We start from the raw sequence: 101,445 nt of genomic DNA on the forward strand, positions 1-101,445 counted from the left end.
GACCCTGCATCCGCCGTGGTCATTTCGGGCAAGGGCGGGCAGTCCACTGCATCAATGCCTTTGCGCTTGCAGGCCGACAACCGCTTTTTGTCGGCTTTTGCAGCCGCTTTTGCGTCAATCTCGGCTTGTTTCGCGGCGGCTTCGACCTTGGCGGCTTCTTGTTCCACCATGCGCTGCTCATCCAACGGCTTTTGTGCGATATTTTCCGGCGTCTCTGGCACGGCACGGCCATAGGCGTCGTCCATATACGGGCCTTCGATCGCGATGCTTTCTTCAAGCGAGCGCACCTTCACGCGCGTGCCCGTGTCGACCTTGTCATACAGATCAATCGCATCTTGGTTGAAGAGGCGGATACACCCGGCCGAGGTGGCATGGCCGATGGTCTCATTCTGGATCGTGCCGTGAATACGGAACATCGAATCGCGGCCACCGCGATACAGATACAGCGCGCGCGCACCCAGCGGATTGTCCAAACCGCCCGCACGACCGCCCGCATATTCGGCATAAAGATCAGGACGGGTGCGGATCATATTCGCAGTCGGCTGCCAAGACGGCCATTTCGCCTTGCGGCCGATCACACCCGAACCACGGAAAGACAGGCCTTCACGCCCTACCGCGATGGCATAACGCATCGCGCGGCCATTCTCTTGAACATGATAAAGTTTGCGGGCAAAAGTATCGATCACGATCGTGCCCGGCGCATCATCGGCGGCATAATCCACCTCTTGACGGGCGCGATCTGCCGACAGCAGTTCCGCGTCGACGGGCTGAATGAAGAACCCCTCATCCTCGACGCCTTCGTAGCCCGGCACGACAGAAGGCGATGCAGACTCGGTTGTCGGCGTGCCGCAGGCGGCAAGGACGGTCAGGGACAAAACGCCAAGCAGGCGGAGAATGGAGCTGTTCACGGGACAGAGACTCGGCTGTGAGGAAATTACCCTTGCACCTAGACCCTGCACCGCGCCATCCGTCAAGCCCTGCAAAATAGCTGAAAATGGAAAACACCGGGAATCCGCCAATGCGCGCTGATTCTTTACGCTTGTCCTCGAGCGTGAGGCTGAATCCGGGGATTTCCTTGGCAGATACAGCGCTGATGATCCGTTAGTGTCGCGCGAAGATTTTTGGGAACGCTTTTGTGAGCAGTGCGTTACCCCTTTAGAAAAAACGCGCGGTGCAGCGCTTATAAGAGGGAAAGTTGTCATGGGAATCGAAAGTTTGTTGATCTTCTTGCTGATCGGCGCAATCGCTGGCTGGCTGGCCGGGCAGATCGTGTCCGGCTATGGCTTTGGCCTGCTGGGCAATATCGTCATCGGTATTGTCGGGGCGTTCATTGCTGGTGCGATCCTGCCGCGGGTCGGCTTCGCGCTTGGTGGCGGTATTCTGGCCGCGATTGTGCACGCAACGATCGGCGCGGTGATTTTGCTGTTCCTGATCAAATTGGTGAAACGCGCCTGATAGCTGCGAAAGCCAGTCGGGAACCAATCTGTCAGATTGAAAAGGGCCGGGGATTTCCCCGGCCCTTTGCTTTATCCGACGACGTTAAATTCCGGGCCGTAGGGATATTTGGTGATATCCTCATTGCCATCTTCGGTGATGAACAAGATGTCATGCTCGCGGTAGCCACCCGCGCCCGGTTGGCCGTGCGGGATGGTCAGCATCGGCTCCATACTGATCACCATTCCTGGCTCCAGCACGGTATCAATATCTTCGCGCAACTCGAGCCCAGCCTCGCGGCCATAGTAATGCGACAGCACCCCAAAGGAATGGCCATAGCCAAAGGTGCGGTATTGCAGCACCTGATGCTCTTCAAAGAACGTGTTCAGCTTAGCCGTCACCTCGGCACATGACGCGCCGGGTTTCAGCAAGCTGATGCCGTATTCATGCGCCGCGACGTTGATTTCCCACATCCGAAGGCTGGCCGGATCAACCTCTTGCACGAACATCGTGCGCTCTAGTGCCGTGTAATACCCTGAAATCATCGGGAAAGTGTTCAAGCTTAGAATATCACCACGCTTCAACTTCCGGCTGGTCACCGGATTATGCGCACCGTCGGTGTTGATGCCGGACTGGAACCACACCCAAGTGTCGCGGTATTCAGCATCCGGGAATCTTTTGGCGATTTCCAGCTCCATCGCATCACGCCCCGCCATCGCAATATCAATCTCGCGGGCCCCTTCGCGCACAGCCTCGCGAATGGCAAAACCGCCAACATCTGCCACGCCAGCACCATGGCGGATCAAATCAAGCTCGGCTTGCGATTTCATCATCCGCTGCTCCATCGTCCCGCGCGAGATGTCGATACCGCGCTTGGGCTTCAGGAAGTGGTTCAGCTTTTCCGATTGCAGCAGCGTCAGATGATCTGCCTCGCAGCCAATCACCCGGCCCTCGCCTGTCACCGACAAAATCGCGCGCCAGTAATTGTCGCGCTGCCAGTCGGTGTAGGTGATGTTGTCACCATGCCCGCGCCGCCACGGTTGGCCTGCATCAATGCCAGCCGAGATGGTGACGCTTTGCGATGCCGTCACCACCAGCCCGTAAGGCCGCCCGAACGAGCAATACAGAAAGCCCGAATAGTAGGCGATGTTGTGCATCGAGGTGAACACGCAGGCCTCAACCCCGTGCACCTCCATCAGATCGCGCAGGCCGGCAAGGCGCGCGTCATATTCCTCGGCAGCAAAGGGCAGTACCCTCTCACCTTGGTGGAAACGATATTGCTGTGGACGTTCCGTCATCTTCAGACCTCATGTTTGGGGGCTGAGCACAGTGCCACAGAACCCCGAAAGGTCCCGGCGTGCAGGACGAAAGCAGGTCACCCTGCAAGCTGTGGGAAATTTCCCTGTGACGACGCCATCGCCACGGCTTGGGGCTTAGGATAAGAGCCGCAGGCCCGCTTGGCAAGCCTGCGGAATTCGCACGAATTCCGGCACGATTTCCGGACGGAAATCGGTGCGCTTAGACCGCTTTGCCTGCGAAATCTTCCGGTCCGTGGCGCTCTGGCACCTGCTCGGCCTCATCGCCCCAGTTTTTGTTGACGATGCGGCCGCGCTTCACTGCAGGACGCGCTTCCAGCGCATCTGCCCAGCGTTTGAGATTTTTGTAGATGCCAACGTCCAGAAACTCCGCCGAATTGGCGTAACTGCGGCCCAGAACCATGCTGCCATACCAAGGCCAGATCGCCATATCCGCGATGGAGTAATCGTCGCCCGCAATGAACGGCACATCGGCCAGACGGCGGTCCAAAACATCCAGCTGACGCTTGGTCTCCATCGCATAACGGTTGATCGGATATTCAAATTTCTCTGGCGCATAGGCGAAGAAATGGCCAAAGCCGCCGCCGACAAACGGGGCCGATCCCATCTGCCAGAACAACCAGTTCAAAACCTCGGTGCGCGCAGCCCCGCTGGCGGGCAGGAAAGCGCCAAACTTATCGGCCAGATGCACCATCATCGAGCCAGATTCAAACAACCGCACAGGCTCTGGCCCAGTCAGATCCAGCAGCGCTGGGATTTTGGAATTCGGGTTGACCCCAACAAACCCCGACCCAAACTGATCCCCCTTGCCAATATTGATCAGCCAAGCATCATATTCGGCATCATGGCCTGCGGCCAAAAGCTCTTCAAACAGGATCGAGACTTTCTGGCCGTTCGGCGTCGCCAGCGAATAAAGCTGAAAGCCATGCTTGCCGCGCGGCAGTTCCTTGTCATGCGTTGCCCCGGCAATCGGGCGGTTGATATTGGCGAACTGGCCACCATTGGCGGCATCCCAAGTCCAGACCTTGGGGGGAACATAAGGCGTGCTCGACATCGACATATCCTTTGGAGCGGTTTGCCCCTGACCCCAAGAGGTAGGCATAAATTCGCCCTGCGACAATGCCGCGCGCTTGCACAAAAAACCACAGTCCCCATCTCATGACTGCACAACAACGGAGACCAACATGCTTTGCCCCGTCGACAATGAAACCTTGGTGATGGCCGACCGCAACGGCGTCGAGATTGACTATTGCCCGAAATGCCGTGGTGTCTGGCTGGACCGAGGCGAGTTGGACAAGATCATAGAGCGTGCCGCGACTGCCACCGCCCCCCGCGAGGCTGCTCCGCGCGAAACTGCACCGCGCGAAGCCGCCCCGGTGTATCAACGCGAACCCGGCTATCAGCCTGAACCGCAACGGCAATCGCGCGACGCGCCGCGCAGGCATTATGATGATGATGACGACCGCTATCATGGCAAGAAAAAGCGTCGTGAAAGCTTTCTGAGCGATCTGTTTGATTTCTAGCAAATATAGCTTCAGTGGCTGACGGCTTGTCGCGCGGATTGGCCCCGAAATGATGAATAGGGCCATGCCTCGGGCGCATCAACCAAACCATGCCGAACCGGGTCCATCTGGCAGCTGCGCATGTGCAGTGCCAGATCGGCTGCATCTGCGATCGGATGCTGCCAAAACCCACGTTGCCAGACGCCTTGCGACGCCTGCCCTGCCGCTGGCTTGCGGCGTGACATCGGCAAGCTGGTCGAGAACCGCGCTTTGATCTGCCGCCACCGCCCTGCCGTATCACTGTCCCCAACGGGAAGTGTCCAGATCGCGTGCAGATGATCAGGCATGACAACCCAAGCCGAGATCTGAAAAGGCTGTTCCGCCCGCGTCAGCCGCACCGCTTGGCGCAAGCGTTCGATTTCCAGCACCAGCAAATCATCACCGGCGCGGCGAAGTGCTACTGTGAAGTAATGGGTCTCGGCCAATGCGGCTGGGCGGGTTTGATATGTCATGCCAGCAGCCTGCCACGCTGCTGGTTAAAATGTGGTTACCGCGCTTAGACCGAGCGGGTAATCCCGCCATCCACCCGCAAATTCTGCCCAGTGATATAGCCCGCCGCATCCGAGGCCAAAAAGCTGACCGTGCCCGCGATCTCTGACACATCGCCATAACGCCCCATCGGAATCCGCGCGCGGAATTCTTCTTTCTCGGGCAGGCTGTTGATAAACCCCGGCAGCACGTTGTTGATACGAATGGCTTGAGGCGCATATTTATCGGCGTAAAGCTTTGTAAATGCAGCCAGACCTGCCCGCGCCACGCCGCTGGTCGGGAAAGCAGGATCGGGCTCGAATGTCGCAAAAGTGGTGATATTGATCACTGAACCACCCGTGCCTTGCGCTTCAAAAATAGGCGTCACCAAGCGGATCGGGCGAATGGCCGACAGGAAATATATCTCAAAGCCCTGATGCCAGCCCTCGTCAGTGATATCCAGCAAAGCCGCGCGCGGCCCGTGACCGGCCGAGTTCACCAGAACGTCAATGCGGCCAAACTTCGCCATCGCGGCATCGACCACACGTTTCACATCATCATTGTTCTGGTTCGAGCCCGTAACGCCGACTCCACCCAATTCTGCCGCCAGCGCTTCGCCTTTGCCCGACGAAGACAAGATCGCCACCGCGAAGCCATCCGCCGCCAAACGCCGCGCGGCCGCCGCCCCCATGCCAGAGCCGCCTGCTGTGATCAGTGCTACTTTTTGCATTTTTGTCTCCCTCTGAATTGCGCCAAAGGCTGTCATGCCATCTGACAAAACGCCACAGCGATTCGTGCCGCAAACATCACCAACGCTTTAGCGCGGCCTCGTCTGCCTGTGTCGCGGCGACCCATTCGGCGGCATCCGCCGACAGCTCTTTTTTCCAGAATGGCGCGCGCGATTTCAGATAATCCATCAGAAACTCGGCAGCCGCAAAGGCATCAGCGCGGTGACGTGCGGCGGTGGCAACCATCATAATGGCCTCAGCACCCGCCAGCCGACCGTACCGATGGACGACCAAAGCATCGACCAAAGCCCAGCGCGTGATCGCCTGATCAACCATCGCCGCAATGGCTTTTTCGGTCATGCCCGGATAATGCTCAATCTCCATCGCGGCCAAACTGCCGCCATTGTCGCGCACTAGCCCGCAAAAGGTCACAATGGCACCTGCGCCTGAGGCGCGCGCGGCAAAATCATTGGACAAAGCGCCCAGATCAAACGGCTCGGCCTGAACCGACACCTGCATCTCAGCCACCCGTCATTGGCGGAAAGAAGGCGATTTCGCGCACACCAGCCAAAGGCGCATCAAAGCTGGAAAGCTCTTGATCCAGCGCCACGCGCAGTGACGTGATGTCTTCAAACGCCCACGCATAATGCTCGGCGCGTGCGCGCAGCTCGATGATAAGATCCATAACTGTCGCTGCCGTCGTCTCTAGCCGTTCACGCGGAAGGCCAATCCGCTCGCGCACCCAAGCGAAATACAGCACGTCGATCATTTATCTTCCCGCAGAAACGGCAGCGCTTTGCGGAAGTAATCCAAGCCCGTCATCGCCGTCAACAAAGCGGCAATCCACATCAGCACCAGCCCGGCATCGCCCGCCACGCTGGCGCAATCTCGCTTGCCGCAAGCCCGGATCGGGTCGGCCAAGCCCTGCATTACGGCGTCCGTATACTGCTCGGGCGTCATTCCATGCATCGCCACACCGTTGAGGTATTCCAACCCGGTGCCCAGAAACAGCACCGCGATTGCCACCATCTGCGCCGTGGTTTTCCACTTTGCCAACTTGGTGACCTTCAGCAGGCCAGCCTTGGCACCCAGAAATTCACGCAGGCCCGACACAAAAACCTCACGAAACAAGATCACCGTAGCAGGCAGGATCAACCACGGATTCATGCCCGAATATCCTGTCAGCACAAGGATCGCGATGACCACCATGGCCTTGTCGGCGATCGGGTCCATCATGGTGCCGAACTTGCTTTCCTGCTTCCAGAGCCGCGCAAGATAGCCGTCAAACCAATCGGTGACCGCGGCGCTTACAAACAGCGTCAACGCGAACCAATCCGCCCAAGGCCGTTGGAAATACAGGAACATCAGCGGCACGCCGGGGGCTGCCAACAGACGCAAGACAGTAAGTGTGTTTGGGATCGACCATTTCATGCGCCAAGTCGTAGCCCAACTGTGCCACTGGGGGGAAGCGGCATTTCCGACCCAAACCATCTTGAAAAGCGGCAAATTGCCGAAAGTCAGGCTTGGTCTGTAACATGCCCCGGCTATTCCGGCACGGGTGCCCAGATCACATCATCAATCCGCGCCGCCCCTGTCGACAGCATCACCACGCGGTCAAAGCCCATCGCGATGCCGCTAGCGGCGGGCATGATCGCCAATGCAGCCAGAAAATCTTCGTCCAGTGGATAACGCTCTCCGTAAACCCGCGCTTTTTCGTCCATCTCTAGCGCAAAGCGGCGGCGCTGCTCGTCCGGGTTGGTCAACTCGCCAAAACCATTCGCAAGCTCGACCCCGCAGGCATAGACCTCAAACCGCTCTGCCACCCTTGCATCCCTTGGATGCTTACGGGCCAAAGCCGCTTCGGCGCTGGGGTATTCGTCCAGAATGGTGATCCGCCCCATGCCCAAATGCGGTTCGACCAACTCACCCAACACCCGTGACAACATATCCGACCAGGTGTCATCCGAAGCCACCCGCAACCCCACACGCGCCAATTCCGCCGCCAAGACGGACGCGTCAGGCGCACCATCTGGCCCGATAGAGGCCAGCAAATCCACTCCGGCATAGCGCGAGAACGCCTCGGCCACCGACAACCGCTCGGGGTCAACAAAGGGATCACAGAGCTTACCCCGAAACCGCAACACTCCGCTGCCAATCTCGGCCGCAAGCCTGCAAAAGGCCATGACATCGGCCATCAGCTCTTCATAGCCCTCACCCACCCGATACCATTCCAGCATGGTGAATTCGGGGCTGTGCAAAGCCCCGCGCTCGCGGTTGCGATAGACATGCGCAAAAGCCGCGATGCGCGTCTCACCCGCCGCCAGCAGCTTTTTCATCGCAAATTCGGGAGAGGTATGCAGATACATAGGCCGCGCCACGCCATCATTGCCGATGGCTTGCGTCATAAAGCCATGCAGATGCGCCTCATTCCCCGGCGAGTGGGCCAAAGCCGCAGGGTCCACCTCGATGAAATCCCGCTCGGCCAGCCATGCCCGCATCGCTGCTTGAATCCGGTTGCGGGCGAGCAAAATCCCCCGCCTGTCCGCATGCCGCGCAGGGCTCCACCAAGGCTGATCCATATTTTTGGCTTTCATCTGGAGATTTCCGATCAAATGGGCTACAGCCACCCCGATATGCGGCCCCCTTACCCTTCGGGCCATTCAAGAACAAGGAACCACCCCTGTGAAAGTCATCGCCTCCTCTTTGCGCAAAGGCAATGTCGTCGAGATGGACGGCAAACTTTACGCCGTGCTGAAAGCCGAAAATTTCCACCCCGGCAAAGGCACGCCCACCACCTCGGTCGACATGCGTCGGATTTCCGATGGCGTGAAAGTCGCCGAACGCTGGCGCACCACAGAAATGGTGGAGAAGGCAAATGTCGATGATCGCGAATACGACTTCCTTTATGAAGACGGCGAAGGTTTCCACTTCATGGAGCCTACCACCTACGAGCAATTCGCTGTGCATCCCGATGTGGTTGGTGATGACAAAGCCTTCTTGACCGATGGGCTGAAAGTTTACCTCAAAACCTACGACGGCGTAGCCATCGCTTTGGAACTGCCGCAGCGCGTCAATGTCGAAATTGCCGAGACCGAGCCCGTGGTCAAAGGCCAGACCGCTTCGTCTTCCTACAAACCTGCGATCTGCACCAATGGTGTGCGGGTGATGGTGCCGCCGCATATCGGCCCCGGCGCGCGGATCGTGATCAACACCGAAGATCTTTCCTACTACGGTCGCGTCCAAGACTAAATCATGCTTCAAAAAGCCCGCCCGCAATCAGCGCAGCGGGCTTTTTCACGCCAAAGTCAAAACAATTTGCCTGAAATTGCCATCCTATGTGCATGAATTTCCTCGGGATCCGGGGTGAATCCGCGGCTTGGCAACTCGCGCGCCCTCAAACTCTGTGCAGATCATCCTCAAGATAGACCTGCAAAATCTCATCAAAACTAGCCTCAGCCCGAAACCCCAAAGCTTTGGCCCGCGTCGCTGCAAACCGCCTCGGCCAGCTTTGCACGATGGCCCATACCGCTGGGTCCGGCACATCGCGGATCAACCGCGCCACATCCGCCCCTGCCGCCCGCGTCAGGGCTGCAATCTGTTCGGCCACCGTCACCGCGGCCCCCGGCAATGTCAGATTGCGCCGTAGCCCCACCAAGCCCAAATCCAATTCTGCCGCATGCAGAAAGAAGCCCACTGCAGCGCGCGGACTGGCCATCGTGTGCAGCCAATCGCGCGGCACCGGCAGATCGGCGGGCAGCCGATTTAATGGCTCGCGGATGATAGCCGAGAAAAAGCTCGACGCTGCTTTGTTGGCTTTACCCGGTCGCACGCAGATCGTCGGCAACCGCAGCCCGATGCCATCCATGAACCCGCGCCGGGAATAATCCGCAAGCAACGCCTCGCCGATCAGCTTCTGCGCACCGTAGGACGAATGGGGCGTCGGCGCGAAATCATCCGGAATCTCTTCCGGGAACGGCCCGCCAAACACCGCTGTGGTCGAGGCATAGACGACCCGAGGCGAGTGCCCTGCCGCCCTGATCGCGTCAAACAACGCCCGCGTCCCGTCAACATTCACCCGGTAGCCCAGATCGAAATTTGCTTCTGCCTCACCCGAGACCACACCCGCCAGATGAAAAATCACCTCGGGATGATGCCGCATCAATCCTGCAGCGGTGCCGCTTGCCGCCAAATCCCCAACCAGTGCCAGATGCGGTGCAGTCGCCTCTGCCGCCACTATATCATGCAAAATCAATTGGCTGATCGGCCTGCCCTGCAACGCCCCACGCCCCAGCAAGGCCCGCGTCAATTTTCGGCCAATCATCCCAGCCGCGCCTGTGATCAACACCCGCATGTAAACCCTCCCCGGTTTGGCGCAGCAAAGCACGGCCTGCGTCATCTACAAAGCCCCGTATCCGGCCAGCATCCAAAATGACATCTGCTGTCGCTTGCGCAAGATCGCTTGCCGGATGCTGCAAGGCGCGTATTCTGGCCTTATGTTACAGCTATTTCGCGCAGCCATTTATACAATCCTGCTGGCCGACCTCCCACATCCGGCCCATGCCGAGTTGCGCGCGGTTCTGGTTGGGGTCAGCGATTATCTGACGCTGGACGCCGATCTGAAAGGCCCCGCCAATGACGTGCGCCTGATGGCAGAGGCTTTGATCACGCGCGGGATCCCGGCCACAGAAATCACTGCACTTACCTCTGACCCCACTGATCTGCCCGCTGGTGTTAGCATCGCCAGCCCCACGAAATCCGCAATAATTTTGGCATTGAACGCGATGGCCAGCCGCGCCCAAACGGGTGACACTTTGGTATTCTACTTCTCGGGCCACGGCGCGCAGGCCCCCGATCTGACGGGCGATGAGGGCGGTGGCTATGACGAACTGCTGCTGCCCGCCGATGCCGCCGGCTGGAAAGGCAATGTCGGCATGGTCGACAACGCTTTGCTGGATGATGAGCTGCAGGCTTGGGCGCAGCCGTTGCTGACCCGAGGCATCAAGCTGGTTGGCTTAATCGACGCCTGCCATTCTGACACTGCCTTTCGCAACCTACCCGGCCAAGGCGGAGTGGCGCGCGGCCTTGGCCCGCAGGATCTGAACATACCCGACACTATCGCCAGCGCGGCTTCAGCACCAAATGCCCCACCGCTTCGGGGCGACTTCGTTTTCCTCTATTCCTCGCAATCCGACCAACGCTCTTTTGAATACCCCGTTGGCGAAACTCAGGTTTGGCAGGGTGCCTTCACCCGCCAACTTGCCGCAACACTGCGCGACAGCCCGACAGCACCATGGGCACAAGTGCTTGCCGCAACCGCCGCCGCCATGCAGCAAGGATCAACCGCGCAGATGCCAGCCGGCGAGGGACCTATGCTGGATCAGAACCTTTTCGGCACTGCCGCACCGCAACACTGGCCTATCCAGAACGGCAACCTGCAAGCGGGGCTGCTGCAGGGTCTGAACCCCGGCGACCAACTCTCGGTCTACGCGTCTGCCGAGGGCGGAGCCGCGCTTTTGCAAGTGACCCTGACCGACGTTGCAGCCCGCAGCGCCCGCCTTCTCGCCCTGCCCGCCAATGCTGCCTGGGCAAAGCTTGACCAAGCAGCGCCGCCGCCCCCGCTCCAGCTTGCGATGCCGCAGTTGGCTGATCCCGACGACAACAGCGATTATTCCAAATGGCGCGCCGCGCTGGCCCCCTACGTGATGAAAGGCGGGGCCGCCGATCTGTCGCCCATCTTCACCCAAGGCCAGATTGCTCTTGCTGGCCCGGACGGCGCACTTGATCCGGCCGGCCCCGGCTCCACCCCGCGCATCCAAGCGCAACAGGGCGAGAACCCGACGCTGGCCGTCGAGCGCGTTTTGGCAGCGGCGACCCACAGCCTGCACCTGCGCCGCATGTTTGCGTCGCTCGCGGGCCGCAACCTGACAGCACACCCTGCGCTGCAATTGGACTGGCAGCGTAAAGCGACCACCGATTGCGTCCATCATAGCCGTGCACTTGCATTTGATCCCGCCAAAGGCGTCGCCCCCTGCGATCAACTTTGGCTTGGCTTTCAGAATGTCTCGGGCCGTGATCTGGATGTCTCGATCTTGTATTTCAACACCGATTTCAGCATTGCGCCGATTTGGCCAAAACAAGGTCTGTCGAACCGCCTCGCAGCCGGGGAAAGTGGCCGGGCCGGGTTTCAGATTGATGCAAACGCGCCGCCCGCCGACGAAGATATCCTGATCCTTGCCGTGCCCGTCGAACCCGGTGCCGCGCGGGTTGATCTGACCTTGCTTGTCGACCCCGCAACCAACCGCAGCTTTTCCAGCAAACCCGCGCCGCTTTTGATGATCCGCCAAGCCGTGCGGATCCGCCCCGCGCAACAGGGAGATGAATGATGAAGCCGATCATGACCACACTTGCTTTGCTCGCCATGGCAGCCCCGGCAACAGCCGAAGTGACACCCAATTTCGCCCAAACACCACCATCCGCCTTTGCTTGGGCAAAAAGCGGCGAGAAGGCGGCTTTCGCACGCAAAGCCGCATCTGGAGGCAAGGTGGTGGGCGGTAAAATCTCTGCGACCGGGGCGTGGCCTTGGCAGGTGGCGCTGCTGATTGGTGGCGCGCCGATTGGGCCGGACGCGCAGTTTTGCGGCGGCAGTTTGGTGATGGAAGAATGGGTGCTGACTGCGGCGCATTGCGTGCACATGCAGGACGCGCAGGGGAATTGGGGCGATCTGAACCCGCAGGAAGTCTCGGTGATGCTGGGCAGCAATATCATCGCGGCGGGCAAGGGTGAGGTGATCGCGGTGAAAGCGGTGTTCCGGCATCCCGACTATGTCGGCACCGGGTTTGATAATGATATCGCGCTGCTGAAACTGACCCGCGCGCCGCGGTTGCCGCATCAGATCATTCAGGTGCCGGATGCTGCCTTCGGGGACCAGCTGGATCAGCCGGGGGTGGTGACGGTGGTGACGGGCTGGGGTCTGGTTGAGGGCGGCGTTCATCCCGAGGCGCTGCATGAGACCGAGATTCAGATGCTGGACCGTGCGGTTTGCAATCAATCCCTGATGGCCGCGCGGACCGATGCGGCGGCTGAAGGCTTTGGCTATGCGGTGGGGGTGTTGAGTTTGCGCGACGAGGACGCCTATCAGATCTGGGATGAGCTGGTGGGCCGCGCGCCGGCGCCGATGAGCCCCAATATGCTGTGTTCGGGCACGTTCGAGGGCGGCAAGACCGCCTGTTCGGGTGACAGCGGCGGGCCTTTGGTGGTGCCATTGGAGGATGGAACCTATATTCAGGCCGGGATTGTCAGCTGGGGTTTGACGGCGAAATCTGGAGAGGGCTGCGAAGAAAAGGCGCTGTTTTCAGCCTATACAAAGATCGCGCAATTCGTGCCCTGGCTGGATCAGGTGATCAACGAAAACCCCTGAGATTTGAAGTGTCCACGCGTGGACAGAGGTTCGGTTTATTACATTTCAATGGGTTACAGGCCTTCTTTCATAAAGCCGTAACCTTTAACCTCACATTGACCGGGGGCCTCGAACACGCCGATCACATGCGGACCATTGGCGTTATAGCTTCGGCCACAAAATCTCGACCGTCAAACCCGCGTCAACTTCGGGCAGCGACAGTTTCGCGCCATGCCGTGCCGCGATGGCGCGGACCAAAGCCAGCCCAAGTCCGTGGCCTTTTATGCCGCGCTCTTGATCGCGGGGGGCGCGGGTGAAACGCTCGAACGCCGCATCACGCAGATCGGCAGGCAGGCCGGGGCCGCTGTCGGCCAAGATCAGGCAATGCTGTGGGCCGCTGGTTTGCAGCGTCAAGCTGAGGCTGTCACCCTGAGCGCAATATTTGATCGCGTTGTCGATCAGGTTCGACAGCATTTGCGCGATCAGATTGCGGTCGCCGAGAATCTGCAGATCAGGCGCGCAGTTCAGGGTGCAGATCAGGCCCTTGTCTTCTGCAAGCGGCTCGTACAGATCCCAGACTTCGGCGACAACTGCCGACAGATCGACGGGCAGCAAGCCGCCGCCGCCCTGATCAGCCTCGGCCCGGCTGATGTCCAGCAGCGAGTCGAACACCCGGATGGCGTTGCGCATCTCGGCTTTCAGCTGGGCGGTGAGTTCGGGCTGGCCTTCGATCTGCGCCAGCTTTTGCACCATGCGGTTAAGCGGGGTGCGCAATTCATGCGCGATGGTGTCCGACAGGCGATGCGTGGCACGGTTGAGGTTTTCGATCCGGTCCAGCATGGCATGGACATGAGTTTCCAGCAGGCCAAATTCATCGGGGCTGCTCGGCCCGGGGATGCGTGCGGTCAGATCGCCGTTTGCGACCTGATCGGCAAGGTTGTTGATGCGGGCAATCCGGGTCATCACCGATTTTGCGGCCAAGCTGCCGACCACTGCACCTGCCGCCAACAATACCCCGCCCAGCGCCGCCATGCCTTTGCGCAGGCTGGCCAATGTCGCCTCGACCGGGGTAAGCGATCGCGCGACCAGAAGCGGAAAGCCCCCCGGCAGGATACGGGCGACGCCAAGCCAATCGCTGCCCTGATGGTGAAAGCGCTGCACGGCATTGGTCGAGAAATCACTGCCCTGCGGGGTGATCGCGGGCGGCCAAGCGGTTTCGCTGCCCGCAAGGCGGGTGTGGTTGCGGTCTTGCAGCAGCAAAAGCTCTGCCCCAGTGCTGGCGCGATCGTTGATGGCCTGACGCAAAGCGATGATGCGGCGTTGTTGGTAAAGTGCAGCATAGCCTGCAAGATCGGCGTTCAGGGCGGCTGTTGTGGCCTCGGTCAGTCGGGTTTCGACAAGCCGATATTGCAGGCCCATCGCCAGCAGCGACAGCAGGCTGACCGCCATAGCCATGAAAGCCGCAAGTTTCAGGGTAAAGCGGGCCTTCATGCGCGACCCTAAACTGCAGCAAGCGGCGCAAAGACATACCCTTCGCCCCGCGCGGTCTGGATGGCGTGTGATCCGGCCTCTTCCAGCTTGCGGCGCAGGCGGCCGACATGAACATCGACGACATTGGTGCCGGGGTCGAAATGCAGATGCCAGACGTTTTCCAACAGCTGCATGCGGGTGACGATCTGACCAGCATTTTGGGCGAAATAGCTGATCAGCTCAAATTCCTTTGGCGAAACAGCGACATGCGCGCGGTTGATATGCACAGTGCGGGCCTTCATGCGGATTTCCAGCGGGCCGAACACCAGCAGATCATTGTCTTGCCCCTGCATGGTGGCGCGGCGCAGAAGTGCGCGCAGGCGGGCGCGCAGCTCTTCCGGCTCGAACGGTTTTGGCAGGTAGTCGTCGGCACCTTTCTCGAGCCCCTCAACCCGATTGGCGGCGCGGCCAAGGGCTGACAGCACAAGGATCATCGCGCCTGCCCCAAGGGCCCGCATTTTTGCGATGGCTTCGACGCCGTCGCCGCCCGGAAGCATGCGGTCCAGCACGATGACGCGGAAATCTTGTGCCGCAAGAGCGATGCCTTCGGGCAAGGTCGTCGCAATGGTGGCACTGCAGCCAAGGCCGCGCACTTCGGACGCGACGGCTTCGGCGATTTCGGGATCATCCTCGATGATCAGGATGCGGTCGGGGGCGGTGGGCATCTGGGTTCCTTCGCTTTGCATGATGTCAGAACACCACCACGTCCGGGTCAAGCACATTCGCGCCACCGATGGCATGAAGCGTGCGGTGGCTGGCCCAAGGGTCGATCAGAACATGGCGCGTGCCGGTCTGACTGTGCAGCAAAAGCAGCACCGGATGGCTGAAGGCGCGCGCCATTTGTGTGGCGGCAGGTTGGCCGTCGATTTGCAGGATCGTCTCGGCCTCAGCCACGCCTGCCAAAAGTGCCGGAGAGTTCGGGGCGACTTTGGTGATCGTGGCGGCGTCAAGCGTCAGGCCCAGATCGGTCAGGCTGTATTCGGTGCGCCGGGTGGGGGAAGCGATGTCGCGCAGGGTCAGGCCTGCGTCGGGTGGGGACAGCGCGCCAATCAACACCAGCACGGATTTTGCGCGCAGGATGGTCAGATCAAAGCGGTTGCTTGCCAGTGCAGCCTCGACCGCGAAGGCCAGATCGCCGGGGTCCTGCAGGGCTTGGCCGTTGACCGCAAGCAGCACATCCCCCGGTTGGATGCCTGCATGATCGGCCAGACCGGCGCGGGCGATGCTGTCCACCAGCAGGCCAGTGGTGGCGATGTTCAAAGCCTCGGCCAGTTGCCGATCGACCGGGCGGGCGGTAAGGCCGAGTTTCGGCAAGGGCGGCAGGGTTTCGTCGATCAGACCCTGCACGATGCGGCTCAGATCGGTGGCTGGGATGGCATAGGCGATGCCAACAAACACCCGGCTGCCATCGGCAATCTGGGCGTTCATGCCCACCAGCGCGCCCGCAGCATCCACCAATGGCCCCCCCGAGGAACCGGGATTAAGCGCCGCGTCGTGTTGGATCATGCGGATCGGCGTGGCGGGTTCGATCTGGCGGCCAAGCGCGGAGATATGGCCCGCGGTGGCGGTGAATGAGATGCCCAGCGGCGCACCCAAGGCCCAGACCTGCGCGCCAAGCTGCGGGGATGCGCTGGCAGGGCTTAGACCGGGCCGCGCCGCTGTCACTGCAATCACGGCCACATCGCGCGAGGCATCCGCCGCGATGACATGGCCGATTTGCTGATGGCCCTCGGCATCGGTCAGCCGCACCTCGGACGCTTGGCCCACCACATGAGCGTTGCTGACCGCCACCGCCCCATCGCCCCACAAAAAGGCCGAACCAAGGAAGCGGTCTTCGGCATCGGCGGAATGGACGGTGAACACGCGCTCCATCGCGGTTTCAAGCATCGGGGTGTCGGCGCGTGAGGGTGCAGCGGCCGGGGTCAGCAGCAAAAGGCTTAGCAGGCTTGCGCGCAGGGCGGATCGGAAAACCGGCATTTATATCCTCGGGTTGCATCTTGGGGCATGTTAGCGCGGCGGGCGCTGTCATGCCCGTGACAAAGCCTGTCACCTTGGGTTGGGGGGCAAGCCCCGTCGTCCTGCGGGCTTAGCGCCGGGAAATGTGCGCACAGAGGCGCCCGCGAGAATGTGATCTGGCTCTGGCGCTTTTAGGTGGGGCAAGCGCGGACGGAGCGGTTACACTTTGCTGTGCATGAAGGAGTTTTGGCCCATGTTGATCCGCCCCAACCGCCGCCGTTTTCTGGCCGGAGCTGCAGCCCTGCCTTTGGCGGGGTTTGTGGTGCCTGCGCGGGCGGAGGTGGCCGAGATGAGCATCGCGACCCGCCAGATCGAGGTGATGGGCCGAGCTGCAACGGTTTATGGCTTTAACGGCTATGATGGGCAGTTGGGATTTTACGGCAAAGAAGGCGCGCGGTTTCAACTGGGTCTGCAGAACGACACCGACATCGACGTGATCACCCATTGGCATGGGCAGGTGATGGCCGCCGAGGGGCAGGACCGGGCCTATACCGGTGGCGGCGCTTTGGCGGCGGGTGCTGTTGATTGGATGGATTTTGCGCTGACCCCCGGCACGCATTGGATGCATGCGCATCAGCTGTCCGAGCAGCAGCTGATGGCGGCCCCGATGATCTGCCGCGAGAAAGATGCCGAGGATATTCAAGAGCATGTGATCATGCTGCATGACTTCAGCTTTAAACCTCCGACCGAGATTCTGGCAGATCTGGGCGGCATGGATATGCATGCAGATGGGGCATCAAGCGGAATGAGCCACATGGACGGCATGGACATGTCAGGCGATATGGCCGGAATGTCGATGGGCGGGGGCGGCATGGTGCATGCCAATGACGTGGCCTATGATGCCTATCTTGCCAACGACCGCACGCTGGCGGACCCAGAGGTGGTGGCGGTCAATCCCGGCGTGCGTCTGCGCTTGCGCATTATCAATGGCGGCACGGCGACGGCGTTCTGGATTGATCCGGGGCAGTTGCACTCGGTTGCGATTGCCGTGGATGGCAGTGCTTGTGTGCCGATGACCGCCAAAGCTTATCCGCTGGCGCAGGGGCAGCGCTTGGATCTGATCGTGACGATCCCGCCCGAGGGCGGTGCGTTTCCGATCTTTGCGCAGGTTGAGGCCGCCCGGATGCGCACCGGAATTGTGCTCGCGACTTCGGGCGCGACTATCGAGCGGCTTGCAGATCAGGCCGACAGCGCGGCCGCACATCTGGGCAGCGATTTTGATGCAAGCCTGCGGGCCGTTCACGCCTTGCCAGAGCGGGCGGGCCAAATGGCGCATCTGATGTTGGGCGAAGAGCCGGGCTATCGTTTTACCATCAACGGCAAAGTCCACGGCGAGGACGCGCCGATTGTCGCAAAACTGGGCACGCGGCTTGAGTTGATGTTCATGAACACCGGGATGATGATGCATCCAATGCATCTGCACGGCCATCATTTTCAGGTGGTCGACACTGGTGCGGGAAGGTTCAGCGGGCCACGGCGCGACGTGGTGGCGGTGCCACCCGGCGGCATGGTGACGGTGGCGGTTGATCTGGACAAGCCCGGCAGTTGGTACCTGCATTGCCACCATCTTTACCACATGGCGACGGGGATGATGACCGAAGTGCGGGTTGGCTGAGGCGCAGGTTTCGGCTTCCGTTTTGGGCCTGCGTGACAAATGCCGTCATGGCGGTTTGCTGGCTTTACAGGAGGGGTCGCGCGCCGCATCCTTGCGACTGACTTAACCCCGGGGCTTTGCCATGCTGCGCCTATCATTTTTGCTTATGCTGCTTGCCGCCCCCGTTGCGGCTGGGACGTTGTCGGGTGTGAAGGCCGCCGAAATCTCGGGTCAGCTTTACGCAGCGGGGGTGGCTGCGGGCGATCCGGTGCTGTTGATCGCTGCGGCCAAGTTGCGAAAATCGCTGGTGTTTCGCGGCGAAGGCGAGGCTCCACTGGGGTGGGAGGCGATGCTGGCGCAGGCCGAAGCGATGGCTGCGGGCGATGATGTTTTGCTGGGGCTGATCGCGGATGTACGGGCGGAAAGCAGCAAGGGTGTGGCCTCGGGGCCGATGTATAGCATTGGGACGCTTGCCAGTGGCGGGGTGAATCGTTTTCCCGACGTGGGCTTTGCGGCGGGCGATTATGCCGAGGTTTATCTGGAGGCAAAGGCCGAAACCGACCTGAATTTGGCAGTGTTTGATGCAAAGGGGCAGTTGGTCTGCGCCGATACAGACCCCGGCCCGATTGCCTATTGCGGTTGGACAGCGGCGCGTGACGCGGGCTATGTGATGCAGGTGGAAAACCTTGGGCCGCTGGAGAGCGGCTATGCGTTGATGACGAATTAGCGCCATGACATTGCTGGGAAAAATCCGCGCGGGTATGATGGGTCTGGGGCTGGCTTTGGTGGCATTTCCCGCCGTTGCGCGCGACAATTACGCGCTGCTGATCGGGGCTGCCGAGTATAAGAACCTTGATCCGAAATACTGGCTGAAGGGGCCTGCCAATGATGTGCGGCTGGTGCAGGCATATCTGACGACCGCCAGCCCAGTGAAGTTTGCGCCGGACGATGTGATCGTGCTGGCCGATGGGATCGCAGGGGCGAGGCCGCCGACTTTGGCTGCGATCCGCGGCGCGGTGGCGGATTTGACAGCGCAGGTGCAGCCGGGGGATTTTGTCTATCTGCATTTCTCGGGGCATGGCTCGCAATCGCCGGCGCTGGTGCCGGAAACCGAGTTGGATGGCTTGGATGAGACGTTTTTGCCGTCGGATATCGGGCCTTGGGACGACGCCGTGGGGCATGTGCAGAATGCGCTGATTGACGATGAAATCGGCACAATGATTGATGGCTTGCGCGCCAAGGGGGCGGATGTCTGGGCGGTGTTTGACAGTTGCCATTCGGGCACTGTGACGCGCGGGGTCGAGGAAGATGACGTGCGTTTGCGGCAATTGCCGACCGATGCTTTGGGGATTCCGCCCGCGTTGTCCGAGGGTTCCAACCGCGCTTTGCCAGCGGTTGAAGCGCCGTTTGACGAGGTGTCAAAGCCCGGCATGGGCAGTTTTGTGGCGTTTTTTGCCGCCCAAACCAACGAAGTGACCCCCGAGAAGAACCTGCCAAAAGGCAAGCCGGGCCGGGTGCCGCAGGGGGTATTCACCTATACTTTGTTCGAGGTTCTCGCGCAAAATCCGGGGGTTAGCTATGGGCAGCTTGGGCAGGAAGTGCTGCGGTCTTATGCCACCAAACGGCTGGCGACGACGACTCCGATGTTCGAGGGCGATCTGGATCGGGTGGCGTTTTCGGGGGCGGCTGGGGATCGGGTTGCGCAGTGGACGGGGGTTCTCACGGGGACGGAATTTTCGGTTCCGGCAGGGTCTTTGTATGGGCTGAATGAGGGGGCGACTTTGGCTGTGATGGCGAAGGCGACCGATGCGGATAGCGATGCGTTAGGCTTTGTGACGCTGACTTCGGTGGAGACGTTTTCGGCGACAGGCGTGGCGGTTCAGGGCGAAAAACCCCTGCCTGCAGAGCTGCCGAAGGGATTTTTGTTGCGGAAAATTGGCAGTGATGTGGATTTTACGCTGACAGTGGCGCTGCCGAAAGTTGAGGATTCTGAGGCAGTTAGCGCGGTTTTGGCGGCGCTTCCGGCGTTGAAGGATGCCTCGGGGCCGCGGTTGAATTACGTGGCTGCGGGCGAAGAGGCTGATCTGCGGCTGGTGGTGATCGCGGATAGCCCCCGGCCCAATGCGGTTTGGGTTGTGCCCGCGACCGGCTTGATTGCGGATTTTGCAGCGACGCCTTCGGTGACCACGGACGACAAGACGCCGCAGGTTTTGGGCGAAGTTTTGGCAGATACGCTGACCACGATGGCGCGGGCGATCAATTTGCAAAAGTTGGGGGCTGCGGTGGGGGTTGGGGATTTGAATGTCGATGTGGAGTTGCTGACCGGGAAGGATAAGAACTCGTTGCAACTGGCGCGCAAAGCAGAGGTGCCGCGATTGGTGCCGGATGATCAGGTGCATATTCTGGCGCGCAACAATATGGATCAACCCGTTGATATAAATGTGCTTTATATCGCGGCTGACTATGCAATCAGCCATTGGTTTTCGGGGCGTTTGCAGCCGGGGGATACGCTGAAGAAGGGGCTGTTCAAGATCGGGCGCGACGTGTTGGGGGATGAGCGGATGATCGTGGTGATGACGCCCGCGCTGCCGCAATCGCCGGTGGAAAACCTGAGTTTCCTTGCGCAAGACGCGCTGGAAACCACACGCGACTTGGGTGGATCGAATCTGTCGGCAGCGCTGGCCGAGGCTGGTTTCGGACAGACCACCCGAAGTGCGACGGCGCTGGACGATGACAGCAGCGGCCCCGCGCCGGGGATGATCGAGCTGGAATTGCGCACCGGGCTTGCGCCGTGAATCGCCACTCTGACGGGGCAGATTGACGAAAGGTTAACGACCCAGAAAGCGGCCATATAGGGGCCATATACCGGCCATACACCGTGCGGCGGGTTTTGCCGCGCTGTCGGATGCCTCTGGCGGGGATATTTGGGCCAATGTGAAATGCAAAGCGCGACAGAGTTGCCCCTGCCGCGCTTTGAAATCTTTGCCCGGGATTACAGAATTTCGGACATTTTCACGACGCGGCCCTCGGCCACGGATTTGACGGCAGCATCAGCCAAGGCCAAGGCGATCAGGCCATCTTCGCCCGACGGCTCGGCTTTGCCTTTGCCGGAGAGCGCCGCGATAAAGGTCGCGATTTCGGCGGCGTAGGCTTCGGTATAGCGGGTCATGAAGAAATCATGCAGCGGCGGGCGGGTGTAGCCTGCGGCGGTGGCAACCTCGATCGACACCGGGCGCTGGTTTTCGGCGGAAACTGCGCCAAGCGAGCCGTGGACTTCGATGCGCTGATCATAGCCATAGGTGGCGCGGCGCGAGTTTGAGATCATCGCCTGACGGCCGGATTTGGTTTTCAGCATCACCTGCACCGAGTCGAAATCGCCAGCTTTGCCAATGGCCGGATCGACCAGCACGGCGGCGGTGGCGACCACCTCGGTGATTTCTTCACCCAGCAGGAAGCGGGCCATGTCGAAATCATGGATCGTCATATCGCGGAAGATACCGCCCGAGCGTTTGATGTAATCAACCGGCGGCGCACCTGGATCGCGCGAGGTGATCACCACCATTTCGGGGGTGCCGATGGTGCCTTTGTCAATCTCGGCCCGGACGGCTTTGAAATGCGGATCAAAGCGGCGGTTGAAGCCGACCATCAACGTGCCTTTGTTGGCGCGCACGACTTCAAGGCAGGCTTTGACGCGGGCGAGGCTGAGGTCGATGGGCTTTTCGCAGAACACGGCTTTGCCAGCTTTGACAAATTGCTCGATCAGGTCGGCATGGGTGTCGGTGGGGGTGCAGATCACCACCGCGTCGATGTCTTTTGCGGCCAAGATCGCCTCAATCGAGCGGACTTCGCAGCCGTATTGATCGGCGATGGCTTGGGCGGCTGCCGGGAAGGCATCGGCCACCGCGACAAGTTGCGCGCCTGCGTCACCCGTGACGGCTTTTGCATGAACTTTGCCGATGCGGCCAGCGCCCAAAAGCCCGAATTTGACTGTCATGTTTTCCTCCTGAAGCGGCAACCTGTGGGCTGCGTGCGGTTGCGGAATTGATATTCCATTTCGCGCCAAGTTCAATCGCATTTTGCCGAGAATACGTCAGGAATTGGCGAAACTCGGCAGAATTCAGCGTAAAATATGCGGGCGTGACTGGAACGTATATTCCATGGCTATTCTTGTGCACGCAAGACTTGCGCCGGGCGCGCGGCCAAGGGGCGCAGCACGAAGATCAGGCTGGCGAGCAGGGTTGCGGCGATGCCACCCAACACGATGGTGAAGGCCGAGGCGGGCTCGAACGCATAGGGGCTGTCCATCACAAAGCGCATCACCGCCCAGCCCGCAAGCCCCCCCGCGATGATGGCGACGGTGCCTGCAGCAGCGCCCATGAGCGCGGCGCGCAGAGCAAAGCTGAGCAGGATGCGGGCGCGCGAGGCACCGAGGGTTTTCAACACAGCGGATTCGTAGATGCGGGCACGCTCGCCCGAGGCAGCGGCCCCCATCAGCACGACAAAGCCTGTCAGCAAGGTGGCCATGGCGGCGATGGTGGTGGCTTTGGCGATGGCGGTGAGGGCTTCGGTGACGCGGCCAATCGCGGCTTTGACAGAGATTGCGGTGACGTTGGGGTAAGCGGTGGCAACGTCGCGCAGGATGGCGGCCTCGGCACCCGCATCGGCGTAGACGGTGGCGATGTCGGTATGCGGCGCGCCTGCGACGGCGGCGGGGTTCAGGGTCAGCACAAAGCCGATACCGGCGTTGGAGAAATCAACCTCGCGCAGGCTGGTGATTTCGGCGGTGATGTCGCGGCCAAGGATATTGATGGTAAGGTTGTCGCCGCGTTTCAGGCCGAGTTCGGCGGCCTCTTCGGCGGCGAAAGAGATTTGCGGCGGGCCTTGGTAGTTGTCGGGCCACCACGCGCCTTCGGTCAGTTTGGTGTTGGCGGGTTGGCTGGCGGCATAGGTGATGCCGCGGTCGCCCGCCAAGACCCAATGCTCGCCCGCGACTTTGCGCGCGTCTTGACCGTTGATCTGGGTGATGATGCCGCGCAGCATCGGGGCAGAGTCCACTTTGCTGACGGCAGGGTTGGCGGTGAGCTTGCTGCGGAAGCCGTCGATCTGATCGGGCTGGATGTCGACGAAGAAGAACGCAGGCGCGCGGGTGGGCAGATCGCGCGAGATCGCGGCGCGCAAGTTGGCGTCGATCTGGCCGACAGCGGCAAGCACGGTCAGGCCGAGGCCAAGGGCAAGCACGACTTGGGCCGTTTCAGCGCGCGGCGCGCCGATGGCGGCGAGGGCTGTGCGGGTGGCGACTTTGCCGCGCAGCAAGGTCAGGCGCGACAGGCGGCGGGCAAGGTGGGTGAGCGCCCATGCAGCGAGGGCAAGGACGATCAACGCGGCGACAACGCCGCCCGCTGTGCCAAGCGCGAGCATGGCGGTGCCGGATAGCGCGACGGCTCCGCCGATCAGCAGCGCCGCGAGGGCGAGCATCGCGATGGCGTAGCGGGCGCGGGGCCAGCCGCCAGACAGACCGCCGCGATAGAGGGCTGCGGCGCGGATTTTCTCGGATCTGGCCAAGGGCCAGAGGGCGAACAGGAAGGCCGAGGTGGTGCCGTAGAAAGCGGCCTCGATGATCGGGCGGGGGTAGAGGGCGATTTGGGCGGGGAAAGGCAGGGCGGCTTGGATCGGGCCTGCGAGGGCGAGGGGGACGGCGACACCAAGGATGAGGCCAAGGGCGACGCCAAGGCCCGCGAGGGCGGCGATTTGCAGCAGATAGGTCTGGAAGATCAGCCCGCCCGTTGCGCCCAAAGTGCGCAGGGTGGCGATGGTGGCGATTTTGGCCTCCAGATAGGATCGCACAGCGGCGGCGACACCAACGCCACCCACGGCAAGACCTGCAAGGCCGACAAGGATCAGGAATGCGCCGATGCGATCGACAAAGCGCGCCACGCCTGGAGCGGCTTTGCGACGGTCGCTCCAACGCAGGCCGGAATCGCGGAACTTGGCTTCGGCTTGGGCCTGCAATGCGGCGAGGTCGGCATTGGCGGGCAGTTGCAGCCGATAAGAGGAATCGAACAATGTGCCGGGTTCCAAGAGGCCGGAACTGGCGAGGGCTTTGGTTTTTACGATGGTGCGGGGGGCGAGGGCAAAGCCGCCGGTGGCGCTGTCGGGCTCGCGCAGGATGCGGCCTTGCAGGGTGAAAGTTTGCGCGCCAAGCTTGAACGCATCGCCGAGTTGCAGGCCGATCTGGTCGGCAAGGATGCCATCCATCACGGCACCCGTGCCTTGCAGGGCGGTAGTCAGATCGCCTTGCTCCAACTGCACCGAGCCAAGCAGAGGGTAGTTGTCATCAACCGCCTTCACCTGCGTCAGCACATGCGCATCGCCCGCGACCACCATGGAACGGAAATCGACAATCTCGGAGGTTTTCAGCGCGATCTGGTCTAGGAAAGCACGCTCTTGCGCCGTCGCAAAGCGGTAGGTGAATTCGACCTGCGCATCGCCGCCCAGCAGCACGGCGCCCTGATCGGTCAGCCCCGCTTCAATGCCTGCCCGCACCATGCCGACCCCGGCAATCGCGGCCACTCCCAAAGCGAGGCAGGCGAGGAACACCCAAAACCCACGCAAGCCGCCGCGCAATTCGGCCTTTGCAATCCGCCATGCCAGCATCATGCCGCAAGCCCCGCGCAAGGTGCGGTCTTATACACACCAAGGCAAACCCCGCCGCTCATGCCGCTGCCCCATCATCAATGCGGCCATCGACCAAGCGCACAATGCGGCTGCACCGTGCCGCAAGTTCCGGCGCGTGCGTAACCAGCACCAAAGTCGCGCCGTGCCGGTCACGCAGACCGAAGATCAATTCCATGATCGCAGCGCCGTTGACGCTATCAAGGTTTCCGGTCGGCTCATCCGCCAGAAGGATTGCCGGACGTGGGGCGGCGGCGCGCGCGAGGGCGACGCGCTGTTGCTCGCCCCCCGAAAGCTGGGCTGGATAATGCTGCATCCGGGCAGCCAGACCAACAGCGGCCAGTTCATCGCGGGCGCGGGCATGGGCGTCTTTGATGCCGGCAATCTCCATCGGCAAGGCGACATTTTCCAGCGCGGTCATCGTCGGGATCAAGTGGAAGGATTGGAACACCACCCCCATCCGACCGCGGCGAAATTTGGCAAGGCCGTCTTCATCCAACCCTGTGATGTCTTGCCCCAAAGCCGAAACGCGGCCCTTTGAGACGCGCTCCAGCCCGCCCATCAGCATCAGTAACGAAGATTTGCCCGAACCGGAGGGGCCAATCAGACCCAGGCTCTCGCCACGGGCAACGCTGAGGGTTATGCCTTTCAGGATATCAACGCGGCCTGCATTGCCCGCCAAGCTTAGCCATGCGTCCTCCAGTGCCAGAACGGTCTCAGTCATGTCATTATCCCTGCTGCCTCGTCTCACATATGCGCCGCTGCGCGCGTTTCGCAATGTCTTGGCGGCGACATTTTTGCTGATTTCTCCGTTACATGCGGAAACCACTGTGCTTGCGCTGGGGGATAGCCTGACGGCGGGCTATGGCTTGCCGCAAGATCAGGGCTTTGTGCCGCAATTACAGGCATGGCTGGCCGATAAGGGGCAAGCGGTGAAGATCGTCAATGCCGGGGTGTCGGGCGATACCACGGCGGGCGGGCTGTCGCGCACCGATTGGTCGCTGACGCCGGATGTGGATGCCGTGATCGTCAATCTGGGCGGCAATGATATGCTGCGCGGCATTGATCCCAGCACCAGCCGCGCCAATCTGGACGCGATTCTGGCCAAGGTGAAGGCAAAAGGGCTGCCCGTGCTGCTGGTGTCGCTGCGTGCGCCGGGGAATTATGGCGCGGATTTCAAGAGCAACTTCGATGCGATGTATCCTGACCTTGCGGCGGAATATGGCGCGGTGCTGGCCGACAATTACTTCTTCCCGGTGATTAACCAAAGCACACGGTTGCTGGACCCGGCCTATATGCAGGCCGATGGCATCCACCCCAATGCCAAAGGGGTTGCCAAGATTTTGGATGCTCTGGGGCCAAAGGTGCAGGAATTGCTGGCAAAACTGCCGTCTTAAGGCCGCCGTCCCGCGCGCTTGACTCGGCGCTTGCGCCCGCCGCGCCATCGGGCAAACTGCGGCCAAAATAGCGGAGCCGCCTATGAGCCTTCTGACCGATCTGACCGCCGCCTTGGGGCCTTCACATGTGATCACTGGCGATGATCTCGCGCGCTATCGCAGCGATTGGACAACGCATTACACCGCTGATCCTGTGGCGGTGGCGCGGCCCGGATCGACCGCCGAAGTGGTGACGGTGATGCAGATCGCGGCACAGCACGGCGTGGCAGTGGTGCCGGTCTCGGGGCGCACCGGGTTGGTGGGGGGGGCGATGACCACCGGCGGCTTGATGCTGTCGGTGGAGCGGCTGAACAAAATCCGCGACATCAAACCGGGCGCACGGATCGCGGTGGTCGAGGCTGGGGTGGTGCTGGACCGTCTGCACGAAGCCGCCGAGGCCGAGGGCTTGTATTTCCCGCTGTGGTTTGGCGCGCGCGGATCGGCGATGATCGGTGGGGTTTTGTCAACAAATGCGGGCGGCTCGAACGTGCTGCGCTATGGCTCGACGCGGGCCTTGTGTCTGGGCTTGGAAGTTGTGCTGGCCGATGGCCGCGTGCTGAACCTGATGAGCCAACTGCACAAGGACAACTCGGGTTATGATCTGAAAAACCTGTTTATCGGCGCGGAAGGCACGTTGGGGGTGATCACGGCGGCGGTGATGAAGCTGGTGCCACGCCCGCGCGCTTATGCGACCGCGACGCTGGCGGCACGGTCGTTGCCGGATGCGCTGGTCCTGCTGAACCGGCTGCAGGTGGCCTCGGGGGGGCTGGTAGAAGCTTTTGAATATATGCCGGAAAGTTTCATGCGCAGGCTGGCCGAGGCGCGGCCTGATGTCCGTCAGCCTTTCAACCCCCGGCACGCGGTGAATATTCTGGTCGAACTTGGCAGCACCCGGCCCGCAGATGCGGCAGCCGCGCCGGATGGCAGCCTGCCGCTGGCGACGATGCTGGAAGGCGTGCTCGCCGAGATGCTGGAAGAGGGCATGATTCTGGATGCCGAGATCGCCGCATCCGAAGCCCAGCGCCGCTTGATGTGGCAGCGGCGCGAACTGGCGGCAGAAATCACCGTCGCGCGGCAACCCGCAATTGATACCGACATCTGCCTGCCGGTGGATGCCGTGGCCACGTTCTTTGAACGCATCCATGCCCGCCTGCCTGCGCTGGATCCGGGGGCCGAAACCCTGTCGGTGGCGCATCTGGGCGATGGCAATATCCATTTCACCGTGTTCGGCAGCAACGACAGTGCGGAATTGTACGATACCGTCGTCGAGGCCGTCGAAGATGAAGTGCAGGCCTTGGGCGGCAGCTTTTCGGCGGAACATGGCGTGGGGCTGTCAAAACTCGCCTCGATGCGGCGGCGCAAAGACCCGGTGGCGCTGGAGGTGATGCGGGCCCTGAAAGCGGCGCTTGATCCGACAGGCCGGATGAACCCCGGCAAGGTCATCCCCGATTGATCTGATGCCCCAATTGATCTGATGCCCCAATTGATCTGATGCCCCAATTGATCTGATGCCCCAATTGATCTGATGCCCCAATTGATCTGATGCGCTGACCCAAACAAGATGCCGCCCCGGCCCCCATCAAGGGGACCAGAGCGGCGCTGCCGGATCAGGCCGCCGTGACCCGCCTCATCCTGACACCGTCAGCACAAAACCTGCTCTGACACTTGCTCTTTTTGAAATACTCCCGCCGGAGGCTCCGACCACATCCCCACGCGCAAACCCGTCCATCCCGCGCTGGCAACGCCGTCTTGGCCCCCTCGATGGGGGGCAAGACGGCCCGATGGTTCGGGGCACACCGACGCAGGCTGGACTTCGCAGCCCGCGCCCGTTAGCGATACCACATCCAGCTTCAAGCCCCTCCCCCACCCCCGTTTCCGGTAGTTTGTCTTGTCCGCGCTTGCCCTGATCTTCCGTCTGCCCGCACTGCGCCTGATCTTTCTGGCCCTGCTGCTGCTCGGCGCGCATAATGCCTCGGTCTATCCCTACCAATCCCTGATCGCGATTGATCGCATTGGCCTCAGCGAACCCGCCTTTGCGCTGGTGTTGGCATTGGCCTCGGTGATCGCGGTCAGCGTGTCGGTGCTGTTTGGCATCTGGGGCGATCAGCGCGGCAATCGGCGCGGCATTGCGCTGATCGCGACCTTGGCAAGTCTGATCGGCTTGGTGCTGATGATCGCCCTGCCCGGTAAGATCAGCCTTGTGATATGCCACGGCATCTTGCTGCCCGTGGCTTCCAGTCTCTATGGCCAGTTGTTTGCGCTGGCGCGGTTGGCGATGCCTGCAAGCCATGGCCGGGACGGCGTGCAAGCCGCCCTGCGCGCCGCGATGTCGCTGAGTTTTCTGGCGATGTTGGTGTTCTGGACCTTTGGCTTTGCCGCCCAGATCGACGTGATGGCGATTTATCTCAGCGCTGGCCTTGCGAGTTTTGGCCTCGTCGCGCTGATCTATTTCGACTGGCCGCAGGACGGCAGCACGGATTGGGCCGACCAGCCGTCGGGGTTGAAATTTGTCCAAGCCTGCAAAGAGATCGCGCATCCGGCAATTCTATTGCGCGTGCTGTTGCTGGGGGCGATCTCGGCCACGGGTATCCTGTATATGGTGCTGGTCTCGCTGGTGTTTGAGGACTCGGTGCTGCGCGATGCCTCGGATGTGGCGCTGTATGTCGGCATGGTGGCGGGGTGGGAGGTGCCCTGCCTTTTGCTGCTGACCAAAGTTGCCAATCGCTGCCGCCGCTCGACCCTGCTGGCGGTGGGTGGGGCGGTTTACACGCTGCATCTGCTCGCGCTGCCGCTGCTGGCGGATAGCGCGTGGATCTGGGTGATGCCGCTGATTGCAGGGATTGGCGGCACCGCGATCATCAGCCTGCCGATCAGCTATTATCAGGATCTGATGCACGGTCGCCCCGGCACGGCTGGGGCGATGCTGGCGTTGCAAAAGCTGGTGTCGGATATGCTGGGGGCGGCGGCGTTTGCGATTGGCACCATGATGGGCGGTTATGAAACCGTGGCGGTGATCGGCTCGGTCATGGCGCTGCTGGGCGGCGTGGGGCTGGCGTTTGCGGACCGCCACCAACCGCGTCTTTAACCGAAAAGCCAGAACCTGCCCGCGCCAAGGGCCTGTTTTGTGACTTGTCGGACGCCCCCCCACACGGCTGCGGCGAAGCGTATGTGTTCATTTTGAACGGCCTATTCAGACAGGGCTGTGCCTGTTCAATGGCGCAGACTTGGCCGCGACAAAGCAGCCTTTCAGCCGCTGCCCGCTTGACACGCGGGCGCTGGTAGGGGACGCACGCGACAAGCCCGAAGCTGCCAGATGAGCAAGCCAATGACCAAACTGATCCTGCGCGCCCTTGCGGGCGAAACTTTAGCAACGCCACCCATTTGGATGATGCGGCAGGCGGGGCGATACCTGCCGGAATACCGCGCGACGCGGGCGCATGCGGGGGATTTCCTGTCGTTGTGCTATAACCCGGAATTGGCGGCGGAAGTGACGCTGCAACCGATCCGCCGCTATGGCTTTGATGCGGCTATTCTTTTCGCCGATATCCTGCTGTTGCCGCAGGCCTTGGGGGCCGAGCTGTGGTTTGAAACCGGCGAAGGGCCGCGGCTGTCCACCATCACCACCATGGCGGGCGTGCAGGCGCTGAAGCCGAAGGATGCGATCCATGAGACCCTCGCGCCGATCTATGAAACCGTGCGGATTCTGGCGCGGGAATTGCCGCGCGAGACGACGCTGATCGGCTTTGCGGGGGCACCCTGGACGGTGGCGACCTATGTGATCGCGGGGCGTGGCAGCAAGGATCAGGGCGCGGCGCATGCGTTGAAATCGGCGGATCGGGCGACATTCTCGGCGCTGATTGAGGTGATCACCGAGGCCACGATTGATTATCTGTCGGCACAAGTGCAGGCCGGGGCCGAGGTGGTGAAGCTGTTTGATTCTTGGGCGGGCAGCTTGAAAGGTCAGGATTTTCAAGACTTTGCAGTGAAACCCGCCGCGCGGATCATCTCGGCCCTGAAGGCGAAGCACCCCGGCCTGCCGGTGATCGCCTTCCCGCGCGAGGCGGGCGCAGGATACATCGGCTTCGCGCAGGCCACCGGGGCGGATTGCGTGGCGATTGACAACTCGGTCAGCCCGGAATGGGCGGCGGAGCATGTGCAACCGGGCGGCTGCGTGCAGGGTAACCTGTCGCCGACGCATATGGTGACGGGCGGGCAAGACCTGGTGGACGCCACCCGCCGCGTGGTCGATGCTTTCAAGGGCGGCCCGCATATCTTCAACCTCGGCCACGGCATCACGCCGGATGCCAGCCCCGACAACGTGGCGCTGATGGTTGAGACCCTGCGGCGGGGTTAAGCCGACCAAACCGCGCGAGGGGGCATGCAGACTTGCCCAATGATCGGGCGGCGGCTAACCTTAGCATAGTGTCATAGTGAGTGTATCATGCGGAAAATATTGAATATCCTTGCCATCTTGGTGGTCGGCGGGGTCGCTGCGGTTTACTTTCTTCTTGGGCCAAGCTTTTTGATCGGCGGCCCTAAATCCAGCGCTATTATCGACATCTCACGCGCAGTCATGGTGGCAACAGCTGCCACGCCTGCGCAGGCTGATCTGGCCAAAGCTGCGAAAATCACCCCGAAAGGCCTGTGCAGCCATCAAGAAGACGACAGCTATGCCTGTATCGTCGAGGTCGAAGTGACGGGCGCTGCACCGACAACTCTGATCGCGGTTTTGAAAAAGATGTCTGGCGGGGCATGGGTTGCGGCTGAGTAATGGCAGTCTGCGACTCGGATTCGCGCTGATCTTCGCGGTTGGGTGCGGCTATGTCGCAGGCTCGATCTTGCCGTTTCATGGCAATAAGGACTGCCACCTGCTTGGCGGCTATATCGAGGCGATTTCGGGGCCGGGCAAACCAACCCGCTGCGTGATTGCTTGGGACAATCACTGACGATGGCAGCGCAAACGATCACGTTTTAGGTCACATATATTGACTTACCCCCGGCCCGGCGCAAAGGTCCGCCAAACTGTTGGGGAGGATAGTCGTGGAGTGGAATAATGTGCTGGCGACGCGCAATGCGCGGATGAAAGCCTCGGAAATCCGCGAGCTTTTGAAGCTGCTGGATCAACCCGACATCATCTCTTTCGCAGGCGGCATCCCCGACCCGGCTTTGTTCCCGACCGAGGCGTTTCGCGATGCGTTCAGTGCCGCGCTGACTGGCCCGAAGGCGGGTGCTGCGCTGCAATATTCGGTGTCAGAAGGCTATCGCCCGCTGCGCGACTGGATTGTGGCCGAGATGGGCAAGATCGGGGTGCCTTGCACGGCGGATAACATCCTGATCACCTCTGGCTCACAGCAAGCACTTGATTATCTGGCGAAATTGATGATTTCACCGAATGACACCGTGCTGGTGGGCTGGCCAACTTATCTGGGCGCTTTGGGCGCATTCAACGCCTACGAGCCGAGCTATGACCGGCTTGACCCCAACACCAACCGCCCTGCCGCTGACTTTGCAACCAAGGCCGAGGCTGCGGGGGGCCGGGTGAAATTCGCCTATCTGTCGGTGGATTTTGCCAATCCAACCGGCGAGACCATTGCGCGGTCGGCGCGGGAATCGGTGATTGATCTGGCGGATGAAATGGATATCGCGGTGGTCGAAGATGCCGCCTACCAAACCCTGCGCTATGACGGCGAGGCTATTCCGCCGATTCTGGCGCTGGAAATCGCCCGCAAAGGCTCGATTGAAAACTGCAGGACGTTATATTGCGGCAGCTTTTCCAAATCGCTCGCCCCCGGCCTGCGGGTGGGTTGGGTCTGTGGCGCATCCGAGGTGATCAGCCGACTGGTGCTGATGAAACAGGCCGCCGATCTACATTCGGCCACCACCAATCAGATTGTGACGCATCACGTCGCCTCGACCCAGTTCGACGCGCATGTCGCCAAGCTGCGCAGCACCTATCAAGCGCGGCGCGATCATCTGCTGAAAGCGCTGGCGCGTGAAATGCCCGATGGCGTCAGCTGGACCAAACCCGAAGGCGGCATGTTCATCTGGCTGACCCTGCCCGAGACGATGGATGGCGCGGATTTGCTGGCGCAATCGCTGCAATCGGAGCGGGTGGCCTTCGTGCCGGGGCGGGCGTTTTTCGCCGATGGCAGCAATGGCAACACCGTGCGGCTGTCGTTTTCCTGCGCGGATGAGGCGGCGATTGATGAGGGCATGAAGCGGCTGGGCCGTCTGATCCGCGCCCAAGCATGAGCGGGTTGTGGGTGCTGGCAGCGCTGCTTGGCTCGATGGGTCAGGTGGCGCGCAATGCCATGCAATCCAGCCTGACACGGCAGATCGGCACCGTCGGGGCGACGCAGGTGCGCTTTTTATTTGGGCTGCCGTTTGCGCTGATTTTTCTGGCGCTGGTGATGCTGGCGACGTCTGAACCCGTGCCAGTGCCGAACCTGACCAGCCTTGGCTTTACCGTCGCCGGTGCCTTGGCGCAGATTGCGGCGACCGGGCTGATGCTGGTGGTGATGAAATCGCAAAGCTTTGCAGTGACAACGGCTTGGCTGAAAACCGAGCCGGTGATCGTCGCGATTGCCGCCGCCCTGATCCTGCGTGATCCGATCAGCTTGCCGGTGTTCGCCGCCATCGTGATCGCCAGCGCAGGCGTCATGCTGATGTCGGTCAAACCCGGCACGGCGATCTGGCAACTGGGCCGCCCGGCCCTGATCGGTCTGCTAGCGGGGGGCATGTTTGGCGCATCGGCGATCGGCTTTCGCGGCGGCATCACCCATCTGGACAGCGGCGGCTTTCTGATCCGCGCCACCTCGACCCTTGCGCTGAACCTGCTGATCCAGACCTCAAGCTTGCTGATCTGGATGGGCTTGTTCAACCGCCCTGCCCTGCGCGCCTCTTTCGGGGTCTGGCGCGCATCCCTGTTCGCAGGATTTCTTGGCGCCTTTGCATCGCAATTCTGGTTCATCGGCTTTGCCCTGACCTCGGCGGCGAATGTCCGCACCCTTGCACTGGTCGAAGTGATCTTTGCCACCGCTGTGTCGCGCTATTGGTTCAAACAGGCGATCTCGGCGCGGCAAGTGTTGGGCATGGCGGTGATCACACTGGGCGTTGGGCTTTTGCTGCGGCTGACGGCATAAAGCGCCTTGTATTCACATTGGCTTAAATATTCCCGCCGGAGGCATCCGACGGTGGCAGAAGGTGCCTCCGGCGGGGATATTTAGAAACGGATGAAATCACTTCTCGCACGGCCAAGACCCGAAGGGGCGAGGCCGCCGGGGCGGGACGCAAATTTTAATCTTGTTTGACGCAAAAGCCCGGTTTCAAATCCACTTCGCAAGCGGCGGCAGGCTCATCAGCACGGCATTGGCGTCGTGGCCGGATTCAAGGCCGAATTTGGTGCCGCGGTCGTAGACGAGGTTGTATTCGGCATAAAGGCCGCGATGCACCAGCTGGGCGTCGCGGTCGGCCTCTGACCAAGCGGTGCCGATGCGGCGTTCAATCAGCGGCACGAAGGCAGGCAGAAAGGCGCGGCCCACGTCTTGGGTCAGCGCGAAATCTGCGGCCCAATCGCCGGTGTTCAGATCATCATAGAAAATCCCGCCGACGCCGCGCGCGCGGCCACGATGCGGGATGAAGAAATACTCATCGGCCCAGGCTTTGAATTTTCCGTAGTAGTCAGGGGCATGCGCATCACAGGCTGCTTGCATTTCGGCATGAAAATGCGCGGTATCTTCGGGATATTCCAGGCAGGGGTTCAGATCCGAGCCGCCGCCGAACCACCAGGCATGCGGCGTCCAGAACATCCGGGTGTTCATATGCACTGCCGGGCAATGTGGGTTGACCATATGCGCCACCAGACTGATGCCCGCCGCCCAAAACCGTGGATCGCTGTCCATCCCGGGCACACCCCGCGCAGCCATTGCCTTTTGCGCGCGCTCGCCCAATGCCCCGTGCACTTCCGAGACATTCACCCCGACTTTTTCAAACACCGCACCACCGCGCAGCACCGACATCAGGCCACCGCCACCATCGGCGCGGGCGGTGGGGGTCAGCTCGAATCGCGCGCCATCGCCATGTGCCGTTTCAAGCCCTTCAAAAGCCGAGACGATCTGATCGCGCAAGCTGCGAAACCATGCAGAGGCTTGCGCCTTTTCTGTGCTGAATTCTTCGGTCATGCCACGCCTTTTCGCTGCTGTATCCCGGGCTGCTGCCCTTGATATGGCATATCAAGCCAGTAGCCCTATAGTAAAGCCAGCAACCATTTTGTGAGTCACCTATGAAACGCATCCTGATTCCCGCCCTGTTGATCCTGTCAGCCTGTGGCACGCCGCAACAAAACTGCATCAGCGGCGCGACCCGCGATATGCGGGTGGTGGATCGGCTGATCGCGGAAAGCGAAGGCAATCTGCAGCGCGGCTACGCGATTGAGGAGCGCACGGTGTCCCGCATGGGCTGGGTGCGCTGCGGGGGCGGCTATCGGCACGATGGCAAGCCGGGTCGCAGGCCGGACATGTGCTTTGATGACATCCCCGAAACCGTGCGTCAGCCGGTGGCGATTGATCTGCAAGCCGAAAGCGCCAAACTGGCTGGCCTGAAGGCGAAACGCGCGGCGCAGGCGCGGGCAGCGGGGCCGTCGGTGAAAGCCTGCAAGGCGCAATATCCGGAATAATGCAGAGAACTTGACTTAGCCTGCCATCCTCTGCGCCAGATATTTGCAGGGTTGGGGGAGGGTCCGGGGGGGCGTGCCTCCCCGGCTTTGTCAGCTTGAACCGCAGTCAGTATCTTGGCGAACCCGGCGTCTTAGCGTGTCCGGATCGGATAGGATGCCCGCACAACCCGGAACGATTTGTCGCCGCCGATCTCTTCGACCTGTTTGAAAAGTGTCACCAGAAGCTTGTCATAAGGCAGATGCCGATTGGCGACCATGTAAAGGCTGCCCGAGGGCGAAAGCCCACGTTGAGCGGCTTTGATGAAGCCCATGCCAAGGTTGGCATCGGCCTCGCGCGCGGTGTGGAAGGGCGGGTTCATCACCACCGCGTCCCAGAACCGCGCGGGCTTGAAGCTGGTGGCATCGGCCCAATGAAAGCGGGCGCGGGGGTCGGGGATATTGAGTTGCGCGCAGGTCAACGCATCGGCTTCGGCCTCGACCAGATCCAACTCTTTCACGCCATCGCGGGAAAGGATGGCGCGCGACAGATACCCCCAGCCTGCGCCCAGATCGGCGACACGGTTGCCCAGTTTGACGGGCAAAGCCGCGACAAGCAGTTCCGAGCCGCGATCCGGGCCATCAGCGGAAAACACCGCTGGCAGGGTTTTGAAATCGCCAGCAACCACGCTGGGCTGTGCGGTCCAAGCGGCGAGTGCAGGCGCAGGGGTGATCAGGGCCAGCTTGCCATGGGCTTTCGACAAAGCCTCGCCAACCTGCAGGCCCAGAGCTTTGCAATCTTTCAGCAAAGTCTCGACTCCGTCAGTCTTTTGGCCGTCGACCACGATCAGATCGGCGGCCATAGCCTCGGCGAGCAGGGCACGGGCTTCGGCTTTGGCGCGCGGCACGCAGACGATTGCAAGCGCGACGGGGCTAGTTTGCGCTGGAACGGGGGCCGCAGGCGCTGTGCTTTGCATCCGGTAGCCTTGGGCTGCGAAATAGTCGTGATCGGGTTTGAAGCCGGTTTTCACCACCACACGGTCTTGCGGCAACGCCGACAGATCATCCCCCGCTCGCGGCCGCAGCACCAGAATATCACCCGCCGCAGGCAACACCAAAGCGCCGCTTTGCAGCGCCAATTCCAACCGGGCAGAGCGCATCAAAGCCGCCTATCTGTTCGAGAGCTATTCTTTTTCCATCGTGCATTGCAGCGGGTGCTGGTGCCTGCGGGCAAAATCCATCACCTGTGCCACTTTGGTCTCGGCGATTTCATAAGAAAACACGCCGACCACCGCCAGACCTTTCTTATGCACCGCCAACATGATCTCAAAGCTTTGCGCGTGGTTCAGACCAAAAAACCGCTCAAGAATATGCACGACGAATTCCATCGGCGTGTAATCATCGTTCAAAAGCATGACTTTATACAGCGGTGGGCGCTGGGTCTTGCTTTTGGTCTTGGTCAGAATAGAGGTATCATCGCCGGGGCCTTGCGGCGCGTCGGACATCATGGTTTCAGTCAGGCCAGCAATGGGGGTCACGCGGATAGGCTCCGTTTGGCAGATTCGCAATTTGGGTTGCACCTGCCCAATATAGCGCATTTCTGCCTTGCGAAAAGACCCTGAGCCGAGATGATGCGCAGGCAGGGGGGCAATATGCTGACAACGATAGGTTTTGATGCCGATGACACGCTGTGGCAGAACGAAAGCTTCTTTCGGCTGACGCAGGATCGCTTCAGCGCGTTGCTGGCAGACTATGCCGAGGCCGAGCATCTGCATGCCCAGCTTTTGGCGGCAGAGCGGCGCAATCTGGGGCATTATGGCTTTGGCGTCAAAGGCTTTACCCTGTCGATGATCGAAACCGCGATTGAAGTCACCGAAGGCCGGGTGCCGTCTTTGGTGATTGCCGAGATCATGGCGGCGGGGCGCGAGATGTTGGCGCATCCGATTGAGTTGCTGCCGCATGCGCGGGCGGCGGTGAAAACCTTGGCGGCCAGCCACCGAGTCGTTTTGATCACCAAGGGCGATCTGCTGGATCAAGAGCGCAAGCTGGCGCAATCGGGGCTTGGCGATCTGTTTCACGGGGTTGAGATCGTCTCGGACAAGACGGCGAAATCTTACTCGGCGATTTTCGCCCGTCATGGCACGGGTGCGGATCAGGCGCTGATGGTCGGTAACTCGCTGAAATCAGACGTGCTTCCGGCGCTGGCAGCCGGGGCTTACGGCGTCCATATCCCGCATGGATTGACCTGGGCGCTGGAATACGCCGATGCGCCGGTGGGGGATAGCCGCTTTTTCGCGCTGAATACGCTGGGAGAACTGCCCGATCTTGTGGCGGGATTGCCAAATCACCACAAGCCCTAGGGCGCAAGCGGTCATTTCGGCACATAAACCACAGTTAAGCGCGCCTTGAAACCCATTGAGAATAAGGGGTTTTCCTGAATCAGAAGCCGTGCTAGTTTTTTGCCAAGCAGAACAAGGCCCCCGCTTAATGAGGGGCATACGAGGCAGAGAATATGGGCAATTCGACAGTGTGCCAGCTGGGGCAGTATGTCCGGCATTTTGTTTTCTTGGTGGCGATTGGTCTGCTTGCAGCCTGTTCCAGCCCGAAGGAATCCAAGGCAGCCCCCTACGCCGCTTTCGTGATGGATGCGCGCACGGGTGAGACGCTGTATTCTGAGAACGCCGATACGCGGTTGCACCCGGCTTCGCTGACCAAGATGATGACGCTTTACATCACGTTTTCCGAGATTGAGGCGGGCAATGTCTCGCTCGACACCATGATCACCGTGTCGAAAAACGCAGCAGCGCAGCCGCCGTCGCGGTTGGGGCTGAAAGCGGGGCAGAAGATTCAGTTGCGCTATCTGATCCGGGCCGCTGCGGTGAAATCTGCCAATGATGCGGCCTCGGCGATTGGCGATTACTTTGAAGGCACGCCGGAAAAATGGGGTGCGCGAATGACCCGCACCGCGAAACAGCTGGGCATGAAGAATTCGACCTTCAAGAACGCCAATGGGCTGACCGCGAAAGGCCACCTTTCGACGGCGCATGACATGACGATCATGGGGCGGCATCTGTTCTATGATTACCCGCAATATTACAACATCTTCTCGCGCCGCAGTGCTGATGCGGGCATCGCCAAAGTGGCTAACACCAACCGCAAATTCCTTGACGCCTACAAGGGCGCCGATGGCATCAAGACCGGATATACCGGGCCTGCGGGCTTTAACCTGACCGGATCGGCAGAGCGTAATGGCGTGCGGATCATCGCGACGGTGTTTGGTGGCACCTCGACCCCGATGCGCAATCAGAAAATGGCTGAACTGCTGGATCTGGGCTTCCGCAAGGCCAAGCCGGGCGGGGTTGCACAGCCTCCGGTTATCAGCGCGGATAATGAACTGGTGGCCGAGGCTGATATTGGCAGCCAGAATTCTGGCACGGAGATGGAAGTTGAAGGCGGCGGTGGCCCGGCCAAGACCCTGCGCGTCGTGATGGCGGTTGCCACATCGCCGCGGCCAAATGCGCGTCCGGCTTTGGGCGATGCAGAGCCTGAGATTGATCTGGCGGCTGTCGATCAGGTCAGCGCCACGATGGCGGTTGATATTGCCGGGGCTTTGGCCGAAGCAACCGCCGAACCTGCCCCCGATTCGCTTGAAGCGCAGGCGGTGGAACTGGCTGTCGCCGAAGCGCCGCCGGAATTGTCGATCACGGCGGCTGCGGCCAATCCGCAATCGGTGCAGCTGATTGCGGCCCCCGCCAAGCCAAAACGCAAAGCCCCGATCTATGACGAGGTTGCGGTGGTGGCGGTGGTGCAAGAGCCTGTGGCGGCGGAAGAGGTGGTGACGAATGTGTCGACCTCGGGCGGTAAAGGCTATGGCATCAATATCGGGCGGTTCAACAGCTATGGCGAGGCCGATCGGGTGTTGATGAAAACCCTGCTGTCGGAAAACGCGACTTTGGGCGATGCGTTGCGCAAGGTTGTGCAGAAAAGCGGTGGGTTTGACGCGAATTTCCTTGGGTTGAGCCAGAAAGAGGCTGATCTGGCCTGTCGTCGGCTGCAAGCGCGCGGTGTGACCTGCTTTACGATGGGGTCGTAATGGATTTTGTGCTGCCGCCACCCGCGCAGGCTTCGGTCGCGGTGGTGGGGACTGCGGCCCGGTTTGCGGTGCGGCGGATTTTCTGCGTGGGCCGCAACTATGCGGAACATGCCCGCGAGATGGGGCATGATCCCGATGCCGAACCGCCGTTTTTCTTCACCAAACCCGCCGATGCAGTGGTCGATTCGGGGCTGACCCTGCCCTTCCCTGTCGGCACTGCCGATCTTCACCACGAGGCCGAATTGGTGGTGGCTTTGGGCAAGAGTGGCGTCGATGTCAGCGCCGATCAGGCGCAGGCGCTGATCTGGGGCTATGGCGCGGGCAATGATCTGACGCGGCGGGATTTGCAGGCCGCGGCAAAAGCCGCACGCCGGCCTTGGGATATGTCGAAGGGGTTTGATCACTCTGCCGTGGTGGGCGCGTTGCGTCCGGCGGAGCAGGGCGTGCCTGCGGGGCGCATCCGCTGTCTGGTGGATGGCCGGGTGACGCAGGATGCCGATTTGGCCGAAATGATCTGGCCAGTGGCGGGGATCATCGCACATTTGTCGCGGCTGGTGACGCTGCATCCGGGCGATCTGATCTTTACCGGGACGCCTGCAGGGGTGGGGCCGATTGCGCGCGGGCAAGTGTGCGAGGTGCAGATTGATGGGCTGGAATCGGCCCGCGTCGGCTTCCGTTAAGGGACTAAATCTGTCCCAGCTGGGACAAATCTCTGGCTATTGTGGATTGCAGAATTTCGACCGCTAAATCTTGTATTTGCGGGCCTAGATGCGCGGCGCTGCGGCGCGATTCAAGCGATCGTTGATGGCACGGCCAAGACCGTGTTCTGGAATTGGCGCGATGGCGATGCGCCCCCCCTGCCCTGCCATCACATCGGCCTCGCGCAGCATGTGGAACAGATTTGCGGCGGCTTCGATCAGATCTCCGCTGGGCGACAGGTTCAGCTGGTAAGCCCCCGGCCCAAAGCCGAGGTGGATTTCACCGGGCAAAGCGGTTTGCGCGTGCAAGCGCACCGATGCGCCCGGGGCATAGTGCGAGGCCAATTGACCGGGCGCATTGGGCTTTGCCGAATTGCCGCCAAGCGCGAGAGGGCCGAGCAGCGACTCGAGCGCCTCGGACGCCACACCGCCGGGACGCAGCAGAGTGGGCTGCTTTAGCAGGCCGAGGATGGTCGATTCGACCCCAACGGCGCAGGAACCGCCATCCAGCACTGCCGCGATTCGGCCCGACAGGCCCGCCAGAACATGCGCGGCGCGGGTGGGGGAAACCCGGCCCGAAGGATTGGCGGAAGGGGCCGCCAACGGGCCACCGAAGGCGCGCAGCAAAGCTTGGGCTGTGGGATGCGCGGGGATGCGGATGGCAACCGAATCGAGGTCGGCGGTGACGAGCGGGGACAGGCCCGCATCGGCGCGCAGCGGCAGCACCAGCGTCAGCGGACCGGGCCAGAAGGCGGCGGCGACGGATTCGGCCCGTGCATCGAACAGCGCAAAGGTGCGGGCGGCGTCCAGATCGGGGACATGCACGATCAAAGGGTTAAAGCGTGGCCGGGCCTTGGCATCGAAGATCCGGGCGACGGCCAGATCAGAGCGGGCATCACCGCCAAGGCCGTAGACGGTCTCGGTCGGGAAGGCGACAAGGCCCTGCGCCTGCAGAATCTCGGCAGCGCGGGCAAGGCCTTGCGGCGTGGCGGTGAGGGTTTCTGTCTGGATCATCTTTTGTGACGTAGCGTAGGGCTTGATGCGCTGGGGTGCTGGAATAACCTAAGGTTCAAGCCCCTTTACGCCCGAAGCCTTGGCTTGCCAAGCCGCCTGCCCTGCCGACCCGGAGTTGATCATGCCCTACCGCGCCCCCCTCAGCGATTTCTCATTTCTTCTGGATATGGTCGGATTCGCCGAAGTGGCCGCAACAGAGCGCTTTGCCGAATCGACGCCGGACACGGTGACGGCTATCTTGGCCGAGGCAGGCAGGTTGTGTGAGGCGACGCTGGCACCGCTGAACCGGGCGGGTGACAAGCATCCGGCGCGGCTGGAGAATGGCGTGGTGCGGACCTCGCCGGGGTTTGCGGAGGGCTACCGCGCGATTGCTGACGGGGGCTGGGTTGGCATGTCGGCGCGCACCGAGTTCGGCGGCATGGGGTTGCCGATTTCGCTGGCGACTTGTGTGAATGACATGATGGGCTCGGCCTGTCTGGCGTTGCAGTTGAACCCGCTGATGACGCAGGGCCAGATCGAGGCGTTGGAGCATCACGCGTCTGATGCCTTGAAATCCTTGTATATTCCCAAGTTGGTGTCGGGGGAGTGGTGCGGCACGATGAACCTGACCGAACCGCAGGCGGGATCGGATGTCGGCGCGGTGCGCGCCCGGGCCGAGGACCGTGGCGACGGGACTTATGCGATCAGCGGGCAGAAAATCTACATCAGCTGGGGCGATAATGATTTCTCGGGCAATGTCTGCCATCTGGTGCTTGCGCGGTTGCCGGATGGGCCTGAAGGCACCAAGGGCATCAGCCTGTTCATGGTGCCCAAGCTGATCCCGGATGCGGATGGCAAGCCGGGCGCGCGCAACGCGCTGCATGTGGTCAGCCTTGAGCACAAGATGGGGCTGCATGGCTCTCCTACCGCTGTGATGCAGTATGATGGGGCGCAGGGTTGGCTGGTGGGGCAGCCGCATAACGGCATGGCTGCGATGTTCACCATGATGAACAATGCGCGGCTAGGGGTTGGCATGCAGGGCGTCGCGGTGGCGGAAGCGGCGTTTCAGCAGGCTTTGGGCTATGCGATGGAGCGTCGGCAGGGGAAAACGCCGTTCGGGTCGGGTGCGATTGTCGATCATGCCGATGTGCGGCGGATGTTGGCGCAGATGAAGGCCGAGGTGTTTTCGGCGCGCGCGATTGGGCTGGCCTGTGCGGTGGCGATTGATATGGGGCGGGCGACGGGATCGGCGGAATGGCAGGCGCGGGCGGCGTTGCTGACGCCGATTGCCAAGGCTTACGGCACTGATATTGGCTGCGAGGTCGCGCATCTGGGCGTGCAGGTGCATGGCGGCATGGGATTTATCGAGGAAACCGGGGCGGCGCAGTTTTCCCGCGATGTGCGGGTAACGGCGATTTATGAAGGCACCAACGGGATTCAGGCGATGGATCTGGTGGGCCGTAAGATGATGGATCGTGGCGAGGCGGCGTATCGGTTGTGCGACGAGATGCAGGCGGCGGCGGAATTGGCGCGGGCGGCGCATCCTGATCTGGCGGGCGCGGTGTGGACGGCGGCGGAAGCGCTGCGCGAGGCCACCGAGGCGCTGATCGGGCTGCAGATGAACGACCGCTTTGCGGGTGCCGTGCCTTATCTGCGGGCGTTCGCGCGGGTGTTGGGCGGGCATTTCCACCTGAAGGCGGCGCTGGCGGACCCTGCGCGCCTGCCGCTGGCGGCGTTTGCGATCAAGCGCTTGCTGCCGGACTATGGGCCGCTGCTGGTGCAGGCTCGCGCCGGGGCAGAGGGTCTTTATGCGCTGACGCCCGAGGCGCTGTCGGCGTGAGCAATGCTATTCATCACCCGTGGGATTCTGCGCCTGAAGAGGGGGAAGCCATTGAAATTGCTGGCGGTATCCTGTGGATGCGGCTGCCGTTGCCGATGGCTTTGGACCATGTCAACATCTATGCGTTAGACGATGGCGATGGCTGGACGGTGGTGGACACCGGCATGTCCAGCCGCAAGACCAAGGCGATTTGGGCGGCGTTGATCGCCGGGCCGCTGGCGGCAAAGCCGGTGCGGCGGCTGATTGTGACGCATCACCACCCGGACCATATCGGGCTTGCCGGTTGGTTTCAGGCGCAGGGGGTCGAGCTGATCACCACCCGCACTGCTTGGCTTTATGCGCGGATGCTGGTGCTGGACGAACAGCCAAAGGCCACGCCGGAAGCCATGCTGTTTTACCAGCGCGCCGGGGTCGATGCGGCGGCGCGGGCGCAGAAGGCCGCCGAGCGCCCGTTCAACTTTGCTGATGTCGTCGATGCGATGCCGCAGGGCTTCACCCGGATTTCTGAGGGCGACATCGTGACCGCCGGTGGGCGGCGCTGGCTGGTGCGGCTGGGTCAGGGCCATGCGCCGGATCATGCGACGTTGTGGAGCATGGATGACGCGCTGATCATCGGCGGCGATCAACTGTTGCCCGGCATTTCGGCCAATATCGGGGTCTATCCGACCGAACCCGAGGCCGATCCGTTGGGCGAATGGTTGGACAGCACCCGCAGCTTTGCGCCACATGCGACCGCCGATCAGCTGGTATTGCCGGGGCACAAGCTGCCGTTCACCGGGCTGCCGTTCCGGCTGGTGCAATTGGCGGAAAACCATGAAAGCGCGCTGGCGCGGTTGTTGGGCCATCTGCGCCAACCGCATACGGCGGCGCAGTGTTTTGTGCCGCTGTTCAAGCGAGAGATCACGGGCAGCCAGCATGGGCTGGCCTTGGTCGAGGCGGTGGCGCATCTGAACTATCTCTTGAAGCGCGGGCTGGTTTCGCGTTCTCTGGACGGTGAAGGGGCTTGGATTTGGCAGGCCTCGTAAGGAGTTGTCGTGCCAAAATCTGCGCCAAAACCTGCACCCAAAGTTGGGCCAACATCTGGGCCTGAACCCGCGCCCAAAGGCGGCGCGAAAGCCAAGACTGCCAATAAGACCGCCAAGCTGCCGCGCGCGCATGCGATCCACGCGGACCCGGCAGCGCCGCTGAGTGCCGAGCAGCAACCGCTGCCCGCCGCCTTGCAAGCCCGCCCGCTGGCCGAAAAAAGCCCCGCCGAATGGGCGTATGAACGGGTGATCCTGTATATCCGCAACTTTGAAAGCCAGCTGGATGCCCAGCAGGAAATCGCAATGGGCTTTGCCGGATCTGAAGCGGGCATCCTGAAGATCGAGGGGCTTGGCTTTTTCGAGCCGGATTTGCTGACGTTTTATGGCCGCGACGATGAGGGGCTGAAAACGCAGCTGGTGCAGCATGTCAGCCAGCTGTCGGTGATGCTGCGCGCGGTGCCAAAGGCACGCCCTGAAGCGCCGCCCATCCGCATCGGCTTTCGGCTGACAGGTGGTTGGATGGGTGGCGAATCCGGTGATGGATCTGCCTAATTTGCCGCAACACTCTGCCCGTGACAGCGGCAACGTAATCAGATATTGGCAGAGCAACACCAGTGGAAAGGACGCTTCGATGGACGATCACAAGCAAGGCAGCATGGATATTCGCGTGCAGCAAAAGACCTTTGACGGCTTTATCCGCATGTCGGTCTGGGGTGCTGCGATCTCGGTTGCCATTCTGATCTTTATGGCGCTGACCAACGCCTGATCCTATCAAACGCCTGATCTTTAGCGCCGGAACCCAACAATGACCTTCAAAGCCTTTGCCGTTCTGGCGCTTTTCGCGCTGTCTGCCTGTGCAGGCGACAACAAATGGGCGACCGATGCCCAGATGGCGGCCCCTGCGGCGCATTTTGTGGCCGAAGCGCCGCGCACCATCACGTTGTTTACGGTGCAAAGCACGCGCAACGGCTCTGGTGCCCATTCCGGGCTGTTGATCAACGCCTCGGAACAGGTGATGTTTGATCCGGCGGGCACTTGGTATCACCCCTATCTGCCCGAGCGTGGCGATGTGCACTATGGCATCAGCCCGCGGATGATCAGCTATTACATCGACTATCACGCGCGTGAGACGTTCAATGTTGTCGAGCAAACCGTGGTGGTTTCGCCCGAAGTGGCCGAGTTGATCAAGCAGCGCGCCGAGGCCTATGGCTCGGTTCCCAAGGCGCAATGCGCCCATTCGATTTCGTCTATCCTGAACGGCGTGCCGGGGTTTGAGGCGATCAGCGGCACTTGGTATCCCAACAAGCTGATGCGCGAGTTTGGCAGCCTGCCGGGGGTGACTCGCAAGGTGATCACCGACACTGATTCCGACAAGAACCACGGTGTGCTGATGCGGCAGACCTCGGACAATCCGCAGACCAACTGACCCTGCGGGAGTTGGCGTCAGTTACAGCAGAAACGGCACGCCCAGCAGCGTGACGACCCCGGCAAGCGCGGCAAAGATCATTTGCCGCGACGCCAGCCCGACCACAACCGTCACCGTGGCTGCCAACAGGCGCGCGGCATCGGGCGCACCAATGGTCGCGGCGGGCCACAGCACGGCGGGGGCGACCAAGGCAGGCAGCACCGCCACCGCCGTATAGCGCAAGCTGCGCTGCAACCAGCCCGGCAGCGCGTGATTGCCCAGCAGGCCCAGAAACGAAAACCGGATCGCATAGGTGGCAAGGCCCAGCACGACAACCACGGTCCAGAACTGTGTGCGGTCAATCATGCGCCTGTCCTTTGTTGTGGCGGCAGTTTCTGGGCGGCTTTCTCGCGCCAGTATTCCAACGCCGCCCCAGCCGCCATGCCGATGCTCGCGCCAACCAGCAGGCCGGTGCCATAGGGCAGCACCGTCAAAGCCAAAGTCAGCACCACCGAAAGCCCCGCTGCCAGCGCATGCGGCCAGCTGCGGATCATCGGCGCGGTCATCGCCAGAAACGCAATCGGCACCGCGAAATCCAGCGCATATTCGGGCGGAATGGCGCGGCCCGCCAAAGCGCCCGCCACGGTCGACCCTAGCCAAAGCGGCAGCACTGGCGTCACTGCCCCGAAGAAATACGCGGTTTTCTCGGCCAAGGTCATGTTGGGGCGCTTGTCATATTCGGCCACCGACAAGGCAAAACTTTGATCCACCAGAAGATAGGCCATCACGGCACGGATGCCCAAAGGGGCAGCCCCCAGATGCGGCGCGAGGGTCACCGAATACATCAGCATGCGCAGATTGACCGCAAGTGAGGTTGCCAAGATCACCAGCATCGGCGCTTGATCCTGCAACAGATGCAGGGCCGCGAATTGCGAGGCCCCCGCAAAGACGCTCACAGAAAATGCCAGGATTTCATAAAGTTGCAGGCCCGCCTCAGAGGCAAGCAGGCCAAACAGCATCGCGAATGGCACGATCACCACCGCAAAGGGCAGGGCCGCGCGCACACCGCGCAGGTAGCTGTCACGCGCAGGGTTGGCGGGGGCAGACATCGCACCTCGGGGGCTGGGGTGGCTTTACGCCGGATGCGGAACGGCTTAGGCCTTTGCGCAAGGGATTTGAAGGGGGCAAGGTGCGGATTTTCGGGGTCATTCTGGCGGGGGGCGCGGGCAGCCGGATGGGGGCCGACAAGGCGCTGGTGCAACTGGCGGGGCAAAGCCTGCTGTCGCATGCGATTGCCCGGCTGGAGCCGCAGGTGGAACGGTTGGCAATCTCGGCCAATGGCGATCCGGCGCGGCTGGCGGGCTATGGTCTGCCGATCCTGCCGGATGCGGTGGCGCTGGGGCCGCTGTCGGGGGTGCTGGCGGGTTTGCGATGGGCAGCACCGCTGGGCGCGACGGCGGTGGTGACATTGGCCGTCGATACACCGTTTGCGCCGGGCGATCTGGTGCCGCAGCTGTGCCTTGCGGCCGAGACATCCCCCGAGGCTTTGGCGATCGCAACCGCCGCCAAGAATCATCCGACCTGCGCGATCTGGCCGGTGGCTTTGGCCGGGGCCTTGGCGGATTTTCTAAGCTCGGGGGCCAAAGCCCGGGTGCTGGGCTTTGCCGATCAACACCACGCCGCCCGCGCGCAGTTCCCAGACGAGGCCGCGTTTCAGAATCTGAACACTCCGGCTGATATCATCGCCGCCGAAGCCTTGATCAGGGCAGAATCATGAGAGTTTACGGCGTGATCGGCTGGAAGAACGCCGGCAAAACCAGCTTGATGGAGCGTCTGGTGGCCGAAATCACCCGGCGCGGTTTCACCGTATCCACCGTCAAGCATGTGCATCATGATGTCGATCTTGACCAACCCGGCAAGGACAGCCATCGCCACCGGGCGGCAGGGGCATCCGAGGTGGTTCTGGCCTCGGCGCATCGCTTTGCCTTGATGCGCGAACATCGCGGGCGCGAGCCGGATCTGCCCGAGGTGCTGGCGCGGATGGCCCCGGTCGACCTGATTCTGGTCGAAGGCTACAAGCGCGATGCCCATGCCAAGATCGAGGTGTTTCGGCGCGAAGCCGGGCATGATCTGATCCAACCCGGCGATGCCTTGGTGCGCGCTGTGGCGACCGATACCGCGCTGGAGCCGCTGCCGGTGCCGCTGCTGGATCTGAACAACACCGCCCAGATTGCCGATTTCATTCTGGCCGAAGTCGGTCTTGGGGCAGGCCTTGCGCTTTGACCGAGTGATCATCGCGGATTGGTCCGCCGCCTCGGCAAGGACACCTGCGCGCCCCTCGGCAGATGCGATCTGGCTGGGCAGCATCGATGCAACCAGCGCGCAGAGCAGCTATCACCGCAGCCGCGCCGATGCCGAAGCGGCACTGGTTGCAGCGATCAAGCGCGCCGTAGCAGGCGGGGATTCCTTGCTGATCGGTTGTGATTTCCCGATGGGCTATCCGAAAGGCTTCGCGGCCCGGCTGACGGGTGTGGCGCGCGCCAGCAGTGTCTGGGCTTGGCTCGCCCGCCAGATCAAAGATGGCGCAGACAATCGCAACAACCGCTTTGAGGTGGCCGCCGCCATCAACCGCCACTTTGCCGCAGCGGCCTCCCCTGCCCCATTCTCATCTAGCCCATCCTCCTCTGGCCCGTTCTGGGGCCGCCCCGCCCAGTTGAACCTGCCCGACCTGCCCGCGACAAAATCCATCACTTACAAAGCCCTCGGCCTGTCCGAACGCCGAGACGTCGAAGCGATCATCCCGCGCGCGCAACCGGTGTGGAAGCTCTACACCACCGGGGCTGCGGGCAGTCAGGGCCTGATCGGGCAACCGATGATCCACCGGCTGTCGCACCTCCCGCATGTCGCGGTCTGGCCGTTTGACCCACCCGCCCAGATCACCTTGGCCGAGGTTTATCCCTCGCTGATCGCAAGCGCGGTCGCCGCCGACCCGGGCGCGATCAAAGACGAGGCCCAGGTCCGCCTGCTGGCAAAGGCGCTGTTCACCCTGTCGCAGCGCGGGCAGTTGGGGGCCTTGCTGGACGCCCCGGCCTGCGCGGAAGAAGGCTGGATTCTGGGGGCGGCCCAGATCGACCTGCTGCAGGCGGCGCTGCGATGATCCATTATCAGCATGGCCTGCCCGAACATCTGCGCCCACAGGCGGTGGCGCTGTACTGGCACGCCTTTGGCGGCAAACTGGGCACGGTGATGGGGCCCGCGCCAAAAGCCCTGCACTTTCTGACACGGGTGCTGCGCGCAAATCATGCCATTGTGGCGCTTGACGATGCAGGAAACCTGCTGGGCATGGCGGGTTTCAAAACCGCAGCCGGCAGTTTCGCGGGCGGCGAGATCGCCGATATTCGCCACGTCTATGGCAGCTTTGGTGCGGCTTGGCGGCTGCCGCTGCTGTGGATGCTCAGCGATGACGAACAGGCCCATTTCCTGCTCGACGGCATTTGTGTGGCACCAGCGGCGCGGGGCTTGGGGATCGGCAGTGCCCTGATGACCGCCATCGAAGCCGAGGCGCGGGCACGCGGCTACGCTTCGGTGCGGCTGGATGTGATCGACAGCAACTGGCGCGCAAAGGCGCTGTATCAGCGGCTGGGCTACCGGGTGGCAAAGATACAAAACCTTGGCATGCTGCGCCATGCCTTCGGATTTCGTGCGGCCATCACCATGGTGAAAATGCTCTGAACACAGCGCTTGCCGAAACCGCGCCGCGGGGGTGACTTAAGCACCAAGGATGCGCGCGCAGTTGCTCTTTTTGAAATACTCCCGCGCGGAGCGCTTCTGCGACCACCCCGCAAAACCACGCCGCACATCATCCGCCGGCAGCGCCGCCAAGCGGGGGCTCGATGCCCCCCGAGGCGGCACCCGGTTTCAGGTCAGTCGAACGTGCCTGTCACCCGGCCAAACAGCATGAACGCGCGGGCGGTGCGGGTTTCGGCAAGGTCTGACAGATCTTGGTCGCTGGCCACTTTCTCAAACTCGGAAAACACCCGGTCAAAGGTGCGCAGGAAATGATGCGCTGCGTCGCGGAACACCGGGTCTTCGCGCATCCGGCCTGCGGTCAGCGCAAGGGATGAGCGGTCGCGGATCCCGCCCAGGGCGGCGATGCCACGGCCACGTTCACCGCTTGCGAATTTGCGCCACAGCTCTGGCCGCGCCCGGTCGGGCTTCAGATCATCCATGAAGATGCCTTCCTGGCTCAGCAGGGTCAGCACGTCTTGGGCGGCGCGGATCAGTTTGGCGACGTTGCGATCTTCCAGTGCCAGACGCAATGCGCGAAAGCCTTCCTTGTCGTCGGGGCTTTCGGGGAATTGCACAGCGCGGGTGAAATCCTGCACTGACAAGGGCGCGCGCAATGAGTCCGACGGGGTGCCCAGCGCGAGGCCCGGTTGTTCGGCCTCGGGTTGCAGTTGCGGGGCGACCAAGGCGGCCTTGCGATCCGCCGAAGGCACCGTCAGCCCCGCATCCCGGCGCGAGTTAAAGCTGGCGAGCGTGGTTTCGGTATGTTTGGTGGCGGCGGCGATCTCATCCAGTTTCCGCTCGACCGAGGGGCGCATGCCGCCTTGCGGATTGGCCAGATAGGCCGCGCGCATCGCCTCGACGGTGGCTTGCAGCCGGGCCGATTCGGCGCGCAAAATCTGGATCGAGCGCAGGGTGGTCACTGCCGCCCAGATCAGCGCCAAGGGCAAGAACACGGCCAGCAGGGTCAACACATAGCCAAGCAGACTCGATTCGACCGGCCCGGTCAGAAAATAGCCGCCAACTGCCACGACCCACAGCAGGCTCATTGCGGCAGCCACCCATTCGGTGGGCGTCACCGCAGCATCGGCAACAGCACGGGCGCGCGACGCCAGATTGCGGGGCGTTTCTTCGGGTTCAGACATAGGTTCTTCCATAAAGCAGTTCGGGCTTTGGCGAAACAAAAACCCGAACTGCCAGAATGGGCCCGGGACAGACCGAGCCGCTTTCAGGTCAGCGTCAGATAGGTGCGGCGTCAGATGTAGCGGATGGCCAAAATCTCGTAGCCGCGCCGCCCGCCGGGGGTTTTCACCTCGACCGCATCGCCTTCATCCTTGCCGATCAGTGCGCGCGCCAACGGCGAGCGGATGTTGAGCATGTTGCGCTCGATATCAGCCTCGGGTTCGCCGACGATCTGATAGGTCTTTTCCTCGTCGGTTTCGTCATCCACCAAAGTCACCGTGGCGCCGAATTTGATCGTGCCAGAGAATTTGGTCGGGTCAATCACCTCTGCGAGGGAAATCAGCGCCTCAAGCTCTTTGACGCGGCCTTCGATGAAGCTCTGCTTTTCGCGGGCGGCGTGATATTCGGCGTTCTCGGACAGATCGCCATGCTCACGCGCCTCGGCAATGGCGCGGATCACGGCGGGGCGTTCCACCGATTTCAGCAGCTTTAATTCTTCATCCAAGGCGGTGAAACCGCGCCGGGTCATCGGGATTTTTTCCATTTGTCTCTTCACGCAAATAACAAGGTCACAGCCCGGAGGGGCCATGACCTTGTGCTACTCTTGCCTCTACCTGAACCGAGCACGGCTGCGATTGCAAGGGGGAATGGCTGCAATCGGCGGCAGGCAGTCGCAGGTGAGGAAAAATCAGTCGCACATGAGAAATTTTCTTGCGCCAGAGCTGCGATATAGCCTTGGGATGTTGCGTCACGGTTGACCCTGCTTGTCGCTTCGGGCAATGACGCAGCAGCAATTTGCCAGGTCGGAGTTAAGAAATGTCGCAGGAAATCGTGCGCGAGCAGATGGATTATGATGTGGTGATCGTCGGCGCGGGGCCTGCGGGTCTGTCTGCGGCGATCCGGCTGAAGCAGTTGGACAGCAATCTTAGCGTCGTGGTGCTGGAAAAGGGCTCGGAAGTCGGGGCGCATATCCTGTCGGGCGCGGTGTTGGACCCGGTGGGGCTGAACAAACTGATCCCCGATTGGAAGGCCAAGGGCGCGCCTTTGAACGTGCCAGTGGCCGAGGATAATTTCTATGTGCTGGGGCCAGCGGGCCAGATGCGCATTCCGAATTTCCCGATGCCACCGTTGATGAACAACCACGGCAATTACATCGTCTCGATGGCGAATGTCTGCCGTTGGATGGCCGAGCAGGCCGAGGGCTTGGGGGTCGAGATTTTTCCGGGCATGTCGTGTTCGGAACTGATCTACGGCGATAGGGGCGAAGTAAAAGGCGTGGTCGCGGGCGAGTTTGGCAAATTGGCCGACGGCACGCCGGGGCCAAGCTATGAGCCGGGGATGGTTCTGGCGGGGAAATATGTGTTCCTGTCGGAAGGCGTGCGCGGGTCTTTGGCCAAGGAAGTCATCGCCAAATATGATCTGTCGAAGGGGCACGAACCGCAGAAATTCGGCCTCGGCATGAAGGAAATCTGGCAGATTGATCCGGCCAAGCACAAGCTGGGCACCGTCACGCACACGATGGGCTGGCCTTTGGGGAGCAATGCGGGCGGCGGTAGCTTTATCTATCACCTTGAGAACAATCAGGTTTACGTGGGCTTTGTGGTTCACCTGAACTACAAGAACCCGCATCTTTACCCCTATATGGAATTCCAGCGCTTCAAGCATCATCCGATGGTGGCGGAGCTGCTGAAAGGCGGCAAACGTGTGGCCTATGGCGCACGGGCGATTTCCGAGGGCGGCTGGCAGTCGATCCCGAAGATGGTCGCACCGGGTGTGGCGCTGCTGGGGTGCTCGGCAGGCTTGGTCAACGTGCCGCGCATCAAGGGCAACCACAATGCGATGCTGTCGGGGATTGACGCGGCAGAGGCGGCGTTTGTGGCGATCAGCGCTGGCCGTTCGGGCGATGAGTTGAGCGAATACGAAACCTTGGTGCGTGGTGGCCCGATCGCGGCTGACCTGAAAAAAGTGCGCAACGTCAAGCCTTTGTGGTCGAAGTTCGGGCTGCTGGCTTCGCTGTTGTTCGGCGGCGCGGATATGTGGGCGAATACCTTTGGCTTCACCATTCTGGGCACGTTGAAGCACGGCAAGAATGATGCGGAATCGACCGGGCTGGCGAAGGATTACGCGCCGATTGAGTATCCCAAGCCCGATGGCGTGTTGTCGTTTGACCGGCTGACCAATGTGGCGTTTTCGGCCACCAACCACGATGAAAACCAGCCTGCGCATTTGAAACTGCGCGATGCCTCGATCCCGATCTCGGTCAACCTGCCGCTTTATAACGAACCGGCGCAGCGCTACTGCCCGGCGGGGGTTTATGAGGTGATTGCCGAGGCGGGCAAAGAGCCGCGGTTTCAGATCAATTTCCAGAATTGCGTGCATTGCAAGACTTGCGATATCAAAGACCCGTCGCAGAACATCGTCTGGACCACGCCGATGGGCGGGGGCGGGCCGAATTACCCGAATATGTAAGCGCGATATGCCAATGCGGTTGGCCCCCGGATATGTGATCTGACATTCTGCATCGCATCAGCGAAGATGCGCAGGGCCGGGGGCTAAAGCCTCGGCCTGCATTGCGTATCGGCCCGCGCGGCTTTAGCTTTGCTTAACGCCTATAGGAGCCGCCCCGGATGCCTTTTCCCAAGCCGACCATCGCGCATATGCTGCTGGCCTCTGCTTTGACGTTTTTGCCCGTGATGTTTTTGCCCGTGGCGGCTTTGGCCGAAACGGGGGCGAGCGGCACGGAGGCTGGCGGCGCGGAGGCTGGCTCTGAGGCACCGCTGAGTGAAGCGGGTGCTTATCTTGCGGCGGCGGTGGCTTCGTCGCAATCCGATTATGCGGCGGCAGTGCAGTGGTATGACCGGGCCCTAGGTGGCGATCCGAGCAATCCGGCGCTGCTGGAAGGCGCTGTGATGGCGCATATCGGCACCGGAGACATGGAAGGGGCCGCAAAGCTTGCGCGGGCCCTGCAAGCGGCGGGCGGTAAAACCCAGACCGGCACGGTGGCGTTGATCGCCGATGATGCCAAGCGCGACGATTACGCGGCTATTCTGAAAGAACAGGCGGCGGGCGGATCGGCGGGCAAGGTGCTGGATGATCTGGTCAAGGCATGGGCCAAACTGGGCTTGGGTCGGATGTCAGAAGCCACCGAAGCCTTTGACAAGATGGCAAAAACCAAGGGGCTAGAGACGTTCGGTCTGTATCACAAGGCGCTGGCTTTGGCCTCGGCCGGGGATTACGAGGGCGCCGAAAATATCCTGTCGGGCAAGGCGGCGGGGGGCTTTCTTTTGAGCCGTCGCGGCATGATCGCAACGGCGGAAATCCTTAGCCAGCTGGAGCGCAATCCCGAAGCAGTCGCCATGCTGGACCGCAATTTTCCGGTTGGCAACGATCTGGAAATCGACGCATTGCGCCACCGTCTGACGGCGGGCGAGCCTGTGCCGTTTACCATCGTCCGCAATGCCACCGACGGTATTGCCGAAGTGTTCTTCAGCATGGCCAATGCCGTACGTGGCGAGGCCGATCCGGCCTACACCTTGCTGCACGCCCGCGCCGCCGCCTATCTGCGCCCCGACAATACCGAGGCCGTGCTGCTTGTCGCCGGGCTGTTGGAGCAGCAAGGGCAGCATGATCTGGCGACGCAGGCCTATGCGCAGGTGCCGCCAACGGATGCGAATTTCCACATTGCCGAGATTGGCCGCTCTAACGCCAGTTTTGCCGCAGGACGCCCCGAGGCTGCGATTGAGATCTTGCAGGGGCTGGCGCGCGCGCATGGTGACATTCTGGCGGTGCAGGTGGCGTTGGCCGATGGCATGCGGCGCCAGCAACGCTATGACGAGTCGCTGAAGGCCTATGACGCTGCGATCAAGATGGTGCCAACGCCCGCGCCCAATCATTGGGTGCTGTTCTACAGCCGGGGCGTGGTGGCTGATCAGTTGAAGCAATACGACGCCGCCGAGGCCGATTTCCGCCGTGCGATGGCGCTGAGCCCGGACGAGCCGGAATTGTTGAATTACCTTGGCTACAGCCTTGTCGATCAGGGCCGCAAGCTGGACGAGGCGCTTGGCATGATCAAGCGCGCGGTGATCATGCGGCCTGACAGCGGGCCGATCCTCGACAGCCTTGGCTGGGCTTATTATCGGTTGGGGCGGTATACTGATGCGCTGCTGCCGATCGAGCAAGCCTCGCTGCGGATGGCGGTGGATGCGACGGTGACCGACCATTTGGGCGATGTGTATTGGGCGGTCGGGCGCAAGCGCGAGGCCGAATATCAATGGCACCGCGCATTGTCTTATGGACCGGATGACAAGTTGGCAGCGCGGCTGCGGCTAAAGCTGGAGAAGGGGCTTGATGCGGTTCTGGCCGCCGAAGGCGCAGCACCTTTGAAACCGGTTGAAGCCGCTGCGGCTGCTCCGTAACTTTTGGCTGTGAGTTTGGATCATCCCTCTGCGCATCGGGAATTTGCCCCCGCCAAGATCAATCTGACGCTGCATGTCACCGGGCAGCGCAGCGATGGCTATCATCTGCTGGACAGTATCGTGGTGTTCGCGGGCGTGGGCGATTGGGTGACGGTGGCCCCGGCTGATCACCTGAGCCTGACGGTCAGCGGGCCGCATGCCACGGGGCTGTCTTGCGACGACAATCTGGTGCTGCGGGCGGCTGATTGTTTGGGCGTGACAGCGGCACTAGAGTTGGAAAAGCATCTGCCGATCGCATCTGGTATTGGTGGCGGGTCTGCCGATGCGGCGGCGGCGTTGCGCGCGCTGGTTGCCACGGCGGGGGTGGCGCTGCCGGATGCGGCTGCGGTGCTTTCCTTGGGCGCGGATGTGCCCGCCTGTCTTGCGGGCCGTCCGGTGCGGATGCAGGGCGTGGGCGAGATGCTGACCGCCCTGCCTGCCTTGCCCGAGTGTTATCTGGTGCTGGTCAACCCGGGCGTGGCGGTGGCGACGCCTGCTGTGTTCAAGGCGTTGCCGCGCAAGGACTATCCGGCGATGACTGCGATGCCTGTCTTTGGCTCGGCTGTGGAATTCGCGGCGTGGCTCGCGGCGCAGCGCAATGATCTGGAAGCGCCCGCGATGCAGCTTGCCCCGGTGATTGCTGCTGTAAAGGCGGCGCTGGAGGCGCGTCCGGGTTGCCTGATGGCGCGGATGTCGGGGTCTGGCGCGACCTGTTTTGGGCTGTTTGGCAGCGAGGAACTTGCGAAAGCCGCCGCCGGCGCGCTGCGTGCAGAGGCACCCGGCTGGTGGGTCGCAGCCGCGCCCATGCTTTGAAATCTTTGCTTCGGCTCCCCCTCACACCACCCCGCCCCGGACGTGATCCGGGGCCTCGTGGGCTATGCAGAGGCCCCGGATCACGTCCGGGGCGCCGTGGGAATGGGGGCTAGTTGATCCGCTCGACCACATAGGCGGCCAGATCTGACAGCATATCGCGCAGGGGATGCGCGGGCAGCGCGTCCAGCGCGGTTTGGGCGCGGGCCGCCCACGCCAAGGCATCTGCACGCGCCGCCTGCATCGCGCCATGCTTGGCCATCAGGCTGAGGGCGTGTTGCAGATCGCCGTCGTCTTGCTGGCCTTTCTCGATCACCCGCACCCAGAAGACGCGTTCTTCAGGGTTTGCCTTTGCCACAGCTTTGATCACCGGCAGGGTCAATTTGCGCTCGCGGAAATCGTCGCCTGTGTTCTTGCCGATCACCGCAGCCGAGCCGCCATAATCCAACAGATCATCGACGATCTGGAACGCGATGCCCAAAGCGTCGCCGTAATCGAAGAGAGCTTTGATCTGCGCGGCTGTAGCACCCGCGATTTCAGCGCCGGATTCGGTGGCGGCAGAGAACAAGGCGGCGGTCTTGCCGCGCACGACCTGCAGATAGATCGCCTCGGTGGTGCCCAGATCTTGCGCGGCGGTCAGCTGCAACACCTCGCCCTCTGCGATGGTGGCCGAGGCATTGGCAAGGATGTCGAGCACGCGCAGATTGCCGGGTTCAACCATCAACTGAAAGGCGCGGGCGAACAGGTAATCGCCGACGAGCACCGAAGATTTGTTATCCCACAGCAGGTTTGCGGTGGGACGCCCGCGGCGGCGCGCGCTTTCATCGACCACATCATCATGCAGCAATGTCGCGGTGTGGATGAATTCTACCGTCGCCGCCAGATGCACATGGAACGGCCCGGCATATCCCAGCAGGCGGGCTGCGGCCAACACCAGCATCGGGCGCAGGCGCTTGCCGCCAGCCTCGATCAGATGTGCGGTGACTTCCGGGATGCGCGGCGCATGTTCTGAGGCCATCCGCGCCCGGATCATCAGGTTGACCGCTGCCATATCCTCGGCCAAAGCCTCGGCCAGCCGGTCATGCGGTTTTTGCGCGGCGTTCATCATGTTCATTCTAACCCCTTCAGGTATCGACACGAGGGTATCGACACGGGGCCCTGACCCCGGGTAAACCCAATCCCATGAAGCTTTTATTGCGCACAACCGACCCTACTGTGATCGCCTTTGCTCAAGTGCTCCTTGAGGGCGAGGGTATAGACAGCTTTGTGATGGACGTCCACATGAGCACGCTGGAAGGCGGCATCGGATTGTTCCCGCGCCGGATCATGGTGGCCGACAGCGATCTGTTCCTTGCGCGGGCGGTTTTGGCGGATAACAACATCTCTGACGGGTTGTAGATGCAGGATCTGACGCAGGACGCTTTTCTGTGCGGCAAATTGCAGCTTTGGCAGCCAAGACAAGGCTATCGGGCTGCGACCGATCCGGTTTTGCTGGCGGCCGCCTGCCCTGCCCTGCCCGGGCAATCGGTGCTGGATCTGGGATGCGGCGTCGGGGCTGCGGCGCTATGTCTCGCCACCCGGGTGCCGGATTTGCGGCTTTCGGGGCTGGAGGTGCAAGCCGACTACGCAGCTTTGGCGCGGCGCAATGCAGCCGAGAACGGCGTGGCAATGTCGGTGGAGCTTGGCGATCTTGCAGATATGCCGAAAGCGCTGCGGGTGGATTTTGACCATGTGATCGCCAATCCGCCGTATTATCCAAAGGGTGGCACGCCCAGCCCGAATCTGGGGCGGGCAACCGCACTGCAGATCGACACGCCGCTGGGCGATTGGGTGCAGGCGGCGTCAAAGCGGCTGGCACCGGGTGGCTGGCTGACGCTGATCTGCGGCGCGGATGGGCTGCCAGAGGTGCTGGCGGCGATGGGCGGCAAGCTGGGGTCTGCCTCGGTGCTGCCGCTGACGCCGCGCGCGGGCAAGCCCGCGCTGCGGATTTTGCTGCGGGCGCGCAAGACAGGGCGGGCGGCGTTTCGGCTGCTTGCGCCGTTTGTGATCCATCACGGTGCATCACATGATGGCGACCGCGAAAGCTATACGCCGCGTGCCAGCGAGATTTTGCGCGGCGGTGCAGCGCTTTCGGATGAATTCCGCTAATTGCACACAAATACCGCTTAGGTTGTGTGAAGATCTGATGACACGACTCAGATTCTATGCTGCAATAAGCGGGTTGAAACAGCATCAGGAGGACTTGCATGACCGTCGCTTCCCATATCGCTGAACTGAAAAAGAAGCACGAATCGCTTTCATCCAAGGTCGAGCAGGCGCAGCGCGCGCCCGCCGTGGATGATCTGCACATCGCCGATCTGAAAAAGCAAAAGCTGAAACTGAAAGAGGAAATTGGTCGGCTGAGCGCTTAACCCTTTTTGGCGCTGGCCGTCTGGGCTTTGCCAGAGCCCGCTTTGGCCGCCAGCGCCGCCCCTGCTGTGATCAAAACCGCCGCCAACAGAATGGCGCTTGACGGTTTTGTGATGCCAGCCGCAACCAAAGCCAGCGTTGACAGCAACGGTGCAGCGTATGAGGCGACTCCGAGCAGTTGGATGTCGCCTTTTTTCATGCCGATGTCCCAAGTGAAGAACGCCGCGCCGACCGGGCCGATGCCCAAGGCAGCAACGCTGGCCCAACCCAATGGGCCCTGTGGCCAAGTGGTTGTTTCTAATGCGATATGGGCGATGGCTGACAAAAGCGCGGTGGCAAGGCAGAACACCGTGACAGATTCGGTTGGCACAGTGCCCAAGCGGCGCGACAGCACCGAATAAAGCGTCCACGTCACCGCACAGAGGAAGGCCAGTCCAAGGCCCAATGCTGACCCTTGTGCGTCACCGCCACGCGCCAGCACGATCAGCGCGGCCCCGGCAAAGGCGATCAACGCGCCGATGATGTGAAAAAGGCCAAGTTTCTCGCCCGGCAACAGGCCGGACAGCAGGACAATGAACAACGGCCAAAGGTAAGCGATCAGGCCGGTTTCGGCAGTGGGCGACAGGCGGAACGCGGTGAAATACAGCAGATGATAGCCAAAAAGCCCAAGCGTGCCAAAGGCATAGACCTTCCACGACACGGTTTTCAGCACTGCCAAACCAGCACCTGTGGCGGTCCAGATCAGGCCAATCGCGCCGCCGATGCCGAAGCACAAAGCGTTGAGCAGCAAAGGCGGCACTGGGGCCGAGCCAATGGTGAACAAGGCCAACAGTGACCACATGGCGATGGCGGTAAACCCGATCAGGGTGGCTTTGGTTTTGGTCATTGGCGTCCCCAGTTCAGCCACTTACCTGCCGAAACCACGGCGGCGGGGCAAGCAAAAAGGCCCAAGCCAAAGCTTGGGCCATTGCGGGATTTGGGTTGGCCTTGCTTAGACGACGAACTGGCCACCATTGGCGGAAATCGTCGAGCCCGTGATGAAACCTGCATCATCCGAGGCGAGGAAGGTGACAATGCGCGCGATCTCTGCGGGCTCGCCCAGACGACCGACCGGGATTTGCGGGATGATACGCTCTTTCAGCACCTTTTCGTCAATCGCTTTGACCATATCAGTGCCGATATAGCCCGGGCAGATCGCGTTCACCGTGATGCCCGCGCGCGCGCCTTCAGCGGCCAGCGCCTTGGTAAAGCCCAGATCGCCGGATTTCGCGGCGGAGTAGTTCACTTGCCCGGCTTGACCCTTTTGACCGTTGATCGAGGAAATGCTGATCACGCGGCCAAATTTGCGGTCGCGCATGCCAGTCCACAGCGGATGCGTCATGTTGAAGAGGCCGGTCAGGTTGGTGTCGATCACCTCTTTCCATTGACCGGGGGTCATCTTGTGGAACATCGCATCGCGGGTGATGCCAGCGTTGTTGACCAGAATGGCGACCGGGCCAAGATCAGCCTCGACCTTTGCAATGCCCGCCACGCAAGCCTCATAATCGGCGACCGACCATTTATAGGTGGGAATACCAGTTTCAGCGGTGAAGGCCGTGGCGGCCTCGTCATTGCCGGCATAATTCGCGGCAACCGTATAGCCTGCGTCTTTCAGCGCCACCGATATTGCAGCGCCAATGCCGCGCGAGCCGCCTGTGACCAATGCAACTTTTGCCATTCTTTCCTCCTCCAAGGATATGCTTTTGAAATCATGTTACCGATGTGACAAAACGGGCGCAACAATGTTGCGCCCGTCTGCAGTGTTTTATTCCAATATAACGCTCACTTAAGCGCGTTCGATACACATGGCGACGCCCATGCCACCGCCGATGCACAGGGTGGCAAGACCTTTTTTGGCATCCCGGCGCCCCATCTCGTGGATCAAGGTGTTCAGGATGCGCGCGCCCGAAGCGCCAATCGGGTGGCCAATCGCAATCGCACCGCCATTGACGTTAACCTTGCTGGTGTCCCAGCCCATGTCTTTGTTGACGGCGCAGGCTTGGGCGGCAAACGCCTCATTCGCTTCGATCAGGTCAAGATCGGCGGCCTTCCAACCGGCTTTCTCCAGTGCTTTGCGGCTGGCGAAAATCGGCCCCACACCCATGATCGACGGATCAAGCCCAGCGGTGGCGTAGGATGCGATCCGCGCGAGTGGTTTCAGGCCGCGCTTGGCAGCATCCGCTTCGGACATCAGCAGCACTGCCGCCGCACCGTCGTTCAGACCCGAGGCATTGGCCGCCGTCACCGAGCCAGCTTTGGTGAAAGCCGGGCGCAGTTTCTGCATCGATTCGAGCGTTGCGCCGTGGCGGATGTATTCGTCCTGATCGACCGTCACATCGCCCTTACGGGTCTTGATGGTGAAAGCGACGATCTCATCCTTGAATTTGCCTGCCTTCTGCGCGGCCTCGGCCTTGTTCTGGCTGGCCAAGGCGAATTCGTCCTGCATCTCGCGGCTGATCTGCCATTGATTGGCGACGTTTTCCGCGGTTTGGCCCATGTGATAGTTGTTGAACGCATCCCACAGCCCGTCGCGGATCATGCTGTCGATGAAGTTCATATCGCCCATTTTCTGCCCAGCGCGCAGATGGGCCACATGCGGGCTAAGCGACATGCTTTCCTGACCGCCCGCGATGACGATGTTCGAATCGCCCAATTGCACATGCATCGCGCCCAAAGCCACCGCCCGCAGGCCCGAGCCGCAGACTTGGTTGATCGACCAGGCCGATGCCTCTTTCGCAAGACCAGCGCGGATATGCGCTTGGCGGGCGGGGTTTTGCCCCTGCCCTGCGGTCAGCACCTGACCGAGAATGGTTTCGGCCACTTCGGCCTTGTCGATGCCCGCGCGGGCCACAACCGCCTCAATCACCGCTGCGCCCAATTCATGCGCGGGGGTCGCCGCGAAGGCCCCGTTAAAGCTGCCGACGGCGGTGCGTGCCGCCGAAACGATTACCACATTGGTCATAACTTGCGCCCTCTCCCAGAAACTACCGCGGACAACCACCGCTGCGCCGCTTTGCAGCATGGCCTAGAAGGGGTGGCGCTGAAAAGCAAGTTTTCTACACGCCGGAGTTGTCACAGACGCAATGCTGCGGTTTCACGCCGATTTTCGCGCCGCATTGATGTCAAAGGCGGGTTTCAAAGTGGCCGCGCCAAACAAATACCCCTGCATGCAATCCACACCCATGGTTTGCAGCATCTGCGCCTCTGCCTGCGTTTCCACAGATTGCGCTACGGTAAACATCTGAAAATGCTTGCCAATCGACAAAATGGCCCCGACCAGCACATGATTATCGGCATCGTGATGAATGTTGCGGATGAACTGGCCATCCAGTTTCAGGATATCAAAGTAGAAATCCTTGAAATAGCGGATCGCCATATCGCCCGCACCGAAGTTATCCAACGCAAAGGCAACGCCCGCGCCTTTCAGATCATCCATGAAGGCCACGACCAACTCTGGCACCTGCATCGCAGAGGCTTCGTTGATTTCTAGAATCAGCCGCTCTCCTATCGTTGGGGCGACGGAAAGGCCGCGGCGCAGCACCTGCATCCAGCGCGCATAGCCGATCGAGCGCGCCGACATATTGATCGAAAGCCGCAGATCGGGCACCCGCGCCAAGGCCGCCAGACCAATTTCCAGCGCCGCACAGTCAATTTCGCGGCCAATTTCATGGCTTTCCGCCGCCTGCATGAAATCCTTGGCCGGAATAACCCGCCCGGTTGGGTCCAGCACCCGGATCAAACCTTCCTGAAACGCCACCCGGCTGACATCGCGGGCCAGCACCACGGGCTGATAGGCAAGGCGCAGGCGTTTGTTATCAATGGCTTGTCGCACCATCGACAGGGTTTCGCGATCACCCGCCGAGATGGCCACCCCAAGCGGACTGGCCAGCCCCGCCTGCGCATCCAAGCGCGGCTTTGGCTTTGGTCTGGGCATCATCATTGGCTGCTCCTTCGTGGTGACTGCTGCGGGCGTGCAGGTTTGGGCGGGCGCGGTGATCGCCCGACAGATGGACAGGATGGCCCTGCTTGGGTAAAAACAGCCTTAACGCTTGCGGCTTTAGGCCAATTTTAATGATTTTGAGGGCGAGATGATTGAGACAAGCCACCGCTGCAGCTGGTGCGGCAGCGATCCCGTCTATGTGGCCTATCATGACGAGGAGTGGGGCCGCCCCGAGTATGATCCGCGCCTGTTGTTTGAGTGTCTGATATTGGAGGGGTTTCAGGCGGGTCTAAGCTGGATCACCATTCTGCGGCGGCGCGACGGATTTCGGGCGGCCTTTGCCGGGTTTGATCCCGCCGTGTTGGCAGGTTGGGGCGAGGCCGAAACTCTGCGGTTGTTGGCCGATCCCGGCATTATCCGGCATCGCGGCAAGATCGAGGCAACCTTTGTCGCGGCGCGCGCCTATCTGGCGATTGAGGCACGCGAAGGTTTTGCCAATTTTCTCTGGAAACATGTCGGCGGTGTGCCGCAGGACCGTCAGCTTGGCCGCGTCAATCAACCGGTGGCGCAGACGCCGGAATCAGTGGCTTTGTCAAAGGCACTGAAGGCAGAGGGCTTTAAGTTCGTAGGGCCCACCATCAGCTTTGCCTTCATGCAGGCGGTGGGCATGGTGAATGATCACCATGTTGACTGCCCTTGGCATGGAAAGTGACAGGCGTGCGGGATGGCTGGAGCGGTCGCCCGTCTGCGTCCCCGTCTGCGTCACAGAATCGATTCAACCTGCAGCCATAGTCGGCCTTGGGGCTATTTTCCCCAACTGTCCCACCCTTTGGCTGGCATTTTCCGGCCAGGCCCTCGGACCCATCCCCCGGTCCGAGGGCTTTTTCTTGCGGCTTCGGCGATAGCTTGCGCGGGGCTGGCCGGGGTTGGCAGGGTTTCGCTTGGGACGCACGGGGATGGCGACCGCTCTTCCCGTTGCGCGGCCCGCGTGATTAAGCTTGCGGCGTAGCAGCAGGAGTTCAGCATGGCCTTTGGCAAATCTATCCGCACGTTTTGGGACGGTCGCTGGCATGACGGCGATGTGGCGGTGATGAAAGCGGCGGATCATGGCATCTGGCAGGGCACTTCTGTCTTCGATGGCGCGCGTTATTTTGACGGCATATGCCCGGATCTGGATTTGCATTGCGCAAGGGTGAACCGCTCGGCCGAGGCTTTGATGATCACGCCAAGCTGCGCCCCAGAGGATATGGCGGCGATCATCCGCGAGGGGTTGCAGGGGTTTGGGCCGGATCAGGCGGTGTATATCCGCCCGATGTATTGGGCGTTGCATGGCACCGAACTGGGCATCGTGCCTGCGGCGGGGGCGACGGGGTTTGCGATCTCGTTGGAAGAGGTCGGGATGCCGGACCCTGACTTTGCAACGACGGTGACGCGGACGCGGTTCCGCCGCCCGGTGTTGGAGGATGCGGTCTGCAATGCCAAGGCGGGGTGCCTCTACCCCAACAACGCCCGGATGCTGGTCGAGGCGCAGGCCAAGGGGTTTGGCAATGCCTTGGTTGCGGATGCTTTGGGCAACCTTGCGGAAAGTGCGACGGCGAATGTGTTTTTGGTCAAGGACGGTGTGGTGTTCACGCCAGTCCCGAATGGCACGTTTCTGGCCGGGATCACGCGGGCGCGGCATATCGACAACCTGCGTGCCGATGGGGTCGAGGTGCGCGAAGCCGTGCTGACGTTCGAGGATGCCCATGCGGCGGATGAGATTTTTCTGTCGGGCAATTTCGCCAAGGTGACGGCGGTGAAAGCGTTTGATGACACCGAATACAAGCATCGCCCGATGACGGCGCGGGCGCGGCGGTTGTATTGGGATTGGGCGGCGGAGCAGCGCTAGGCTGGCGCTTTCCCCGGCCCTTGCCTTCCCACAGCCTCGGTTGCATGATCGCGGCGTTAGGGGAGACGAATATGCGGAAGTTTCTTGTCGTGCTGGATGACAGCCGGGAATGTCTGAACGCGATGCGATTTGCGGCGCTGCGGGCGGCGCATACAGGTGGGGGGGTGCAGGTTTTGTCGATCATCCCTCCCGAAGAATTCCAGCACTGGATGGGGGTTGCGGATCTGATGCGGGCCGAGGCACGCGAGCGGATCGAGGCGCATTTCGAAGTGTTCGCGCAGTGGATGCGTGACAAGCAGGGGGTGAACCCCGAGTTGATCATCCGCGAGGGTGATGCGGTGACCGAGATTCTGGCGCAGGTCAATGCTGACCCGGCGGTGGGGATTTTGGTACTGGGGGCTGGCACCGAGAAATCTGGGCCGGGGCCGTTGGTGACAGCGATGACGCGGTCGTCGGGCAGCCTGCCTATTCCGATCACGATTGTTCCGGGCGATATGAGCAAGGAGCGGCTGGAGAGTATCACTTGAAGCCGGTCCCAACTCGGGACCATTGTTTTCATTGCGATATTTTGAACGGTTCGGGGTATGGTTAACGAAAGTTAAACAAACTGGCGGCTTTGCGGCCCCGTTTTCGACCAAGGCGTCAAAGCTTTCACAGCTTGGAAATCAGAGTTTTGCAGGGTCGCGCGGGCCTAATCATGACTTATGTTGACTAGGAAACATCCCGAGTTTAGTTTCCTAGTCAACATAACCAGCGAGTCGGGATGCGCGTTTCCAATCTTTCAGATCACACTGGATATTGGCTGCGGATGGTTTCCAACGCGGTATCGCAGGACTTTGCCCGCAAGGTTGCGACAGAGGGCGTGACGGTGGCCGAATGGTGCTTTCTGCGGGCGTTGTTCGATACAGAGGGCACCGCGCCGACGCTGCTGGCAGACCAGATGGGCATGACGCGCGGCGCGATCAGCAAGCTGGCGGACCGGATGATGGCAAAGGGGCTGGTTGCCCGGATTGAAAGCAGCGGGCGCGGGCAAATTCTTGCGTTGACGCCAACGGGGCGAGCCAAGGTGCCGACACTGGCCGCAATGGCCGATGAGAATGACGCGGCCTATTTCGACGCCCTGTCCGGCGATGACCGCGCGGCGCTTGACCGGATTTTGCAAACACTTGTCGAAAATCGCGGGTTGACCGCCCCGCCCCTAGACTGACCACCCGAACTGATTTTCCCAGCAAGAAAGGAACCGCCATGGACGCGGAACGCATCACTATTGCCGAAACTTGCCTGAGCGCGGCCCATAGCGGCAATCTCAGCTTTCCCGAGATCGTTGGCAGGCTGAGTGCTGCGGGCTTTGAAAGCTATGCGGTGGATTACCGTCGCAGCACGCAAACCTTCTATCTGCCGGATGGCGACAGCGTTGCGCTGGAAATGCAGGAACCCGCAAGCCCTGTCGAAGCGGCGTTCGATGCGGCAGAACTGGCCCGTCTGATCAAATGGGCGCAGGCCAATCCGGCAGACTACAGCTATGCGGCGTTCAGCAAACAGGCCAAGGCTGCGGGCTGCGCTGGGTATATCGTGTCATTCCTTGGGCGGCGCGTGGTTTACTTTGGCCGCACGGCGGAAACCCATGTCGAGCATTTTCCAAGCTGAACGGCGGCGTTGAGCGGTGGGGTGAGGTGGGTGGGGTGAGGCTATCTGTCTCAGGCTTTTTGGCGGGGATAGGGGTATGGTGGCGGTAAAGCGAGGATTTCCGATGCTGCTTCCACCCCATGCGCAATTGATCGCCCCGATGGAAAAGCTGGCGTATTTGGACAGCCAAAGCGTCACCCTGCCCGGCCCGATCACAGCGCTTGAGGCGTGGCGCTTGGTGATGGCGAGGCCCTTGCCGGGGCTGGGGGTCGCGTTCTGGCTGCGCGATGCCATTTCGTCGTGGTTTGGGGTGGCGCGGATTGGCGGGTTTTCAGGCGATGCGGTGGGCACGCCGGAGGTTGGCGACAACCTCGATTTCTTTCTGATCGAGCATATCGAGGATCAGGTGTTGTCGCTGACTGCGCGGGATCGACATCTGGATGTGATGACGTGCGTGACGGTTGAGGGGACGCGGTTGGCGATTACGGCTTCAGTTGTGGTGCATAACTGGTTCGGGCGGGTCTATATGCTGCCGGTGGCCCCCTGCGCATCGGCTGATTGTCTGGGCGATGCTGCGGCGGCTACGGCGAGGCCAAGCTGGGCTGGAGGCTGAGACGGCAGGTCTGCTTGATTTAGAACGGTTCTAATCCTTGACTTCGCGGCGTTGAGCGCGCATATCAGACTGGAATTGTCGGAGAAAAGATCATGTTCATCCAGACCGAATCCACCCCGAACCCGGCGACGCTGAAGTTCCTGCCGGGCCAAGCCGTGCTGGAGATGGGCACCGCTGATTTTCCGAGTGCTGAAACCGCGGGCAAGTCACCGCTGGCGACGCGGATTTTCGCAACGGGCCAAGTGACGGGCGTGTTCCTTGGCACCGATTTCATCACTGTGACTAAGGCCGAGGCTGCCGATTGGCAGCATATCAAGCCCGCTATTCTGGGCGCGATCATGGAACATTTCCAGTCGGGCGCTTTGGTGATGGAAGGCGAAGGTCAGGCGGCGCATGCGGCGCATGACGGCGAAGACAGCGATATTGTAAACCAGATCAAAGAGTTGCTCGACACCCGTGTGCGCCCTGCCGTGGCACAGGATGGCGGCGACATCACCTTTCACGGCTTTGATCGTGGGGTGGTCTATCTGCATATGAAGGGCGCTTGCGCGGGCTGCCCGTCTTCGACCCTGACTTTGAAGATGGGGATTGAGAACCTGCTGCGCCATTACATCCCAGAAGTGCTGGAAGTGCGCCCTGTTGCGGCCTGAGGCGGAGCCGATTGCTTTGAAATCTGAGATTGTTCTGGCATTTGACACATCGGCGGCGCATTGCGCCGCCGCTTTGCTTTACGGCGACCGGGTCTGGCTGAAGTCTGAGTCGATGGAAAAGGGTCAGGCTGAACGGTTGATGCCTTTGGTCTGCGAATTGCTGGCCGAGGCTGGGGTGGCTTTGGGCGAGGTGACGGCTGTGGCCGTGGGGACTGGACCGGGGAATTTCACCGGGGTTCGGATCTCGGTTGCGGCGGCGCGCGGGTTGGCGTTGGGGCTTGGCGTGCCAGCGATTGGCGTGACTCGGCTGGAAGCGATGGCTTACGGATTGCCGCGCCCGGTGACTGTGATCGAGGATGCACGGCGCGGTGAGGTTTATGTGCAGCGGTTTGACGCGGGCGGACCCGGGGCGGCGCGGATTGTTGCGGGCGATGCGGTTGGCGTGATTGACGGGGCGGTGGCGGGTGTTGGCGGGTTGCAAAGCCTGCCGATTGCCGAGGCGATTGCGCGGATTGCGTTGGGGCGGGTCGGCGTGGTGCAGCCGCGCCCTGCGCCGTTCTATTTGCGTGGCGCGGATGCCGCCCCGCCGAGTGATCCGCCGCCGGTCATTCTTGATCTGGTTGCCCCGTGACGTTTGACGGGGCGTTTGACGCGATGGCGGCACTGCATGCGGCCTGTTTCACCACACCGCGGCCGTGGTCTGCGGCAGAGATCTCCAGCACGTTGGACAATGGCTTCACATTTTTGCTGACCGAAGCGGATGGGTTTCTGATTGGCCGGGTGGTGGCGGGTGAAGCGGAATTGATCACGCTTGCGGTTGATCCAAAGGCGCGCATGCAGGGGATTGGCGGGCGCCTGGTGGATGGGTTTCTGGCCGAAGCCCGGTTGCGCGCCGCCGATTCGGTCTTTCTGGAAGTGCTGGACAGCAACCTGAGCGCGCAGCGGCTTTATGCGCGTAAGGGGTTTGAGGTAAAAGGCAAACGTCGCGGATATTATCAGACGCCCGAGGGCTTGCGGATGGATGCCCTGATCCTTGGGCGCGGGCTTGGAGCATAAATTGGCCGCATTTTCTGACCAAATGGTTGATTTTTAGCGTCTGCGCAAAACTGCGGGCTGCTTCGCCCAAGGTCAGCCTCAGATTCCTGTTGACCCTCCCTCAAAGCGCTGTCCTAAATCCGTCACGACCTGCGCTGGTGCTGGCCTTGAGGCTGTGCGGCGATGGGAACACAAAAACGTAAAACCGGGAGAAAACTATGACCCTGATGAAACACCTGCTGGGTGCGGCGGCGACTTTGGCGCTGACTGCGGGCGCGGCTTTGGCTGAACCTGCGATCATCTTCGATCTGGGCGGCAAGTTCGACAAATCGTTCAACGAGGCAGCGTTCAATGGCGCCGAGAAATGGGCAAAGGAAACCGGCGGCACCTATAAAGAGCTGGAAATGCAATCCGAAGCCCAGCGCGAGCAGGCTTTGCGGTCGCTGGCAGAAGATGGCGCGAACCCGATCATCATGACCGGCTTTGCCTTTGGTGACGTGCTGAACACCGTGGCCCCGGATTTCCCGGACACCAAGTTCGGCATCATCGACATGGTGGTGGAGCAGCCGAACGTGAAATCGGTGGTGTTTACCGAAGATCAGGGCAGCTATCTGGTTGGCATGATGGCTGGCTTGGCATCCAAGACCAACACGGTTGGTTTCATCGGCGGCATGGACATTCCGCTGATCCGTCGCTTTGGCTGCGGCTATGCGCAGGGTGTGAAGGCTGTGAAGCCGGATGCAACGGTTATTCTGAACATGACGGGCACCACCCCGGCGGCTTGGAATGACCCGGTGAAGGGTGCGGAATTGGCGAAAGCGCAGAAATCGCAGGGCGCAGACGTGATTTATGCAGCAGCGGGCGGCACTGGGGTTGGTGTTCTGCAAACCGCCGCGGATGAAGGTATTCTGTCGATCGGCGTCGACAGCAACCAGAACTACATGCATCCCGGCAAGGTTCTGACTTCGATGCTGAAGCGCGTCGATAACGCCGTCTATGAGGCGTTCAAGGAAGGCGAAGAGCTGAAGCCCGGCATCAATGTGATGGATCTGAAGGCTGGCGGCGTTGATTATGCTATGGACGACAACAACGCAGCACTGGTGACGCCAGAGATGAAAGCGGCTGTCGATGCGGCGGCTGAAAAGATCAAATCGGGCGAGTTGGTTGTGCATGACTACATGTCCGACAACAGCTGCCCGGCTGGATCGTTCTGATGGTGGCTACGGCCAATAATGGAGGGCGGCAGGCAACTGCCGCCCTCACTCCATATGCCATTGAGCTGAAAGGCATCTCGAAGGCCTTTGGTCCGGTTCAGGCGAACAAGGACATCAATATTGCCGTGCCGCGTGGCACCATTCACGGCATTATCGGCGAGAATGGCGCGGGCAAATCAACGCTGATGTCGATCCTGTATGGATTTTACCGTGCCGATGCGGGTGAGGTTTATATCAACGGCAAGCTGACCCCGATCCCCGACAGCCAGAGCGCCATTCGCGCCGGTATCGGGATGGTGTTTCAGCATTTCAAACTGGTGCAGAATTTTACCGTACTAGAGAATGTGATCTTGGGGGCCGAGGATGGCCCGATGTTGAACACTTCACTGGCGAAGGCGCGCAAGGTCCTAGGGGATCTGAGCCGCGAATATGAGATGGATGTGGACCCGGATGCGCTGATCGAAGACCTGTCGGTTGGGCATCAGCAAAGGGTAGAGATTTTGAAGGCGCTGTATCGCCAAGCCGATATTCTGATTCTGGACGAGCCGACGGGCGTGCTGACCCCGGATGAGGCAGACCATTTATTCAGGATTTTGAACGGCTTGAAGGATCAGGGCAAGACCATCATCCTGATCACCCATAAGCTGCGCGAGATTATGGAGGCGACGGATAACGTCAGCGTCATGCGTCGCGGCACGATGGTGGCGACGGTGAAGACCGCTGAAAGCAGCCCTGAGTCGCTGGCCGAGTTGATGGTGGGCCGCAAGGTTTTGCTGGAGGTCGAGAAGGTGAAGGCCACGCCGGGAGCGGTGGTTTTGGCGGTAGAAAACCTGCGGGTGAAGGACGATGACGGGATCGAGCGGCTGAAAGGCGTCAGCTTTGAAATCCGCGCGGGCGAGATTTTGGGCATCGCAGGCGTGGCAGGCAACGGCCAGTCGGAACTGCTTGAGGCGTTGGGCGGCATCGCGCGGGCGACCGGGCGGATCACGCTGAAAGGCGTGGATTTGCCACTGGTGGGTTTGGCCGCAAATGGGCAAACCCGGCGCGCGGCGGGGATTGCGCATGTGCCAGAGGATCGCCAGCATCTGGGGCTGATCATGGATTTCAGCGCTTGGGAAAACGTGGCGTTTGGCTATCACAACGACCCGAAATATCAGAAAAACGCCGTGTTCATGGACAATGACGCGTTGCGCGCCGATACCGAACGGAAGATGGCGACTTATGATGTGCGCCCGCCGATAGCGACGCTGGCTGCCAAGAATTTCAGTGGCGGCAATCAGCAAAAGATCGTCGTGGCCCGCGAGATGGAGCAGAACCCAGACTTGTTGTTGATCGGTCAGCCGACGCGCGGGGTGGATATTGGCGCGATTGAATTCATCCACAAACAGATCGTGGCCCTGCGCGATGCGGGCAAGGCGATCTTGCTGGTGTCTGTGGAACTTGATGAAATCATGTCGCTTTCCGACCGGATTGCGGTGATGTTTGACGGGCAGATCATGGGCACGGCAGATCCTGAAACCACCAACGAGCGCGAATTGGGGCTGTTGATGGCCGGTGTAAGCGGGAAGGCTTGAGATGAACAAACTACCGCAATGGGCCGATGTGGTTCTGGTGCCGCTTATCAGTTTGCTGTTGGCGGCGCTGGTCGCGGCGATTGTGCTGCTGGCAATCGGGCAAAGCCCGACGGCGGCGCTGGGGATCATGGTGAAGGGGGCGTTTGGCTCGGCCAATGGCTGGGGCTACACGCTGTATTACACCACCAGTTTCATCTTTACCGGGCTGTCGGTGATCGTGGCGTTTCATGCGGGCTTGTTCAACATCGGTGGCGAGGGTCAGGCGCAGTTGGGCGGGCTTGGCGTCGCGTTGGTGTGTCTGGCGCTGCCTTGGCCGCATTGGACCGTGGCGCTGCTGGCCGCGAGTTTGGGGGCGGCGGTGTTTGGTGCGGCTTGGGCGGCGATCCCGGCCTATTTGCAGGCCAAGCGCGGCAGCCATATCGTTATCACCACGATCATGTTCAACTATATCGCCAGCGCGCTGATCGTTTATATGCTGGTCGATGTGCTGCGGCCTGCCGGGCAGATGGACCCGGCCTCGGCGCGGTTCCCGGCGGGGGCCAAGCTGCCTGCGCTGTCGGACATGCCGTTTATCAGTGAGTTTTTCGCCCGCATGAACCCGGATGGCACACCAAAGCTGACCAAGGCCGGGTTGCAGATGTATTCCAACGTGCCTGCCAATGTGACGCTGTTTATTGCTTTGGCGGCTTGCTTGGTGGTGTGGCTTTTGCTGTGGCGCACGCGGCTGGGGTATCAGATCCGGGCGTTTGGCAAATCGGAAGCGGCGTCGAAATATGCGGGGATCAATCCGGTGAAGATCACCATGATTGCGATGCTGATCTCGGGCGGTTTGGCGGGCATGATGGCGATCAACAATGTGATGGGATCGGCAGAGCGGTTGTTGCAGAACTCGGCCGAAGGTGCGGGCTTCATCGGCATCGCGGTGGCATTGATGGGGCGAAATCATCCGCTGGGCGTGTTGCTGGCGGCTTTGTTGTTCGGGTTCCTGTATCAAGGCGGGGCGGCTTTGGGGCTGAACACCACGATCCCGATTGAGATGCGGGTGGTGGTGCAGGGGCTGGTGATCTTGTTTACGGGCGCTTTGGATCAGATGGTGCGGATGCTGCTGGTCTGGGTCTTTGGCTTTGGGCGAAAGGCGGTGGCGTGATGGATTATGAAACCTTGATGCAGATTTTCGGGTCAACCGTGCGGTTGGGCACCCCCCTGCTGCTCGCCTGCTTGGCCGGATTGTTTTCGGAACGCGCCGGAATTTTTGACATCGGCCTGGAAGGCAAGATGCTGGCGGCGGCGATGGCGGCGGGATCGGTCGCGGCGATGTCAGGCTCGGCTTGGATCGGGTTGTTGGCGGGGATTGGCGCGTCGCTGATCTTTTCGGGGCTGCATGGTCTGGCCTCGATCACTTTTCGCGGCAACCAGTTGATTTCGGGCGTGGCGCTGAATTTTCTGTCGTCGGGCATCACGGTGCTGGTGGCGCAGGCGCTGTTTGGCCAAGGCGGGCGAACGCCGCCACTGGACGGAGCGGCGCGTTTCAACCCGATCACCCTGCCCTTCGCCGAAAGCCTGCAAGACGTACCGCTGATCGGACCTTTGTATTATCAGGTGATCTCGGGCCATTCCATTCTGGTCTATGCGGCGGTGGCGTTTGTGCCACTGACATGGTGGGTGCTATATCGCACGCGCTTTGGTCTGCGGCTGCGGGCTGTGGGCGAAAACCCGGCGGCGGTGGATACCGCAGGCGTATCGGTGGTGGGTCTGCGCTACGCAGCGCTGGCGATCACCGGGGTTTTGTGTGGGATTGCAGGAGCTTACATGGCCACTGCCTTGCAAGCAGGCTTTGGGCGCGAGATGACGGCCGGGCGCGGCTATATTGCGTTGGCCGCCTTGATCTTCGCCAAGTGGCGCCCTTGGCAAGCTTTGGGCGCAACGATGCTGTTCGGTTTTTTCCAAGCGCTCGCCCTGCGCCCCGATGTTGTGGAAAGCATCGCGCGCTTCAAAGTTCCGGTCTCGATGCTGGATGCGCTGCCCTATATCCTGACCGTGCTGGTGCTGGCAGGCTTTGTCGGCAAAGCGATTCCACCGCGTGCGGGCGGCGAGCCCTATGTGAAAGAGCGCTGACCGCTCGTTTCATCTGTTTCTAAATATCCCACGGGGTCCGGGGTGTGAAACCCCGGCCTCGGCAACAAGCGGAACGCAAGCCATGCAAGAGCTGCTCACCACCATCCAAGCCCGTGCGGGCTCTGCCCCAGTGAAATTTGGCCTGATCCTCGGGTCGGGGCTGGGGCATCTGGCCCAAGCCGTGCAAGGCGTGGCGATCCCCTACGCGGATCTGCCGGGATTTCCGCATGTCGGAGTGTCGGGGCACAACCCAAATCTGGTGATCGGCGATCTGGAAGGCATCCGCGTCGCGGTATTCGGCGCGCGCGAGCATTACTATGAGAACGGCAACCCATCCGCGATGCGGCTGCCGCTGACACTGCTGAAAGCCCTTGGCGCCGAAGCCCTGATCGCCACCAATGCCGCCGGATCGCTGCGCCCCGATATCCGCCCCGGCGATCTGATGCTGCTGAATGACCATATCAACTTTTCGGGCCTCAATCCACTGATCGGCGAGAAAACCGATGCGCGGTTCGTGCCGATGACGACCGCGCATGACGCAGAGTTGCGCGCTGGCCTGAAAGCCTCGGCGGCAGCCGTCAACGTCGCTTTGCCCGAAGGCGTTTATGCCTAGTATTCCGGCCCGTCGTTTGAAACCCCCGCCGAAATCCGCGCCATCAAGATCTTGGGCGGCGATGCAGTGGGCATGTCGACGGTGCCCGAAGTGATCCTTGCGCGTTTCCTTGGCCTCAGGGTCGCTGCCATCTCGACGATCACCAACATGGCTGCTGGCATGTCGGATGAACAGATCAGCCATGAGCACACCAAGGCGATGGCCCCCTTGGGTGCGGCGAAACTGGAACAGGTGTTGCGTCATTTTTTGCGCACGCAAGCTTGATGGCCACAAGAGTTTGACAAGGCCCGCAAAGCCGCGCATGGCTTAGAAAATCCTTCTGTTTCCGGGCCACGGCCAATGCAAATATACCTCCCCATTGCCGAGGTTTCGATCAACGCCTTCCTGTTGTTGGGATTGGGCGGCGTCGTCGGCTTTCTGTCGGGAATGTTCGGCGTGGGCGGCGGCTTTCTGATCACACCGCTGCTGCTGTTCATCGGAGTGCCGCCGGGTGTGGCGGTGGCGACAGGGGCGAACCAAGTGGTGGCCTCGTCGATATCGGGCGTGCTGGTGCAGATGAAGCGCAAAGCGGTGGATTTCCGCATGGGGCTGGTGCTGCTGGGGGGCGGTTTTGCGGGGTCGTTCATCGGGGTGCAGGTGTTTGCCTGGATGACAGCTTTGGGGCAGATCGACCTGTTCGTCCAACTGAGCTATGTGCTGTTTCTGGGCCTGATCGGCGGCATGATGTTCATGGAAAGCGCACGGGCTTTGCTGCGCGCCCGCCGCGCGGGTGCTGCGGCCCCGATCCGGCGCTCGCATATCCACACTTGGGTGCATGGCCTGCCGCTGAAGATGAAGTTCCGCGCCTCGGGTCTGTATATTTCGGTGCTGCCGCCGGCGGCAATCGGGGCTGCGGTGGGTTTTCTGTCGGCGATCATGGGGGTGGGCGGTGGCTTTATTCTGGTGCCCGCGATGATCTACCTGCTGGGCATGCCAACGCGGGTGGTTGTGGGCACCTCGCTGTTCCAGATCATCTTTGTGACCGGCTTCACCACGATCATGCATGCGATCAACAGCCAGACCGTCGATATGCTGCTGGCGTTTTTGCTGATCTTGGGCGGAGTGATCGGGGCTCAGATCGGCGCGCGGCTGTCAACCCGGCTGAAAGCCGAACAGCTGCGCATCCTGTTGGCGATCCTTGTGTTGACAGTCAGCTTCAAGATCGCGCTGGATCTGCTGCTGCAACCGGCCGAGTTGTTCACCGTGACGCCGGGGCTTTTGCCATGATCCGCGCGCTGATCCTGCTGCTGGCGCTCGTCAGCCCTGCGCTTGGCAATGAGGCGCTGGTCAGCGGCCTCAGCCAGAACCGCGTGCAGATCACCGCGAATTTCGATGGCTCGGAAATCCTGATCTATGGCGCTGTGAAACGCGACGCGCCGCCACCCGAAGGTCCGCCGCTGGCAGTGATCGTAACTGTCGAAGGCCCCAGCACCGGGCTGGTGATCCGACGCAAGGAAAAGGTGGCAGGCATCTGGCTGAACCGCTCTTCCGTGACGGTGGATGCGGCGCCCAGCTTTTACGCGGTCGCAACCACCGACAAACTGCCCGCAATCCTGTCGGAAACCGAGGATCTACGCCACCACATCACCATCCCGCAAGTGATCCGCGCCGTCGGCATCAGCGACGAGGCTGAGAACGCCCCCGAATTCATCGCAGCACTGGAACGCATCCGACTGGATGAAAGCCGCTACCGTATCGCCGAACGCTCGGTGCAGCTGGCGGATGAGACGCTGTTTCGCACCGATGTCGCCCTGCCCGCCAACCTGACCGAGGGCAACTACAAGGTGCGGCTGTTTATCCTGCGCGGCGGCAAAGTGCTCGACACTCAAGAACGCTTGATTGGGGTGCGCAAAGCAGGGTTGGAACGCTTTTTGTTCAACCTCGCGCATCAACAGCCGCTGCTTTATGGCGTGCTGTCGCTGCTGATGGCGGCCTTCGCCGGTTGGGCCGCCTCTGCCGCCTTCCGCTATATCCGCACATAAGCTGCTGCGCGCGCCCAAAAGCTTGCTCTTTCTGAAATACTCCCGCGCGGAGCGCTCCCACCTTTCCGCCCGCACGGCGTGGCCCCCCCTCGCCCGGCAGCGCCGCCGAGCGGTGGCTCGATGCCACCCGAGGCGGCACCACTTTCAGCTTACGCGCGATCTTCAGGCATAAGACCGGCCTCGGGCATCAGGCAATGCACCGAACCCAAGGCAAACGGTCGTTCGCGGTTGTCTTGCCAGGACTCAACCTGCACTGAGGCAAACCGCCGTCCCGAGCGCATCACCCTTGCCCGCGCATAGCAATCGCGCGGCAACCCGGCCCGCAGGTAATCGACGGTGAAATCAATCGTCTTCGGCAACGGTGGCACTTCGCCTGCGGCGACGCGCGCCGGGTCAATCCGGCCCGCCTCCAAATCGTCCCACAGGCTGCTCCATGCCAGCCCGATCAGCGCAGTTACTTCCAGAAACGACGCCGTCACCCCGCCGTGCAGCGCGGGCAGGGTTGGATTGCCGATAAGAATATCGGCATAGGGCAGCCACGCTGTCAGTTCGTCACCGCGCCGATCAAAGCGGATGCCCAGAAACTGCACATAGGGCACCGCCCCCACCAAAGCCGCCAGCGCGGTATCGCGGCGCGATTTCACCTGTGCGACGGGTTCGGGCCGCTTCATGAAGCACCGCCTTTCGGGCGATCCAAAGTGAACGCCCCCGTTCCCATCGCCACCGGGCGGGCGCTGTCGTCATCGCAAGCGACCACCCGCACAAAAGCCACCGATCTGGTGACGTGATGACATTCCGCCCGCGCCGTGATCCGCTGGCCGGGGCTGGCTGGCCGCATGTAATCAATCCGCAAATCCAGCGTCGCGGTAGAGATCGGTGCCGCCGGATGGCTCATCACCGCCGCCCCCGAAGCGGTATCCATCAGCGCCGAAATCGCACCGCCATGCAGCACGCCCGTTGCCGGGTCGCCAACAAGCCGGGCGTCCCATGGCATCTCGATGCTGGCGCTGCCCGCGCCAATCTCGGTCAGTTGCATGCCCAGCGCGCGCGAAAACGGCAGGGCTTCGATGAATTGGCGGGCGATGGTCAGAATATCAGGCATAGCGCTATAATCGCGCGCGCCGGGCCAAGTGCAAGACCTCGCTTACAATTCTTGCACCGCAAGCGCTCAAAGCCTAGTCTGATACCCGGAGGCCCAAATGACCGAGACAAGGCTAAGCTTCAAAGAGATGTGCGCGAAATTCGAGGTCACGCCGCGCACCTTGCGTTATTACGAATATATCGAGCTGCTGGCCCCTGAAAAGGATGGGCGGGCGCGGTTTTACACTGCGCGCGAAGTGGCACGGTTGACGCTGATCCTGCGCGGTCGGCGGTTTGGCTTCAGTCTGGAGGAAATCCGCCAATGGCTGCTGATTTACCGTAAAGAAGGCACCGCGACTCAGTTGAAGCAATGGCTAGAGCTGGCCGACCGCCAACTTGCCGATCTAAGCAGGCAACGGGCCGAGCTGGAAACCAGCATCAGCGATCTGCGGGCATTGCGGGATACTGCGGCGTTGGAAATCGGGAAACTCGGCGAGAATTGACATCACGTCATGGCGCAAACTGACGTGACGTTACATTTACGTTAACGTCAAGCACTCTACTATGATGGCGGCAACGCCCCCATCTACCCGGCAGTCCTTGCCGAGGAAGTGCTATGACCATCATCGACCCATCAGCTGAAACCCTAACCATCCGCGAGATGTGCGACACCTATCAGGTGACCGCGCGCACCTTGCGGTTTTATGAGGCGAAAGAGCTGCTCGCGCCGATCCGGTCGCGCAGCAAACGGCTTTACACCAAACAGGATCGCGCAAGGTTGCAATTGATCCTGCGCGGCAAACGCTTTGGCTTCAGCCTCGAAGATATTCGCCAGCTGCTTGATATGTATAACAGAAATGGCAGCAATCAGGCGCAATTGGCCCGCACCTTTGATCTGGGCCAAGACCGTCTTGCACAGATGAAAGCCCAAGCCGCCGAGTTGCAGATCGCCATTGCCGAATTGGAAGAAGAACTACAGGGCGCAAGTGCGGCACTCGCCGCTTTCCGCGCTGCCGCCGAATAGAGCCGCACAGGCCAACCCGCACGCGCCAACCACCGCCGAACAGACATGCCGCATTGAGGAGTAACGCCATGACCACCTACACAGCCCCGCTGAAAGACATGCAATTTCTGCTGCATGATGTGCTGGCGGTCAGCGGCCGCGACATTCCGGGCTATGGCGATCTGGACGCAGGCTTTACCGCTGCGGTGCTGGAAGAGGCCGGAAAGCTTGCGTCCGACGTGCTGGAGCCGCTGAATGCGGTTGGCGACCGGGAAGGCTGCGTGTTGGAAAATGGTGTGGTGCGCACGCCCAAAGGCTTCAAGGCGGCGTTTGACGCGATGAAAGCGGGCGGCTGGACGGCGCTGGATTGTGATCCCGACTACGGCGGTCAGGGCCTGCCCTATGTGATGGCGACCGCGGTGGGTGAGATGTTCGTCTCGGCCAACATGGCGTTCAACATGTATCAGGGTCTGACGCATGGGGCCTATTCCGCGATCCATACCCATGGCTCGGCTGAACAGAAGGCAACCTATCTGCCCAAGATGGTCAGTTGCGACTGGACCGGCACGATGAACCTGACAGAACCGCATTGCGGCACCGATCTGGGGCTGATGCGCACCAAGGCCGAACCGCAGACCGATGGCAGCTATAAGATCACCGGCACCAAGATTTTCATCTCGGCCGGCGAGCATGATATGGCCGAGAACATCATTCATCTGGTGCTGGCCAAGGCTCCGGGTGGCGGCGAAGGCACCAAGGGGATTTCGCTGTTCATCGTGCCGAAGTTTCTGGTTAATGCTGATGGTAGCTTGGGTGCGCGCAATGGCGTGGCGGTTGGCAAGGTCGAAGAAAAGATGGGGATTCACGGCAATGCCACCTGCGTGATGAACTATGATGGCGCGACGGGCTATCTGCTGGGCGATCTGCACAAGGGCATGCGCGCGATGTTCACCATGATGAACGAGGCGCGTCTGGGTGTGGGCCTGCAAGGCTATGCGGTGGCAGAGGCGGCGTATCAGAACAGCCTTGGCTATGCGAAGGATCGCTTGCAGGGTCGCGACGTGACGGGTGCGCAAAACACCAAAGGCCCGGCTGATCCGCTGATCGTGCATCCCGATATCCGCCGCAACCTGATGGATCAGAAAAGCTTTGTCGAAGGCGCGCGGGCGTTCACGTTCTGGGCGGCCTCAATGATCGACCAATCGGTGCGTTCGGGGGATGAAGCCGCCGAGGGTCTCGTGTCGCTGCTGATCCCAGTTCTGAAAGGCTTCCAGACCGACCGCGGCTTTGAGATGGCGGTGCAGGCGCAACAAATCTGGGGCGGGCATGGCTATATCGAGGATAACGGCGTCAGCCAGTTTGTCCGCGATGCGCGGATCGCGCAGATCTATGAGGGCGCCAACGGCGTGCAGGCGCTGGATCTGGTTGGCCGCAAGCTGTCAACCGACGGCGGCAAGCATGTGATGGCGTTCTTTGCGCTGATCAAGGGCTTCATCAAGGAAAACGAAGCCGATGCACGGATGCAGCCTTATCTTGATCCGTTGAAAGCCGCGTCGAAAGATGTGCAGGCGGCTGCAATGTTTTTTATGAACACCGCGATGAAAAACCCCAATGCGGCGCTGGCGGGATCTTATGATTTCATGACGATGATGGGGCATACCTGTCTGGGGCTGATGTGGGCCAAGATCGCCAAAGCCGCATTCGCTGGGCTGGACGGCGGCGATGATGCCGATTTTCTGAACGCGAAACTGGCAACGGGGCGCTATTATATGGTGCGGCAACTGCCGGCGACGGCGATGCATCTGGCGCGGATTGAAAGCGGGGCCGATCCTGTGATGGCGCTAAGCGCAGAGGCGTTCTAAGCTGATGCAAAGGTAAATGGAGATACCAATGCCGAAACGCTTCCGCCTCACCCGCCGCTTTCCGGTTGCGATGACCGAAGACGGGTATCGCCGCCTGAAAACCTTTGCCAAAGAGGCCGGTCTGGATGAGGGCGAAGCGTTGTCGTTTCTGTTTGAAAACTACAGCTCGGTGATCAATCACGACAACCTGACCCACAGGCTGCGGCTGTTCAATGCGGAGGTGGACGCGCGCAAGACCTGAGGCTTTCATACTGGCTTAAATATCCCACGGGGGTGTGGGGGTGTGAAACCCCCACTCCGCCCTACCCGGAAAGGGACCACGATGACCGCAAAACTTTACTGCTTTGGCGAATCCGGCAATGCCTACAAGGTCGCCTTGGCGCTGACCTTCGCGGATATCGAATGGGAGCCTATCTATGTTGATTTCTTCAACGGCGGCGCGCGCACGCCCGAGTTCCGCGCCTTGAATGAGATGAGCGAAGTCCCGGTGCTGGTGGATGGCGAGACCACGCTGACGCAATCAGGCGTCATTCTCGACTACATCAGCAGCAAGTCGGGCAAACTGGGCGGACGTTCGGCAGCAGAGCGGCGCGAAGTGCTGCGCTGGTTGTTCTGGGACAACCACAAGCTTTCGACGCAGATCGGCACAACGCGGTTTTTGGCAAACTTCGTACCCGAAGAAAAACGGCCCGCGGGGGTGATACCGTTCTTCCAAAGCCGCCTGAAAGCCGCCTACAGCGTGCTCAACACGCATCTTGAGGGGCGCAAATGGGTGGCGGGTGAGGCGATGACCATCGCTGATCTGTCGCTGTGCGGCTATCTTTACTACCCGGAACCCTTTGGCTTTGACCGCAAGGATTGGCCGAATATCGACATCTGGCTGGACCGCATCGCAGCGGTGCCGGGCTGGGAACACCCCTATGATCTGATGCCCGGCAATCCGTCCGACCGGGCTTAAGGAGGCAACATGACCGACGCTTTTATCTATGACGCCGTGCGCAGCCCGCGTGGCAAGGGTCGCCCGGATGGAGCTTTGCACGAACTCACCTCGGTGGCGCTTTCGGCGAAAATTCTTGATGCCGTGCGGGTGCGCAATGGTCTTGAGGGCCATGCGGTCGAGGATGTGATCTGGGGCAATGTCACGCAAGTGGGCGAGCAAGGCGGCTGTTTGGCGCGCTCGGCTGTGCTGGCGTCGGGCTTGGATCAGTCGATCCCCGGCCTTGCGATCAACCGGTTCTGTGCCAGCGGGATGGAGGCGGTGAATTTGGCCGCCAATCAGATCAAGGGCGGTGCGGGGCAGGCTTATATCGCGGGCGGGGTCGAGATGATGGGTCGGGTCGCGATGGGCTCGGATGGGGCTGCGATCGCGGTTGATCCGGGGCTGGCGATGAAGACCTATTTCGTCCCCCAAGGCATTTCGGCGGATATCATCGCCACCGAATACGGCTTTACCCGTGATATGGCCGATGCTTTGGCGGTGGAATCGCAAAGGCGTGCAGCTGCGGCTTGGGCCGACAACCGTTTTGCCAAATCTGTGGTGGCGATCAAGGATCAGAATGGTCTGACCATTCTGGACCGCGACGAATACATGCGCCCCGGCACCGATATGGCGACTTTGGCGGCGTTGAAACCGGCGTTCAAGGATATGGGCGAGACCATGCCCGGCTTTGATAAGATCGCTTTGATGAAATACCCGCACCTGGAGCGGATCAACCATATTCACCACGCCGGGAACTCCAGCGGCATCGTCGATGGTGCTGCGGCGGTGCTGATCGGCAATGCCGAGTTTGGTGTGGCGCATGGCCTGAAGCCGCGCGCGCGGATCAGGGCCACGGCGAAGATCGGCACCGATCCGACCATCATGCTGACCGGTCCGGTGCCGGTGACCGAGAAAATCCTGCGCGATGCCGGGATGGCGATTGGCGACATTGATTTGTTTGAGGTGAATGAAGCGTTTGCCTCGGTGGTGTTGCGCTTTCAACAGGCGTTTGATGTCGATCCTGCGCGGGTCAACGTCAATGGCGGCTCAATTGCGATGGGGCATCCTTTGGGGGCTACTGGCGCGATCATCATCGGCAGCTTGCTGGATGAACTGGAACGCACGGGCAAGTCGGTGGGATTGGCGACGCTGTGCATCGCGTCGGGCATGGGAGCGGCTACCATCATAGAAAGGCTCTGATCATGCCGCGGCTCGCGTTTGCGACCATTGGGGATCTTCTGACACAGGCCTTGCTTGGCGGTGATTTCGAGATCTATCGTGGGCTGTTTGCGCTGCCAAACCGGATCACGCCGCGCGGCGATCTGAGTTATGTGATCCAGACCGAGGCGGAACTGCGCGAAGATTTCGCGCTGTATCATAGCAATCTGACCGGGCGCGGCGTGACGGATATTTTCCGTCAAGTCATTGATTTCACAGTGATTTACCCAAACCACGTCAAGGTGCGCGTACTGACCCATATCATGGTGCGCGCGCAACGCATCGTTGATCCGTTTGAGACGCATTTCTATCTGGTGGAGCAACCAGATGGCTGGCGGATCTGTGAAATTGAAAGCGCGGGCGGGCATATCAACTGGTCACTGGGGCGTTTAGAGATCAAGGCAGGGGCCTTTGTGGCAAAACAGAAAGGTGATCCGGATGACCAAGCTTGACCTCAGCAAAGTGCCGCTCAAAACCGGCTCGATCTACCCGTCGCCCTATGCCGAAATGATGGCTGGGCGCAGCAGTCTGCGCTTGGGCGAGGCGGGCGGGTTGACGCAGTTTGGCGTCAATCTGGTGATCCTGCAGCCGGGTGCCGTGTCAAGTTTGCGGCATTGGCATCTGGCGGAAGATGAGTTCGTGATGATCACCCAAGGCGCATGTGTGATGGTGCGCGATGCGGGTGAAACGCTGATGGTGGCGGGCGACTGCGTGGCGTTTCCGGCGAATGTCCCGGATGGGCATCATTTCATCAACCGCTCGGCAGAAGTTGCGCAGTTTCTGGTGGTGGGCAGCAAGGCCAAGCGCGAGGTCGCGACCTACTCCGACGTTGATCTGGTGCTCACGGTAGAGGCTGGGCAGGCCAGTTTCAGCTATAAAGACGGCAGCACTTGGGTGGGGCCGCGATGATCGTCGACCCCAACTTGGCCCCAGTGGATCGCCGCGATGGCGTTGAAACCCTGCAGCTTTCCACCGCAGGGGGACTAACGCAATTTGGCGCCTATATAGAGGTTTTGGCACCGGGGGCTTGGTCGTCGGATCGGCACTGGCACTCTGCCGAAGATGAGTTTCTGTTTGTGCTGGAAGGGCTTGGCACCTTGCATGATGATGCCGGGATGCAAGATTTGCACGCACACGACGCGATCTGCTGGAGGCATGGCGCACCGAACGGGCACCGGATCGGCAACCGATCAGACGCGCCGCTGCGCTATCTGATTGTCGGCAGCAGAGCGCTGGAGGATGTCTGCACCTACCCCGATTCCGGGCGCAGGCAGGTGAATACTGCAACCGAATGGCGCGTCGAGGATGCCGATGGCACAAGGCTGCGCGGCGGTGATTTACCCCCCGCTTTGCTGGGTCTGCCAGCCGCTTGGGGACAAAATTATGATGGCACACACCGCCCCAGTCTATTGCCCGCAGCCACGCGGCTCTGGGCGCTGGAGTCTAACTATCACCATCCGATCCTTGGCGGCGGTCTGGGAGATTGCCACCATGCGGTGCTGGGCGATGCAGGTGGTCTGACGCAATTCGGCGCGCATCTGGAACGTTTGCCTGTGGGTGGGTTCTCAAGCTTTCGGCATTGGCATCAGGCGGAGGACGAGCTGGTGCTTATTCTGTCGGGCCACCCCACGCTGATCGAAGATACCGCCACCCAGCTTTCGCCCGGCGATATGGTCTGTTGGCCCGCCGGTGTGCCTATTGGCCATCATTTGCACAACCGCAGCTTGGATGAGGCGGTTTATCTGACGCTTGGCACAAGGCTGCCGCGCGACACCATTCACTATCCCGATCACGATTTGATCGCCCACAAAGACAGGGCAGCCCGGCACTATAACAATGTCGAAGGCATGGTCCGCAGCGCAGGAGATGACAGATGAACGATTTCACTTTGGCCGTGGATGCCGATGGCGTCGCGACGATCACTTGGGATGTGGTGGCAAAGTCGATGAACGTGATGTCGACGGCGGCATTCGGGTTGCTGTCAGATCTGGTCGATCAGGCTTTGGCCGATACCGGCGTCAAAGGCATCATCATCACCTCGGGCAAGAAGGATTTTGCCGGCGGGATGGATCTGAACGTGATTGCCGAGATGCGGGCGGGCGGCGCAAGTGCGATTTTCGACGGCGTGATGATGATGCACAAGGTTTTGCGCAAGATCGAACTGGCGGGGATGGACCCGAAAACCAAGAAAGGCGGCAAGCCGATTGTTGCGGCTTTGCCCGGCACCGCTTTGGGCATCGGGCTGGAACTGCCCTTGTCGTGCCATCGCATCATCGCGGCGGATAATGCGCGCGCGAAAATCGGTCTGCCCGAGATTATGGTCGGGATTTTTCCCGGCGCTGGCGGCACCACCCGTCTCGCGCGCAAGCTGGGTGCGATGATGGCAGCGCCGTTCCTTTTGGAAGGCAAGTTGAGCGATCCGAAGGCCGCAAAGGCTGCCGGATTGATTGACGAGGTGGTCGCCCCCGATCAGCTTTTGATCCGCGCCAAGGAATGGGTTTTGGCCGCGAAGGATGCTGATCTGATCAAACCGTGGGACGACAAGAGCTATAAGATGCCCGGCGGCGCGCCCTATCACCCGGCAGGCTTCATGACTTTTGTTGGCGCCAATGCGATGGTTCTGGGCAAGACGATGGGGGTCTATCCGGCGGCCAAGGCTTTGTTGGCGTCAGTCTATGAGGGCGCTTTGGTGCCGTTCGACGTGGCTTTGCGGATTGAAGCGCGGCATTTCACCTCGGTTTTGCTGAACCCGTCATCCTCGGCGATGATCCGTTCGTTGTTCATCAACAAAGAGGCGCTGGAAAAAGGCGCGAACCGTCCTGAGGTTGCGGATCAGACCGTGCGGAAATTGGGCGTAATCGGCGCGGGCATGATGGGGGCCGGGATCGCCTATGTCGCGGCTTTGGCCGGGATCGAGGTGGTGCTGATTGATGCGGCGCAAGAAAGTGCCGACCGTGGCAAGGCTCATTCGGCGGATCTGCTGGATAAGGGCATCGCCCGGCGCAAGGTGACGGCTGAGAAAAAGGCCGAGGTTTTGGGGCGTATCTTGGCGACAGTGGATTATGCGGCCTTGGCGGGCTGCGATCTGGTGGTCGAAGCAGTGTTTGAAGACCCAAAGGTGAAGGCCGAGGTGACGGCTCGTGTTGAAGCTGCGGTAGGGCCGGACTGCATCTATGCGTCGAACACCTCTACCCTGCCAATTTCGATGCTGGCTAAGGCATCGGCGCGTCCAGATCGCTTTATTGGCATCCATTTCTTCTCTCCGGTCGACAAGATGAACCTTGTGGAGATCATCCGTGGCAAACAAACAGGCGATGTGGCGGTGGCGAAAGCGCTCGATTTCGTGCGCGCGATCCGCAAAACCCCAATCGTGGTGAATGACGCCCGGTTCTTCTATGCCAACCGCTGCATCATTCCCTATATCAACGAAGGCATCCGCATGGTCGCCGAGGGGGTGGAACCCGCGCTGATCGAAAACGCCGCCAAGCTGGTCGGCATGCCGTTGGGGCCGCTGCAATTGGTCGATGAAACCTCGATTGATCTGGGGGTGAAGATCGCCAAAGCAACGCGGGCGGCGATGGGCGATGCCTATCCTGACGGCGCGGTGGACGCGGTTTTGTTCTGGATGGCCGATCAGGGTCGTATGGGCAAAAAAGCCAATGCGGGTTTCTATGCCTATGATGCCGCTGGCAAACGCGAAGGGCTGTGGGATGGGCTGGACGCTGAATATCCGCATAAAGCCGACCCAGACCTGACAGTGGTGCAGCATCGCCTGTTGATGGCGCAAGTGCTGGAGGCTGTGCGCGCGCTGGAAGAAGGTGTGCTGACCGACATCCGTGAAGGCGATGTGGGCGCGATTCTTGGCTGGGGTTTCGCGCCTTGGTCGGGTGGGCCGTTCTCGTGGCTGGACATCATCGGTGCTGCACGCGCTGTCGAGATTTGCGAGCGGTTGGTGGCAGAGTTTGGGCCTCGTTTCACGGCCCCAGCCTTGTTACGCGAGATGGCGGCAAAGGGTGAGACGTTCTATGGACGATTTGCCGTGAAGCAAGCGGCCTAGTCCCTGCTAAATCGTGTCTGGGTCAAACCACGTCTGGTCAAACCGCGTCTGGGTCAAATCTGTAACCAAACCGCACGATATCTTCGGCGCTGATCCGGGCCACCAGATCAGCGTCATCATCCGAATAGAACCCGCGCCAATCGCGGGCGCGATCTGACGCATTGATGCTGGCAAGAGGGGTGAGGCGAAAGCCCAGATGCGCCTCAAATCGGGCGAGGTCTGTCTCCAGATGTTCTAGCCGCGCGTACAGGCTCGCGCGTTCAAATCCCAATCGGTCGCGCATATAGGCTGTGTAGGGCCAAAGGCTGAAGGCGGTGCGGGTTTGAGCATGATTGAGGAAACCACTGAAATCATGCGATTTTGCCAATCCCACCGCAGGATGCGCAAATGACTGCCCGCGCAGCCAATGATAATAGCTGACCGCCCGATCCCAGGGGTTGCGCACTAAGGTCAGGGTGAAGAAATCGGCAATCTCGTCGTCCGTCACCAGTCCGGCAATGTCGGAAAGCGTAGAATGTTTCCAAAGCCGCCCTGCCGATTTCACCCCCGCCAGTCGAGCCTTGCGCGCACGGGCTTTGGGGGTATCGCCGATCAGAATATCGTCCTTCATCGCCCGCGCTTCCAAAGCGAGGCTCAGCGCCGTGCCGCCCGTCTTGGGCACATGCACAAAGATAAATCGACGCCCGCGTGAGATAATCATCGCCTGATCTGCCAAATTGTGCCGTTCTCGGGGGCATCGAGCCCCCTCATCCGGCGTTGGCCTTGGCATTTGCTCTTTGCAAAAATACTCCCGCCGGAGGCTCCGGGCAGTGGCGGCGAAGCCTTCGGCAGGGATATTTGAGCACAGAGGATGACCATGGCCTAAACCAGATTGGGCAGGGCTTGCCCGTCCTGAAAGGCGATCAGATTTGCCACCGCCATCATGCCCATCGCAGTGCGGGTTTCCAGCACAGCGGTGCCGAGATGGGGCAACAGGGTGACGTTTTGCATGGTAAGCAGCGCAGGGGTAATCTCTGGCTCACTTTCATAGACATCAAGGCCCGCGCCCGCAATTTGCCCCGACAGAAGCGCTGCGGCGAGGGCGGTTTCATCCACCACATCTCCACGCGAGATATTGATCAGGATGCCGTGCGGCGTCATTTGGGCAAGGGCTTCGGCGTTGATCAGATGGCGGGTCGCGGGGCCACCGGGCACAGCGATCACCACGAAATCGGCGCGCAATACATCAGACAGTGCCGCTTGTCTGGCTGGCACGCCTGCATCGGTGGCCGAGCGGTTGTGATAAATCACCTCCATATCAAAGCCATGGTGGCAGCGCTTGGCAATGGCGCGGCCAATGCGACCCATGCCGATGATACCAACGGTTTTGCCGGAAACCGGAGAGCCCAGCAACTGCGTCGGGTGCCAGCCTTGCCATTGGCCTGCGCGCAAGATGCGCTCGCCCTCACCCGCCCGACGCGCTGTCATCAACAGCAAGGTCACCGCGATATCTGCGGTGGCATCAGTGACGGCTCCGGGCGTGTTGGTGACAAAAATGCCATGGGCTGCGGCGGCCTTGGTGTCGATATGGTTGAAGCCCACGCCGAAATTGGCGAGCAATTTCGCCTTGGGTCGCGGCACATCGGCAAACACCTCGGCGCTGAACATATCGCGCAGCGTGGGCAGCACAGCATCATAGTCGCGCAGGGCTGTGCGCAGCTCGGCAGGAGTCATCGGCAAGGTGCTTTCACGCGCGGTGACGTCAAAGCGGGCGCGAGCGGCAGCCAGAACGGTTTTGGGCAGTGGACGGGTGATCAGCAGTTTCATCAGAATAGCTTTCCGCCGAGCGGCACTTCACGACCGGGACCGATCAGCACCACCTCGCCATCCGCATCGGGCAGGCCAAGCACCAAGACTTCGGACAAAACCTTGCCGATCTGGCGCGGCGGAAAGTTCACAACGGCCAGCACTTGCCGTCCGATCAGCCCTTCTGGCTGGTAATGTTTGGTGATCTGCGCAGAGGAGCGTTTCTCACCAATGTCGCCGCCGAAATCAACCCAAAGCTTGTAGGCGGGCTTTCTCGCCTCTGGGTAGGGTTCGGCCCGGGTGATGCGGCCAACGCGGATATCGACCTGCTCAAACTCGGCGTAAGTGATCATGCACCAAGCTCCCTGCCCCGGTCAGCGGCGGCTTTCACTGCGCGGGTCAACAGCGGCGGAAAGCCCGTTTCGGTGTTCATCAGCACCGCCAAAGCCGCCGCGGTGGTGCCCCCCGGAGAGGTCACGTTGCTGCGCAGCTGGGCAGCGGGCTCGGTGGATTGATAGGCCAATTCGCCTGCCCCGCACACCGTCGCGCGCGCGAGTTTCATCGCCACGTCGGGCGACAATCCGGCCGCCTCGCCAGCTGCTGCCATCGCCTCAATCAGGTGAAAAACATAGGCGGGGCCAGAGCCGGAAACCCCGGTCACCGCGTCAATCTGATGTTCGCCTTCAAGCTCAACCACTTGCCCGACCGCCAACATCAACTGATGCGCCAAGGCAAGTCCATATGCGCCCGCGTGAGCATTGGCGCAAATACCTGTGATGCCGCGCCCGACCATCGCAGGAGTGTTTGGCATGGTGCGCACGATGGGCGTGCGGTCGCCCAAAGCCGCCTCGAACGTAGCAATTGAAGTACCTGCAGCGATTGAGACGAACAGGGTTTGACCGTTGCCCAAGGCTTGCAGTGCCGGCAATGCGGCACCCATCATTTGCGGCTTGACCGCCAGCAAGGCGACAGCAGGCGCGGGCGGCATGCCTTGGTTCAGATGCACGCCAGTCGCTTTCAGCCAATCGGTCGGATGCGGTTCAATCACCCAGACCGAGGATGCGGGCACCCCTGCAGCCAGCCAGCCCGTCAATAGCGCCGTGCCCATCTTGCCGCATCCCAACAGCACCAGCCCATCGCGGGCGACCACATCCAATGTCATCAAAACGCTCCTTTTTCATCGAAGCTAATGCGCTTTGCCGCGACATTGAAACGGAAACAGCAGCCTTGTCGCAAAATTCCAGATCGCAGAATTCTGGCCAGCCTCAGGCGCGGCCGTAAGCTTCTGCGATAGCGACCTTCATCGCCTCTGCCGGGGTTTTATCGGCCCAAGACACCAACTGAAACGCCGGATAGAACCGCTCGGAAGCCGTAATCGCCCCCGAAATCAGCCGATCAATCTGCTCGGACGACACCATCTGACCACCAGCAAGACACAGCCCATAGCGAAACACCATCAGCCTTTGTTCAGACCAATAAGTGAAGGCCCCGGTCCAGACCAGATCATTGCACCGGTTCAGCACATCATAAAGCGCCGCCATTTTGTCGGTGGGCGGTTCCATTTCAAAGGTGCAGATCAGCCGCAGGGTTTCGTCATGCTCGGACCAGGCCAGCGTCAAAGCATAGGTGCGCCATTGGCCTTCCACCGCCATCGCGATCTGATCATCGGTGATGCGGTCAAATTCCCAATCATGAAGCGCAGCAAGATTTTCCACAATGTCGATCGGGTGAAGATCGTCGCTGAGCAGGTAATCTTCCGAAAATGACATGGGCCGGCCTCACTATAAAGCCCTGGCAACGATACCGTCCCCCATGGGCTGGGCACCCGGCAACCAACAGCGTAACCCGGCATCGCCTTTACTAGATATAGTGGCTTCGCATGGGAAGCCTGTAAAGCAGTTTGTACTGAAATCTTCTGTGGACAATGTGGCGTGACAGCAGAGTTTGCAGAGTTTGACAGCAGAGTCTGCAGCAACGCTATTTCCACAGAAAGTGGAACGACCGCTGCTCCTTCAGCCGAATGATATCGTTTGGCGATATAGTTCCCGCTCGTCGCCGCGCGCTGCCAGCTGGTGTGCTTACCTCGATGTCCGGGCATTCAAAGAGAGCTGACTTAATGTCGTCAGAGTGTGCCGGGGTCAGATTATAGATGTCCTGATAAAATGCATCGACGCTGATCGCATCGACCGCATTATACGGCTTTCAGTAACGCTCGACGACCTCTCAGTACTGACTTCGGCGGAGGCGGATTTCAAGGCAGTCGGCTGGGTTCCGGCCGACCATGACCTTGCACCTACAATCCTGATCTCAGACCTCGGCTACATTATTGACATCCTCGATAGTCCCTTGCCAATTCTACATTATCTCGCTGAAAGGTCCTTCTTTCAGAAGGCCTTCGATCTGCTGGGAGACGAACTCGACTTCTTAGGGTTATACCTTGCGACAGGGTTCAACTTGGCGGCTATGCAGCGCGAGAACATCAAGTTTGTCCCATCTGGCATGTCGGCACCGTTGGACAGCTACTACACCAGCCGCGATGCGGGCATTAAGCTCCGCAAGCCAAAGATGATCCTGCGGCCTACCTTCTCGCGGCTTATCAACCACTTGGCGGACAGACGACCGGTGGGCTGGACAACCATCGGCCTGCACCTGCTTGCCTGCGCTGATCCATCCGAACAGGCAACGATTGAAAGGAAGCTAGAAGAACTGCGGGGCATAGTCCGAAAGAATTTCCGCGACCCGAAGCACTTAAACTCACTGAAAATTCAGCCGCCGGAGGATCGGAAGGCTCGAGTGGTTTTCTACATCTTCCCAGACGTGCTGCGCGCTAAAATGCGGCAGAACATGGAACATCTGGCCGCAGAGGTTCTTGAAGATGAAGTGGTACAGTCCTGCGTTGTATTCAGTCGCAGTATCGACCAGTGGGACAGGCCTTACGAGGCTGTGCTTTTGGCATACGCCGATCCCGCGAAAAAGTGAACATGACGGGACGAGCTTGGAATATAGTTCTTTGGTTTATGTTTATCGATCCCGTCGACTCCGCTTGTTGACCGTTTAAGACCATTGCTGCATATCAAGCCCAAGAAGCCTGCCTACAGTGGTAAAATCCGCACAATCGACACTCGTCCTCCGATTTTGCTGAGTCAAGCGGAACAGAACCACCCCGAAGCCGGAGTGCCCGCTTCTCGGATCTGCCCCATCACCCGAAAAATCAGTTCCCACTTCCCGACGGCCGCTCCAGCAGCATTTCTCAGCGTTCACAGTTTGAAATCAAACACTTGTGCCGAACTGGGAACTGGTTTTGGAACTGGGCAGCGGAGTTCCCAGTTCCCGCTGCCCATTTTCCGGCAAATGGCCGCTGTTGACGGCCAAAACCCGCCTTGAACGCCTTATTTTATTGGGGTTTAAACGGTGGGCGGCAGGGCCGCCTGGGAGCGGCTCCAAACGGCCTCTTGGGGCTTTTGAGTCCGATAATTGCACTTATGCAAACTGGCTCACATGGTGTTTTTCGGCGTTAAAATTCCTGTAAGCCACCGTTTTTACAGCACTTTTCGATAAACTCCACCTATTCCCGGATGTTCCCGCATCTGTGCAGGTTCTAGTGTCAACACACAGTGTCTGTGTGTGGCGTGACAGCAAAAGCTGCAGAGTCTGCAGCGACTCGAAATCCGAAAATTAAGTCCTCGCGCCACGGAACATTTCGATCCAAAGATGGTCAACGAGAATGGGTGACAATCCAGCGGCGCGCTCATGAATAGAATAGAGGCAAGCAACGCAGGTGACGTTGCTGACATCCATGCCGCCATACTTGGCCTTCCACTTGTAGACGGTCGCATCGCTGACGCCGTGCTTGCGGCACAGATCGGCCACGGAAATCCCGGCCTCGTGCTCTTTCAGAATGCCGATGATCTGGTCTTCGGTGAACCTGCTGCGCTTCATCTCTGGTTCTTTCGGTTGGGCCATAGGCTATCTCAAACTGGTTTAGGTGGAGACGGGAACGTCAGTTGGTAAAAATCTGAATTTTTCGGGTTTATTGGTGGTCAAAATTACTTTGGGGTAACTTGGCATTACCCTGAGGGCCTTTGCTTCAGGTGGCCTAAGTAAAAAAGGTTCTGCTTAAACGTGGATCAAAGGCACTCTTTTCAAACCTGTCGTGTTCCTGCAATGCTCCAAGCTAGGCCTGTCGTCATCCGCGATTCCCGGACTCCCTCATGTGCAACCTATATTCCCAAACCAAGAGCCAAGATGCGATGCGACATGTGTTTGACGACATGCGCGACGATGACGAGGAACTGGTTGATCTTTCGGGTAATCTGCCGCCGATGGCCGGGATATTCCCCGACTATCCCGCGCCGATCATCCGGCACGCGGCGGATGGTGTCTTGCACCTGACCAAGGCTCGTTGGGGCATGCCAACGCCGCAGGTGTTTCTGGCGGGCAAGCGCACTGATCCGGGTGTAACCAATATCCGCAATGTGGCCTCACCACATTGGCAGCGTTGGCTGGGCGTGCAGAACCGCTGCCTTGTGCCCTTCACCAGCTTTTCCGAGATCGACAGCCGGCCCGGTGCGTCCCGCAATCACCCAGTCTGGTTCGCGCTTGGCCAGGGGAGGCCCTTGGCGTTTTTTGCAGGCATCCGCACGGAATGGACATCGGTGCGCAAGCTGAAAGAGGGTGAGGTGACGGCAGACTTGTTCGGCTTTCTGACCTGCGCGCCCAATGCCGAAGTGGCCGCGGTGCACCCCAAGGCGATGCCGGTGATCCTGACCACACCGCAAGAATGGCGGCTGTGGCTGACGGCACCTGTGACTGAGGCCCTGCAACTGCAACGCCCCTTGGCCGATGGGATGTTGAAGATCGTAGCTGAAGGGGTGCGCGAAGATGCAGCTTGACCTACGCCAGCGGGTGATCCCTGCCGATCCCTTTGCCCTGCATCCACGAAGGGTCCATGAGGCCGAAGGACTGGGCCGCCGCGCCTTTGCGCTGTTTCAGGCAGTGCGTCATCCCGGCCCTCTGGTCTGGATCGTGCCCAACCATATTCCCGAACTGCCAATGCTGCGCGGGTTGCCGCGTGGTGTGGGCGAGCGGCTGCATCTGTTTCGTCCTAACGGTGAGACTGATTTGCTTTGGTGCATCGAGGAAACCCTGCGCGCAGCCCCCGTCAGCCTTGTGATCGCCGAACCTTCAGGCCATTTGTCGTTGACCGCTGGCCGCCGCTTGCAACTGGCTGCCGAGGCCGGGGGCACAACGGGTCTGATGCTGATCCGCGAAGGCGCGGGCAGCAATGCGACTGAAACCCGATGGCAGTGCCAATCTGTCGCAAGCCCGTCTGCAGACTCGACTCTGCATCACTGGAACCTTAATAAGAACAAAAAGGGAACAATTGGAAGTTGGATGGTGAACTGGAATGGTGCGTCGGCTGCTGTCCATATGGTTTCCGAGGCTGGCCAGCGACACAAGCCTGAGGACACGGCCCCTTGAAGGGCCTTTTGCGCTGACCCACCGGTCGGGCAATAGCGATCATCTGCATTGTCTGAACCCGGTGGCCACAGCGCGGGGCCTGTCGCGCGGAATGGCATTGGCCGATGCCCGCGCCATTTGCCCCGATCTTGCCACCCGCGCTGCAGACCTTGCGCGCGAGGCAGCGGTCTTGGCCAGTCTGCGCCGTTGGGCCAGCCGATATGCGCCGATGGTGGCGACGGACGGCGTTGATGGGCTGATGGCTGATATCTCGGGGGTGCCGCATCTGTTCGGCGGAGAGGCCGATCTGCGCGGCGATCTGCAGGCCCGGCTGGACCGCGCAGGGCTGCACGCAGCCACCGCCATTGCAGAAACGCGGGGCGCGGCCCATGCACTGGCACGTCATGGTGGTGGCATCGTGGCGGACGGGCAGTTGGCAGTCGGCATCGGGCATCTGCCTGTGACAGCCCTGCGGGTGGACCATGCCACGGCTGAGGCGTTGTCGCGCGTGGGTCTGGCGTGCATTGCTGATCTGGCGCATCTGCCGCGTGCGCCCTTGGCACGGCGGTTTGGTCAGGGGCTGGTACTACGATTGGATCAGGCGCTTGGGCAGCGTGATGAACCCGTGGTGGCAGAACCTGACGCGCCGCATTTTGGGGTGCGGATGACCCTGCCCGACCCCATCGGCCTGCAATCAGATGTGATGGCGGGCCTTGCGCGCCTGCTGGACCGGCTGTGCGCGAAGCTGGCCGCGACCCATATGGCCGCGCGCCGCGTGCGGCTGGAACTGCGCCGTGTGGACAAGGGGTTGGTGGTGGTCGAGATCGGCCTTGCGCGCGCCATGCGTGACCCCATCCGCATCGCCGCGCTGTTTGCCAAAGGCGTGGACGAGGTCGACTCGGGTTACGGCATCGACGCGCTGCGGCTGACAGCCACGGTGGTTGAGGCGCTTGCGCCAGAACAGATCGGTGGTGGAGGCTCCGCAATCCGGCATGAAGATGCGCTGTCAGACCTTCTTTCGTCTGTCGGCAATCGCATCGGGTTTGATCGTGTGCTGCGGCTGTTGCCTGCAACCAGCCTTATCCCGGAACGCAGCTTTCTGCTGGCCCCCGCCGTGTATTCCGAACCCGAACCGATGTCACATAGCTCCGGATCGCTGCGCCCTATCACACTGTTCCCGCCAGAGCCCGCGACCGTGGCCTCTGGCACCCCGCCCACCAGTTTCCGCTGGCGCCGGATGCGCTTCACCACGCTCCGCGCGACGGGGCCGGAGCGGATCACCCCAGAATGGTGGTTTGACGATCCTGCCTGGCGGTCCGGTCTGCGCGATTACTGGCGGATCGAGACGCAGGAAGGCCCGCGCCTCTGGCTGTTTGTGACCCCACAAGCGCCGGGCTGGTCCAACCCAGAGGCTCAAGGCTGGCCCGCGTCCGCAAGGGCGCAAAACTGGCCCGCCCCGGGATCGGCGCAAAACTGGTATGTTCAGGGGGAGTTCGCATGACCGCGCTCCGCTTCCAGCCCTATGCCGAGTTGTGCGTCACTTCGAATTTTACCTTCCTGACCGGGGCCTCGCATCCCGAAGAGCTGGTAACCCGCGCGGTGGAACTGGGTCTTGCTGCCATCGCCATCACAGACCGCAATTCGGTGGCAGGCGTTGTGCGCGCCTATTCTGCGCTGAAGGAACTGGCCCGGCTGCGGGACGAGGCACAGGCAACGAATGAGGCCGCACAGGATGGCCCGACCATCCGGTCGCAGCGCGTCACCGACCATTCCAGCCGCCAGACCGTGCCGCATTTTACCGGCCAGACCGATTCTCCTGTCATGTCAGACGCCCATCTGCCGAAACTGATTGCGGGGGCACGGCTGGTGCTGACCGACAGCCCGGTGGAATGGCTGGCCCTGCCGACCGATCTGGCGGCCTGGTCGCGGCTGACCCGGCTTTTGTCCTTGGGCAAGCGCCGCGCGCCGAAAGGCGAATGCCACCTTCAGCGGGCCGATCTGACAGAATGGGGGCAAGGCATGATCCTGATCGCCCTGCCACCCGATCCGCAGGAGGATGATCACCCCAAAACCGCGCATAGCGATCTGCTTTCCGTCGCCCGCACCTTTCCCAGCCAGTGCTTCCTTGGCGCAGCCCCCCGATATGATGGCCGCGATCAGGCGCGCCTAGACCAACTGGCCATGCTGGCCCAAGGGGTGAACATGCCCATGGTCGCGGTGGGCGATGTGCTGATGCATCGCGCAGCCCGACGTCCGCTGGCCGATGTGCTGACCTGCCTGCGCACCCAATGCACCATCGACAACATCGGCGAGCATCGGCTGGCCAATGGTGAACGCCGCCTGAAATCGGGGGCGGAAATGGCGCGGCTGTTTCACCGGCATCCCGCAGCCCTGCGCCGCACAGTGGAAATTGCCGATCGCTGCGCCTTCCGGCTGAACGATCTGTGCTACCAGTATCCTGACGAGGCGCAAGACGGTGAGCCGGCGCAAGACCGGCTGGAACGCTTGGCCCGCGCCGGGTTGCACCTGCGCTATCCCGCAGGTCCGCCGCCCAAGATCGTCCACCGCGTCGAGAAGGAACTCACCCTGATCCGCGAGGTGGACTACGCGCCCTATTTCCTGACCGTTCACGACATCGTCCAATTTGCCCGATCAAAGGGCATCCTGTGTCAGGGGCGCGGGTCTGCCGCCAATTCGGTGGTCTGCTATCTCCTAGGCATCACCGAGGTACCGCCCGAAAGCATCACCCTGATCTTTGAGCGGTTCATCTCGAAGGAACGCAACGAGCCACCGGATATCGACGTCGATTTCGAGCATGAACGTCGCGAGGAGGTCATTCAGTGGATCTATGCCCGCTATGGCCGCGAACGCGCTGGACTGACGGCGACCGTCATCCATTTCCGCAGTCGCGCTGCCATCCGTGAGGTCGGCAAGGTCATGGGCCTGTCGCAGGATGTCATTGCACGATTGTCGGGCCAAATCTGGGGCTGGTCCTCAGCCGCCCCCGGCGAAGATCGCTTGCGCGACGCCGGGCTCTCCATTGAAGACCGCCGCGTGCAACTGGCGGTGCGGCTGATTGGCGAGATCATCGGCTTTCCCCGTCACCTCAGCCAGCATGTCGGAGGCTTCGTCATAACGCACGGGCGGCTGGATGAGATGTGCCCGATCGAAAATGCCGCGATGGAGGATCGTACCATAATTGAATGGGACAAGGATGATATCGACGCGCTGGGATTGATGAAGGTCGATATTCTGGCGCTTGGCATGTTGACGGCCATCCGCAAGGCTTTCACTCTTCTGAAAGATCACTCTGGCATCACCATGAACCTAGCGACTCTGCGTCCCGACCCGGGTTTGACCCTCCCCAAGGAGGATGCAGAGCGGACAAAGGTTTATGACATGCTTTGCCGCGCCGATGCTATTGGGGTGTTTCAGGTCGAAAGCCGCGCGCAACTGAACTTTCTGCCCAAAATGCGCCCACGCTGTTCTTACGATCTGATCTGTGAGGTGGCCATCGTCCGCCCCGGCCCTATTCAGGGCGGCATGGTGCATCCCTTCATCAACCGCCGCATGAAGCGCGAGCAGGTCGAAGACCTTGGACCTGCCCTGATGGAGGTTCTGGGCCGCACTTACGGCGTGCCGTTGTTTCAGGAACAGGCAATGCAGATCGCCGTGGTGGCTGCTGGCTTCACGCCTGCGGAAGCCGACCGCCTGCGCCGGTCACTTGCCACATTCAAACGCATGGGCACCATAGGGTCTTTCCGCGAACGGTTCGTCTCTGGCATGCTGTCGCGCGGTTATGATGCTGACTTCGCAGCCCGTTGTTTTGCCCAGATTGAAGGGTTCGGCAGCTATGGTTTCCCCGAATCTCACGCGGCCAGTTTCGCGCGGCTGGTCTATATTTCGGCTTGGCTCAAATGCCACCATCAGGCTGTCTTCACCTGCGCCCTGCTGAACAGCCAGCCGATGGGGTTCTACGCGCCCGCCCAACTGGTGCGCGACGCCCGCGACCATGGTGTGGAGGTCCGCTCGATCTCGGTCAACCATTCGGTTTGGGATTGCACAATAGAATTACGACCGGATGGCGGACTCGCCCTTCGGCTGGGGTTTCGCCAGATCAAGGGAATGCGCGAAGAAGACGCCTCTTGGATCGCGGCCGCCCGGGGCAACGGCTATCCCGATGTTGAAAGCCTGTGGCGCAGGGCGGGCGTGCATCCCGACACGCTGGAAAGGCTCGCCGAGGCCGATGCCTTCGCCGCCCTTGGCATGACCCGCCGCGATGCACTTTGGGCAGCCAAAGCGCTGAAGGCCCCCGCGCCGCTGCCGCTGTTCGGCTCCGATGATGAAGGCGGCGTTGAACCCGCCGTCCACCTGCCCCAAATGACGCTTGGCCAAGAGGTGATTGAGGATTACCTGTCGCTGCGCCTATCCTTGCGTGCTCACCCGATGGAACTGCTGCGCCCGCGCCTGCCCGAAAGCATCGGCAATGACCGGCTGGCGCAAACACAAGGCCGCGCCACCGTGACCGGCCTTGTGATCACCCGCCAACGCCCCGGCACGGCAGCGGGCGTGATCTTTCTGACGCTGGAGGATGAAACTGGCACCGCGAATGTAGTCGTCTGGAAACAGGTCTATGAGGCATTCCGCAAAGCCGTGATAGCAGGGCGGCTGGTCAGCGTCACCGGTCGGATTCAGCGCGATGGCCCTACCACCCACCTGATCGCCGAACGGGTGGAAGACGTGTCACCCCTGCTGGCCACCCTTGGCCGCCCCGTAATCATCCCGTCAAACGACGGTCGCGCAGACGAGATAAAGCGCCCCATAGGCCGCGATGCCAGATCCACCGCCCGCCATCCCCGCGAACAGGCAAGGAAGTTGTTTCCAAGCCGGGATTTTCATTGAAAGAAACGAACAGCCCTTGGGCGAGCGCTGTCTTGTCTGTGTTATGAGATGAGCGATAATATTTATGGGTTGCATGTCCGCCCACTTGCATGACTGGCAGTCTGCCTGCCATTGCCCGTCGCCGGAACGGTAGCGCGCACATGGCGTCCCACCACTTCTGCGTCAAAACGATCAAGCAATTGTGAGTTAAGTGCAGATCTAGGCGGGGGGGGAGAATGGCACTCCTGAAAGCTGTCCTTGCTCGGAGGGAATTCGCGCTCAGCATGAATGAAGCGCTGCCGACTTGCCGCATGGTTAGGAAGCTCTGCAGGTCCAAGGCAGTCTCACTCTGGCCTGAGCAGAGCATTTCATATATGACGCCATGATCAGAATAAGACACCGTAACCCATTGTAGACCCGCCGTTTCGAAAAGGTACCAAGGATGAGTGAGCATTTGTCAAATCTTGATGCGGGCCACCGGGACACCCCCGTGAAGGCGGGCAGCGTCAAGCTGATCGAGCTTCCCGTTATTACCGATCCACGCGGCGATCTGACCTTCGTCGAAGGTGGGCGGCATCTGCCGTTTGATATCCGCCGGGTCTATTATCTTTACAACGTGCCGGTCGACTCCTCTCGCGGCGGTCATGCTCACCGTAACCTTGAGCAGGTAATCTTTGCTCTCTCCGGCAGCTTCCGCGTCATTATCGACGACGGCCAGTCCCGCTCGGAATACGTCCTGCGCAATCCGCGTCAAGGACTTTACGTGAATCGGCTGATCTGGCGCGAAATGGACATGTTTAGTCAGGGCGCGGTCTGCATGGTGCTGGCGTCGCAGGCCTATGACGAAGCCGACTACTATCGAAATTACGACGATTTTCTCAAAGCCGTGGCGGAGGCATCGTGATCCCTTTCCTCAATCTGCGCGATGCCTATCTCGAGCTGAAGAACCCCATAGACGCGGCGGTCCTGCGTGTGCTTGATGGCGGCTGGTATATTGGCGGTGCCGAACTGTCAGCTTTTGAGGCGGAATGGGCCGCGTATTGCGGGGCCGCGCATGCGGTGGGCGCCGCCAACGGGCTGGATGCCTTGATACTCGCCTTGCGTGCCCTGGACATCGGCGCGGGCGACGAAGTGATTGTGCCGTCACATACTTTCGTGGCCACTTGGCTTGCGGTCTCCGCGGTTGGTGCGCGTCCAGTGGCGGTCGAGCCCGATCCGGCCAGCTTCAACATTGACCCGTCGCGAATCGAAGCTGCGATCACGCCACGTACCCGGGCCATCATGCCGGTGCATCTTTACGGCCAGCCTGCCGATCTCGAGCCAATTCTCGACATTGCCAAACGGAGAGGCTTGTCGGTCATCGAAGATGCCGCCCAAGCGCATGGCGCCTGCTACAAGGGGCGGCGTATAGGCGCACATGGCGATATCGCCTGCTGGAGCTTTTACCCCGGCAAGAACCTCGGAGCGATGGGAGATGGCGGTGCCATCACCACCAACCGCTCTGATCTGGCAGAAAAGGTGCGTTTGCTAGGCAATTACGGCTCGCGTGAGAAGTATGTACATGAGGTAGCGGGGACAAATTCCCGGCTCGATCCGATTCAGGCGGCAGTGTTGCGCGTAAAACTTTTGCATCTTGATGCCTGGGCCGATCGGCGCCGCGCGCTGGCCGCCTCTTATGCGGCTGCGTTGCAGGACAGCGGGCTGATCTTGCCACAGGTGGCGAGCGAAAGTGAGCACGTCTGGCATCTCTACGTCGTGCGCAGCAGCGAGCGCGAGCGCTTGATGCGGGTGCTCGCGGCCAAGGGCATCGGCACCCAGATCCACTATCCGATTCCGCCACACATGCAGGGCGCCTATGCCGGGCTGGGACATCTTCCCGGTGATTTTCCCATTTCGCAGCAGCTTGCCGGCGAGGTCTTTAGTCTGCCCATGGGACCGCAAACCCCGTCCGACACAGCCGAGAAGCTGCGTGCTGCCCTCGAACAGGGCTAGCGGATGATGGCACTCCCGAACCCAATTGAAGGCCACAACATCCGCTTCCGCCTCGTCCGGCCCGACGACGCAGTCTATATCCAAGGCCTGCGGACATCACCCGAGCATGGTCGCCATTTGTCTGCCCCATCCCCATCTTTTGAGGCACAAAGGGCCTGGATCGAAGCCTATAAGGCGCGCGAAGCGATCGGGCGGGAGTACTACTTCATCATCGAGCGCCGCGATGATGGCGCGCGCTGCGGAGTCCTGCGTCTCTATGACATCGCAGAGGGCCGTTTCACTTGGGGAAGCTGGATTCTGGATGCGAACAAGCCCTCCAAGGCAGCTCTGGATTCTGCTCTGCTCATCTATCGCATCGCCTTCGGAACCTTGGGCTGCACAGAGGCCATCTTTGACGTGCGTACCGAAAACACACGCACCCTTGCCTTTCATCGCCGCTTTGGCGCTGTCGAAACGGGATCGGATGAAATCAACACCTATTTTAAACTGGATTGCGACGACTTCGCCAACCGGGCCCCATCTCTTGACAAGGTCTTCCTTCTCCTCGACAAAGATTAGGATTGCTTGATTGTCCGCGATGCAGCCCCCCACACCTCTCATGAGGAAACGCATTTATCCGGGAGAGCCGGCAAAACTAATACCCAAGATCATTTTGCACTTTCATCGCAAACGCAAGAAAGTAGTAATAAATACCATTTACTGGGCGCTTAGACTCTTCGCGTCAAGAACGGATAGTGATGGTCGATAGTCTGGTGCGTGAACCCATTAACCAACGTCCAGGCGCTTGTCCGGACCTCATTGACTATGGCTCCAACCGCAACGTAATTCGCCAATATCATGGCGCGATCCTCGACCGGCTAAGCATCAGTGCGCCTGTACAGAAGAAGCGGATCTTTCTGGCGCGCGGAAACCGTCGACGCTCTTACAATCAGGCAGAGCTTCTGTCGATCACCAAACACCATGGTTTCAGCGCGGTTTATCCTGAGATTCTTATCTTTCGCGATCAAGTGCAACTCCTAGCGAGCGCGGCTTTTGTTATCGGACCATCCGCCGCAACTTTCACCAATACCTCATTCTCTCAACTTGGCACACGCCTTCTGAGCTGGCTTCCACCACGGCACGGCAAATTCTGCTCTTATACGAATTTTGCTAGCCTCACCGAAAGTCGGCTGCGTTTTTTGTTCACGACACCGGACCAGCCACTCTGTAGCGGTTTTGACGCGTTCAGGGCGGGATATCATATCGACAGCAATGTATTCGAATCCGCACTGCGGCTCGCGCTCGAATCGACGGAGTATTAGTTTTGCGTACCACATTCCTTCTTCTATCCTATAATCAAGAGGCCTATGCGGCCGAAGCAGTCAAGGCCGCGCTCGCTCAGGATGGAGAGCCAATTACAATTCTTATCTCGGATGATGCATCTACTGACAGGACGTTTGAAATCATCCAGGCGGCGGTGGCAGGATATTCAGGCCACCACCGTGTAGAATTGAACAGAAACCCACATAATCTTGGCCTTGCTGCCCATATCAATGCGTGTATGCGGAAAATAACGACTGAGTACGTGATAGCGGCGGCGGCAGATGATATTTCGATGCCACAGCGCGCGATTAGGGTCTGTGAAGCCTTTAATCATACTAACGCTCTCCTCCTGCACTCACGCTTCGAAGAGATCGACAAGACTGGTATGGCGAATCCCGGTAGCTTTCCGAGTAAAGCAGCGTTCTTTCTGCGGGACACATCAGCGCTCCGCGCTACAGAACAAATGGGCCTATACGTGGGCGCGACTGGTGCTTGGCACCGCTCTCTGTTCGATATCTATGGAGAAATAGATGATGGGTGTTACGAGGATCTTATCCTTGGGTTCCGGGCCGCACTTGAGAGCCGGATTGCTTTCATTGACGAGGTTTTGGTGAGGTATCGTACGGGTGTCGGCATCAGCGCGATGGATAGAACATCGGGCCGTAAAGAAACTTGGCGCTCGGATCGGATGACGGGGCTTGCTAGAAAGCAGTCTGTTTTCTCGCAAAGATTGCGTGATGCTTCTCGATCCTCTCACCAAGATCGTACTGCTATATCTTCAAAACTTGAGCATGCAATAAGGATAAATTGTCTTCGAATGCAATGCTGTGAACAAGGAGCGTTGACCTTTCTAGGCAGGAATATGGCTAGACCTCACGTCGCTCTTTTGATTATTCTATCCGAGAGGCGCAAACGGAAGAGGGCCAAGAAGCGAGCTAGGGTGACCTGCCACGGGATTTTTCCTCCATCTGCGACTAGAGTCCTCCCCAAGGAAGGGACGG

The 101,445-nt window shown here is 60.9% G+C and carries 106 protein-coding genes and 2 pseudogenes (1 of these 108 only partly in view); 71 read left to right on the top strand and 37 right to left on the bottom strand.

What is annotated here, in order from left to right:
• Positions 1-908 carry the 5' portion of a L,D-transpeptidase gene (locus QQJ98_RS12360; RefSeq protein WP_431307815.1) on the bottom strand. It extends 43 nt beyond the left edge of the window, so 908 of the gene's 951 nt are visible here — the first part of the coding sequence; the start codon lies at positions 906-908; its stop codon lies off the left edge, out of view.
• Between the two features lie 292 nt (positions 909-1,200).
• On the opposite strand from QQJ98_RS12360, the gene QQJ98_RS12365 reads away from it, so the two are divergent.
• Positions 1,201-1,455, top strand: a complete 255-nt coding sequence (locus tag QQJ98_RS12365) for a GlsB/YeaQ/YmgE family stress response membrane protein (protein WP_284325656.1) — start codon at positions 1,201-1,203, stop codon at positions 1,453-1,455.
• A 71-nt stretch (positions 1,456-1,526) separates the two neighbouring features.
• Here the strand turns inward: QQJ98_RS12365 and QQJ98_RS12370 are convergent, their stop codons facing one another.
• Together QQJ98_RS12370 and yghU are read right to left on the bottom strand one after the other, a co-directional pair.
• Positions 1,527-2,732, bottom strand: a complete 1,206-nt coding sequence (locus tag QQJ98_RS12370) for a M24 family metallopeptidase (protein WP_284325657.1) — start codon at positions 2,730-2,732, stop codon at positions 1,527-1,529.
• Positions 2,733-2,952: 220 nt separating this feature from the next.
• Positions 2,953-3,804, bottom strand: coding sequence for a glutathione-dependent disulfide-bond oxidoreductase (gene yghU / locus QQJ98_RS12375; protein ID WP_284325658.1), 852 nt, complete (start codon positions 3,802-3,804; stop codon positions 2,953-2,955).
• Between the two features lie 130 nt (positions 3,805-3,934).
• Here yghU and QQJ98_RS12380 point away from each other — a divergent pair, with 130 nt between their 5' ends.
• Positions 3,935-4,273 (top strand): TFIIB-type zinc ribbon-containing protein, encoded by a 339-nt coding sequence (locus QQJ98_RS12380; protein ID WP_284325659.1) that lies wholly within the window; start codon positions 3,935-3,937, stop codon positions 4,271-4,273.
• Positions 4,274-4,284: 11 nt separating this feature from the next.
• Here the strand turns inward: QQJ98_RS12380 and QQJ98_RS12385 are convergent, their stop codons facing one another.
• The 6 genes from QQJ98_RS12385 to epmA all read right to left on the bottom strand — a co-directional run bounded on the left by QQJ98_RS12385 (position 4,285) and on the right by epmA (position 8,102).
• Positions 4,285-4,764 carry an REP-associated tyrosine transposase gene (locus QQJ98_RS12385; protein ID WP_284325660.1) on the bottom strand — a complete coding sequence of 160 codons (480 nt, stop codon included), beginning with the start codon at positions 4,762-4,764 and terminating at the stop codon, positions 4,285-4,287.
• 44 nt (positions 4,765-4,808) lie between these two features.
• The gene (locus QQJ98_RS12390) at positions 4,809-5,510 is read right to left on the bottom strand and encodes an SDR family oxidoreductase (RefSeq protein ID WP_284325661.1); all 702 of its coding nucleotides are present in this window, start codon (positions 5,508-5,510) and stop codon (positions 4,809-4,811) included.
• Between the two features lie 76 nt (positions 5,511-5,586).
• Positions 5,587-6,027: a molybdenum cofactor biosynthesis protein MoaE gene (locus tag QQJ98_RS12395; RefSeq protein ID WP_284325662.1), complete on the bottom strand. Its 441-nt coding sequence runs from the start codon at positions 6,025-6,027 to the stop codon at positions 5,587-5,589.
• A gap of 1 nt (position 6,028) precedes the next feature.
• On the bottom strand, positions 6,029-6,277 hold the full coding sequence (moaD, locus tag QQJ98_RS12400; RefSeq protein WP_284325663.1) for a molybdopterin converting factor subunit 1: 249 nt from the start codon (positions 6,275-6,277) through the stop codon (positions 6,029-6,031).
• On the bottom strand, positions 6,274-6,939 hold the full coding sequence (gene pgsA / locus QQJ98_RS12405; protein ID WP_284325664.1) for a CDP-diacylglycerol--glycerol-3-phosphate 3-phosphatidyltransferase: 666 nt from the start codon (positions 6,937-6,939) through the stop codon (positions 6,274-6,276). Before pgsA ends, moaD begins: the two co-directional genes overlap by 4 nt.
• Before the next feature lie 113 nt (positions 6,940-7,052).
• A complete protein-coding gene (epmA, locus tag QQJ98_RS12410; RefSeq protein WP_284325665.1) occupies positions 7,053-8,102 on the bottom strand; it encodes an EF-P lysine aminoacylase EpmA in 1,050 nt (349 codons plus the stop codon).
• An 88-nt stretch (positions 8,103-8,190) separates the two neighbouring features.
• On the opposite strand from epmA, the gene efp reads away from it, so the two are divergent.
• Positions 8,191-8,757: an elongation factor P gene (efp, locus tag QQJ98_RS12415; RefSeq protein ID WP_284325666.1), complete on the top strand. Its 567-nt coding sequence runs from the start codon at positions 8,191-8,193 to the stop codon at positions 8,755-8,757.
• 145 nt (positions 8,758-8,902) lie between these two features.
• On the opposite strand, the gene denD is transcribed toward efp, so the two are convergent.
• On the bottom strand, positions 8,903-9,904 hold the full coding sequence (gene denD / locus QQJ98_RS12420; RefSeq protein ID WP_284325667.1) for a D-erythronate dehydrogenase: 1,002 nt from the start codon (positions 9,902-9,904) through the stop codon (positions 8,903-8,905).
• A 97-nt stretch (positions 9,905-10,001) separates the two neighbouring features.
• Here denD and QQJ98_RS12425 point away from each other — a divergent pair, with 97 nt between their 5' ends.
• Together QQJ98_RS12425 and QQJ98_RS12430 are read left to right on the top strand one after the other, a co-directional pair.
• Complete coding sequence (locus QQJ98_RS12425) at positions 10,002-11,891, top strand: caspase family protein (RefSeq protein ID WP_284325668.1); 1,890 nt, start codon at positions 10,002-10,004, stop codon at positions 11,889-11,891.
• An 11-nt stretch (positions 11,892-11,902) separates the two neighbouring features.
• Entirely contained in the window at positions 11,903-12,925 is a 1,023-nt protein-coding gene (locus QQJ98_RS12430; protein ID WP_284325669.1) for a S1 family serine peptidase, read from the top strand.
• Between the two features lie 141 nt (positions 12,926-13,066).
• Here the strand turns inward: QQJ98_RS12430 and QQJ98_RS12435 are convergent, their stop codons facing one another.
• From QQJ98_RS12435 to QQJ98_RS12445, 3 genes are read right to left on the bottom strand one after another with little or no spacing between them, the layout of a single operon-like run.
• Positions 13,067-14,395, bottom strand: coding sequence for a sensor histidine kinase (locus QQJ98_RS12435; RefSeq protein ID WP_284325670.1), 1,329 nt, complete (start codon positions 14,393-14,395; stop codon positions 13,067-13,069).
• 8 nt (positions 14,396-14,403) lie between these two features.
• The gene (locus tag QQJ98_RS12440) at positions 14,404-15,099 is read right to left on the bottom strand and encodes a response regulator transcription factor (protein ID WP_284325671.1); all 696 of its coding nucleotides are present in this window, start codon (positions 15,097-15,099) and stop codon (positions 14,404-14,406) included.
• Between the two features lie 25 nt (positions 15,100-15,124).
• Positions 15,125-16,411, bottom strand: a complete 1,287-nt coding sequence (locus QQJ98_RS12445) for a S1C family serine protease (RefSeq protein WP_284325672.1) — start codon at positions 16,409-16,411, stop codon at positions 15,125-15,127.
• Between the two features lie 232 nt (positions 16,412-16,643).
• Here QQJ98_RS12445 and QQJ98_RS12450 point away from each other — a divergent pair, with 232 nt between their 5' ends.
• The 3 genes from QQJ98_RS12450 to QQJ98_RS12460 all read left to right on the top strand — a co-directional run bounded on the left by QQJ98_RS12450 (position 16,644) and on the right by QQJ98_RS12460 (position 20,839).
• The gene (locus QQJ98_RS12450) at positions 16,644-18,065 is read left to right on the top strand and encodes a multicopper oxidase family protein (RefSeq protein WP_284325673.1); all 1,422 of its coding nucleotides are present in this window, start codon (positions 16,644-16,646) and stop codon (positions 18,063-18,065) included.
• Positions 18,066-18,186: 121 nt separating this feature from the next.
• The gene (locus QQJ98_RS12455; protein ID WP_284325674.1) at positions 18,187-18,771 is read left to right on the top strand and encodes a hypothetical protein; all 585 of its coding nucleotides are present in this window, start codon (positions 18,187-18,189) and stop codon (positions 18,769-18,771) included.
• A gap of 4 nt (positions 18,772-18,775) precedes the next feature.
• Positions 18,776-20,839 carry a caspase family protein gene (locus QQJ98_RS12460; RefSeq protein WP_284325675.1) on the top strand — a complete coding sequence of 688 codons (2,064 nt, stop codon included), beginning with the start codon at positions 18,776-18,778 and terminating at the stop codon, positions 20,837-20,839.
• Between the two features lie 197 nt (positions 20,840-21,036).
• On the opposite strand, the gene iolG is transcribed toward QQJ98_RS12460, so the two are convergent.
• The 3 genes from iolG to QQJ98_RS12475 all read right to left on the bottom strand — a co-directional run bounded on the left by iolG (position 21,037) and on the right by QQJ98_RS12475 (position 25,440).
• On the bottom strand, positions 21,037-22,038 hold the full coding sequence (gene iolG, locus QQJ98_RS12465; protein WP_284325676.1) for an inositol 2-dehydrogenase: 1,002 nt from the start codon (positions 22,036-22,038) through the stop codon (positions 21,037-21,039).
• 167 nt (positions 22,039-22,205) lie between these two features.
• Positions 22,206-24,701, bottom strand: a complete 2,496-nt coding sequence (locus QQJ98_RS12470) for an ABC transporter permease (RefSeq protein ID WP_284325677.1) — start codon at positions 24,699-24,701, stop codon at positions 22,206-22,208.
• 55 nt (positions 24,702-24,756) lie between these two features.
• Positions 24,757-25,440 carry an ABC transporter ATP-binding protein gene (locus QQJ98_RS12475; protein ID WP_284325678.1) on the bottom strand — a complete coding sequence of 228 codons (684 nt, stop codon included), beginning with the start codon at positions 25,438-25,440 and terminating at the stop codon, positions 24,757-24,759.
• Between QQJ98_RS12475 and QQJ98_RS12480 the strand changes: the two genes are divergently transcribed.
• From QQJ98_RS12480 to QQJ98_RS12515, 8 genes are all read left to right on the top strand, one after another.
• Positions 25,439-26,113 (top strand): arylesterase, encoded by a 675-nt coding sequence (locus tag QQJ98_RS12480; RefSeq protein WP_284325679.1) that lies wholly within the window; start codon positions 25,439-25,441, stop codon positions 26,111-26,113. The two genes, QQJ98_RS12475 and QQJ98_RS12480, sit on opposite strands and share 2 nt — an antisense overlap.
• Before the next feature lie 82 nt (positions 26,114-26,195).
• Positions 26,196-27,605 (top strand): FAD-binding oxidoreductase, encoded by a 1,410-nt coding sequence (locus QQJ98_RS12485; RefSeq protein ID WP_284325680.1) that lies wholly within the window; start codon positions 26,196-26,198, stop codon positions 27,603-27,605.
• A gap of 435 nt (positions 27,606-28,040) precedes the next feature.
• Positions 28,041-29,237 carry an MFS transporter gene (locus QQJ98_RS12490; protein ID WP_284325681.1) on the top strand — a complete coding sequence of 399 codons (1,197 nt, stop codon included), beginning with the start codon at positions 28,041-28,043 and terminating at the stop codon, positions 29,235-29,237.
• A 240-nt stretch (positions 29,238-29,477) separates the two neighbouring features.
• The gene (hemE, locus tag QQJ98_RS12495; protein ID WP_431307816.1) at positions 29,478-30,506 is read left to right on the top strand and encodes a uroporphyrinogen decarboxylase; all 1,029 of its coding nucleotides are present in this window, start codon (positions 29,478-29,480) and stop codon (positions 30,504-30,506) included.
• An 87-nt stretch (positions 30,507-30,593) separates the two neighbouring features.
• The gene (locus tag QQJ98_RS12500) at positions 30,594-30,923 is read left to right on the top strand and encodes a hypothetical protein (protein WP_284325683.1); all 330 of its coding nucleotides are present in this window, start codon (positions 30,594-30,596) and stop codon (positions 30,921-30,923) included.
• Positions 30,910-31,098, top strand: coding sequence for a hypothetical protein (locus tag QQJ98_RS12505; RefSeq protein WP_284325684.1), 189 nt, complete (start codon positions 30,910-30,912; stop codon positions 31,096-31,098). The genes QQJ98_RS12500 and QQJ98_RS12505 overlap by 14 nt, the downstream gene beginning before the upstream one ends.
• A 94-nt stretch (positions 31,099-31,192) precedes the next feature.
• Positions 31,193-32,404 (top strand): aminotransferase-like domain-containing protein, encoded by a 1,212-nt coding sequence (locus QQJ98_RS12510; RefSeq protein WP_284325685.1) that lies wholly within the window; start codon positions 31,193-31,195, stop codon positions 32,402-32,404.
• Positions 32,401-33,294 (top strand): DMT family transporter, encoded by an 894-nt coding sequence (locus QQJ98_RS12515; RefSeq protein WP_284325686.1) that lies wholly within the window; start codon positions 32,401-32,403, stop codon positions 33,292-33,294. The genes QQJ98_RS12510 and QQJ98_RS12515 overlap by 4 nt, the downstream gene beginning before the upstream one ends.
• A gap of 183 nt (positions 33,295-33,477) precedes the next feature.
• Here QQJ98_RS12515 and hemF read toward each other — a convergent pair whose 3' ends face one another.
• Complete coding sequence (hemF, locus tag QQJ98_RS12520) at positions 33,478-34,332, bottom strand: oxygen-dependent coproporphyrinogen oxidase (protein WP_284325687.1); 855 nt, start codon at positions 34,330-34,332, stop codon at positions 33,478-33,480.
• Positions 34,333-34,433: 101 nt separating this feature from the next.
• Between hemF and QQJ98_RS12525 the strand changes: the two genes are divergently transcribed.
• A complete protein-coding gene (locus tag QQJ98_RS12525) occupies positions 34,434-34,826 on the top strand; it encodes a hypothetical protein (RefSeq protein WP_284325688.1) in 393 nt (130 codons plus the stop codon).
• A gap of 131 nt (positions 34,827-34,957) precedes the next feature.
• Here the strand turns inward: QQJ98_RS12525 and QQJ98_RS12530 are convergent, their stop codons facing one another.
• Together QQJ98_RS12530 and clpS are read right to left on the bottom strand one after the other, a co-directional pair.
• Complete coding sequence (locus tag QQJ98_RS12530) at positions 34,958-35,962, bottom strand: class I SAM-dependent methyltransferase (protein ID WP_284325689.1); 1,005 nt, start codon at positions 35,960-35,962, stop codon at positions 34,958-34,960.
• 24 nt (positions 35,963-35,986) lie between these two features.
• Positions 35,987-36,307, bottom strand: coding sequence for an ATP-dependent Clp protease adapter ClpS (gene clpS / locus QQJ98_RS12535; RefSeq protein ID WP_348523140.1), 321 nt, complete (start codon positions 36,305-36,307; stop codon positions 35,987-35,989).
• 147 nt (positions 36,308-36,454) lie between these two features.
• Here clpS and QQJ98_RS12540 point away from each other — a divergent pair, with 147 nt between their 5' ends.
• The 3 genes from QQJ98_RS12540 to QQJ98_RS12550 all read left to right on the top strand — a co-directional run bounded on the left by QQJ98_RS12540 (position 36,455) and on the right by QQJ98_RS12550 (position 39,575).
• Positions 36,455-37,162, top strand: a complete 708-nt coding sequence (locus QQJ98_RS12540; RefSeq protein ID WP_284325690.1) for an HAD family hydrolase — start codon at positions 36,455-36,457, stop codon at positions 37,160-37,162.
• Between the two features lie 152 nt (positions 37,163-37,314).
• On the top strand, positions 37,315-38,895 hold the full coding sequence (locus tag QQJ98_RS12545; RefSeq protein WP_284325691.1) for a D-alanyl-D-alanine carboxypeptidase family protein: 1,581 nt from the start codon (positions 37,315-37,317) through the stop codon (positions 38,893-38,895).
• Entirely contained in the window at positions 38,895-39,575 is a 681-nt protein-coding gene (locus QQJ98_RS12550; RefSeq protein ID WP_284325692.1) for a fumarylacetoacetate hydrolase family protein, read from the top strand. The genes QQJ98_RS12545 and QQJ98_RS12550 overlap by 1 nt, the downstream gene beginning before the upstream one ends.
• Before the next feature lie 84 nt (positions 39,576-39,659).
• On the opposite strand, the gene QQJ98_RS12555 is transcribed toward QQJ98_RS12550, so the two are convergent.
• Complete coding sequence (locus QQJ98_RS12555; RefSeq protein ID WP_284325693.1) at positions 39,660-40,607, bottom strand: L-threonylcarbamoyladenylate synthase; 948 nt, start codon at positions 40,605-40,607, stop codon at positions 39,660-39,662.
• Positions 40,608-40,728: 121 nt separating this feature from the next.
• Between QQJ98_RS12555 and QQJ98_RS12560 the strand changes: the two genes are divergently transcribed.
• The 5 genes from QQJ98_RS12560 (at position 40,729) to QQJ98_RS12580 (ending at position 44,877) form a co-directional block, all read left to right on the top strand.
• Positions 40,729-42,426 (top strand): acyl-CoA dehydrogenase family protein, encoded by a 1,698-nt coding sequence (locus QQJ98_RS12560; RefSeq protein WP_284325694.1) that lies wholly within the window; start codon positions 40,729-40,731, stop codon positions 42,424-42,426.
• The gene (locus QQJ98_RS12565) at positions 42,423-43,451 is read left to right on the top strand and encodes an MBL fold metallo-hydrolase (protein ID WP_284325695.1); all 1,029 of its coding nucleotides are present in this window, start codon (positions 42,423-42,425) and stop codon (positions 43,449-43,451) included. Before QQJ98_RS12560 ends, QQJ98_RS12565 begins: the two co-directional genes overlap by 4 nt.
• Positions 43,452-43,568: 117 nt before the next feature.
• Positions 43,569-44,003: a DUF6173 family protein gene (locus QQJ98_RS12570; RefSeq protein ID WP_284325760.1), complete on the top strand. Its 435-nt coding sequence runs from the start codon at positions 43,569-43,571 to the stop codon at positions 44,001-44,003.
• A 79-nt stretch (positions 44,004-44,082) separates the two neighbouring features.
• Positions 44,083-44,217 carry an aa3-type cytochrome c oxidase subunit IV gene (locus tag QQJ98_RS12575; RefSeq protein WP_284325696.1) on the top strand — a complete coding sequence of 45 codons (135 nt, stop codon included), beginning with the start codon at positions 44,083-44,085 and terminating at the stop codon, positions 44,215-44,217.
• A 39-nt stretch (positions 44,218-44,256) separates the two neighbouring features.
• On the top strand, positions 44,257-44,877 hold the full coding sequence (locus tag QQJ98_RS12580; RefSeq protein WP_284325697.1) for a hypothetical protein: 621 nt from the start codon (positions 44,257-44,259) through the stop codon (positions 44,875-44,877).
• 21 nt (positions 44,878-44,898) lie between these two features.
• Here the strand turns inward: QQJ98_RS12580 and QQJ98_RS12585 are convergent, their stop codons facing one another.
• Both QQJ98_RS12585 and QQJ98_RS12590 read right to left on the bottom strand, forming a co-directional pair.
• A complete protein-coding gene (locus QQJ98_RS12585) occupies positions 44,899-45,222 on the bottom strand; it encodes an AzlD domain-containing protein (protein WP_284325698.1) in 324 nt (107 codons plus the stop codon).
• Positions 45,219-45,965 carry an AzlC family ABC transporter permease gene (locus tag QQJ98_RS12590; RefSeq protein ID WP_284325699.1) on the bottom strand — a complete coding sequence of 249 codons (747 nt, stop codon included), beginning with the start codon at positions 45,963-45,965 and terminating at the stop codon, positions 45,219-45,221. The genes QQJ98_RS12585 and QQJ98_RS12590 overlap by 4 nt, the downstream gene beginning before the upstream one ends.
• A gap of 80 nt (positions 45,966-46,045) precedes the next feature.
• Between QQJ98_RS12590 and mobA the strand changes: the two genes are divergently transcribed.
• The 4 genes from mobA to QQJ98_RS12610 are packed head-to-tail and all read left to right on the top strand — an operon-like array spanning position 46,046 to position 48,588.
• Positions 46,046-46,633 carry a molybdenum cofactor guanylyltransferase MobA gene (mobA, locus tag QQJ98_RS12595; RefSeq protein ID WP_284325700.1) on the top strand — a complete coding sequence of 196 codons (588 nt, stop codon included), beginning with the start codon at positions 46,046-46,048 and terminating at the stop codon, positions 46,631-46,633.
• A complete protein-coding gene (mobB, locus tag QQJ98_RS12600) occupies positions 46,630-47,139 on the top strand; it encodes a molybdopterin-guanine dinucleotide biosynthesis protein B (protein WP_284325701.1) in 510 nt (169 codons plus the stop codon). Before mobA ends, mobB begins: the two co-directional genes overlap by 4 nt.
• Positions 47,129-48,013, top strand: a complete 885-nt coding sequence (locus tag QQJ98_RS12605) for a molybdopterin guanine dinucleotide synthesis (protein ID WP_284325702.1) — start codon at positions 47,129-47,131, stop codon at positions 48,011-48,013. The genes mobB and QQJ98_RS12605 overlap by 11 nt, the downstream gene beginning before the upstream one ends.
• Positions 48,010-48,588, top strand: coding sequence for a GNAT family N-acetyltransferase (locus QQJ98_RS12610; protein ID WP_284325703.1), 579 nt, complete (start codon positions 48,010-48,012; stop codon positions 48,586-48,588). Before QQJ98_RS12605 ends, QQJ98_RS12610 begins: the two co-directional genes overlap by 4 nt.
• A gap of 191 nt (positions 48,589-48,779) precedes the next feature.
• On the opposite strand, the gene QQJ98_RS12615 is transcribed toward QQJ98_RS12610, so the two are convergent.
• Positions 48,780-49,787, bottom strand: a complete 1,008-nt coding sequence (locus QQJ98_RS12615) for a hypothetical protein (RefSeq protein ID WP_284325704.1) — start codon at positions 49,785-49,787, stop codon at positions 48,780-48,782.
• 110 nt (positions 49,788-49,897) lie between these two features.
• Positions 49,898-50,368 carry a transcription elongation factor GreA gene (gene greA, locus QQJ98_RS12620; RefSeq protein ID WP_284325705.1) on the bottom strand — a complete coding sequence of 157 codons (471 nt, stop codon included), beginning with the start codon at positions 50,366-50,368 and terminating at the stop codon, positions 49,898-49,900.
• Positions 50,369-50,640: 272 nt separating this feature from the next.
• On the opposite strand from greA, the gene QQJ98_RS12625 reads away from it, so the two are divergent.
• From QQJ98_RS12625 to QQJ98_RS12635, 3 genes are all read left to right on the top strand, one after another.
• Complete coding sequence (locus tag QQJ98_RS12625) at positions 50,641-52,293, top strand: electron transfer flavoprotein-ubiquinone oxidoreductase (protein WP_284325706.1); 1,653 nt, start codon at positions 50,641-50,643, stop codon at positions 52,291-52,293.
• Between the two features lie 158 nt (positions 52,294-52,451).
• Complete coding sequence (locus tag QQJ98_RS12630; RefSeq protein ID WP_284325707.1) at positions 52,452-54,239, top strand: tetratricopeptide repeat protein; 1,788 nt, start codon at positions 52,452-52,454, stop codon at positions 54,237-54,239.
• A 15-nt stretch (positions 54,240-54,254) separates the two neighbouring features.
• Complete coding sequence (locus QQJ98_RS12635; RefSeq protein WP_284325708.1) at positions 54,255-55,091, top strand: 4-(cytidine 5'-diphospho)-2-C-methyl-D-erythritol kinase; 837 nt, start codon at positions 54,255-54,257, stop codon at positions 55,089-55,091.
• Between the two features lie 109 nt (positions 55,092-55,200).
• Here the strand turns inward: QQJ98_RS12635 and QQJ98_RS12640 are convergent, their stop codons facing one another.
• The gene (locus QQJ98_RS12640) at positions 55,201-56,196 is read right to left on the bottom strand and encodes a polyprenyl synthetase family protein (protein WP_431307818.1); all 996 of its coding nucleotides are present in this window, start codon (positions 56,194-56,196) and stop codon (positions 55,201-55,203) included.
• A gap of 74 nt (positions 56,197-56,270) precedes the next feature.
• On the opposite strand from QQJ98_RS12640, the gene QQJ98_RS12645 reads away from it, so the two are divergent.
• From QQJ98_RS12645 to QQJ98_RS12655, 3 genes are all read left to right on the top strand, one after another.
• Positions 56,271-56,486: a putative signal transducing protein gene (locus QQJ98_RS12645; RefSeq protein WP_284325710.1), complete on the top strand. Its 216-nt coding sequence runs from the start codon at positions 56,271-56,273 to the stop codon at positions 56,484-56,486.
• Positions 56,487-57,236, top strand: coding sequence for a tRNA1(Val) (adenine(37)-N6)-methyltransferase (locus tag QQJ98_RS12650; RefSeq protein WP_284325711.1), 750 nt, complete (start codon positions 56,487-56,489; stop codon positions 57,234-57,236).
• 98 nt (positions 57,237-57,334) lie between these two features.
• Entirely contained in the window at positions 57,335-57,499 is a 165-nt protein-coding gene (locus tag QQJ98_RS12655) for a YdcH family protein (RefSeq protein ID WP_284325712.1), read from the top strand.
• Here the strand turns inward: QQJ98_RS12655 and yddG are convergent.
• From yddG to QQJ98_RS12675, 4 genes are all read right to left on the bottom strand, one after another.
• On the bottom strand, positions 57,496-58,383 hold the full coding sequence (gene yddG / locus QQJ98_RS12660) for an aromatic amino acid exporter YddG (RefSeq protein ID WP_284325713.1): 888 nt from the start codon (positions 58,381-58,383) through the stop codon (positions 57,496-57,498). The two genes, QQJ98_RS12655 and yddG, sit on opposite strands and share 4 nt — an antisense overlap.
• A gap of 105 nt (positions 58,384-58,488) precedes the next feature.
• Positions 58,489-59,214 (bottom strand): acetoacetyl-CoA reductase, encoded by a 726-nt coding sequence (gene phbB, locus QQJ98_RS12665; protein WP_284325714.1) that lies wholly within the window; start codon positions 59,212-59,214, stop codon positions 58,489-58,491.
• Between the two features lie 108 nt (positions 59,215-59,322).
• Positions 59,323-60,498, bottom strand: coding sequence for an acetyl-CoA C-acetyltransferase (locus QQJ98_RS12670; RefSeq protein ID WP_284325715.1), 1,176 nt, complete (start codon positions 60,496-60,498; stop codon positions 59,323-59,325).
• A gap of 132 nt (positions 60,499-60,630) precedes the next feature.
• Positions 60,631-61,470, bottom strand: a complete 840-nt coding sequence (locus tag QQJ98_RS12675) for an EAL domain-containing protein (protein WP_284325761.1) — start codon at positions 61,468-61,470, stop codon at positions 60,631-60,633.
• Positions 61,471-61,624: 154 nt separating this feature from the next.
• Here QQJ98_RS12675 and QQJ98_RS12680 point away from each other — a divergent pair, with 154 nt between their 5' ends.
• The 16 genes and pseudogenes from QQJ98_RS12680 (at position 61,625) to QQJ98_RS12755 (ending at position 74,825) form a co-directional block, all read left to right on the top strand.
• Positions 61,625-62,188 carry a DNA-3-methyladenine glycosylase I gene (locus QQJ98_RS12680; protein WP_284325716.1) on the top strand — a complete coding sequence of 188 codons (564 nt, stop codon included), beginning with the start codon at positions 61,625-61,627 and terminating at the stop codon, positions 62,186-62,188.
• A 312-nt stretch (positions 62,189-62,500) separates the two neighbouring features.
• Complete coding sequence (locus QQJ98_RS12685; protein ID WP_284325717.1) at positions 62,501-63,364, top strand: branched-chain amino acid aminotransferase; 864 nt, start codon at positions 62,501-62,503, stop codon at positions 63,362-63,364.
• 71 nt (positions 63,365-63,435) lie between these two features.
• Positions 63,436-63,891 carry a universal stress protein gene (locus QQJ98_RS12690; protein ID WP_284325718.1) on the top strand — a complete coding sequence of 152 codons (456 nt, stop codon included), beginning with the start codon at positions 63,436-63,438 and terminating at the stop codon, positions 63,889-63,891.
• A gap of 236 nt (positions 63,892-64,127) precedes the next feature.
• On the top strand, positions 64,128-64,571 hold the full coding sequence (locus QQJ98_RS12695) for a MarR family winged helix-turn-helix transcriptional regulator (RefSeq protein WP_284325719.1): 444 nt from the start codon (positions 64,128-64,130) through the stop codon (positions 64,569-64,571).
• 38 nt (positions 64,572-64,609) lie between these two features.
• On the top strand, positions 64,610-65,011 hold the full coding sequence (locus tag QQJ98_RS12700) for a DUF1398 domain-containing protein (RefSeq protein ID WP_284325720.1): 402 nt from the start codon (positions 64,610-64,612) through the stop codon (positions 65,009-65,011).
• Between the two features lie 103 nt (positions 65,012-65,114).
• A complete protein-coding gene (locus QQJ98_RS12705; protein WP_284325721.1) occupies positions 65,115-65,603 on the top strand; it encodes a DUF2867 domain-containing protein in 489 nt (162 codons plus the stop codon).
• Between the two features lie 92 nt (positions 65,604-65,695).
• Positions 65,696-66,253 (top strand): NifU family protein, encoded by a 558-nt coding sequence (locus QQJ98_RS12710; protein WP_284325722.1) that lies wholly within the window; start codon positions 65,696-65,698, stop codon positions 66,251-66,253.
• A complete protein-coding gene (gene tsaB / locus QQJ98_RS12715; protein ID WP_431307817.1) occupies positions 66,243-66,884 on the top strand; it encodes a tRNA (adenosine(37)-N6)-threonylcarbamoyltransferase complex dimerization subunit type 1 TsaB in 642 nt (213 codons plus the stop codon). The genes QQJ98_RS12710 and tsaB overlap by 11 nt, the downstream gene beginning before the upstream one ends.
• Positions 66,881-67,309 carry a ribosomal protein S18-alanine N-acetyltransferase gene (rimI, locus tag QQJ98_RS12720; protein WP_284325724.1) on the top strand — a complete coding sequence of 143 codons (429 nt, stop codon included), beginning with the start codon at positions 66,881-66,883 and terminating at the stop codon, positions 67,307-67,309. Before tsaB ends, rimI begins: the two co-directional genes overlap by 4 nt.
• Positions 67,310-67,506: 197 nt before the next feature.
• Complete coding sequence (locus tag QQJ98_RS12725) at positions 67,507-68,502, top strand: BMP family lipoprotein (RefSeq protein ID WP_284325725.1); 996 nt, start codon at positions 67,507-67,509, stop codon at positions 68,500-68,502.
• A complete protein-coding gene (locus QQJ98_RS12730; RefSeq protein ID WP_284325726.1) occupies positions 68,502-70,076 on the top strand; it encodes an ABC transporter ATP-binding protein in 1,575 nt (524 codons plus the stop codon). Before QQJ98_RS12725 ends, QQJ98_RS12730 begins: the two co-directional genes overlap by 1 nt.
• Position 70,077: 1 nt before the next feature.
• Positions 70,078-71,223 (top strand): ABC transporter permease, encoded by a 1,146-nt coding sequence (locus QQJ98_RS12735; RefSeq protein ID WP_284325727.1) that lies wholly within the window; start codon positions 70,078-70,080, stop codon positions 71,221-71,223.
• Positions 71,223-72,191 (top strand): ABC transporter permease, encoded by a 969-nt coding sequence (locus tag QQJ98_RS12740; RefSeq protein WP_284325728.1) that lies wholly within the window; start codon positions 71,223-71,225, stop codon positions 72,189-72,191. Before QQJ98_RS12735 ends, QQJ98_RS12740 begins: the two co-directional genes overlap by 1 nt.
• Positions 72,192-72,273: 82 nt before the next feature.
• A pseudogene (locus QQJ98_RS12745) lies at positions 72,274-73,068 on the top strand (purine-nucleoside phosphorylase).
• A gap of 75 nt (positions 73,069-73,143) precedes the next feature.
• The gene (locus QQJ98_RS12750; protein WP_284325729.1) at positions 73,144-74,070 is read left to right on the top strand and encodes a sulfite exporter TauE/SafE family protein; all 927 of its coding nucleotides are present in this window, start codon (positions 73,144-73,146) and stop codon (positions 74,068-74,070) included.
• The gene (locus QQJ98_RS12755; protein ID WP_284325730.1) at positions 74,067-74,825 is read left to right on the top strand and encodes a TIGR02186 family protein; all 759 of its coding nucleotides are present in this window, start codon (positions 74,067-74,069) and stop codon (positions 74,823-74,825) included. Before QQJ98_RS12750 ends, QQJ98_RS12755 begins: the two co-directional genes overlap by 4 nt.
• Before the next feature lie 149 nt (positions 74,826-74,974).
• Here QQJ98_RS12755 and QQJ98_RS12760 read toward each other — a convergent pair whose 3' ends face one another.
• A complete protein-coding gene (locus QQJ98_RS12760) occupies positions 74,975-75,496 on the bottom strand; it encodes a PaaI family thioesterase (protein ID WP_284325731.1) in 522 nt (173 codons plus the stop codon).
• Complete coding sequence (locus QQJ98_RS12765) at positions 75,493-75,927, bottom strand: PaaI family thioesterase (RefSeq protein ID WP_284325732.1); 435 nt, start codon at positions 75,925-75,927, stop codon at positions 75,493-75,495. Before QQJ98_RS12765 ends, QQJ98_RS12760 begins: the two co-directional genes overlap by 4 nt.
• A 97-nt stretch (positions 75,928-76,024) precedes the next feature.
• Here QQJ98_RS12765 and QQJ98_RS12770 point away from each other — a divergent pair, with 97 nt between their 5' ends.
• The 10 genes from QQJ98_RS12770 (at position 76,025) to QQJ98_RS12815 (ending at position 85,024) form a co-directional block, all read left to right on the top strand.
• Complete coding sequence (locus QQJ98_RS12770; RefSeq protein WP_284325733.1) at positions 76,025-76,408, top strand: MerR family transcriptional regulator; 384 nt, start codon at positions 76,025-76,027, stop codon at positions 76,406-76,408.
• 113 nt (positions 76,409-76,521) lie between these two features.
• Positions 76,522-76,929, top strand: coding sequence for a MerR family transcriptional regulator (locus QQJ98_RS12775; RefSeq protein ID WP_284325734.1), 408 nt, complete (start codon positions 76,522-76,524; stop codon positions 76,927-76,929).
• Positions 76,930-76,997: 68 nt separating this feature from the next.
• Positions 76,998-78,770 carry an acyl-CoA dehydrogenase C-terminal domain-containing protein gene (locus QQJ98_RS12780; protein WP_284325735.1) on the top strand — a complete coding sequence of 591 codons (1,773 nt, stop codon included), beginning with the start codon at positions 76,998-77,000 and terminating at the stop codon, positions 78,768-78,770.
• A gap of 28 nt (positions 78,771-78,798) precedes the next feature.
• A complete protein-coding gene (locus tag QQJ98_RS12785) occupies positions 78,799-79,011 on the top strand; it encodes a hypothetical protein (RefSeq protein WP_284325736.1) in 213 nt (70 codons plus the stop codon).
• 81 nt (positions 79,012-79,092) lie between these two features.
• Positions 79,093-79,728: a glutathione S-transferase family protein gene (locus tag QQJ98_RS12790; RefSeq protein ID WP_284325737.1), complete on the top strand. Its 636-nt coding sequence runs from the start codon at positions 79,093-79,095 to the stop codon at positions 79,726-79,728.
• 9 nt (positions 79,729-79,737) lie between these two features.
• Positions 79,738-80,949 carry an acetyl-CoA C-acetyltransferase gene (locus tag QQJ98_RS12795; protein WP_284325738.1) on the top strand — a complete coding sequence of 404 codons (1,212 nt, stop codon included), beginning with the start codon at positions 79,738-79,740 and terminating at the stop codon, positions 80,947-80,949.
• 2 nt (positions 80,950-80,951) lie between these two features.
• On the top strand, positions 80,952-81,419 hold the full coding sequence (locus QQJ98_RS12800; RefSeq protein ID WP_284325739.1) for a hypothetical protein: 468 nt from the start codon (positions 80,952-80,954) through the stop codon (positions 81,417-81,419).
• Complete coding sequence (locus QQJ98_RS12805; protein WP_284325740.1) at positions 81,406-81,876, top strand: cupin domain-containing protein; 471 nt, start codon at positions 81,406-81,408, stop codon at positions 81,874-81,876. Before QQJ98_RS12800 ends, QQJ98_RS12805 begins: the two co-directional genes overlap by 14 nt.
• A complete protein-coding gene (locus tag QQJ98_RS12810) occupies positions 81,873-82,844 on the top strand; it encodes a cupin domain-containing protein (RefSeq protein ID WP_284325741.1) in 972 nt (323 codons plus the stop codon). Before QQJ98_RS12805 ends, QQJ98_RS12810 begins: the two co-directional genes overlap by 4 nt.
• On the top strand, positions 82,841-85,024 hold the full coding sequence (locus QQJ98_RS12815; RefSeq protein ID WP_284325742.1) for a 3-hydroxyacyl-CoA dehydrogenase NAD-binding domain-containing protein: 2,184 nt from the start codon (positions 82,841-82,843) through the stop codon (positions 85,022-85,024). The genes QQJ98_RS12810 and QQJ98_RS12815 overlap by 4 nt, the downstream gene beginning before the upstream one ends.
• 37 nt (positions 85,025-85,061) lie before the next feature.
• Here the strand turns inward: QQJ98_RS12815 and QQJ98_RS12820 are convergent, their stop codons facing one another.
• From QQJ98_RS12820 to QQJ98_RS12840, 5 genes are all read right to left on the bottom strand, one after another.
• Positions 85,062-85,724 carry a sulfotransferase family 2 domain-containing protein gene (locus QQJ98_RS12820; protein ID WP_284325743.1) on the bottom strand — a complete coding sequence of 221 codons (663 nt, stop codon included), beginning with the start codon at positions 85,722-85,724 and terminating at the stop codon, positions 85,062-85,064.
• A gap of 161 nt (positions 85,725-85,885) precedes the next feature.
• Positions 85,886-86,830, bottom strand: coding sequence for a 2-hydroxyacid dehydrogenase (locus QQJ98_RS12825; protein WP_284325744.1), 945 nt, complete (start codon positions 86,828-86,830; stop codon positions 85,886-85,888).
• Positions 86,830-87,162, bottom strand: a complete 333-nt coding sequence (locus QQJ98_RS12830) for a tRNA-binding protein (RefSeq protein WP_284325745.1) — start codon at positions 87,160-87,162, stop codon at positions 86,830-86,832. Before QQJ98_RS12830 ends, QQJ98_RS12825 begins: the two co-directional genes overlap by 1 nt.
• Positions 87,159-87,971, bottom strand: a complete 813-nt coding sequence (gene proC / locus QQJ98_RS12835) for a pyrroline-5-carboxylate reductase (RefSeq protein ID WP_284325746.1) — start codon at positions 87,969-87,971, stop codon at positions 87,159-87,161. The genes QQJ98_RS12830 and proC overlap by 4 nt, the downstream gene beginning before the upstream one ends.
• A gap of 103 nt (positions 87,972-88,074) precedes the next feature.
• On the bottom strand, positions 88,075-88,578 hold the full coding sequence (locus QQJ98_RS12840; protein WP_284325747.1) for a type III secretion system chaperone family protein: 504 nt from the start codon (positions 88,576-88,578) through the stop codon (positions 88,075-88,077).
• Positions 88,579-88,936: 358 nt separating this feature from the next.
• Here QQJ98_RS12840 and QQJ98_RS12845 point away from each other — a divergent pair, with 358 nt between their 5' ends.
• Positions 88,937-89,788 carry a hypothetical protein gene (locus tag QQJ98_RS12845; protein WP_284325748.1) on the top strand — a complete coding sequence of 284 codons (852 nt, stop codon included), beginning with the start codon at positions 88,937-88,939 and terminating at the stop codon, positions 89,786-89,788.
• An 806-nt stretch (positions 89,789-90,594) separates the two neighbouring features.
• Here the strand turns inward: QQJ98_RS12845 and QQJ98_RS12850 are convergent.
• Positions 90,595-90,748: pseudogene (locus QQJ98_RS12850) on the bottom strand (transposase); the annotation flags it as partial.
• Positions 90,749-91,020: 272 nt separating this feature from the next.
• On the opposite strand from QQJ98_RS12850, the gene QQJ98_RS12855 reads away from it, so the two are divergent.
• The 9 genes from QQJ98_RS12855 to QQJ98_RS12895 form a co-directional block, all read left to right on the top strand.
• Positions 91,021-91,701 (top strand): SOS response-associated peptidase, encoded by a 681-nt coding sequence (locus tag QQJ98_RS12855; protein ID WP_284325749.1) that lies wholly within the window; start codon positions 91,021-91,023, stop codon positions 91,699-91,701.
• The gene (locus QQJ98_RS12860) at positions 91,691-92,290 is read left to right on the top strand and encodes an ImuA family protein (protein WP_284325750.1); all 600 of its coding nucleotides are present in this window, start codon (positions 91,691-91,693) and stop codon (positions 92,288-92,290) included. The genes QQJ98_RS12855 and QQJ98_RS12860 overlap by 11 nt, the downstream gene beginning before the upstream one ends.
• Complete coding sequence (locus tag QQJ98_RS12865; RefSeq protein WP_284325751.1) at positions 92,217-93,770, top strand: Y-family DNA polymerase; 1,554 nt, start codon at positions 92,217-92,219, stop codon at positions 93,768-93,770. Before QQJ98_RS12860 ends, QQJ98_RS12865 begins: the two co-directional genes overlap by 74 nt.
• Positions 93,767-97,171 (top strand): error-prone DNA polymerase, encoded by a 3,405-nt coding sequence (locus QQJ98_RS12870; RefSeq protein ID WP_284325752.1) that lies wholly within the window; start codon positions 93,767-93,769, stop codon positions 97,169-97,171. The genes QQJ98_RS12865 and QQJ98_RS12870 overlap by 4 nt, the downstream gene beginning before the upstream one ends.
• 421 nt (positions 97,172-97,592) lie before the next feature.
• Positions 97,593-98,054, top strand: a complete 462-nt coding sequence (locus QQJ98_RS12875) for a sugar 3,4-ketoisomerase (protein WP_284325753.1) — start codon at positions 97,593-97,595, stop codon at positions 98,052-98,054.
• Positions 98,051-99,142 (top strand): DegT/DnrJ/EryC1/StrS family aminotransferase, encoded by a 1,092-nt coding sequence (locus tag QQJ98_RS12880; protein ID WP_348523138.1) that lies wholly within the window; start codon positions 98,051-98,053, stop codon positions 99,140-99,142. Before QQJ98_RS12875 ends, QQJ98_RS12880 begins: the two co-directional genes overlap by 4 nt.
• 3 nt (positions 99,143-99,145) lie before the next feature.
• Positions 99,146-99,700 carry a GNAT family N-acetyltransferase gene (locus tag QQJ98_RS12885; RefSeq protein ID WP_284325754.1) on the top strand — a complete coding sequence of 185 codons (555 nt, stop codon included), beginning with the start codon at positions 99,146-99,148 and terminating at the stop codon, positions 99,698-99,700.
• A gap of 179 nt (positions 99,701-99,879) precedes the next feature.
• Positions 99,880-100,443: a glycosyltransferase 61 family protein gene (locus tag QQJ98_RS12890; RefSeq protein WP_284325755.1), complete on the top strand. Its 564-nt coding sequence runs from the start codon at positions 99,880-99,882 to the stop codon at positions 100,441-100,443.
• A 2-nt stretch (positions 100,444-100,445) separates the two neighbouring features.
• Positions 100,446-101,445 (top strand): glycosyltransferase (locus tag QQJ98_RS12895; protein WP_284325756.1); only part of this gene is annotated, 1,000 nt, incomplete at its 3' end.

Source organism: Cypionkella aquatica (assembly GCF_030161095.1).
Taxonomy (GTDB): Bacteria; Pseudomonadota; Alphaproteobacteria; order Rhodobacterales; family Rhodobacteraceae; genus Cypionkella; species Cypionkella aquatica.

What these genes read in the sequence shown, in the direction of transcription:
- QQJ98_RS12365 (WP_284325656.1), top strand. Translation starts at nt 1,201, where the DNA reads ATGGGAATCGAAAGTTTGTTGATCTTCTTGCTGATCGGCGCAATCGCT.
- QQJ98_RS12370 (WP_284325657.1), bottom strand. Translation starts at nt 2,732, where the DNA reads ATGACGGAACGTCCACAGCAATATCGTTTCCACCAAGGTGAGAGGGTA.
- yghU (WP_284325658.1), bottom strand. Translation starts at nt 3,804, where the DNA reads ATGTCGAGCACGCCTTATGTTCCCCCCAAGGTCTGGACTTGGGATGCC.
- QQJ98_RS12380 (WP_284325659.1), top strand. Translation starts at nt 3,935, where the DNA reads ATGCTTTGCCCCGTCGACAATGAAACCTTGGTGATGGCCGACCGCAAC.
- QQJ98_RS12385 (WP_284325660.1), bottom strand. Translation starts at nt 4,764, where the DNA reads ATGACATATCAAACCCGCCCAGCCGCATTGGCCGAGACCCATTACTTC.
- QQJ98_RS12390 (WP_284325661.1), bottom strand. Translation starts at nt 5,510, where the DNA reads ATGCAAAAAGTAGCACTGATCACAGCAGGCGGCTCTGGCATGGGGGCG.
- QQJ98_RS12395 (WP_284325662.1), bottom strand. Translation starts at nt 6,027, where the DNA reads ATGCAGGTGTCGGTTCAGGCCGAGCCGTTTGATCTGGGCGCTTTGTCC.
- moaD (WP_284325663.1), bottom strand. Translation starts at nt 6,277, where the DNA reads ATGATCGACGTGCTGTATTTCGCTTGGGTGCGCGAGCGGATTGGCCTT.
- pgsA (WP_284325664.1), bottom strand. Translation starts at nt 6,939, where the DNA reads ATGAAATGGTCGATCCCAAACACACTTACTGTCTTGCGTCTGTTGGCA.
- epmA (WP_284325665.1), bottom strand. Translation starts at nt 8,102, where the DNA reads ATGAAAGCCAAAAATATGGATCAGCCTTGGTGGAGCCCTGCGCGGCAT.
- denD (WP_284325667.1), bottom strand. Translation starts at nt 9,904, where the DNA reads ATGACGCAGGCCGTGCTTTGCTGCGCCAAACCGGGGAGGGTTTACATG.
- QQJ98_RS12425 (WP_284325668.1), top strand. Translation starts at nt 10,002, where the DNA reads ATGTTACAGCTATTTCGCGCAGCCATTTATACAATCCTGCTGGCCGAC.
- QQJ98_RS12430 (WP_284325669.1), top strand. Translation starts at nt 11,903, where the DNA reads ATGACCACACTTGCTTTGCTCGCCATGGCAGCCCCGGCAACAGCCGAA.
- QQJ98_RS12435 (WP_284325670.1), bottom strand. Translation starts at nt 14,395, where the DNA reads ATGAAGGCCCGCTTTACCCTGAAACTTGCGGCTTTCATGGCTATGGCG.
- QQJ98_RS12440 (WP_284325671.1), bottom strand. Translation starts at nt 15,099, where the DNA reads ATGCCCACCGCCCCCGACCGCATCCTGATCATCGAGGATGATCCCGAA.
- QQJ98_RS12445 (WP_284325672.1), bottom strand. Translation starts at nt 16,411, where the DNA reads ATGCCGGTTTTCCGATCCGCCCTGCGCGCAAGCCTGCTAAGCCTTTTG.
- QQJ98_RS12450 (WP_284325673.1), top strand. Translation starts at nt 16,644, where the DNA reads ATGTTGATCCGCCCCAACCGCCGCCGTTTTCTGGCCGGAGCTGCAGCC.
- QQJ98_RS12455 (WP_284325674.1), top strand. Translation starts at nt 18,187, where the DNA reads ATGCTGCGCCTATCATTTTTGCTTATGCTGCTTGCCGCCCCCGTTGCG.
- QQJ98_RS12460 (WP_284325675.1), top strand. Translation starts at nt 18,776, where the DNA reads ATGACATTGCTGGGAAAAATCCGCGCGGGTATGATGGGTCTGGGGCTG.
- iolG (WP_284325676.1), bottom strand. Translation starts at nt 22,038, where the DNA reads ATGACAGTCAAATTCGGGCTTTTGGGCGCTGGCCGCATCGGCAAAGTT.
- QQJ98_RS12470 (WP_284325677.1), bottom strand. Translation starts at nt 24,701, where the DNA reads ATGATGCTGGCATGGCGGATTGCAAAGGCCGAATTGCGCGGCGGCTTG.
- QQJ98_RS12480 (WP_284325679.1), top strand. Translation starts at nt 25,439, where the DNA reads ATGTCATTATCCCTGCTGCCTCGTCTCACATATGCGCCGCTGCGCGCG.
- QQJ98_RS12475 (WP_284325678.1), bottom strand. Translation starts at nt 25,440, where the DNA reads ATGACTGAGACCGTTCTGGCACTGGAGGACGCATGGCTAAGCTTGGCG.
- QQJ98_RS12485 (WP_284325680.1), top strand. Translation starts at nt 26,196, where the DNA reads ATGAGCCTTCTGACCGATCTGACCGCCGCCTTGGGGCCTTCACATGTG.
- hemE (WP_431307816.1), top strand. Translation starts at nt 29,478, where the DNA reads ATGACCAAACTGATCCTGCGCGCCCTTGCGGGCGAAACTTTAGCAACG.
- QQJ98_RS12500 (WP_284325683.1), top strand. Translation starts at nt 30,594, where the DNA reads ATGCGGAAAATATTGAATATCCTTGCCATCTTGGTGGTCGGCGGGGTC.
- QQJ98_RS12515 (WP_284325686.1), top strand. Translation starts at nt 32,401, where the DNA reads ATGAGCGGGTTGTGGGTGCTGGCAGCGCTGCTTGGCTCGATGGGTCAG.
- hemF (WP_284325687.1), bottom strand. Translation starts at nt 34,332, where the DNA reads ATGACCGAAGAATTCAGCACAGAAAAGGCGCAAGCCTCTGCATGGTTT.
- QQJ98_RS12525 (WP_284325688.1), top strand. Translation starts at nt 34,434, where the DNA reads ATGAAACGCATCCTGATTCCCGCCCTGTTGATCCTGTCAGCCTGTGGC.
- QQJ98_RS12530 (WP_284325689.1), bottom strand. Translation starts at nt 35,962, where the DNA reads ATGCGCTCTGCCCGGTTGGAATTGGCGCTGCAAAGCGGCGCTTTGGTG.
- clpS (WP_348523140.1), bottom strand. Translation starts at nt 36,307, where the DNA reads ATGTCCGACGCGCCGCAAGGCCCCGGCGATGATACCTCTATTCTGACC.
- QQJ98_RS12540 (WP_284325690.1), top strand. Translation starts at nt 36,455, where the DNA reads ATGCTGACAACGATAGGTTTTGATGCCGATGACACGCTGTGGCAGAAC.
- QQJ98_RS12545 (WP_284325691.1), top strand. Translation starts at nt 37,315, where the DNA reads ATGGGCAATTCGACAGTGTGCCAGCTGGGGCAGTATGTCCGGCATTTT.
- QQJ98_RS12550 (WP_284325692.1), top strand. Translation starts at nt 38,895, where the DNA reads ATGGATTTTGTGCTGCCGCCACCCGCGCAGGCTTCGGTCGCGGTGGTG.
- QQJ98_RS12555 (WP_284325693.1), bottom strand. Translation starts at nt 40,607, where the DNA reads ATGATCCAGACAGAAACCCTCACCGCCACGCCGCAAGGCCTTGCCCGC.
- QQJ98_RS12560 (WP_284325694.1), top strand. Translation starts at nt 40,729, where the DNA reads ATGCCCTACCGCGCCCCCCTCAGCGATTTCTCATTTCTTCTGGATATG.
- QQJ98_RS12575 (WP_284325696.1), top strand. Translation starts at nt 44,083, where the DNA reads ATGGACGATCACAAGCAAGGCAGCATGGATATTCGCGTGCAGCAAAAG.
- QQJ98_RS12580 (WP_284325697.1), top strand. Translation starts at nt 44,257, where the DNA reads ATGACCTTCAAAGCCTTTGCCGTTCTGGCGCTTTTCGCGCTGTCTGCC.
- QQJ98_RS12585 (WP_284325698.1), bottom strand. Translation starts at nt 45,222, where the DNA reads ATGATTGACCGCACACAGTTCTGGACCGTGGTTGTCGTGCTGGGCCTT.
- QQJ98_RS12590 (WP_284325699.1), bottom strand. Translation starts at nt 45,965, where the DNA reads ATGTCTGCCCCCGCCAACCCTGCGCGTGACAGCTACCTGCGCGGTGTG.
- mobB (WP_284325701.1), top strand. Translation starts at nt 46,630, where the DNA reads ATGAGAGTTTACGGCGTGATCGGCTGGAAGAACGCCGGCAAAACCAGC.
- QQJ98_RS12610 (WP_284325703.1), top strand. Translation starts at nt 48,010, where the DNA reads ATGATCCATTATCAGCATGGCCTGCCCGAACATCTGCGCCCACAGGCG.
- QQJ98_RS12615 (WP_284325704.1), bottom strand. Translation starts at nt 49,787, where the DNA reads ATGTCTGAACCCGAAGAAACGCCCCGCAATCTGGCGTCGCGCGCCCGT.
- greA (WP_284325705.1), bottom strand. Translation starts at nt 50,368, where the DNA reads ATGGAAAAAATCCCGATGACCCGGCGCGGTTTCACCGCCTTGGATGAA.
- QQJ98_RS12625 (WP_284325706.1), top strand. Translation starts at nt 50,641, where the DNA reads ATGTCGCAGGAAATCGTGCGCGAGCAGATGGATTATGATGTGGTGATC.
- QQJ98_RS12630 (WP_284325707.1), top strand. Translation starts at nt 52,452, where the DNA reads ATGCCTTTTCCCAAGCCGACCATCGCGCATATGCTGCTGGCCTCTGCT.
- QQJ98_RS12640 (WP_431307818.1), bottom strand. Translation starts at nt 56,196, where the DNA reads ATGATGAACGCCGCGCAAAAACCGCATGACCGGCTGGCCGAGGCTTTG.
- QQJ98_RS12645 (WP_284325710.1), top strand. Translation starts at nt 56,271, where the DNA reads ATGAAGCTTTTATTGCGCACAACCGACCCTACTGTGATCGCCTTTGCT.
- QQJ98_RS12650 (WP_284325711.1), top strand. Translation starts at nt 56,487, where the DNA reads ATGCAGGATCTGACGCAGGACGCTTTTCTGTGCGGCAAATTGCAGCTT.
- QQJ98_RS12655 (WP_284325712.1), top strand. Translation starts at nt 57,335, where the DNA reads ATGACCGTCGCTTCCCATATCGCTGAACTGAAAAAGAAGCACGAATCG.
- yddG (WP_284325713.1), bottom strand. Translation starts at nt 58,383, where the DNA reads ATGACCAAAACCAAAGCCACCCTGATCGGGTTTACCGCCATCGCCATG.
- phbB (WP_284325714.1), bottom strand. Translation starts at nt 59,214, where the DNA reads ATGGCAAAAGTTGCATTGGTCACAGGCGGCTCGCGCGGCATTGGCGCT.
- QQJ98_RS12670 (WP_284325715.1), bottom strand. Translation starts at nt 60,498, where the DNA reads ATGACCAATGTGGTAATCGTTTCGGCGGCACGCACCGCCGTCGGCAGC.
- QQJ98_RS12675 (WP_284325761.1), bottom strand. Translation starts at nt 61,470, where the DNA reads ATGCCCAGACCAAAGCCAAAGCCGCGCTTGGATGCGCAGGCGGGGCTG.
- QQJ98_RS12680 (WP_284325716.1), top strand. Translation starts at nt 61,625, where the DNA reads ATGATTGAGACAAGCCACCGCTGCAGCTGGTGCGGCAGCGATCCCGTC.
- QQJ98_RS12685 (WP_284325717.1), top strand. Translation starts at nt 62,501, where the DNA reads ATGGCCTTTGGCAAATCTATCCGCACGTTTTGGGACGGTCGCTGGCAT.
- QQJ98_RS12690 (WP_284325718.1), top strand. Translation starts at nt 63,436, where the DNA reads ATGCGGAAGTTTCTTGTCGTGCTGGATGACAGCCGGGAATGTCTGAAC.
- QQJ98_RS12695 (WP_284325719.1), top strand. Translation starts at nt 64,128, where the DNA reads ATGCGCGTTTCCAATCTTTCAGATCACACTGGATATTGGCTGCGGATG.
- QQJ98_RS12700 (WP_284325720.1), top strand. Translation starts at nt 64,610, where the DNA reads ATGGACGCGGAACGCATCACTATTGCCGAAACTTGCCTGAGCGCGGCC.
- QQJ98_RS12705 (WP_284325721.1), top strand. Translation starts at nt 65,115, where the DNA reads ATGCTGCTTCCACCCCATGCGCAATTGATCGCCCCGATGGAAAAGCTG.
- QQJ98_RS12710 (WP_284325722.1), top strand. Translation starts at nt 65,696, where the DNA reads ATGTTCATCCAGACCGAATCCACCCCGAACCCGGCGACGCTGAAGTTC.
- QQJ98_RS12725 (WP_284325725.1), top strand. Translation starts at nt 67,507, where the DNA reads ATGACCCTGATGAAACACCTGCTGGGTGCGGCGGCGACTTTGGCGCTG.
- QQJ98_RS12730 (WP_284325726.1), top strand. Translation starts at nt 68,502, where the DNA reads ATGGTGGCTACGGCCAATAATGGAGGGCGGCAGGCAACTGCCGCCCTC.
- QQJ98_RS12735 (WP_284325727.1), top strand. Translation starts at nt 70,078, where the DNA reads ATGAACAAACTACCGCAATGGGCCGATGTGGTTCTGGTGCCGCTTATC.
- QQJ98_RS12740 (WP_284325728.1), top strand. Translation starts at nt 71,223, where the DNA reads ATGGATTATGAAACCTTGATGCAGATTTTCGGGTCAACCGTGCGGTTG.
- QQJ98_RS12750 (WP_284325729.1), top strand. Translation starts at nt 73,144, where the DNA reads ATGCAAATATACCTCCCCATTGCCGAGGTTTCGATCAACGCCTTCCTG.
- QQJ98_RS12755 (WP_284325730.1), top strand. Translation starts at nt 74,067, where the DNA reads ATGATCCGCGCGCTGATCCTGCTGCTGGCGCTCGTCAGCCCTGCGCTT.
- QQJ98_RS12760 (WP_284325731.1), bottom strand. Translation starts at nt 75,496, where the DNA reads ATGAAGCGGCCCGAACCCGTCGCACAGGTGAAATCGCGCCGCGATACC.
- QQJ98_RS12765 (WP_284325732.1), bottom strand. Translation starts at nt 75,927, where the DNA reads ATGCCTGATATTCTGACCATCGCCCGCCAATTCATCGAAGCCCTGCCG.
- QQJ98_RS12770 (WP_284325733.1), top strand. Translation starts at nt 76,025, where the DNA reads ATGACCGAGACAAGGCTAAGCTTCAAAGAGATGTGCGCGAAATTCGAG.
- QQJ98_RS12775 (WP_284325734.1), top strand. Translation starts at nt 76,522, where the DNA reads ATGACCATCATCGACCCATCAGCTGAAACCCTAACCATCCGCGAGATG.
- QQJ98_RS12780 (WP_284325735.1), top strand. Translation starts at nt 76,998, where the DNA reads ATGACCACCTACACAGCCCCGCTGAAAGACATGCAATTTCTGCTGCAT.
- QQJ98_RS12785 (WP_284325736.1), top strand. Translation starts at nt 78,799, where the DNA reads ATGCCGAAACGCTTCCGCCTCACCCGCCGCTTTCCGGTTGCGATGACC.
- QQJ98_RS12790 (WP_284325737.1), top strand. Translation starts at nt 79,093, where the DNA reads ATGACCGCAAAACTTTACTGCTTTGGCGAATCCGGCAATGCCTACAAG.
- QQJ98_RS12795 (WP_284325738.1), top strand. Translation starts at nt 79,738, where the DNA reads ATGACCGACGCTTTTATCTATGACGCCGTGCGCAGCCCGCGTGGCAAG.
- QQJ98_RS12800 (WP_284325739.1), top strand. Translation starts at nt 80,952, where the DNA reads ATGCCGCGGCTCGCGTTTGCGACCATTGGGGATCTTCTGACACAGGCC.
- QQJ98_RS12805 (WP_284325740.1), top strand. Translation starts at nt 81,406, where the DNA reads ATGACCAAGCTTGACCTCAGCAAAGTGCCGCTCAAAACCGGCTCGATC.
- QQJ98_RS12810 (WP_284325741.1), top strand. Translation starts at nt 81,873, where the DNA reads ATGATCGTCGACCCCAACTTGGCCCCAGTGGATCGCCGCGATGGCGTT.
- QQJ98_RS12815 (WP_284325742.1), top strand. Translation starts at nt 82,841, where the DNA reads ATGAACGATTTCACTTTGGCCGTGGATGCCGATGGCGTCGCGACGATC.
- QQJ98_RS12820 (WP_284325743.1), bottom strand. Translation starts at nt 85,724, where the DNA reads ATGATTATCTCACGCGGGCGTCGATTTATCTTTGTGCATGTGCCCAAG.
- QQJ98_RS12825 (WP_284325744.1), bottom strand. Translation starts at nt 86,830, where the DNA reads ATGAAACTGCTGATCACCCGTCCACTGCCCAAAACCGTTCTGGCTGCC.
- QQJ98_RS12830 (WP_284325745.1), bottom strand. Translation starts at nt 87,162, where the DNA reads ATGATCACTTACGCCGAGTTTGAGCAGGTCGATATCCGCGTTGGCCGC.
- proC (WP_284325746.1), bottom strand. Translation starts at nt 87,971, where the DNA reads ATGACATTGGATGTGGTCGCCCGCGATGGGCTGGTGCTGTTGGGATGC.
- QQJ98_RS12840 (WP_284325747.1), bottom strand. Translation starts at nt 88,578, where the DNA reads ATGTCATTTTCGGAAGATTACCTGCTCAGCGACGATCTTCACCCGATC.
- QQJ98_RS12855 (WP_284325749.1), top strand. Translation starts at nt 91,021, where the DNA reads ATGTGCAACCTATATTCCCAAACCAAGAGCCAAGATGCGATGCGACAT.
- QQJ98_RS12860 (WP_284325750.1), top strand. Translation starts at nt 91,691, where the DNA reads ATGCAGCTTGACCTACGCCAGCGGGTGATCCCTGCCGATCCCTTTGCC.
- QQJ98_RS12865 (WP_284325751.1), top strand. Translation starts at nt 92,217, where the DNA reads ATGGTGCGTCGGCTGCTGTCCATATGGTTTCCGAGGCTGGCCAGCGAC.
- QQJ98_RS12870 (WP_284325752.1), top strand. Translation starts at nt 93,767, where the DNA reads ATGACCGCGCTCCGCTTCCAGCCCTATGCCGAGTTGTGCGTCACTTCG.
- QQJ98_RS12875 (WP_284325753.1), top strand. Translation starts at nt 97,593, where the DNA reads ATGAGTGAGCATTTGTCAAATCTTGATGCGGGCCACCGGGACACCCCC.
- QQJ98_RS12885 (WP_284325754.1), top strand. Translation starts at nt 99,146, where the DNA reads ATGATGGCACTCCCGAACCCAATTGAAGGCCACAACATCCGCTTCCGC.
- QQJ98_RS12890 (WP_284325755.1), top strand. Translation starts at nt 99,880, where the DNA reads ATGGTCGATAGTCTGGTGCGTGAACCCATTAACCAACGTCCAGGCGCT.